The 115,047-nt window shown below is 71.2% G+C and carries 98 protein-coding genes, 1 tRNA gene and 2 pseudogenes (2 of these 101 only partly in view); 49 read left to right on the forward strand and 52 right to left on the reverse strand.

The features are described 5' to 3' along the window. Both HCC61_RS10735 and HCC61_RS10740 read right to left on the reverse strand, forming a co-directional pair. A protein-coding gene (locus tag HCC61_RS10735; protein WP_346777128.1) for a phytase crosses the window boundary here: on the reverse strand, positions 1–1,335 show its 5' portion. It extends 63 nt beyond the left edge of the window; only the first 1,335 of its 1,398 coding nucleotides appear in the window; it begins with the start codon at positions 1,333–1,335; its stop codon lies off the left edge, out of view. Positions 1,336–1,569: 234 nt separating this feature from the next. Further along, entirely contained in the window at positions 1,570–2,010 is a 441-nt protein-coding gene (locus HCC61_RS10740) for a subtilase-type protease inhibitor (RefSeq protein ID WP_169135053.1), read from the reverse strand. 878 nt (positions 2,011–2,888) lie between these two features. Between HCC61_RS10740 and HCC61_RS10745 the strand changes: the two genes are divergently transcribed. Both HCC61_RS10745 and HCC61_RS10750 read left to right on the forward strand, forming a co-directional pair. Next, positions 2,889–3,923: an RICIN domain-containing protein gene (locus tag HCC61_RS10745; RefSeq protein ID WP_169135054.1), complete on the forward strand. Its 1,035-nt coding sequence runs from the start codon at positions 2,889–2,891 to the stop codon at positions 3,921–3,923. Positions 3,924–3,932: 9 nt separating this feature from the next. Further along, the gene (locus tag HCC61_RS10750) at positions 3,933–4,553 is read left to right on the forward strand and encodes an L-threonylcarbamoyladenylate synthase (protein ID WP_169135055.1); all 621 of its coding nucleotides are present in this window, start codon (positions 3,933–3,935) and stop codon (positions 4,551–4,553) included. 112 nt (positions 4,554–4,665) lie between these two features. On the opposite strand, the gene HCC61_RS10755 is transcribed toward HCC61_RS10750, so the two are convergent. Next, on the reverse strand, positions 4,666–5,310 hold the full coding sequence (locus tag HCC61_RS10755; protein WP_169135267.1) for a TetR/AcrR family transcriptional regulator: 645 nt from the start codon (positions 5,308–5,310) through the stop codon (positions 4,666–4,668). Between the two features lie 365 nt (positions 5,311–5,675). Between HCC61_RS10755 and HCC61_RS10760 the strand changes: the two genes are divergently transcribed. Further along, entirely contained in the window at positions 5,676–7,115 is a 1,440-nt protein-coding gene (locus HCC61_RS10760) for a YncE family protein (RefSeq protein ID WP_169135056.1), read from the forward strand. Between the two features lie 164 nt (positions 7,116–7,279). On the opposite strand, the gene HCC61_RS10765 is transcribed toward HCC61_RS10760, so the two are convergent. Further along, positions 7,280–8,485 carry an MFS transporter gene (locus HCC61_RS10765; protein WP_169135057.1) on the reverse strand — a complete coding sequence of 402 codons (1,206 nt, stop codon included), beginning with the start codon at positions 8,483–8,485 and terminating at the stop codon, positions 7,280–7,282. A gap of 210 nt (positions 8,486–8,695) precedes the next feature. On the opposite strand from HCC61_RS10765, the gene HCC61_RS10770 reads away from it, so the two are divergent. Next, positions 8,696–11,323, forward strand: a complete 2,628-nt coding sequence (locus HCC61_RS10770) for a glycosyltransferase (RefSeq protein WP_169135058.1) — start codon at positions 8,696–8,698, stop codon at positions 11,321–11,323. Continuing rightward, a complete protein-coding gene (locus tag HCC61_RS10775; protein WP_169135059.1) occupies positions 11,323–12,792 on the forward strand; it encodes a radical SAM protein in 1,470 nt (489 codons plus the stop codon). The genes HCC61_RS10770 and HCC61_RS10775 overlap by 1 nt, the downstream gene beginning before the upstream one ends. Positions 12,793–12,962: 170 nt before the next feature. Here the strand turns inward: HCC61_RS10775 and HCC61_RS10780 are convergent, their stop codons facing one another. Both HCC61_RS10780 and HCC61_RS10785 read right to left on the reverse strand, forming a co-directional pair. After that, positions 12,963–13,253 carry a hypothetical protein gene (locus tag HCC61_RS10780; RefSeq protein WP_169135060.1) on the reverse strand — a complete coding sequence of 97 codons (291 nt, stop codon included), beginning with the start codon at positions 13,251–13,253 and terminating at the stop codon, positions 12,963–12,965. 170 nt (positions 13,254–13,423) lie between these two features. After that, positions 13,424–14,869, reverse strand: coding sequence for an NCS2 family permease (locus tag HCC61_RS10785; RefSeq protein WP_169135061.1), 1,446 nt, complete (start codon positions 14,867–14,869; stop codon positions 13,424–13,426). Between the two features lie 274 nt (positions 14,870–15,143). Between HCC61_RS10785 and HCC61_RS10790 the strand changes: the two genes are divergently transcribed. Further along, on the forward strand, positions 15,144–15,827 hold the full coding sequence (locus HCC61_RS10790) for a helix-turn-helix transcriptional regulator (protein ID WP_169135062.1): 684 nt from the start codon (positions 15,144–15,146) through the stop codon (positions 15,825–15,827). Between the two features lie 37 nt (positions 15,828–15,864). Here HCC61_RS10790 and HCC61_RS10795 read toward each other — a convergent pair whose 3' ends face one another. Further along, positions 15,865–17,997, reverse strand: a complete 2,133-nt coding sequence (locus HCC61_RS10795) for a glycoside hydrolase family 3 C-terminal domain-containing protein (RefSeq protein ID WP_169135063.1) — start codon at positions 17,995–17,997, stop codon at positions 15,865–15,867. A 317-nt stretch (positions 17,998–18,314) separates the two neighbouring features. On the opposite strand from HCC61_RS10795, the gene HCC61_RS10800 reads away from it, so the two are divergent. Continuing rightward, the gene (locus tag HCC61_RS10800) at positions 18,315–19,298 is read left to right on the forward strand and encodes a hypothetical protein (protein ID WP_206322303.1); all 984 of its coding nucleotides are present in this window, start codon (positions 18,315–18,317) and stop codon (positions 19,296–19,298) included. A gap of 157 nt (positions 19,299–19,455) precedes the next feature. Here HCC61_RS10800 and HCC61_RS10805 read toward each other — a convergent pair whose 3' ends face one another. The 3 genes from HCC61_RS10805 to HCC61_RS10815 are packed head-to-tail and all read right to left on the reverse strand — an operon-like array spanning position 19,456 to position 23,182. Then, the gene (locus HCC61_RS10805; protein WP_169135064.1) at positions 19,456–21,582 is read right to left on the reverse strand and encodes a xanthine dehydrogenase family protein molybdopterin-binding subunit; all 2,127 of its coding nucleotides are present in this window, start codon (positions 21,580–21,582) and stop codon (positions 19,456–19,458) included. Beyond that, complete coding sequence (locus HCC61_RS10810) at positions 21,579–22,571, reverse strand: xanthine dehydrogenase family protein subunit M (protein WP_169135065.1); 993 nt, start codon at positions 22,569–22,571, stop codon at positions 21,579–21,581. Before HCC61_RS10810 ends, HCC61_RS10805 begins: the two co-directional genes overlap by 4 nt. Then, complete coding sequence (locus HCC61_RS10815) at positions 22,568–23,182, reverse strand: 2Fe-2S iron-sulfur cluster-binding protein (RefSeq protein WP_169135066.1); 615 nt, start codon at positions 23,180–23,182, stop codon at positions 22,568–22,570. Before HCC61_RS10815 ends, HCC61_RS10810 begins: the two co-directional genes overlap by 4 nt. Positions 23,183–23,449: 267 nt before the next feature. Here HCC61_RS10815 and HCC61_RS10820 point away from each other — a divergent pair, with 267 nt between their 5' ends. From HCC61_RS10820 to HCC61_RS10830, 3 genes and pseudogenes are all read left to right on the forward strand, one after another. Further along, a complete protein-coding gene (locus tag HCC61_RS10820; RefSeq protein WP_169135067.1) occupies positions 23,450–24,028 on the forward strand; it encodes a TetR/AcrR family transcriptional regulator in 579 nt (192 codons plus the stop codon). A gap of 236 nt (positions 24,029–24,264) precedes the next feature. Further along, the gene (locus tag HCC61_RS10825; RefSeq protein ID WP_169135068.1) at positions 24,265–24,630 is read left to right on the forward strand and encodes a PH domain-containing protein; all 366 of its coding nucleotides are present in this window, start codon (positions 24,265–24,267) and stop codon (positions 24,628–24,630) included. 164 nt (positions 24,631–24,794) lie between these two features. After that, positions 24,795–26,013 (forward strand): annotated as a pseudogene (locus tag HCC61_RS10830) (cytochrome P450). Positions 26,014–26,148: 135 nt separating this feature from the next. Here the strand turns inward: HCC61_RS10830 and HCC61_RS10835 are convergent. Continuing rightward, positions 26,149–26,949, reverse strand: coding sequence for a methyltransferase (locus HCC61_RS10835; protein ID WP_346777129.1), 801 nt, complete (start codon positions 26,947–26,949; stop codon positions 26,149–26,151). 354 nt (positions 26,950–27,303) lie between these two features. On the opposite strand from HCC61_RS10835, the gene HCC61_RS10840 reads away from it, so the two are divergent. From HCC61_RS10840 to HCC61_RS10855, 4 genes are all read left to right on the forward strand, one after another. Continuing rightward, positions 27,304–28,077 (forward strand): hypothetical protein, encoded by a 774-nt coding sequence (locus HCC61_RS10840; RefSeq protein WP_169135069.1) that lies wholly within the window; start codon positions 27,304–27,306, stop codon positions 28,075–28,077. A 37-nt stretch (positions 28,078–28,114) separates the two neighbouring features. Beyond that, positions 28,115–28,423 carry a hypothetical protein gene (locus tag HCC61_RS10845; protein WP_169135070.1) on the forward strand — a complete coding sequence of 103 codons (309 nt, stop codon included), beginning with the start codon at positions 28,115–28,117 and terminating at the stop codon, positions 28,421–28,423. A gap of 61 nt (positions 28,424–28,484) precedes the next feature. After that, positions 28,485–29,189, forward strand: a complete 705-nt coding sequence (locus HCC61_RS10850; protein WP_169135071.1) for a hypothetical protein — start codon at positions 28,485–28,487, stop codon at positions 29,187–29,189. A gap of 14 nt (positions 29,190–29,203) precedes the next feature. Next, positions 29,204–29,671, forward strand: coding sequence for a hypothetical protein (locus tag HCC61_RS10855; RefSeq protein WP_169135072.1), 468 nt, complete (start codon positions 29,204–29,206; stop codon positions 29,669–29,671). A gap of 143 nt (positions 29,672–29,814) precedes the next feature. On the opposite strand, the gene HCC61_RS10860 is transcribed toward HCC61_RS10855, so the two are convergent. Further along, entirely contained in the window at positions 29,815–30,294 is a 480-nt protein-coding gene (locus HCC61_RS10860) for an Lrp/AsnC family transcriptional regulator (RefSeq protein ID WP_169135270.1), read from the reverse strand. A 155-nt stretch (positions 30,295–30,449) separates the two neighbouring features. Between HCC61_RS10860 and HCC61_RS10865 the strand changes: the two are divergent. Further along, positions 30,450–32,788: pseudogene (locus tag HCC61_RS10865) on the forward strand (pyruvate dehydrogenase). A gap of 5 nt (positions 32,789–32,793) precedes the next feature. Beyond that, a complete protein-coding gene (locus HCC61_RS10870) occupies positions 32,794–33,294 on the forward strand; it encodes an SRPBCC family protein (RefSeq protein ID WP_206322306.1) in 501 nt (166 codons plus the stop codon). Here the strand turns inward: HCC61_RS10870 and HCC61_RS10875 are convergent. Further along, positions 33,245–33,841, reverse strand: a complete 597-nt coding sequence (locus HCC61_RS10875) for a 3'-5' exonuclease (protein WP_169135074.1) — start codon at positions 33,839–33,841, stop codon at positions 33,245–33,247. The two genes, HCC61_RS10870 and HCC61_RS10875, sit on opposite strands and share 50 nt — an antisense overlap. A 282-nt stretch (positions 33,842–34,123) precedes the next feature. Here HCC61_RS10875 and HCC61_RS10880 point away from each other — a divergent pair, with 282 nt between their 5' ends. Further along, the gene (locus tag HCC61_RS10880; protein ID WP_169135075.1) at positions 34,124–34,441 is read left to right on the forward strand and encodes a hypothetical protein; all 318 of its coding nucleotides are present in this window, start codon (positions 34,124–34,126) and stop codon (positions 34,439–34,441) included. Between the two features lie 165 nt (positions 34,442–34,606). On the opposite strand, the gene HCC61_RS10885 is transcribed toward HCC61_RS10880, so the two are convergent. The 4 genes from HCC61_RS10885 to HCC61_RS30645 all read right to left on the reverse strand — a co-directional run bounded on the left by HCC61_RS10885 (position 34,607) and on the right by HCC61_RS30645 (position 39,478). Continuing rightward, positions 34,607–35,692, reverse strand: a complete 1,086-nt coding sequence (locus HCC61_RS10885) for an NAD/NADP octopine/nopaline dehydrogenase family protein (protein ID WP_169135076.1) — start codon at positions 35,690–35,692, stop codon at positions 34,607–34,609. Between the two features lie 162 nt (positions 35,693–35,854). Beyond that, positions 35,855–37,459 (reverse strand): AbgT family transporter, encoded by a 1,605-nt coding sequence (locus HCC61_RS10890; RefSeq protein WP_169135077.1) that lies wholly within the window; start codon positions 37,457–37,459, stop codon positions 35,855–35,857. Between the two features lie 503 nt (positions 37,460–37,962). After that, the gene (locus tag HCC61_RS10895) at positions 37,963–38,685 is read right to left on the reverse strand and encodes a GntR family transcriptional regulator (RefSeq protein ID WP_169135078.1); all 723 of its coding nucleotides are present in this window, start codon (positions 38,683–38,685) and stop codon (positions 37,963–37,965) included. 256 nt (positions 38,686–38,941) lie between these two features. Further along, positions 38,942–39,478 carry an MmpS family transport accessory protein gene (locus HCC61_RS30645; RefSeq protein WP_240968775.1) on the reverse strand — a complete coding sequence of 179 codons (537 nt, stop codon included), beginning with the start codon at positions 39,476–39,478 and terminating at the stop codon, positions 38,942–38,944. 549 nt (positions 39,479–40,027) lie between these two features. Here HCC61_RS30645 and HCC61_RS10905 point away from each other — a divergent pair. Both HCC61_RS10905 and HCC61_RS10910 read left to right on the forward strand, forming a co-directional pair. Beyond that, positions 40,028–40,201, forward strand: coding sequence for a hypothetical protein (locus HCC61_RS10905; RefSeq protein ID WP_169135079.1), 174 nt, complete (start codon positions 40,028–40,030; stop codon positions 40,199–40,201). Continuing rightward, positions 40,198–41,598 (forward strand): SLC13 family permease, encoded by a 1,401-nt coding sequence (locus HCC61_RS10910; protein ID WP_169135080.1) that lies wholly within the window; start codon positions 40,198–40,200, stop codon positions 41,596–41,598. The genes HCC61_RS10905 and HCC61_RS10910 overlap by 4 nt, the downstream gene beginning before the upstream one ends. Positions 41,599–41,690: 92 nt before the next feature. Here HCC61_RS10910 and HCC61_RS10915 read toward each other — a convergent pair whose 3' ends face one another. Further along, entirely contained in the window at positions 41,691–42,629 is a 939-nt protein-coding gene (locus tag HCC61_RS10915) for a kinase (RefSeq protein ID WP_169135081.1), read from the reverse strand. A gap of 469 nt (positions 42,630–43,098) precedes the next feature. On the opposite strand from HCC61_RS10915, the gene HCC61_RS10920 reads away from it, so the two are divergent. The 9 genes from HCC61_RS10920 to HCC61_RS10960 all read left to right on the forward strand — a co-directional run bounded on the left by HCC61_RS10920 (position 43,099) and on the right by HCC61_RS10960 (position 50,965). Next, on the forward strand, positions 43,099–43,881 hold the full coding sequence (locus HCC61_RS10920; RefSeq protein WP_169135082.1) for a methyltransferase: 783 nt from the start codon (positions 43,099–43,101) through the stop codon (positions 43,879–43,881). A gap of 10 nt (positions 43,882–43,891) precedes the next feature. Further along, the gene (locus HCC61_RS10925) at positions 43,892–44,899 is read left to right on the forward strand and encodes a pyridoxal-phosphate dependent enzyme (protein WP_169135083.1); all 1,008 of its coding nucleotides are present in this window, start codon (positions 43,892–43,894) and stop codon (positions 44,897–44,899) included. 100 nt (positions 44,900–44,999) lie between these two features. Continuing rightward, positions 45,000–45,845, forward strand: coding sequence for a DUF364 domain-containing protein (locus tag HCC61_RS10930; RefSeq protein WP_169135084.1), 846 nt, complete (start codon positions 45,000–45,002; stop codon positions 45,843–45,845). After that, positions 45,842–47,155 (forward strand): MFS transporter, encoded by a 1,314-nt coding sequence (locus HCC61_RS10935; RefSeq protein ID WP_346777130.1) that lies wholly within the window; start codon positions 45,842–45,844, stop codon positions 47,153–47,155. Before HCC61_RS10930 ends, HCC61_RS10935 begins: the two co-directional genes overlap by 4 nt. A 47-nt stretch (positions 47,156–47,202) precedes the next feature. Beyond that, positions 47,203–48,222 (forward strand): iron ABC transporter permease, encoded by a 1,020-nt coding sequence (locus HCC61_RS10940; protein ID WP_169135273.1) that lies wholly within the window; start codon positions 47,203–47,205, stop codon positions 48,220–48,222. A gap of 1 nt (position 48,223) precedes the next feature. Next, complete coding sequence (locus tag HCC61_RS10945; protein ID WP_169135085.1) at positions 48,224–49,036, forward strand: ABC transporter ATP-binding protein; 813 nt, start codon at positions 48,224–48,226, stop codon at positions 49,034–49,036. Next, a complete protein-coding gene (locus HCC61_RS10950; protein WP_169135086.1) occupies positions 49,015–50,049 on the forward strand; it encodes an ABC transporter substrate-binding protein in 1,035 nt (344 codons plus the stop codon). Before HCC61_RS10945 ends, HCC61_RS10950 begins: the two co-directional genes overlap by 22 nt. 116 nt (positions 50,050–50,165) lie before the next feature. Next, positions 50,166–50,312, forward strand: coding sequence for a hypothetical protein (locus tag HCC61_RS10955; protein WP_346777131.1), 147 nt, complete (start codon positions 50,166–50,168; stop codon positions 50,310–50,312). Then, positions 50,312–50,965 (forward strand): class I SAM-dependent methyltransferase, encoded by a 654-nt coding sequence (locus HCC61_RS10960; protein ID WP_169135087.1) that lies wholly within the window; start codon positions 50,312–50,314, stop codon positions 50,963–50,965. The genes HCC61_RS10955 and HCC61_RS10960 overlap by 1 nt, the downstream gene beginning before the upstream one ends. Positions 50,966–51,022: 57 nt before the next feature. Here HCC61_RS10960 and HCC61_RS10965 read toward each other — a convergent pair whose 3' ends face one another. The 3 genes from HCC61_RS10965 to HCC61_RS10975 form a co-directional block, all read right to left on the reverse strand. Continuing rightward, positions 51,023–51,991 (reverse strand): pyridoxal-phosphate dependent enzyme, encoded by a 969-nt coding sequence (locus HCC61_RS10965; RefSeq protein ID WP_346777132.1) that lies wholly within the window; start codon positions 51,989–51,991, stop codon positions 51,023–51,025. Between the two features lie 363 nt (positions 51,992–52,354). Then, positions 52,355–53,602, reverse strand: a complete 1,248-nt coding sequence (locus tag HCC61_RS10970) for a PP2C family protein-serine/threonine phosphatase (RefSeq protein WP_346777133.1) — start codon at positions 53,600–53,602, stop codon at positions 52,355–52,357. A 236-nt stretch (positions 53,603–53,838) separates the two neighbouring features. After that, a complete protein-coding gene (locus HCC61_RS10975) occupies positions 53,839–54,792 on the reverse strand; it encodes a LysR substrate-binding domain-containing protein (RefSeq protein WP_169135089.1) in 954 nt (317 codons plus the stop codon). A 225-nt stretch (positions 54,793–55,017) separates the two neighbouring features. Here HCC61_RS10975 and HCC61_RS10980 point away from each other — a divergent pair, with 225 nt between their 5' ends. From HCC61_RS10980 to HCC61_RS10990, 3 genes are all read left to right on the forward strand, one after another. After that, positions 55,018–55,827: an enoyl-CoA hydratase/isomerase family protein gene (locus tag HCC61_RS10980; protein ID WP_169135090.1), complete on the forward strand. Its 810-nt coding sequence runs from the start codon at positions 55,018–55,020 to the stop codon at positions 55,825–55,827. Between the two features lie 165 nt (positions 55,828–55,992). After that, positions 55,993–57,624, forward strand: a complete 1,632-nt coding sequence (locus HCC61_RS10985; protein ID WP_169135091.1) for an acyl-CoA synthetase — start codon at positions 55,993–55,995, stop codon at positions 57,622–57,624. Next, entirely contained in the window at positions 57,621–59,006 is a 1,386-nt protein-coding gene (locus tag HCC61_RS10990) for an MFS transporter (protein ID WP_169135092.1), read from the forward strand. The genes HCC61_RS10985 and HCC61_RS10990 overlap by 4 nt, the downstream gene beginning before the upstream one ends. Before the next feature lie 142 nt (positions 59,007–59,148). On the opposite strand, the gene HCC61_RS10995 is transcribed toward HCC61_RS10990, so the two are convergent. The 11 genes from HCC61_RS10995 to HCC61_RS11045 all read right to left on the reverse strand — a co-directional run bounded on the left by HCC61_RS10995 (position 59,149) and on the right by HCC61_RS11045 (position 71,874). Then, entirely contained in the window at positions 59,149–59,928 is a 780-nt protein-coding gene (locus HCC61_RS10995; RefSeq protein WP_169135093.1) for an enoyl-CoA hydratase/isomerase family protein, read from the reverse strand. An 83-nt stretch (positions 59,929–60,011) separates the two neighbouring features. Continuing rightward, entirely contained in the window at positions 60,012–60,905 is an 894-nt protein-coding gene (locus tag HCC61_RS11000; RefSeq protein WP_169135094.1) for a citryl-CoA lyase, read from the reverse strand. Beyond that, positions 60,902–63,097 carry an acetate--CoA ligase family protein gene (locus HCC61_RS11005; RefSeq protein WP_169135095.1) on the reverse strand — a complete coding sequence of 732 codons (2,196 nt, stop codon included), beginning with the start codon at positions 63,095–63,097 and terminating at the stop codon, positions 60,902–60,904. Before HCC61_RS11005 ends, HCC61_RS11000 begins: the two co-directional genes overlap by 4 nt. Next, a complete protein-coding gene (locus HCC61_RS11010; protein WP_169135096.1) occupies positions 63,090–63,653 on the reverse strand; it encodes a 3-isopropylmalate dehydratase small subunit in 564 nt (187 codons plus the stop codon). The genes HCC61_RS11005 and HCC61_RS11010 overlap by 8 nt, the downstream gene beginning before the upstream one ends. After that, complete coding sequence (locus HCC61_RS11015; protein ID WP_169135097.1) at positions 63,640–64,935, reverse strand: aconitase family protein; 1,296 nt, start codon at positions 64,933–64,935, stop codon at positions 63,640–63,642. The genes HCC61_RS11010 and HCC61_RS11015 overlap by 14 nt, the downstream gene beginning before the upstream one ends. Further along, a complete protein-coding gene (locus HCC61_RS11020; RefSeq protein ID WP_169135098.1) occupies positions 64,932–66,059 on the reverse strand; it encodes an ABC transporter substrate-binding protein in 1,128 nt (375 codons plus the stop codon). Before HCC61_RS11020 ends, HCC61_RS11015 begins: the two co-directional genes overlap by 4 nt. 17 nt (positions 66,060–66,076) lie before the next feature. Further along, a complete protein-coding gene (locus HCC61_RS11025) occupies positions 66,077–67,009 on the reverse strand; it encodes an ABC transporter permease (protein ID WP_169135099.1) in 933 nt (310 codons plus the stop codon). Then, complete coding sequence (locus HCC61_RS11030) at positions 66,996–67,940, reverse strand: ABC transporter ATP-binding protein (protein ID WP_240968777.1); 945 nt, start codon at positions 67,938–67,940, stop codon at positions 66,996–66,998. The genes HCC61_RS11025 and HCC61_RS11030 overlap by 14 nt, the downstream gene beginning before the upstream one ends. Beyond that, on the reverse strand, positions 67,924–69,603 hold the full coding sequence (locus tag HCC61_RS11035) for a thiamine pyrophosphate-dependent enzyme (protein WP_169135100.1): 1,680 nt from the start codon (positions 69,601–69,603) through the stop codon (positions 67,924–67,926). Before HCC61_RS11035 ends, HCC61_RS11030 begins: the two co-directional genes overlap by 17 nt. Continuing rightward, positions 69,596–71,050 (reverse strand): aldehyde dehydrogenase family protein, encoded by a 1,455-nt coding sequence (locus HCC61_RS11040; protein ID WP_346777134.1) that lies wholly within the window; start codon positions 71,048–71,050, stop codon positions 69,596–69,598. Before HCC61_RS11040 ends, HCC61_RS11035 begins: the two co-directional genes overlap by 8 nt. Next, positions 71,047–71,874 carry a GntR family transcriptional regulator gene (locus HCC61_RS11045; RefSeq protein ID WP_169135101.1) on the reverse strand — a complete coding sequence of 276 codons (828 nt, stop codon included), beginning with the start codon at positions 71,872–71,874 and terminating at the stop codon, positions 71,047–71,049. Before HCC61_RS11045 ends, HCC61_RS11040 begins: the two co-directional genes overlap by 4 nt. A gap of 681 nt (positions 71,875–72,555) precedes the next feature. Here HCC61_RS11045 and HCC61_RS11050 point away from each other — a divergent pair. Next, entirely contained in the window at positions 72,556–73,071 is a 516-nt protein-coding gene (locus HCC61_RS11050; protein ID WP_169135102.1) for a hypothetical protein, read from the forward strand. Positions 73,072–73,205: 134 nt separating this feature from the next. On the opposite strand, the gene HCC61_RS11055 is transcribed toward HCC61_RS11050, so the two are convergent. After that, positions 73,206–73,415: a hypothetical protein gene (locus tag HCC61_RS11055; RefSeq protein ID WP_169135103.1), complete on the reverse strand. Its 210-nt coding sequence runs from the start codon at positions 73,413–73,415 to the stop codon at positions 73,206–73,208. Next, complete coding sequence (locus HCC61_RS11060) at positions 73,391–73,801, reverse strand: ATP-binding protein (protein WP_169135104.1); 411 nt, start codon at positions 73,799–73,801, stop codon at positions 73,391–73,393. The genes HCC61_RS11055 and HCC61_RS11060 overlap by 25 nt, the downstream gene beginning before the upstream one ends. A gap of 184 nt (positions 73,802–73,985) precedes the next feature. On the opposite strand from HCC61_RS11060, the gene HCC61_RS11065 reads away from it, so the two are divergent. Beyond that, the gene (locus tag HCC61_RS11065; RefSeq protein ID WP_169135105.1) at positions 73,986–75,257 is read left to right on the forward strand and encodes a helix-turn-helix transcriptional regulator; all 1,272 of its coding nucleotides are present in this window, start codon (positions 73,986–73,988) and stop codon (positions 75,255–75,257) included. Further along, the gene (locus HCC61_RS11070; protein WP_169135106.1) at positions 75,254–75,769 is read left to right on the forward strand and encodes a GNAT family N-acetyltransferase; all 516 of its coding nucleotides are present in this window, start codon (positions 75,254–75,256) and stop codon (positions 75,767–75,769) included. The genes HCC61_RS11065 and HCC61_RS11070 overlap by 4 nt, the downstream gene beginning before the upstream one ends. A gap of 319 nt (positions 75,770–76,088) precedes the next feature. On the opposite strand, the gene HCC61_RS11075 is transcribed toward HCC61_RS11070, so the two are convergent. Together HCC61_RS11075 and HCC61_RS11080 are read right to left on the reverse strand one after the other, a co-directional pair. Then, positions 76,089–76,349: a hypothetical protein gene (locus tag HCC61_RS11075; RefSeq protein WP_169135107.1), complete on the reverse strand. Its 261-nt coding sequence runs from the start codon at positions 76,347–76,349 to the stop codon at positions 76,089–76,091. Between the two features lie 633 nt (positions 76,350–76,982). After that, a tRNA-Pro gene (locus tag HCC61_RS11080) sits at positions 76,983–77,056 on the reverse strand. 201 nt (positions 77,057–77,257) lie between these two features. Between HCC61_RS11080 and HCC61_RS11085 the strand changes: the two genes are divergently transcribed. Together HCC61_RS11085 and HCC61_RS11090 are read left to right on the forward strand one after the other, a co-directional pair. Then, on the forward strand, positions 77,258–78,697 hold the full coding sequence (locus HCC61_RS11085) for an NAD(P)/FAD-dependent oxidoreductase (protein ID WP_169135108.1): 1,440 nt from the start codon (positions 77,258–77,260) through the stop codon (positions 78,695–78,697). 322 nt (positions 78,698–79,019) lie between these two features. After that, positions 79,020–80,087 (forward strand): glycosyltransferase family 2 protein, encoded by a 1,068-nt coding sequence (locus tag HCC61_RS11090; RefSeq protein ID WP_169135109.1) that lies wholly within the window; start codon positions 79,020–79,022, stop codon positions 80,085–80,087. A 110-nt stretch (positions 80,088–80,197) separates the two neighbouring features. Here the strand turns inward: HCC61_RS11090 and HCC61_RS11095 are convergent, their stop codons facing one another. After that, complete coding sequence (locus HCC61_RS11095) at positions 80,198–81,469, reverse strand: 4-hydroxybenzoate 3-monooxygenase (protein ID WP_169135110.1); 1,272 nt, start codon at positions 81,467–81,469, stop codon at positions 80,198–80,200. A gap of 163 nt (positions 81,470–81,632) precedes the next feature. Between HCC61_RS11095 and HCC61_RS11100 the strand changes: the two genes are divergently transcribed. Continuing rightward, positions 81,633–82,676 carry an NAD-dependent epimerase/dehydratase family protein gene (locus tag HCC61_RS11100; protein WP_169135111.1) on the forward strand — a complete coding sequence of 348 codons (1,044 nt, stop codon included), beginning with the start codon at positions 81,633–81,635 and terminating at the stop codon, positions 82,674–82,676. Positions 82,677–82,765: 89 nt separating this feature from the next. On the opposite strand, the gene HCC61_RS11105 is transcribed toward HCC61_RS11100, so the two are convergent. Next, complete coding sequence (locus HCC61_RS11105; protein WP_169135277.1) at positions 82,766–84,013, reverse strand: HAMP domain-containing sensor histidine kinase; 1,248 nt, start codon at positions 84,011–84,013, stop codon at positions 82,766–82,768. Further along, complete coding sequence (locus HCC61_RS11110; RefSeq protein ID WP_346777141.1) at positions 84,006–84,851, reverse strand: response regulator transcription factor; 846 nt, start codon at positions 84,849–84,851, stop codon at positions 84,006–84,008. Before HCC61_RS11110 ends, HCC61_RS11105 begins: the two co-directional genes overlap by 8 nt. A 138-nt stretch (positions 84,852–84,989) precedes the next feature. Between HCC61_RS11110 and HCC61_RS11115 the strand changes: the two genes are divergently transcribed. Genes HCC61_RS11115 through HCC61_RS11125 form a run of 3 tightly spaced genes read left to right on the forward strand, consistent with a single transcriptional unit; the run spans position 84,990 to position 87,285 of the window. Then, a complete protein-coding gene (locus HCC61_RS11115; protein ID WP_169135113.1) occupies positions 84,990–85,664 on the forward strand; it encodes a glycosyltransferase family 2 protein in 675 nt (224 codons plus the stop codon). After that, on the forward strand, positions 85,661–86,548 hold the full coding sequence (locus HCC61_RS11120; RefSeq protein ID WP_240968779.1) for a DUF2064 domain-containing protein: 888 nt from the start codon (positions 85,661–85,663) through the stop codon (positions 86,546–86,548). The genes HCC61_RS11115 and HCC61_RS11120 overlap by 4 nt, the downstream gene beginning before the upstream one ends. After that, on the forward strand, positions 86,545–87,285 hold the full coding sequence (locus HCC61_RS11125; protein ID WP_169135114.1) for a class I SAM-dependent methyltransferase: 741 nt from the start codon (positions 86,545–86,547) through the stop codon (positions 87,283–87,285). The genes HCC61_RS11120 and HCC61_RS11125 overlap by 4 nt, the downstream gene beginning before the upstream one ends. On the opposite strand, the gene HCC61_RS11130 is transcribed toward HCC61_RS11125, so the two are convergent. Both HCC61_RS11130 and HCC61_RS11135 read right to left on the reverse strand, forming a co-directional pair. Beyond that, positions 87,272–88,615: a hypothetical protein gene (locus tag HCC61_RS11130; protein WP_346777142.1), complete on the reverse strand. Its 1,344-nt coding sequence runs from the start codon at positions 88,613–88,615 to the stop codon at positions 87,272–87,274. The genes HCC61_RS11125 and HCC61_RS11130 overlap by 14 nt on opposite strands. A gap of 175 nt (positions 88,616–88,790) precedes the next feature. After that, positions 88,791–89,705 (reverse strand): LysR family transcriptional regulator, encoded by a 915-nt coding sequence (locus tag HCC61_RS11135; RefSeq protein ID WP_169135116.1) that lies wholly within the window; start codon positions 89,703–89,705, stop codon positions 88,791–88,793. 72 nt (positions 89,706–89,777) lie between these two features. On the opposite strand from HCC61_RS11135, the gene HCC61_RS11140 reads away from it, so the two are divergent. Both HCC61_RS11140 and HCC61_RS11145 read left to right on the forward strand, forming a co-directional pair. After that, entirely contained in the window at positions 89,778–91,133 is a 1,356-nt protein-coding gene (locus HCC61_RS11140) for a Xaa-Pro peptidase family protein (protein WP_169135117.1), read from the forward strand. 151 nt (positions 91,134–91,284) lie between these two features. After that, entirely contained in the window at positions 91,285–92,472 is a 1,188-nt protein-coding gene (locus tag HCC61_RS11145) for a mandelate racemase/muconate lactonizing enzyme family protein (RefSeq protein ID WP_169135118.1), read from the forward strand. A 145-nt stretch (positions 92,473–92,617) separates the two neighbouring features. Here HCC61_RS11145 and HCC61_RS11150 read toward each other — a convergent pair whose 3' ends face one another. Beyond that, a complete protein-coding gene (locus tag HCC61_RS11150; protein ID WP_169135119.1) occupies positions 92,618–94,051 on the reverse strand; it encodes a lipase maturation factor family protein in 1,434 nt (477 codons plus the stop codon). Positions 94,052–94,210: 159 nt separating this feature from the next. On the opposite strand from HCC61_RS11150, the gene HCC61_RS11155 reads away from it, so the two are divergent. Further along, on the forward strand, positions 94,211–95,224 hold the full coding sequence (locus HCC61_RS11155; protein ID WP_169135120.1) for an alpha/beta fold hydrolase: 1,014 nt from the start codon (positions 94,211–94,213) through the stop codon (positions 95,222–95,224). Between the two features lie 122 nt (positions 95,225–95,346). Here the strand turns inward: HCC61_RS11155 and HCC61_RS11160 are convergent, their stop codons facing one another. The 4 genes from HCC61_RS11160 to xylB form a co-directional block, all read right to left on the reverse strand. Then, on the reverse strand, positions 95,347–96,873 hold the full coding sequence (locus HCC61_RS11160) for an acyl-CoA synthetase (protein WP_346777135.1): 1,527 nt from the start codon (positions 96,871–96,873) through the stop codon (positions 95,347–95,349). A 177-nt stretch (positions 96,874–97,050) separates the two neighbouring features. Next, positions 97,051–97,209: a hypothetical protein gene (locus HCC61_RS11165; protein WP_169135122.1), complete on the reverse strand. Its 159-nt coding sequence runs from the start codon at positions 97,207–97,209 to the stop codon at positions 97,051–97,053. A 919-nt stretch (positions 97,210–98,128) separates the two neighbouring features. Next, the gene (locus HCC61_RS11170; protein ID WP_169135123.1) at positions 98,129–99,337 is read right to left on the reverse strand and encodes an ROK family transcriptional regulator; all 1,209 of its coding nucleotides are present in this window, start codon (positions 99,335–99,337) and stop codon (positions 98,129–98,131) included. 86 nt (positions 99,338–99,423) lie between these two features. Beyond that, positions 99,424–100,887 carry a xylulokinase gene (xylB, locus tag HCC61_RS11175; protein WP_169135124.1) on the reverse strand — a complete coding sequence of 488 codons (1,464 nt, stop codon included), beginning with the start codon at positions 100,885–100,887 and terminating at the stop codon, positions 99,424–99,426. 127 nt (positions 100,888–101,014) lie between these two features. Here xylB and xylA point away from each other — a divergent pair, with 127 nt between their 5' ends. Beyond that, positions 101,015–102,181 carry a xylose isomerase gene (xylA, locus tag HCC61_RS11180; protein ID WP_169135125.1) on the forward strand — a complete coding sequence of 389 codons (1,167 nt, stop codon included), beginning with the start codon at positions 101,015–101,017 and terminating at the stop codon, positions 102,179–102,181. A gap of 65 nt (positions 102,182–102,246) precedes the next feature. Here xylA and HCC61_RS11185 read toward each other — a convergent pair whose 3' ends face one another. Continuing rightward, positions 102,247–103,281, reverse strand: a complete 1,035-nt coding sequence (locus HCC61_RS11185) for a sigma-70 family RNA polymerase sigma factor (protein WP_169135126.1) — start codon at positions 103,279–103,281, stop codon at positions 102,247–102,249. Positions 103,282–103,590: 309 nt separating this feature from the next. Then, on the reverse strand, positions 103,591–103,866 hold the full coding sequence (locus HCC61_RS11190; protein WP_240968781.1) for a hypothetical protein: 276 nt from the start codon (positions 103,864–103,866) through the stop codon (positions 103,591–103,593). Between the two features lie 354 nt (positions 103,867–104,220). Between HCC61_RS11190 and HCC61_RS11195 the strand changes: the two genes are divergently transcribed. Next, positions 104,221–105,702, forward strand: a complete 1,482-nt coding sequence (locus HCC61_RS11195) for an amino acid permease (protein ID WP_169135127.1) — start codon at positions 104,221–104,223, stop codon at positions 105,700–105,702. 81 nt (positions 105,703–105,783) lie between these two features. Here HCC61_RS11195 and HCC61_RS11200 read toward each other — a convergent pair whose 3' ends face one another. Continuing rightward, positions 105,784–106,842, reverse strand: coding sequence for an EamA family transporter (locus HCC61_RS11200; protein ID WP_169135128.1), 1,059 nt, complete (start codon positions 106,840–106,842; stop codon positions 105,784–105,786). Positions 106,843–107,308: 466 nt separating this feature from the next. Further along, on the reverse strand, positions 107,309–107,791 hold the full coding sequence (locus HCC61_RS11205) for an ATP-binding protein (RefSeq protein WP_346777136.1): 483 nt from the start codon (positions 107,789–107,791) through the stop codon (positions 107,309–107,311). A 186-nt stretch (positions 107,792–107,977) separates the two neighbouring features. Between HCC61_RS11205 and HCC61_RS11210 the strand changes: the two genes are divergently transcribed. The 4 genes from HCC61_RS11210 to HCC61_RS11225 all read left to right on the forward strand — a co-directional run bounded on the left by HCC61_RS11210 (position 107,978) and on the right by HCC61_RS11225 (position 111,252). Further along, positions 107,978–108,847 (forward strand): Scr1 family TA system antitoxin-like transcriptional regulator, encoded by an 870-nt coding sequence (locus HCC61_RS11210; protein ID WP_169135130.1) that lies wholly within the window; start codon positions 107,978–107,980, stop codon positions 108,845–108,847. Positions 108,848–108,850: 3 nt separating this feature from the next. Beyond that, positions 108,851–109,111 (forward strand): DUF397 domain-containing protein, encoded by a 261-nt coding sequence (locus HCC61_RS11215; RefSeq protein WP_169135131.1) that lies wholly within the window; start codon positions 108,851–108,853, stop codon positions 109,109–109,111. A 13-nt stretch (positions 109,112–109,124) separates the two neighbouring features. Further along, positions 109,125–109,964, forward strand: a complete 840-nt coding sequence (locus HCC61_RS11220) for an SAM-dependent methyltransferase (RefSeq protein WP_169135132.1) — start codon at positions 109,125–109,127, stop codon at positions 109,962–109,964. A 487-nt stretch (positions 109,965–110,451) separates the two neighbouring features. After that, positions 110,452–111,252, forward strand: a complete 801-nt coding sequence (locus HCC61_RS11225) for an SGNH/GDSL hydrolase family protein (RefSeq protein WP_169135133.1) — start codon at positions 110,452–110,454, stop codon at positions 111,250–111,252. A gap of 144 nt (positions 111,253–111,396) precedes the next feature. Here HCC61_RS11225 and HCC61_RS11230 read toward each other — a convergent pair whose 3' ends face one another. Together HCC61_RS11230 and HCC61_RS11235 are read right to left on the reverse strand one after the other, a co-directional pair. Continuing rightward, on the reverse strand, positions 111,397–112,815 hold the full coding sequence (locus HCC61_RS11230; protein WP_169135134.1) for an SWF or SNF family helicase: 1,419 nt from the start codon (positions 112,813–112,815) through the stop codon (positions 111,397–111,399). Continuing rightward, positions 112,812–115,047: the 3' portion of a DEAD/DEAH box helicase gene (locus tag HCC61_RS11235; protein WP_169135135.1), read on the reverse strand. The gene runs 911 nt beyond the window's last position; the window shows 2,236 of its 3,147 coding nt (coding positions 912–3,147); its start codon lies off the right edge, out of view; the stop codon is at positions 112,812–112,814. Before HCC61_RS11235 ends, HCC61_RS11230 begins: the two co-directional genes overlap by 4 nt.

Genomic DNA, 115,047 nt, shown 5'->3' on the forward strand with positions numbered 1-115,047 from the left:
GGCGAGGCGGTCCCAGCGGACGAACTTGAAGTCCGTGCCCGCCCGTTCGCCGTCAGCCGGTGTGTCCTCGCCGTCGTGGACGATCAGCGCGCCCTTCGGAAACCTGCTGCCCAGCGGGGTGTTGACCACGGTCGACCCGTCGGAGTGCTGCACGCCGTCGGCCGCCGGACCGTCCGCGACGCTGAACGACCCTTTGTACGGGGTGTCTTCGCCGCGTCCGTAGACCGCGAAGGTGTTGTCGCCCTGGCTGGAGGCGAGGACGTAGCAGTCGCCGTCACCGGCGTGGTAGACGGTGACGCCCTCCGCGTCGGCGCTCAGACGGCGGCCGCCGTGTCCGGGGTCGTGCGCCGTGTCGAGCACGCACTCCTCCTTCTCGGCGTCGTACGTCCAGGGCACGCCGTACTCGCGCACCTTGTCGAAGAGGTGCGGAGCGGCGAACTCGCTTCCGTCGAGGCCGATCCGCCAGAGGCCGACGTCCTCCTGTGCCGCGTATAGGACCTGCTCTTCCTGGTCGACCGCCATTCCCTCGACCTGGGGCCGCTCTCCGGGCTCCGCGCACGGCGTCCACGATTTCCCGCCCGGGAGCGTGAAGGAACCGGGCAGGGCGGCCGAGTCCTCGGTCGAGTAACCGACCCTGCCGTCCACGTCCTTGAGCTTCAGCAGCCTCAGGCCGGTCTCCTCGCGCCGGGAGACGACCGCGTACGCCGAGCCGTCGTCGCTGTAGGCGGCGAGCCCGTACGCGTTGCGCTGCTCGTCCACCTCTTCCTCGTCGCGCGAGAAGACGGGGCGCACCCCGGCGGCCGTGACGTCGGTGAGCGGCGGCCGTCCCGCGGCGACGGCCGCGGGGTCGATGGCGTAGGCGCGCACGCGGCCCCGGCCGCGGTCGCTGACGAGTGCCAAGTCGGTGCTGCGGCCGTCCAGTTCGAAGCCGTAGACGATGTCGACGTTGTTGAAGCGGCCGGGCTCCGAGGCGCCGTCCGGCGCGGGCGGCGCGTCGATGTGCTGGAGCCGCCGGCCGTCCGTCGCGTAGACGTCGAGACCGGCCTCCTTGAGGGTGCCGACGACGATGCTGCGCCCTGCGTCGTCCGGATCGACCCATACGGCCGGGTCGTCGGCGTCGGCGTGCCCGCCCGGCCCGTCGTCGTGTACGGCCGGGGTCTCCACGGCGGCCGTGGCCCGTGCGGGCTCCGGTTCCGCACGGGTACGCGCCGGCTCCGGAGCGCCGTCCGCCGATGCGACGGGCGCGGCGACGAGGAGCAGCGCGCCCGCCAGGACGGCGGCGCTCCGGAGGGACGAGGGGCGGGCGGCGGACGTACGGGCGGTGGAAGGTCTCACGGTTCTCCTAGGGAACGAACAGCGGATCGGTGACGGTCCGGGGAGAGATGCCCCGGCCGGTGAACCGGCCTGCACCGCCGGGCGTCCTGGGACCGACCAGAAGGTGACCGGAATCAGAACCGGGTCAGAACCGGACTGAGAACCGGAGCCAGAACCGGACTGAGAACCGGAGCCAGAACCGGAGCCAGAAGGGGTGCCAGAGGACGCCGAGGAGGACGCCGCCGCCCGCGGCGGTCAGAAGGCGAAGACGCCGCCGCCGGTCTTGTTCATCGTGCAGGGGTTGGCGAAGGTGTGCCGCCAGCCGACCCGCTGCCCCTTCCACACGCCGTCGGCGGTGACGACGACCGGGTCCCAGATCCTGGTGCACATCGCGCCCGCGGATCCGGCGTCCACGAGCTGCTCGAACCGGCCGCCCACGGCGTCGACTTCGGCACAGGCCCGCTTCGCCGCGGGGTGACTGCCACCGGGTCCGGGCGCGCACTCGAGCACGACGGCCCGCTGCACGGCGGCGGTCGCGGCGTCCGGGCCCTTGCCGACGGTCAGCACCAGGGCCGAGGGCGCGTAGAGGCTGTCGGCTCGCACGGGCTGGGCGTGTGCGACACCGGCGCCGACGCTCGTCACACACCCGGCGGCGAGCGCTGCCGCCGTCCCAAGAGCCTTGACGTTAAACCGCATTCCGAACACTCCTTGTGTCGATGTCTCGTTTATCGGACACCGAGGACTCTGGCGCAAGCCAGCCCGTAACGCACGTCGAACGATCACTTCCGGTCGCGAGTGCCCGGACGGATCTTGGCCGAGAACGGATCCGTACAGGCCGCAGGCCGTATCCGGGCATCGACAGTGATGCACAACTCTGTCCGGCATGTGGGCAAATCGGCTGTGGTTCAATCCAAAACGACTTCCCGGCCTGCGGAAACGTCCTCGGTCATGCTTCCCCGGCCGACCCAGCTCGGCCGGAAACCGCCCTGCCGTCCGGAGCCTCCGGGCCGAAGTGCGCTGACCGACATACCCGTTACGAGGTGCGCGTTGCGAGGCGGCGCTCCGAGCGCCGGTCAGCTCGTCGGCGCGCGGGCCGGGTGAGCAGCCCGGAGGCCGGAAGCCTTCGCGCATGTCCACCGATAACCGGCGGGAATGCACGCGAATATGCCGGAACATGATGTGAAAAGCGAAGTCATGGAAAGCGGATCCGTCGTCCCGTAATCATCTGGCTCGTCCCGTTTCCTTCGAGCCTTTTTCTCCGTCAACCGCTTTCACGCCCAAGCTGTTTGGCTGTTGACTGGACCCCGGGGCGGGCGACCCCGCGCCCCCGTGGCCGTACAGCAGCCGGGACGTCACAACCTGTGTCCTGCGGCTTTCGGTGTCCATCGTCCCGATGGCACATCCGAGTTGCGGCTCCGGCTCCCGGCGGCGGGTGCGGGCGTCTCGTCCGGGAATGCGAGGAAGCAATCCGCAACCAGAGGAGGCAATCCGCAACCAGGAGCCGAGGAGAATCCGGGACGGTGCCGGCGGTCGCCGGCCGATGACATTCCAGTACGTTTCAGCGAGAGGGCGCGATGACCGGTTCCCGTGATGAGCGGCAGGCGGACGACGGCTTCGGCGGCCGTGGATCCGGCGGCTCCGCGAGTGCCGCGGACGAGACGTCTGCCTCATTGCAGGATCAGGGCCAGGACCCGGGCGAGCGGGATCAGGACGGGCAGGACCACCGCCACGGCTCCACGGCCGATACGGAACCGGAGGCAGCGGGCCGCGTCGTCACCACGGTCAATCCCCGTATCGTGCCCGCGGGTTCGCGCAGCCCCATGCCGCCACCGCCGCCGCCCAGCCGGATGCGCCGGGCGCTGCTCGCCGCGGTCGCGGCGACCGTCGTCGCGGGCCTGTCGGCGGGCGGCTTCATGCTCTACGGCGGCAGCGACCGGGACGACGCGACGGGCACGGGCGCCGGGCACGACCGGGACTGGAACGGCGACCAGGAGAACGACACGCCCGGCTCGGCGTCCAGCGCCCCGAGCAACTCCCCCAGCAAGGACAAAGACAAGGACAAGGGCAAGCACAAGGACAAGAAGCCCAGCGGCGGCCGCAGTTCGCACACCGGCTCGCCCGGCGGGGACGGCAAGGACCGTCCTACGCACGGCGGCCAGAAGCCGCCCGCACCCGGCCACCCGGGCGGCTCCGGCGGGGGCGGCGACGACTCGGACGGCACCGTCCTCATCTGGAACCACAACTCGGACCAGTGCATCCACGTGCCCGGCGGCGAGGGCCGCGACGGCACGGCCCTGGACATCCGCACCTGCTCCGGCGCCGCCTCGATGCGCTGGACGTTCGCGAGCGACGGCACCGTGCGCGCCCTGGGCCTGTGCATGGACGTCGCCGACGGGTCGAGCGAGAACGGCACGGTGATCCAACTCGCGTACTGCAGCGGCAATCCGGCGCAGCAGTTCCGGCTCAGCGAGGGCAGCGACCTGGTCAATCCGCAGGCCGACAAGTGCGTGGCCGTGCGGGACGGCGACGTGGAGAGCGGCACGCCGCTGGTGCTCTGGGACTGCACGGGTGAGGACAGTGAGAAGTGGAGTCCCGCTCGTCCGTCGTAGGGTCGGCGGATGGCGAAGTATTTCGACGTGCATCCTGAGAACCCGCAGCGCCGCACCATCGGCACGGTGGCGGAGAGCATCCGCGCCGGCGCGCTCGTCGCGTATCCGACGGACTCCTGTTTCGCGCTGGGTTGCCAGCTGGGCAGCCGCGACGGCATCGACCGCATCCGCTCCATCCGGGGCCTCGGCGACCGTCATCACTTCACGCTGGTGTGCGAGAACTTCGCGCAGCTGGGGCAGTTCGTGCACATCGACAACGACGTGTTCCGCGCCATCAAGGCGGCGACGCCGGGCAGTTACACCTTCATCCTGCCCGCCACCAAGGAGGTGCCGCGCCGGCTGCTGCACCCGAAGAAGAAGACCGTCGGCGTGCGGATCCCCGACCACGCCGTCACCCAGGCCCTCCTCGCGGACCTCGGCGAGCCGATGCTCTCCAGCACGCTGCTCCTTCCCGACGAGGAGGAGCCGATGACGCAGGGCTGGGAGATCAAGGAACGGCTCGACCACGTCGTGGACGCGGTGATCGACTCGGGGGACTGCGGTACGGAACCGACCACGGTCATCGACTTCTCCGAGGGCGAGGCCGAGATCGTACGGCGGGGAGCGGGCGACACCACGCGCTTCGAGTAGCCGAGCGCGCGCGGCACTCCCGAAGGCCGGTCGTACGGAGGGTCGTTCGTCCCCGAGGGCCGTCGGTACGGCCGGTCGTTCCTCCCCGGACGGGCGGTCGTGCGGCCGCCCGTCAGCCGTCCGGGCGCAGCAACGCCAGCAGCAGACGCACGAGTTCGTCGACGACCTCTTCGAGGGACGCGTCCACCCAGCCCGCCGCCCAGTCGTGCAGCAGTCCGTTGACGCTGCCGATGAAGGCGGCCGCGGCGATGCGGTAGTCGCGGTCGGCGGCCTCGCCTCTGCGGACGGCCGCCGCCGCCTCGGCGCGTATCAGCTCGACCCACCGTGCGCGGCGGGTCAGCCGCTGTTCGTCCATGCGGGGACTGACGCCGACGATCTCCGTGAAGGTGATCCGGATGCGGCGCGGGTCCTCGGCGATGCTGGCCGCGTACGCGCGGAAGACGCGGCCGTAGCGCTCCGCGAACGGCAGTTGGGCCGTGTCGGTGAGGGCCTCGACGACGGCGCTCTCCGCCCAGGCGTTCACCTCCAGGTGCAGCTCGGACAGCACGTCTTCGAGGGAGCGGAACTCCTCGTAGAACTGCCGCGTCGACAGTCCCGCCGACTCGCAGAGCGCGGCGACGGTCGTCGCACGGTAGCCGGGACCGGCCCCGAACAGCTCCAGGGCCGCGTCGAGAAAGCGGCGGCGCCGCTCCGCGCGCCGCTCGTCGGCAGCCTTGCCCGCGTAGCGGCCGCTCGGCCGCCTGAGCCGCTGGGTCACCCGTGTCCCCTCGTCGGTGTTCTCGGCGTCCGTGCACCGTATGCCCATGGGCACCTCCGTGTGCCCACGCCCCGACCGCCGCCCCGACCGCCTGCGGCCTGCCGTCTGCCGCTCGGCGTGCCGGTGCCGCGGGCCCGCCCGTGGGCCGCCACTCGTGCCCCAACCATCCTCTCCCGCACAGGGGTTGAAGAACGGCAGGTCCGCAGTTACCTTCGGTAGCCCAATGTGAAGCGCGGCCTTTTCACATTGTCCGGCAGTGACGCCCGGCCGGAAACCCCCTGCCCAGAACGGCAATTCACCCCCGCACGGTGCTCGCCCCGGCCCGCTCGCAGCCCGCGGAGGCGGTCATCACGCGAAGGAGAGCCATGGACGTTTCCAGACAGAGGCACGCGGACGCCGAACTCCCGGCCGGGACCCATGCCTCCGGGGCCCATGCCTCCGGGGCCCCTGCCTCCGGGAGCCCCGGCCCCCGGCGGTCCTGGAGCGCGTCGCCGCGTGGCCGCCGTCGCCGGCTGCCCGTCGCCGTCGCCACGGCACTCGTGGCCGTCGCCGCCACGACCGCGGCGACCGGCGGGGCCGCCCGGACCGCGCCCGCCGTCCGAAGCGCCGCGGCCCAGGCTCCCGCCGCCCAGGCTCCCGCGGCCCACGCCGCGGACCTCCAGGAAGTGATGTTCGTCGGCAACAACTGGGACGGCACGGCCGACGTGATCAAGTCCAGCGGCTCCTTCGACAAGCTCGGCCGCGTCGACGTGATCCCCGACAAGGAGGAGCGCCTCAAGGAGATCCACGCGGACCCGGTCAAGCTCGCCTACTTCATGGCCATCCGCAACGGACCGGGGGAGGGCCACGACCAGTTCGTGGACGACATGTACTCCACTCCCGACGGCACGGCCATGGTCGTCTCACGTCCGAGCTTCGCGGACGTCGTCTCCGTCGACGTGGAGACCGGGAAGATCAACTGGCGCTTTCCCGTGTCCGGTTACCGCTCCGACCACATGGCCGTCTCGCCCGACGGGAAGCGCGTGGCCGTCTCCGCCTCCACGTCCAACACGGTCCACGTGCTCGACATCGAGACGGGCAAGGAGGCCGGCTCGTTCAAGACCGGCGACAAGCCCCACGAGAACGTGTTCACCGACGGCGGCAAGCACATCTGGAACATGTCCATCGGCGATGTGCAGACCGCCACCGACGACCCCTGGCTGGACTGGACGAAGGGCGACCGGAAGATCACCGTCGTCGACGCGGAGACCTTCGAGCAGGTCAAGGTCATCGACATGCGCGAACGGCTCGACGCCTTCGGCCGCAAGGACTTCTCCGACGCCGTGCGCCCGGTGGCCTTCACACCGGACGAGTCCAAGCTCTACTTCCAGGTCTCCTTCTTCAACGGCTTCTTCGAGTACGACGTGGCCTCCGACAAGATCACCCGCGAGAAGGTCCTGCCCAAGAACCCCGACACCAGCGAGGACCGTACGACCTGGGTCAACGACTCCCGCCACCACGGAATGTCGATGAGCCCCGGCGGCGACAAGCTGTGCATCGCCGGGACCATGGACGACTACGCGACCGTCGTGGACCGCGAGTCCCTGAAGGAGGGTCCGCTGATCGCCGCCTCGAAGCCGTACTGGGCGACCGTCAGCGGCGACGGCAAGTCCTGCGTGATCTCCGAGAGCGGCAGTGACCGCGTCACCGCCATCGACTTCGACACGGGTGAGAAGACGGCCTCGGTGTCCGTCGGAGACCACCCCCAGCGCGTCCGGGTCGCCCATGTTCCTGCCGACTGGACGAGCCCGGCCGCGCGTGGGTGAGGGGGGGCGGCGAGCGCTCCCGGTGCCGTTCCGGGTTACGGCACCGGGAGCGTGCCCTCGTGGGGGCGCGCTCCCGGCCACGGTCGCGGTGGGGATCGCCGTCGCGGTGGCCGGCGTGGTCATGGCCGCGGTGGGGGCCGCGGCCATGGGCGCGGTCCGTGCCGTCAGTTGCTCCGCCGCCCCGCGCCTGCGAGCTCCTCCCCGGCGGCGACCGCGGGCGCACTCTCGCGTCCGCGCGCCGCCAGCGCGACCGGAGCGATCAGCAGCGCCAGCAGTCCCACGAGGCCGACGGAGACCGTCAGGCTCGTCACCGACGCGACCCCGCCGACCATCGGCGGACCGCCCAGCATCCCCGCGTAGGCGACGGTCGTGACGAAGCCCAACTCCCGTTCGCCGCCGCCGCCGTCCTCGCGGCGCCCCGCGTCACCGGCCAGCGCCATCGCCGTGGGGAAGCAGAACGCCAGTCCCGCGCCCGCGAGGGCGAAACCCGCGTAGGCGACCGTCCCGGACGGCACCACCGCCGCGGCCGCCAGCCCGCACGCCGCCGTCAGTCCGCTGCCGGCCAGCACCCGGTGCGGCCCGTAACGGGACTCCAGCCGCTCGCCCGCGAGCCTGGTCACCGCCATCGTCACCGCGAAGACCGAGTACGCGGTAGCCGCCACCGGCTCCGTGACGGCACGCTCCTGTACGAGGAAGAGCGCCGACCACTCGGCGCACGTGCCCTCCGCGACCGCCGCGCACAGCGCCACCGCCGCGAGCAGCCACAGCCGTCCCCGCATTACGACGTCCCGGTAACCGCCCTCGGTGCGGTGCTGCGGCTCGGGCCGCTCACCGGGCAGTGCGCGGCCGGCGGCCAGCAGCGCCAGCAGCCCCGCGGCCGAGACGAAGCAGAAGTGCCCCGCGGGCGCCACGTCCAGCGCGGCGGCCAGCCCGGCACCCAGCGATCCCAGCAGCCCCCCGGCGCTGAACCCCGCGTGGAAGAACGGCATCAGCGGCCGTCCCGTCTCGCGGACCACGGCCACCGCGGCCACGTTCATCGACACGTCGACGGTGCCCATCAGCCCGCCGAGTCCCGCAAGCGCCGCACCGAGCAGCAGCGGCGACCCCGCCAGACCCACCAGCGGCAGCACCAGGCACGCACCGGCGAGCGCGGCCCCGAGGACGGTACGCGCACCCCACGCCGCGCAGGCGCGTCCCGCCAGCGGAGCGGTGACGATCATCGCGATGGCCGGGCCCAGCAGGGCCAGGCCCAACGCGCCGGCGCCGGCGTCGGCCTGCGAGGCGAGCGCCGGGACGCGGGCCGCCCAGGCCCCGTACAGGCCCCCGTTGACGACGAACACCGTTGCGACGGCGGTGCGGTGGGAAACCACCCGTACCCCCTCTTTTCAGCCATGGACCCGGGCTTTGCGGGAGGTCAGGCTATTGGCATCTACCTTTCCATGGCAGAAAGTTGATCGAATCGCGGTGTTCCCGTCAAACCCACGGGTCCATTGCCTAACGTCTCATCACAGAGCTGCGTCGGCGTCCGCGTCGTCGCCGGCGCGGCACAGCGGCACGAAACGGCAGGAGTACCGGAATCCATGACCGTCTTGTGGGGCATATCCTTCGACGCCACTCCGATCTCCGGGGTGGTGGTGGAGTTCGTGAAGACCGCCCGGCTCTTCCGCGAGCAGGGCTACGGGGTGCATCTGGACCTCGGCTACGACGTGAAGGCCGACAAGAACGCCTTCTTCCGCCCGTACGACGACGAAGCGGCACTGCTGCCCGGCTGGGTGCGGCTCGGCAGAGTCGCCGGCCTCGACCGAGTCCCCGGCTACGACCAGGAGTTCGTCTCCGCGGTGCTGCGCGAGTACGTACAGCACGGCGAGGGCGCGCATCTGCTGCCACGGGTGGAGGCGGCCGCCGCGGCCATCAGCGACCGCATCGTCGAGACGTGGGAGCGCCACGACGTCTCGTTCGTGATGGTGGAGAACGGCACGCTGCCGGAGAACATCACCTACACCAAGGCGCTCCGCTCGGCCGTCGAACGCTACGGACGCCGCCACCGACTGGGCCGCTTCGTGCTGTGGCGCGACCACGACCTGATGTGGCAGAGCGAACCGGGCACCGGCAAGTACGGCACCTTCCCCTACCCCCGCACCGTCGCCCCCGCCAACACCCCGTACATCCACTACATAGCGCTCCACGAGGAGGCCCGCAGAAAGACCCTCGAATGGGTACCGGACCTGGAGAACATCGACGTCCTGCCCAACACCTTCACCCACGAACCGGCCCTGGCCGACGGCCGGGCGCCGGGCTTCCGCCGCGACTTCGGCATCCCCGAGGACGCCCCGCTCATCGCCCGCTGCACCCGGATCATCCCGCAGAAGCGCATCGACCGTGACATCCACCTCGTGGCCCGCCTCGCCGAACGCGCGCCCGGCGTCCGCCTCTTCGTCGCCGGCGACACCGACGAGGCGCCCGGCGAACACGCACGCCTGCTCGACCTCGCCGAGTCGCTGGGCGTGCGCGACCGCGTCGTCTTCGGCGGACGCCTCGCACCGCACGAGGCCGATATCGGAGCCGCCAGCGGGGCAGGCTGGTCGGTGCGCGACCTGCTCGCCCACGCCGATCTGGCCTCGTTCCTGACCTCCTACGACTATGAGAGCTACGGGAACCCCATCGGTGAGGCGATCGCCTCGCGCGTCCCGTACCTGACGACCCGCTACCAGCTCTACGACACGGTCTACGGGGGCAAGGGATTCCGCGCCCCGGTCATGGAACTCACCGACGGGGACCTGCCCACCGACCGCTTCGTGGACAGCGTCGCCGAACTGATCCTGGACGAAAGGAAGCGCGAGGAGATGGCGGACTTCAACCACCGGCTCGGCAAGCGGCACTTCGGCGCGGACCGGGCGGGCGAGCTGCTCGCCGAGCTGTTCCTGACGCCCATGGGCGAACGGACCCGCATGAGCGTCGTCCTGCCCGTCTACAACGAGGCCGCCAATCTGCCGGCCGTGCTGACGTCGCTGTACGAACAGCGCGGCGCCGACGGCCCGCTGGACAAGTCGCTGTACGAGATCGTGCTGGTCGACAACAACTCCACCGACGACACCGTGAAGATCGCGCGCGGCTTCGCCGCCGAACACCCCGATCTCGCGCTGCACATCGTTCCCGAGCCCGAACAGGGCGTGGCCTGCGCCCGCAAGACCGGCATGGACTTCGCCTCGCAGCGCAGCGCCCGGCGCGGGCCCTCCGACTCCGAGCAGCGCTTCTTCCTCGTCTCCGCGGACGCCGACTGCCGGGTCGACGACCGGTGGCTGTGGGAGCTGCTGACCGCCATGGAGTCCGGCAAGGCCGCCATCGGCGTGTGCGACTACTACTACTCGCCCGAGCACTTCGCCGGCAGGCCGCGGCTGTGGGACGCCATCCAGCGCACGCTGCGCTGCCGCGCCGTGACGTTCTCGCTCTTCGGCGGCTTCCCCGACGGCAAGGGCTTCGCGGTCGAGCGGGAGGCGTACGAGAAGGTCGGCGGCATCGAGATCTTCTACCAGCTGCAGAACGGCCGGTTCGTCAACCACCTGTCCGACGACTGGGACTTCGGGATCCGCGTCCGCGGCTCCGGCGAGGACATCGCCTACGTGCCCCGCTCACGCGTGGAGATCAATCCGCGCAGGGTCAACCACGCGATCGACGAGGTGATCACAGGCCGCGCCTACGGCTCGGACGGGATCATCGTCATGCGCGACATCAGGATCCCCGAGCCGGAACCGGCCGAGGACCGGGACGGCGACGACCTCACGGAGGAAGAGGCCCTCCAGGCATGGGAGTTCTCCATCAAGGACTTCACGCCGAAGAACACCATCCTTCCCGTGCTGCTGACGCCGTCGCTCCTCGACGACGACGCGGTCGCCGAGTTCTTCGGGCCGTCGCTCGCCGAACGCCTCGGGAAGCGGATCGCGGAGATCAAGGAGGAGATGAGCGTCGTCGACTTCACGCCCATCCACTCCTACAAGACCCCTTCCTACAGGCTGTACTTCGAGTTCGCCGACGAGATCTTCGCCCGGCTGCGTGCGACCGTGGGCGAGGACATCGGCCACCCGCCGCCGCTGCCCGAGTGCCTGCGCGACGTGCCGCCGGAACGCTTCACCGAGTTCGTGCGCTACTACTGCGAGGACCGCGAATCCGGAGAAGCCCACAACTACTTCGGAAACGGAGGGGTGTTCTGATGACCGTCGACATCGGCCACCGGCCGACGTACGAGGAGACGCTCGCCTCGCTGCGGCAGACCGACCCGGGCCACCCGGATCCCGCCGTGGTGGAGAAGCTGAGCGCGCCGGAGAACCGTCATCTCCTGGAGTACGTCACCCAGGACCCCTTCGGGGCCCATGTCTTCCCCGGCAACATCCCCGATGCCACCCCGGAGTCCTTCCTCTCCGACCTCGACCGGCAGCTCGCCTCGACGGCCCCGATCCACCTGTGGTCCTACATACCGACCTGCGCCTACCGCTGCCGGTTCTGCCAGTACCCCGTGGTGCTGGCCAAGGGCCCTCCCGAGGTCGTCGACGCCAAGGCCAACCAGTGGGTCGACTGGAACATCCGGGAGGCGCAGCTGTGGCTGCGGGAGGTGCCCAGCCTGGCGTCGGCCCCGATCGGGGAGTTCAACGTCTTCGGTGGCACGCCTTCGCTGCTGCCGCCCGACGCCATCCGCCGCCTGCTCGACTTCTACCGGGAGAACTTCAACTTCGGCCCGGACACCGCCATCCGCTTCGAGGGCGACCCCAGCACGTTCACGCCCGAGAAGCTCCAGCTCCTCGCCGAGCTGGGCTGCACCAAGCTCAGCAGCGGCGTGCAGTCCTTCGACGACCCGGTGCTGGAGCAGTGCGGACGTGAGCACACCTCGAAGATGTGCGTGGACTTCGTCCGCGAGGCGCAGCGCACCGGCTTCGAGTGGATCAGCATCGACCTGATGTACGGCCTGCTCGACCAGACCGTCGACAGCGTCCGCCGCGACCTCGACATCGTCCTGGAGAACGAACTGACCGCCGTGGTCTGCACGAAGCTTCACCTGGCGTCCTACAGCGACACCAGGACGGGCGTCGCCGGGGTCCAGCCCGCCGCGTGGCAACTCCCGGACTACCGCGCCAAGCTGGTACGGGACGGTCACCACTGGCCCACGCTCGGCGAGCAGTACCAGATGCGCGAGGTGCTCCACGAGGGCCTGGAGCGCGGCGGCTACCGCGAGCAGCCCACCATGTACTTCGCCCGCGGTGAGCTCGGCCCGGAGAAGTGGAAGGCCATCATGGTCGACCAGGACAAGCAGGAGGCCGAGGTCGCGATCGGGCTGGGCGGAAGCTCAAGCTGCCGCACCTCCGAGGCGATCACCGACGTGAACTGGAAGACGTACTCCGAGGCGGTGGAGGCCGGGCGCGTGCCGCTGGGTTCGGTGACCCGCTTCACTGAGGAGGCGCAGGAGGCCAGGGCGGTCAAGATGGCCCTCTCCACGCTGCGTCCCCTCAGCGACGAGCTGCACCGGGAGCGCTTCCCCGGCTCGTCCCTCTTCGCGGAGCCCTGGCTCAGCAGGTTCCGTTCGCTGGAGGGACGCGGCCTCGCCGTCGTGGACGACGCCGGCGGGCGGATCCGGCTGACGACGGACGGCAAGGTGCTGGTGGAGGCGCTCATCAACGCGGAGTTGTGAGCGGCGCGGAGCCGGGAGGCGGCGCGGGCTGTGCGGCGGCGCGGAGTTGTGCGGCGACGCGGGCCGGGAGGCGGCGAGGAGCTGTCAGGTGCGGCCCCGCGCCGGCACCCGGACGGCACGGGCACGGGCACGACGCCGGCGCCGTCCGGGCACGGGCACCGGCACGGCCGCTAGGGCGTCGTCGTGTCCGGGTCGTCGGGTTCCGCATCGGGATCGCCGTGGTACTGCGGGTCGATCGCGTTCGCCGCACCGAGGGCCGTGATGACCCATGCGTCGTCGCGGAGCCGCAGCCTTGCCGCCTCACGGTGGGCGAGGGCGGCCTCCAGTTCGTCGAGCGCGGTCTCGAGCTGCGCGGTGTCTGTTCCCGACGCTGCTTCGCGGACGTGCCGGCGTGCTTCTTCCACGCCCTCGTCTGCGTCCGCGTACAGCGCGTCGGACTCGGGCTCCTTCGGATCAACCATGTGCCGAGCCTACGGCTCCCGCGTCCCGGCCGGTCGTGCCGGGTTCGTACGTCGCCCGCGCAGGCATGTGCTTCGCCGGGACGGCGGCCTCGCGACAACGGCGAGGGCGGCCCCGGCAGCGGTGTGCGCGGGGCCGCCCTCGTCAGCCGTACGTGCTGCTATCGGACGGGCTACTCGACGCCCAGGAGTTGCTTCAGGGGCTCGATGGCGAAGTAGACGAGGAAGAGCACCGAGCTGCCCAGGAGCAGCCAGTGGACCTCGCGGATCTTGCCCACGCACGCCTTGAGGACGACGTAGGCGATGAAGCCGGCGCCGATGCCGTTGGTGATGGAGTAGGTGAACGGCATGACGGCGATGGTCAGGAAGGCCGGGATCGCGAGATCGTAGCGGTCCCAGTCGATGTGCTTGACCTGCGTCATCATCAGGAAGCCGACGACGACGAGGGCGGGGGAGGCGGCCTGGAGGGGCACGATCGTCAGTACGGGCGTGAGGAAGAGGGCGAGACCGAACAGTCCGCCGGTGACGACGCTGGAGAAGCCGGTGCGGGCGCCTTCGCCCACACCCGCCGCGGACTCGATGTAAGTGGTGGCCGACGAGGCGGAGCAGGCGCCGCCCGCGACGGCGGCGGCGCCGTCGATGAGCAGCACACGTCCCAGGCCGGGGACCTGGCCGCGGTCGTCGAGCAGTCCGGCCTCCGCGGTGACGCCGACGATGGTGCCCATCGTGTCGAAGAAGTCGGAGAGGATCAGGGCGAAGATCAGCAGGACGACGGTCAGGGCGCCGGTCTCCCCGAACGCACCGAGCAGGTCGAATTTGCCCACCAGCCCGAAGTCGGGCGCCGCGACGGGATTCCCGGGCAGCGAGGGAGAGGTCACGCCCCAGTTCTTGACTCCGGCGAACTCGTCGATGGCGATGGCGACGGCGGTCATCACGACGATGCTGATGAGAATGGCGCCCTTGATCTTGCGGGAGACGAGCACGATCGTGACGAGCACGCCCACGCAGAAGACGAGCATGGGCCAGCCGTTGAGGGTGCCGGTGCCGAGCTGAACGGGGACGGTGGTCTTCGCCGAGTCCGGGACGCGGGTGACGAAGCCGGCGTCCACGAAGCCGATGAAGGCGATGAACAGGCCGATGCCGACGCTGATGGCCTGCTTGAGCGGCTGCGGGATGGCGTGCATGACGGCCTCACGGAGACCCGTCATCACGAGGACGCTGATCAGCAGGCCTTCCAGCACGATGAGGCCCATCGCGTCTTCCCAGGCCATGAGCGGCGCGACCTGGAAGGCGACGATGACGTTGATGCCCAGGCCCGTGGCCAGCGCGAGCGGAAGGTTGCCGCCCACGCCCATGATCAGAGTCATGACGCCCGCCACCAGGGCGGTGGCGGTGGCCAGTTCGGCGCCCTCCAGCTGGTGGCCGAACTTGTCCTGGGCACTGCCGAGGATGATCGGGTTGAGTACGAGGATGTACGCCATGGTGAAGAAGGTGGCGAATCCGCCGCGTATCTCCCGGCTGAATGTCGAGCCGCGTTCGCTGATGCGGAAGTATCGGTCGAGTGGGCCGCCGGTTCTGCTGGACGGTGCGGCGGGCGGACTCGTCGAAGTCGTATCCATGGCTGCGTCTCCTGGTACCTACAGTTGAGGGGAAAGCAGGGCGCCGCCGCCGGGAGCGTATGACGGGCAGTTGTGCAAACGCGCATGCGGCGCCTTGCGGAGCGGATCATACGCAACAGCGCAGTTTCCACAATTGCGTTGCCGTATCCAGTGGTTACGTCTTCGGATCAGTCCTGTCGGTTCCTACGAAATCGGTCACGACCTATTCCGCAAAACGGGATGCAGAAGACAGGCGACCGTGGAGTTGCCGACGGTAACTGCTTACTCTCTGCCCGTGGATCCACCGATCTCGTTCAACGCGCGCGCCGCCCGCACCCTGCGCGAGAGACTGGGGATGGCCCCTGGCCACGTCGCTTACGGCATGCGCGCCTCATACGGCATGAGTCACGTCAGCCCCGATCACATCACCGCATGGGAGCGCGGCGAAGCCCTGCCCACCGCCAACGAAGTGACCGCCCTGGCCGGTGCCCTGTGGTGCGGCCCCGGCGAACTCATGGGACGTCCCCGTACGTTGCTGGAGCACCGCCTGGCCCGCGGGGTCTCAGCCGAGGACCTCGCCCGTCTCATCGGCCTCGACATCGACGCGTACCGGTACATGGAGGAGACCGGCCGGTGGACCGGCGACAAGCGGCAGTCTGCCAACCTCGGCAGCGTACTGAAGCTGCCGCCGCGCGACTTCATCGCCGTCACGGGCCAGGAGGACGAGCTCGCCCGTCTGCTCACCGAAGCCGTATCGACCCGCTGGCAGGCCCATGTCCGCGCCATCGCCCGGCTCGTCGCGATCGACCGCCGGGCGCTCCAGGAACCCCTGCGGACCATGCAGCACGAGTACCAGGCCCTCATGGCCGCCACGCTCGGGCGGGCCAGCAGCAACTCCACGGCCGACGACGGGCGGCGCTTCCTGGAGGACATCGTCGAGCACTTCTGGGCGCGGATCGAGGAGCCTCCGCGGCAGTAGGGCAGTAGGGCAGTAGGGCAGTTGGCAGTACGCCGCGTCAGTCGGCCCGCACCAGGTAGGAGGCGCTCAGCGGCAGTTCGCGCGAGGAGGAGCCGACGGCGATGCCGTACTCGCCCTGCCGCACCCGGAACTCGTGGGCGCCCGTGTCCCAGTACGACAGCTGCCGCGGGTCGACGGAGACGCGTACGTGCTTGCTCTCTCCCGCCGCGAGGTGCACCTTGCGGTAGCCGCCCAGTTCCCTGGGCGGGCTGTCGGCCCCGGTGTCCGGCTTGGCGACGTACACCTGCGCCGCCTCGGAGCCCGCCCGCTTCCCGGTGTTGGTGACCGTGAAGGACAGGCCGACGGAGTCGTCCGGGCCACCGGAACCGTGCTCCAGACGCAGGTCCGAGTAGCGGAAGGTGCTGTAGGACAGGCCGTGCCCGAACGGGAACAGGGGCTTCGTGTGGGTCTTGTCGTACCAGCGATAGCCGACGTCGACTCCCTCCGAGTAGTGCGCCGTGCCGTTGACGCCCGGATACTGCGCCTCGGTGCTCGCCGGCACTTCGTCCTCGCGGGCGGGGAAGGTCTGGGGCAGCTTGCCCGAGGGGTTCACGTCGCCCCACAGCAGACGCGAGGTGGCGGCGCCGCCGCGTGCGCCCGGGTACCAGGTCTCCAGGACGCTCTTGACCTTCGGCAGCCAGGGCATCAGCACGGGGGCGCCGGTCTGGAGCACCACGATCGTCTCGGGGTTGGCCGCCGCCACCTTCGAGATCAGTTCGTCCTGGCCGTCGGGCAGGGACAGGCTCGAACGGTCGCTGCCCTCTTCCTCCTTGTCGTGGGCGAAGACGAGGGCCACGTCGGCCGACTTCGCGGCGTCGGCCGCCGCCCCCGCAAAGCTTCCGTCGTGGTAGGTGACGTGGGCCGAGCCGCCCGCCCGCCTCTTGACCGCGTCGAGCGCCGTGTCCTTCGAGAGCGCGTCGACCTTGCTGCTGCCGCCGCCCTGCGCCGAGCCGGACGCGGCGGAGCCGATGACCGCGATGTCGTCCGCGGAGCCCGTCAGCGGCAGGGCGTCGTCGTCGTTCTTGAGCAGGACGGCGCCCTGCTCGGCGGAATGCTGCGCCGCGGCGTTCCCGGCGGCCTCGTCGAGCGGGGAGGTGGCCGTGCCGTTCCGCTCGAAGAGGCCGAACCTGAAGAGGACGGTGAGCACTTCACGTACGCGCTGGTCGATGTCCTGCCGGGTGAGGTCGCCGCTGTGCAGCGCCGCGCGGACGCTCAGGGGGTTGACCCAGAAGGAGAGCGGCAGTTCGACGTTGAGGCCGGCGGCCAGGTCCGAAGTGGCGTGCGTGGAGGGGTAGTCGGAGACCACGTACCCGTCGAAGCCGAAGCGGGAGCGCAGCATCGTGCGCAGGGTGCGGGCGTTGGAGCAGGCGTAGACGGTGTTGACGCGGTTGTACGAGCACATCACCGAGCCCGGTCTGCCCTGCCGCACGGCGAGGTCGAAGGGCGTGCCGTAGATCTCGTGCAGCGTGCGCTCGTCGATGTCGGCCGAGACGGTCATGCGGTCCGTCTCCTGGTTGTTGGCCGCGAAGTGCTTGACGGTGGCGATGACGCCCTCCGACTGGATGCCGGTGGTGTCCGCGCCCGCCATGGTGCCCGCGAGGTAGGGATCCTCGCTGTAGTACTCGAAGTTGCGGCCGCCCACCGGCACCCGCTGGATGTTCGTGCCCGGCCCGAAGACCTGCGACTGGCCCCGTGCGCGAGCCTCGCGCCCGACCGCGCGCCCGTACTGCCGCGCCGTGTCCGTGTCGAAGCTGGCGGCCTGTGCGACGGGGGCGGGCATCTCCGTGGCCTTCTGCCCGTTGCGCACGCCCGCGGGTCCGTCCGTCATCGTCACGCCGGGCACGCCGAGGCGCCGTATCGGTGCGATGTAGCCCGTGGTCGGCACCGGGGCGCCGATGGTGCCATGCAGCATGCCGATCTTCTCGTCGAGCGTCATGGCCTCCAGCAGCAGGCCGGCGCGCTCCTCGGGGCTGAGCGATCTGTCGGTCCACGGCCGGTCCTCTTGCGCTCCCGTCGAGGCGGAGGAGGCGGCAGCCGGCGGGGAGGAGAGCGGGCCGGGGCCCGGCATGGTGAGCGCGGCACAGAACACCAGAGTCGTGGCCACCCTGACGAGGGGCCGAGGATGTCCCATCACCTCAGCACGTCCTTTCCGCCGCGGCAGCGGCCTCACAGACGACTGATATTCACTTGCCCAATGCTTCTGATATCCCCATGTGACGCCGAAGAAATGCGGCGGCAGCATGCGCGAAATGAACCGGGTGCTACGAACTTCCCTTGTGAGAAGGGGAGTTGGTCGCAGAGGACGGGCACGCGGAGCTGATCATTCCTGATTCCGCCGGGCGGCGACCGCACCCGTTTCGGTATGTTGCCCGGGCGGAATCGCCGTTCGGCCGACGTCCGCGGCGACCCTCTTCCACACGTGCGACCCACGGAATCCGAAAGGGACTCATGCCCCCCACGAAACTCATAAGATCCGCCCTCGCCACCGTCGGCGCGGGAACGCTGATCGCCGCCGTAGCCCTGCCCGCCGCGTACGCGGGCGACGGCGGCGACGACTGGCAGTCCGCAGGCAAGGGCAAGACCTCCGGCATCAGCGGGATAGCCGTCTCCGGAACCGCAGGCGCGGCGGACGACGTGGACGCGATCGTCGTCCGCGACAACAAGGAACCCGACGAGAACCGCGTCGCCTCCGTCGCATACCGCGACGGCAAGGACCCGGACGTCGACCCCCTGGACTGGAAGGGCGGATCGCCGCCCAGCGACCTGGAAGCGCTCGCCGCGGTGCCCGGTGAGAAGAACGGCTACCTGGCGGTGGCCAGTTCCGGCGAGGCCTTCCACCTGCAAGTGGCCGACGGCGAGGCGAAGGTCGTGGACACCTTCACCCTCCCCGCCGTCGAATTCGGCGACGAGATCGAGAACCTCGCGCTCGGCACGCCGTCGTCGTCCGCCGCAGCGGCACACGGCACTTCAGCACGTGAGGGGAAACTGGTCGCGGTGTGGGGGGACCGGGGCAAGGACGACCGTCCCGGCACGCTGCACGCCGCTCCGCTGTCCTTCGACTCGTCCGGCAAGAGCCACTTCGGAGACGTGCAGTCGGCGGAGGTACGGGCCCCCTACCCGACCGAGGACGTACGGCACGCCTCGGACACCGAGCTGACCGAGTCCGGTGCGCTCGTGGTGAGTTCGGCCTCCGACCCCGGTGACGACGGCCCCTTCGACTCGGCCGTCTACGCAGCAGGGCGCGTCTCGCTCGACGACTCCGGCGCGGTAGTCCTCTCCGTGGCCAAGGAGCCCGAGGTGCTGAAGAAGTTCGAGAAGCACAAGGTGGAGGCGCTCGCCTGCCTCCCCGGCTCCGACAAGGCCGTCCTCGGTACGGACGACGAGAACGACGGCGGCTCCCTGACCACGGCCGGGGGGCTTTGCGGCGGGTGAAGCCGGACAGCCGGGGCGGGGCAGGGTGCGCACAGCACAGCCCGGCCCCGCCCCGGTGACGGCCTCGCGTGATCACACGCTGCTGATCGCGCGCTCCCGGCCACGCGCTTGCGGCCACGCGTCACCGGTCCCGCGTGACGGATCACTTGGCTCCCGCTCAGCCTCCCGCCGCCTTCAGCACACGGTCGGGCCGGATCGGCAGACTGCGCTGCCGCTCGCCCGTCGCATGCCACACGGCGTTGGCGATTGCCGCCGCGGCACCCACGATGCCGATCTCCCCGATGCCCTTGATGCCGACCGGGTCGTTCGGGTCCGGGTCGTCCACCCAGTCCGCCTCGATGCTCGGCACGTCGGCGTTCGAGGCGACGTGATAGCCCGCGAAATCGGCGCCGACGACACCGCCGGAGGCGCCGTCCCTGAGCGCTTCCTCATGCAGCGCCATGGAGATGCCCCAGGTCATTCCGCCGAGGAACTGGCTGCGAGCCGTCAGCGGGTTGACGATGCGGCCCGCTGCGAAGATGCCGAGCATGCGCCGCACCCGTACCTCCCCGGTGGCGGGGTCCACGGTGACCTCGGCGAACTGCGCGCCGAACGAATGCCGTTCGGAGGCGGTGAGCGCACCGATGGCCTCGGAGGTGTCCGAACGGGCCGTGATGCCCTCCGGCGGGATGCTGCCGCCCAGGGCCAGCTGCTCCCGCAGATCCCGGGCGGCGATCGTCACCGCCCAGCCCCATGAGCGGGTGCCCATCGAGCCGCCGGCGATCATCGCCTGACCGAAGTCGCTGTCCCCGATCCGCACGTTCACCCGCTCGGTAGCCACATCGAGGGTCTCGGCGGCGATGAGCGTCAGTGCCGTACGGGCGCCGGTGCCGATGTCCGCCGCGGTGATCCGCACCGTGAACGTGCCGTCGGCCTCCGCCGTCACCGCCGCCGTGGACGGGATGGCGTTGGAGGGGAAGAAGGCGGCGGCGGTGCCGGTGCCCAGCAGACGGTGCCCCTCGCGGCGCACCCCGGGACGCGGATCGCGGTCCGCCCAGCCGAACCTGCGTGCGCCCTCCTCGAAGCAGGCGAGCAGATTGCGGCTGCTGAACGGCAGGCCGGAGAGCGGCCCGGCCTCTGGCTCGTTGCGGGCCCGCAACTCGATGGGATCGATGCCGCACTTCTCGGCCAGTTCGTCGAAGGCCGACTCCAGCGCGAACGAACCGGGCGCCTCGCCCGGCGCCCGCATGAACGTCGGGCTCGGCACATCGAGCCGCACGATCCGGTTGGCCGTGTGGTGGGCGTCGGCGTCGTACAGCACCCGCCCCACCCCGGCGCTCGGCTCGACGAACTCGTGCACGCTCGAAGTGAGGCTGAGGGAGTCGTGCTCCAGCGCCAGCAGCCGCCCGTCGGCGTCCGCTCCGAGCCGGACGCGCTGCGTCGTGGGGCTGCGGTAGCCGGTGAGCGAGAACATCTGCCGGCGGGTGAGGACGACGCGGACCGGACGCTGGAGCATCGTCGCGGCCATCACGGCGGCCACCTGGTGTGCGCGTATGCCCTTGGAGCCGAAGGCGCCGCCGACGTGCTCGGACCGCACCCGCACGGCGGACGGGTCGAGCGAGAAGAGCTGCGCCAGCTCGTTGACGACCCACGCGCTGCCCTGGTTGGAGTCGAAGACCTCGAGACGGCCACCCTCCCAGCGGGCCGCCGCCGCGTGCGGCTCCATCGGGTTGTGGTGCTCCTCCGGCGTCGTGTACTCCTCGTCCACGAGCACGGCGGACGAGGCGAGTTGGGCCTCCAGGTCGCCCTTCTCCATCACCGCCGCACCCTGCGGGCCGTCGTGGGCGTAGGCGTCGGGGTGGCCGGCGGAGAACGCGATGTCGTGCGGCTCCTCCTCGTACTCCACGACCAGCGCCTCGGCGGCCTCCCTGGCCTCCTCCGGCGTCTCGGCCACGACGAGCGCCACCGGCCAGCCCCGGTGCGGCACGCGGTCGTTCTGGAAGACGGCGATGGTCGGGTCCGGAGCGCCGAGCATTCCGACGTAGTCGGTGTTCACGTGCGGGGCGTTGCCGTGGTGCAGCACGGCGAGCACGCCGGGCATCTCGAGCACGGGCCCGGTCTCCACGGAGCGGATGCGGCCGCGGGCGACCGTGGACAACGCCAGCCAGCCGTGCGCGAGTTCGGCGAACGGGATGTCTCCCGCGTACCGCGCCGCCCCGGTGATCTTCTCCAGGCCCTCCACACGGGTGTGCGAGGTGCCGTGCGCGCCCTTCGGGGACGTCGTTCCGGTCGTGACGGTCGTCATCGGGCGGCCTCCTCGCCGAGTTCGGTCAGCACGGCCACCGCCAGATTGCGCATCAGGGTCACCTTGTATCCGTTCTGTGGCAGCGGCGAGGCCTCCGCCAGCTCGGCGTCCGCGGCGGCGGCGAAGCTGCCGGCGTCCGCGGGAGCACCGGTCAGCGCGCGCTCGGCCGTACGGGCACGCCACGGCCGGGACGCGACCGCCCCGAAGGCCAGGCGCACCTCTCGTACGGTGCCGCCCCGCACGTCGAGCGCGGCGGCGACCGAGCCGATCGCGAACGCGTACGAGGCGCGCTCACGCACCTTCCGGTAGCGCGAGAGCTCCGCGACCGGAGCGGGCGGCAGCGTCACGCCGGTGATCAGCGCCCCGGACGGCAGCGCGGTCTCCAGATGCGGGGTCTCGCCCACGGGCGTGTAGAACTCGGCGAGCGGCAACTCGCCCGTGCCTTCCGCCGTTTCATAGGAGACGACCGCGTCGAAGGCCGCGAGCGCCACGCCCATGTCCGACGGGTGCACGGCCACACAGCGATCGGACGCGCCCAGGATCGCGTGATTGTGGTGCTCGCCCTCTATGGCGGGGCAACCGCTGCCGGGGTCACGCTTGTTGCACGGCTGGGTGACGTCGGCGAAGTAGCCGCAGCGGGTGCGCTGGAGCAGGTTCCCGCCGACCGTGGCCATGTTGCGCAGCTGCCCCGAGGCTCCGGCGAGCACGGCCTGCGCCAGCGCCGGATACCGGCGCCGGACCTCGGGGTGGGCGGCCAGGTCGCTGTTGGTGACGGTCGCACCGATGCGCAGACCGCCGTCCGCGGTCGGTTCGATCCGCCCGAGCGGCAGCCCCGTGACGTCGACGAGCCGGGCGGGCCGCTCGACGCCGGTCTTCATCAGGTCGACGAGGTTGGTGCCGCCGCCGAGGAAGCGCGCGTCGGGGTCGGCGCCGAGCTGGGCGACCGCTCCGGAGACGTCGGCGGCACGCCGATATCCGAACTCCCTCATGCCAGCGCCTCCTTGGAGCCGTGCGCGGCCGCGTGGCCGGCAGACGGTCCGCCCGTAGTGCCTGCCGGGCTCCCGGCCCTCTCCACGACCCCGGCCGCCTGGGCGACGGCCTCTACGATCTGCACATACGCGCCGCAGCGGCACAGATTCCCGCTCATGCGCTCCCGTATCTCCTCCGGGGTCAGCTCCGGCGGTGCCGCTTCGGCCCGTACGTCGCCGGTCACGGCGCTCGGCCAGCCCGCGGCATGCTCCTCGATCATGGCCACGGCCGAACAGATCTGTCCCGGTGTGCAGTAGCCGCACTGGTAGCCGTCGAGGTCGAGGAACGCCTCCTGCACCGGATGCAGCCGCCCGGCGTCTGCCACTCCTTCGATGGTGACGATCTCCCGGCCCTCGGCGGCCACCGCGAGCTGAAGGCAGGAGACCGCCCGGCGCCCGTCGAGCATGACCGTGCAGGCACCGCACTGTCCCTGGTCGCAGCCCTTCTTGGTGCCCGTCAGGTCGAGCCGCTCGCGCAGTGCGTCGAGCAGGGTGGTGCGGTGGTCGACGGACAGCGTGTGCTTCTCGCCGTTGATCTTCAAGGTGATGGCGCTGGACGTCGATTGGTCCATGCTCAGCCTTCTTTCGCGTATCGATGCGCGTCGGGGGCGTCCGGTGGGCAGGGGACGGGCCGGGGCACCGGGCCGCACCGGTGTACGGCCGTATGCGACGACGGCGGCTCCCAGGACTTACTGGACGGGGGAGGGGAGCCGGGCCGGACGCGGCCCCGCTATGGTGGACGTAACCGGACGCCTGTCCGTTACGGGGAACGTACCGGACAGTTGTCCGCTTTGGCAAGGCCGGGGTGGGTTACGGACACGACCCCGCGAGGAGGACGAGTGCAGCAGAAGAAGGAGGCGTCTCTGCGCTCGGACGCACTACGGAACCGCGAGCGCATCCTCGATGTGGCCCTGGCGGAGCTGACGTGCTCCACGGACGTTCCGCTGAGCGCGATCGCCAGGAAGGCCGGCGTCGGGCAGGCCACGTTCTACCGCAACTTCCCCAGCCGCGAGGCGCTGGTGCTGGAGGTCTACCGGCACGAGACGCAGCAAGTCGCCGACGCCGCCGCCCAGTTGCTCAGGACGCGCGAACCGGAGCGCGCCCTGCGGGAGTGGATGGACCGCCTCGCCCAGTTCGCCATGGCCAAGGCCGGACTGGCCGACGCGATCCGCCAGGCCACCAGCGCGCCCGGAAGCGCGGCGAAGCCGGGCCACCAGCCGGTCACGCGTGCCGCCGAACTCCTGCTGCACGCCAACGAGGAGGCCGGCACCATCCGCCCCGGAGTCACGGCGGACGACTTCCTCCTCGCGATCGCGGGCCTGTGGCAGATCGATCCGCACGGCGACTGGCAGCCCCGTGTCAGCCGGCTCCTCGACCTGGTGATGGACGGCCTGCGCGCGGGCGCGCCGGGGCGCTGAAGGCGTCGCGGGCGGAAGGCGGCGCGCGCGGAACATGCGAAGCGTCCCCGAACATGTCGTGCCGCGACGGGAGTTGGCCGGCCGCCGCGCACACGCGCGGGCCGCTGTGCGTCCGCGGCCACCGGGACCGGAGGATGAGGCGGGCGGCCGCGGATCCTCCCGGCGGTCGACGCGGCGCCGCAACTCCCGTGCGTACCCTGCTGATCCAGAGAATCGACCGGCAACCGGGGGCTCACATGGCGCTGTTCGGGAACGCGCACACCATCGACACGTCCACCGCGCAGCGGGACTACGCGCGTCTGCTGGGCCGGAACGAGCAGGTGCACGCCGCGTTCCTGCTGATACGCGACACCATGCTCTTCACCGACCGGCGGCTGATCCTCGTCGACAAGCAGGGCATGACCGGCAAGAAGGTGGAGTACCACTCGGTCCCGTACCGGAGCATCACGCACTTCTCGGTCGAGACGGCGGGGACCTTCGACCTCGACGCGGAGCTGAACATCTGGATCTCCAGCGATCCCACTCCCATTCAGAAGACCTTCACCAAGGGCGTCGACATCTACGAAGTCCAGGCCGTGCTCACGGAGTTCGTCGCGCGCTGACCCCGGGGCACGCCGACGGGCCTCGCGCGCCTCGCGCGCCCCGGCGGCATGTACGGCTGCGCACCCCTTCGGCCTGAACCGGCCCTGTGCGGGAGGCAGCCGGGCCCATAGCGTGTTTCCGCAACGGCTTCAGGCCCGCCGCCGAACGAAGCGAGGTACGTCCCGTGCCCACCGCCGCGGAAGCGCCCGACATCCTCTCCCCGCAGTTCGCAGCCGACCCCTACTCCGCCTACCGGGTCCTGCGTGAGGAGTTCCCGCTGCTGTGGCACGAGGCCACCGGCAGCTACATCGTCTCCCGCTACGAGGACGTCGAACGCGCCTTCCGCGACGAGGCGTTCACCACCCGGAACTACGACTGGCAGCTGGAGCCGGTGCACGGGCGGACCCTGGTGCAGATGAGCGGCCGGGAGCACGCGGCGCACCGCGCTCTGGTCGCGCCCGCCTTCCGCGGCAGGATGCTGGAGGAGAAGTTCCTGCCGGTGATCGAGCAGAACGCGCGCGACCTCATCGAACCGTTACGCGGCACCGGCACCGCCGACCTCGTCGAGGACTTCGCCACCCATTTCCCGATCAACGTGATCGTCGACATGCTGGGCCTCGACAAGTCCGAGCACCCGCGGTTCCACCACTGGTACACCGCCATCGTCGCCTACTTCAGCAATCTCTCCCAGGACCCGGAGATCACCGAGGCCGGGCACCGCACGCGCGACGAACTGGCCGCCTACATGATCCCCGTCATACGGGAGCGCCGGGAGAATCCCCGTGGCGATCTGCTCTCCACGCTGTGCACCGTTGAGGTCGACGGCACGGCGATGACGGACGAGGACATCAAGGCCTTCATCAGCATCCTGTTCGCCGCCGGGGGCGAGACCACCGACAAGGCGATCTCCGGCCTGCTCGGCAACCTGCTTCGCCATCCGGAGCAGTTGGCGGCCGTACGGGAGGACCGCGGGCTGATAGCGCAGGCCCTCGCGGAGACGCTGCGCTGGACGCCTCCCGTCCACATGATCATCCGGGAGACGGACGCCGACGTCGAACTGTCCGGCGGCACCGTCCCGGCGGGCTCCACCGTCAACTGCCTCATCGGCGCGGCCAATCGGGACGCCACCCGCTTCGCGGAACCGGACTCCTTCGACATCTTCCGCACGGACCTGCCCGCGACGACCGCCTTCTCCGCGGCGGGCCCGGCACCTGGCGTTCGCACTGGGACGGCACTTCTGCGTGGGCGCGCTGCTCGCCAAGACGGAGGTGGAGGTGGGCGTCGGCCGGCTGCTGGACGCCATGCCCGGTCTGACGTTGCGAGAGCACTGCACGCCGGTGGAGCGCGGGGTCTTCACGCGGGGACTGGAGGCCCTGCCGGTGCGCTTCACACCGTCCGCGTAGCGGGCCTGTCGCACCGTCCGCGTAGCAGGCCGGCGGGCCCCGGCGGGTGCACGGCCGTGCGGGCGGGCGGGCGCACGTCGTCAACTCCGCCTGGATCAGGGCGCGTCGACCGGTCTCGTCCCTCCCCGGCGTCCGTCAGCTCGGACCCTTGCGCCCCAGGAGATGGAAGACGCGGCTGAGCCGCCGGTAAGGATCGCGCCGAGCCGCTTCGAACTCGACCCTGGCAGCGGCCTCCAGCTGCTTCGCATCGCCCGGGTCCAGCTCGGCTCCGCCGAAGCCGAGCCAGTCGACGAACAGCCACACCCCGTACCACTCCAGCGGCTCCACGCCGCGGTCGCGCAGAAGCCCGCCGAGCTCCTCCACCGTGTCGGCGCGCACAGGCACGCCCAGCACCCCGATCTCGCTCCTGGCGTCGAACGCCTCCAGGGCGTCCTCCCAGCGCTGTTCCAGCGCCGGGCGCACCGCCATCGCGTCGGCGTTGCCGGCCAGGATCGAGACCACGCCACCTGGGGCTGCGCACCGGCACAGCTGGTCGAGCAACGGCTCGGGCTGCTCCAGGTATCCGATCACGCCGTGGCACAGCACGGCGTCGAACTGCCGCCCGTTCACCGCCTCTTGGGCGTGCTCGCCGTCGGCCTGCACGAGCGTGACCCGCCGCCGGACCTCTTCCGGCAGCCGTTCGATCCGCTCCCGGGCCTTGCCCAGCATCGACTGCGACGGCTCGAGCAACGTCACCTCGTAGCCGGCCCGGGCCAGTGGAAACGACTGATGACCCGCGCCGCCCCCGACGTCGAGCACCTGCGCCGGAGTCGCGGGCAGATGCTCCAGCAGTTGCCGGTGCATCACATAGGTGCGCACGCGCCCCTTCACCGAGGCGTAGGCGTCGTCGGCGAACTGGTCGGCCAGATCGGCCCAGGTGTCGGTGTCCTCGTCCACGGCGTCAAGTTACCAGCGGGCGTTGTGAACGGGCTTCCTTCCTCCGGCCTCTGAGCTTCCATCCCGCCTGTGAGCCGGTGCGATACGGGGTGAGGACGGCGTGGACGAGACGGGGCGATTCAGTGGCTCTCTTCGGGTGCGAGTGCGGTGCCCAAGGTCTAGTGTGTTCTGCTCAGCCTCGGCGGTTCGGGAGGGACGACGGCACAGGGGCCACGCCATCGCTGGTCCGGCCGGGGTCACCAGGGGGCTTCGTCGCGCTCGCGCGTCGGCCGCAGGACCCGTGGATGACTCGCGGCCCGCTGTCCGGCCACTCCCACCCGGGACCTGCCGGCGACGACAACGGGGAGAGGACGCATGCCTGACGACGCCCGCGACCGCATCGACGACTTCCGGGACAGCGCCGATGTGGACGCGCAGGTTCTTGAGCAGCTGAAGAACTCCGGTCCCAGCCAGGGCCTCGACAGCACCGGGTCGGTCACGGTCGACCTGGACACGGAAGGACAGCTCGCCGGGATCCGGGTCGACCCCGACTGGCAACGGTCCCTGCGGGACACCGAGTTGGGCTCAGCCGTGGTCGAGGCGTACCAACAGGCCGCGACGAAGCGGCTGGAGGGCTGGGGCGAGGCCGTCGAGCGGGCAGAGACGGATCCGCCCCGGCCCCGGCCACGGCCCGGGATGTCCGACACGGTGGCCGGTCAGCTGTTTGAACGCTTCGAGCAGACGGGCGCGACGATCGACGACACGCGCGCCATGAACCGGCTGCTGGACATGCTCGACGAACTCGAGGGCGCCATGGAGCAGGCCGGCGACGACGTGGACACGATGTCCGCGACCGAGGTCAGCGGCCGCAGCAGCTCGGGGCACGTCACCGCCAGGGTCTCCGGGACGGGCGATCCGGTCGGCCTGGACTTCGATACGCGCTGGCTCGGGCGCGCCCACGCCTTCAACATCGGCCGCGAGGCCGCGGAGGCGCTGGAGCAGGCCCGTCGCCGGCTCGCCGAAAGGACCGAGGAGAGCCCGCCGTTCGCGCGGCTCGCCACCCTCGCGGCCCTCGCCGAGAACCCCTCGGACCTGGCCACGTACCTCGGTCTCGACGACTCCCCGCCCTTCCCCGGTTCCGCCCGCTGAGACCGCCCGCGACCGCCCGACTCGACAGGAGCCACCGATGACCTTCAAAGCGTCCATGGATGCCTTGACCAAGGATGCCAAGCGCTGGGACGACACGGCCTCGATGCTTCAGACCGCCCGCGGCGACTGCGCGGACATGACGCTGCGCGCCCAGGACTTCTCCTTCATGGGCGGCGACGTGCACAAGCAGTACGAGGAGGTGCGCTCGTTCATGGAGGACTACCTGCGGGACGGCGAGCGCGAGACGTCCGGGGCCGGCGACGCGCTCCGCAAGGTGCACAACACCTACGAAGGCAGCGACGAGGCGGCGAAGGACCGCCTCAAGTCGGCGTGGGAATGGCACTGAGCCGCATCAGCCCCCCAGGGGTCCGACCAACCAGCACCGCAACGGGAGAAGAGACACCACGATGGACATCCACGCACTGATCCAGAAGATCGTCGACAAGCTCGACCGCATCCGCGACCTGGTGAACCAGGTCAAGAACAAGATCAACGGACTGCTGTCCCACGTCCCTTCGTTCCTGCACTGGGTCATCTCCAAGGTCGAGGACCTCTGGAACCGGTTCTGCGACAAGATGTCGGAGTTCTGGGACTGGTTCACCGACAAACTCGCCTACGTCGGCGACCCCTTCCTCCTCAAGGACACCGGAGAGAAATGGAACTCCAAGCTCGGCGTCCCGGCCCATAAGCGGGCGAGCGAGGTGGACTCGGACGACCTGATGGTGGACGACAACTGGACGGGCACAGCGGCCAGCGCCTACAAGTCCAGGATCGGCGGCCAGAAGGACGCGCTCGACGCGATCGGGAAGACCTATGCGTCCGGTGTCTCGTCCGCCCTCAACACCATGAAGACCGGGATCTGGATCTTCTGGATCGCGGTCGTGAGCGCGTTGGTGGTGGCCGTCTTCGCGTTCGTCGGCGGGATGGCCGCGGAGGGCACCATCATCGGCATCCCGGTAGGGCTGCTGGCGCAGATCGGGGCAGTGGTGGGATTCCTGCTCGCTGCCGGTGGCGCCACCGTGGCGCTGAAGTTCGCCGCCGACGACTCCGCGTCGGCGCTGCGCAACCTCAGCGGCTACAGCGACAAGTGGCCCAGCTTCGCCCTCGGCTGACCGGGACGGTGCAGATGACCACCAGTGTTCCCGAGGCCACCGTCAGCCGGTTCATGACGGTGTTCGGCGTCCTCGCGCTGTTCTGGACGCTGCTGCACGCGGGGCTCATCGCCGTGGCGCTGACGGCGGGGCCGACGACCGGCTCGACGACCGAGGCGCTCCGGGCGATGACGTACTCCTCGCCGCTCCTGTTGGTGCTCTCCTTCTGCGGGGCCGCCCTTGCCTTCTCCGGCAGGAGGCCGGCGCGCCGGCCGGGACTCGCGGGCGCGGCCTTCCTGGTCCTGGCCCTGGTGTGCGCGGTGGTGGTGGCGACGTGTGCGGCGCTCCTGATCCTTGACGCGGGGCAGTGGGCGCTCGTGCTGGTGGCGATCAACCTCCCGCTGGTCCTCGTGCTGGCCGTCTGCCGGCGGGTGTTCAGGTCGGCCCAGCGCAGCGGGCCGGGTGCAGGGTCCGGCCGGACGGGGACCGGCACGGCCCGATGACGCGCCGGGAACACCCGGCGATGGACGGCGGGTTGCCGCCGGTCGACCGCATCGGCACCGGCCTGCGCCCCTGTTGAGTCCGTACGGGGAATTCTCATGGAGAAGGGGACCGGTGTCGCCACCGGTCCCCTTCTCCGTACCGCTCAGTCCCCGGCCGACCGCCGGAGCAGCGGCGTCAGGCGGTGGCCCACCAGTTCGCGCATCACCAGTGCGGTGCTCGTACGCTCCACCCCCGGTGCCGCGAGGACCTGACCGGCGACGCGGTACAGGTCGTCGGCATCGGCGGCCGCCACCCGCACCAGCAGATCCGTCTCGCCGCTCAGCCCTTCCACCTCGACGACTTCGGGGATGCGCGCGAGCGCCTCGGCGACCTCTTCGAGCCTGCGCTGCGTGACGCGCGTGGTGATGACGGCGGAGAGCGGATAGCCGAGGGCCGCCGGGTCGATGCGGCGCTCGAACGACCGCAGGGCGCCCCGGCGCCGGAGTCTCGTGAGCCGTGCCTGGACGGTGTTCCGGGAGAGCCCGAGGCGCTGGGCGAGCGCCGCCACGGGCGCGCGCGGCTCCTCGGTGAGCGCGAGCAGCAGCCTCGCGTCGACGGTGTCGAGGGGCTCCTCGCCTGTCACAATGCTCAACCTCGCTGTGCTCCCGGGCCCGTTCACTGAGCAGATTGCCCATTGGGCTGCGCCGTGATTGTGCGGTCATCATCGCCCTGCTGTCATGTTGATGCAATCTGCTGACTTCGATGCTTCGGACGGACGGCATGAAGACCACGGACGACATGACGGAAGCGGCCCCGGCCGAGGCCCCTGCGGCGCGGCCCGACGGCGGGGCCGACCTGGAGACCCTGCGGGCGGTCGAGCAGCGAGTGCTGTGGCTGGCGACGTCGGTCATCGACCACGCCAACCGCCTGCGCCCCGATCCGTCCGGGCTGAAGGTCGGCGGCCACCAGGCGTCCAGCGCCTCGATGACGTCGATCATGACGGCGCTGTGGTTCCACGAACTGCGCCGCGAGGACCGGGTGTCGGTCAAGCCGCACGCCTCGCCCGTACTGCACGCCGTGAACCATCTGCTGGGCGAGCTGGACGAGTCGTACCTGACCACGCTGCGCAGCCTCGGCGGTCTCCAGAGCTATCCGAGCCGCGAGAAGGATCCGGACCCCGTCGACTACTCGACGGGATCCGTCGGGATCGGCGCGACGGCACCGATCTGGGGCGCGATCGCACGCCGCTATGTGAACGGCCGGTTCGGCGGCTGCGGCACGGGACGCCAGTTCTCGCTGCTGGGCGACGCCGAACTCGACGAGGGCGCCTGCTGGGAGGCCGTACTCGACCCCGCCGTCGCCGATCTCGGCGAGGTCGTGTGGATCGTCGACTTCAACCGGCAGTCCCTGGACCGCGTGGTGCCGAACATCTCGGCGACCCGGCTGCGCGGGATGTTCGACGCCGCGGGATGGCAGGTCATCACCGTCAAGTACGGGCGTCTGCTTGAGGAGTTGTTCGCGAGGCCCGGGGGCGACGCGCTGCGCGCACGCATCGACGAGATGACGAACCCGGAGTACCAGCGGCTGCTGCGCTGCTCCGCCGGGCAGCTGCGCGAGCGTCTGCCCGGCTCCGGTCCGGGACGCGAGCCCGTGGCGCGACTGCTGGCCGGGCTGGAGGACGACTCGGTGGTCTCCCTGCTGCGCAATCTCGGCGGGCACGACCTGGGCGCGCTCATCGAGGCCTACTCCCGCATCGACGACTCCCGGCCCACCGTCGTCTTCGCCTACACCGTCAAGGGACACGGGCTGCCGACGGCCGGTCATCCGCAGAACCACTCGGCGCTGCTGACCGGCGAGCAGATGCGGCAGCTGGCGGAGCGCGTGGGCGCCGACCCCGAGGTCCCCTGGGCCCGCTTCCCCGAGGGCAGCGCCGAGGCCGCGCTGTGCGACCGTACGGCGGCGAGGCTGCACCGCGACGAGGTGCCGCCGGCGCAACCCCCGTCCCTGCCCGCGGACTTCGGGCGCACGCCTTCCGGGAAGGGCTCCACACAGCAGGCCCTCGGCAGGGCCCTGCTGGACCTGACACGGGAGGCCTCCCGGGCGGCGGAGCATGTGGTGACCGTCTGCCCCGACGTCGCCTCCACCACGAACCTCGGCGGCTGGCTGAACAAGGTCGGCACCTGGTCCGCCACGAAGCGCCGCGACTGGTTCGACGACGACGCCGAGACCATCCTGCACTGGCGCGAACAACCGGGCGGACAGCACATCGAGTTGGGCATCGCCGAGACGAATCTGGTGAGCCTCCTGGGCGAGCTCGGCGCGACGTGGAGCCGGTGGGGCACGCCGCTGCTCCCGATCGGCGTGGTCTACGACCCGTTCGTGGGCCGGGCCCTGGAGCCGTGGTCGTTCGGGATGTACGCGGGCGGGCAGTCGATCCTCGTCGGCACGCCGTCGGGCGTGAGCCTCGCCCCGGAGGGCGGCGCGCACCAGTCGGTCATCACGCCGTCGATCGGTCTGGAACAGCCGGGCTGCACGGCTACGAGCCCGCCTTCGCGCTCGACGTGGAGTGGTGCCTGCTCGCCGGTCTGGCCGACCTCGGCAAGGCGGGCGGCAGTTCGACGTACCTCCGGCTGTCCACCCGTCCCGTGGACCAGGCGCTTGCCGCTGTTCCAGCCGACCCCGCGGCGCGTGAGCGGCGGCGCCGGCAGGCCGTGGCCGGGGGCTATCCGCTGCGCCGGCACGAGGCCCCGTCGGTGACGATCGCGGCCGCCGGCGCCATGGTCACGGAGGCGCTCGCAGCGGCCGAACGCCTCGAAGGGCTCGGCGTGGGCGCGGACGTCGTGTGCGTCACCAGCGCCGACCTGCTCTTCCGGGCGGTACGGGCACGGCAGGGCCTCCAGGACGGCCCGGACTGGATTCTCGGCCAGACCTTCCCCGCCGAGCGGGCACGTCCGATGGTGACGGTGCTCGACGGGCACCCGCACACGCTGGCGTTCCTCGCCGGAGTCAACGAAGTGCCGAGCCGCACGCTGGGGGTGACCGGATTCGGGCAGAGCGGGAGCCTCGCGGATGTCCACCGGTACCACGGCATCGACGCGGACGGCATCGTAGGGGCGGCGCTGGACCTGGCCGGCTGACTACGATGAGGGGCGTGCGACCGGTAGTTGTGCACATCGACGTGCCCCAGCCGCGGGAAGAGGTCTACGACTTCCTGGACGTCCTCGCGGCCCACGAGGAGTTCACCGACCACATGCTGCGCGAATGGGAGTGCTCCGGGCCCGCGCGCGGGGTCGGCTCCGCTGCCCGCGTGACGGCGGTGGCCGCCGGCCGGCGCGACCGCATCCGCATCGAAGTCGTCGCGGCGGAGCGCCCGTCGAGGATCGTCGAGCGCAACACCGGCGCTGGCGGCCGCCGCGTCGCGCACGGCACGTACGTGCTGAGGGAACTTCCCGGCGGCGGTACGCGGGTGCTGTTCGAGTACGCATGGCAGAGCGCGCCGCTGAGCGAACGGCTGGCCGCACCGGTGGTCAGGACGCTGCTGCGGCGCGCGAACCGGCGCGCCCTGCGGCGGCTGGCCGATGTGCTGCCCACCGCTATGGGCAGCCCTCGGGCAAGGCGGCCCCGGAGTCGCAGAGGTGCCTGATGGCGGCGGCGAAGGAATAGCAGTCGAAGAGCGCCGAATGCTCGTCTCCCGCAACCGGCTTGGACAGGCCGAGGACTTTCCACAGGCGCCCCACGTTCGCCGATTCCGTCGCCGGCGCGAGGGTGTTGACCCAGGGCCGGAGATTCATGAAGCCGACGTCGAGGAAGCCGTGTTCGACTTTTTCACCGCGAGCCCGCGCCCAGCCCACGTTCTCACCGAGAACCACCATGTCGTTGCCGTACGAGAGCACGGTCCGGCCACCGCGGCAGAACTCCAGGAAACCGCCGAGCGCTTCAGCCGGAGGAAGTCCGTCCCGGTCCACTTCTTCCTGACGGATTCCGGTGAGACCCGTGAAATACGGCGACAGTTCCGGATTGACCACCGGCCGGACAAGGGCTTCGTACTCGTCGACGACCGTGTGGTCGGCGTCCATCCGCAACGCGCCGATCTGCACGATCTCCCGAAGCTGCCCCGGTGCCGTCCAGTCCTGTTCGAGAGCCCCCGGCCAGGTGGTGAATTCGAGGTCGAATACGACAAAGGTGGGCAAGGTCGTACCTCCGTGTCCGTGAAGCGGCTTCCGTGCCGTGCACCCCATACCGTGCGGCGGAGCCCGCGGCCACCAAGCCAATCACGGGAGTCGCCGCCGCTCAGGAGAGAACGGCACCGCTACTGAGCATTCGTGGTCCGTTCACCGGATTTCCGGACGGCACCGGCGCCGGCCTGTGAAGGAACTGCATACGCCCTGCTCGCGGGGGACGAAGGCGCCCGGTGGGCCGCTACAGTGAGGCCGCCGTCGCCGCTCAACTGCCCTGCCACGGGAGGCCCTTGCGTGCTGCTTCAGCTCCTGATCATCTGCGCCTGGGTGGTCTATCTCCTGGGATTCCTCATGCTGCTGGCCGTTCTCGAACGCTTCCGCAGCAGGAGGACCCTGCTCCGCCTCATGCTGTGCACGGGCAGCCTGATCATCAGCGCCCTCATGCTCTGGGTGGCCACGAGCGCCGAAGTGCCGGAGACCTACGCCGGCACATCGCTGACCCGGCTGCTCGACACCGCTGCGGACTGGCTCCACTACGTGCTCGTGACGACGGCCGTCGCCGTACTCGTCATCGCCGCGGTCCGCGGTCACCGCAACTTCCGCACCCGCTGAACGGCGCGACGGCACCTGCGAGTTCGGGCGCCGGTGGTGAGGGAGGCGGTGGTGAGGGAGGCGGCGGCTCCACCGGTCGCGACCGCGATGCGGGAGAGCGCGCCTGCTTGCGTGACTTCGCACCTGCCACGAGAAGCCGGCGCGCTCCCGCCGGTCGGACGGCGGTCAGCCCACCGTGCCGTCGATGAAGGCCGCGCGGACGCCGGCGGCGTCCGCGCGCAGCAGACCCAGCGACTCGGCCGTCCTGCCCTCGGCGGTGAAATCACGTCCGCAGAGGGCGCTGCTCACCGCGATGAAGGAATCGGTCAACGGCAGTGAGAGCCCGACCCGTTCGGCAAGCGAGCTCCAGATGACCAGGCCGAACGGGATGTCCTCGGTGAAGTAGCGGTGGCCGACCGAGTCCGGCTCGGGGAAGGCCTGCTGGCCGTAGCCCTGCACGATCCGTTCGACGAAGCTTCCCTCTGTGACGCCGTAGGCGGTGGTGAGGAAGTCCCAGAAGCTCGTCGTCTCCGCTCCGAGGGCCGCCGCCAGGCGGAGGCGCTCCCTGTCGAGTGCGTCGACGACCTCGGCGATGCGGGGCGTGACCAGGGAGTGCAGCGGGTGACGGTCGGCGTCCTCGACGGTCTTGAAGTTCAGCACGGCCGGCGGGACGTGGTAGATGGGGTTGCAGTTGAGGAGGCCGACGGTCAGTGTGTCCCCGCCCGGCACGTACCGCTCTCCGAAGAAGGCCCGGAGGATCGCGAGGGCCTGGGGAGTGTCCGCGCTGGGAACGGCGGCCAGGGGGACCGAGCGCTTGACCGCCCCGATGTAGACGTTCGCGGGCTCGCGCAGGCGGCATGTGTACAGGCTGGTCGCCGTCTCCGCGACGAGGCAGCGGGTGCGGCCGGCGACCGCGAACATGCGGGCGAGCTCGACGCCGCTGCCCAGCACCCCGGGCTGGAACAGGACGAGTTGGGAGGGTTCCAGGACGGCCGCGAGCTCCTGCGATATGTAGGCGTGTGCGAAAGCCGGGGCGGCCACGGCGACGACCTGTGCGCCGTCGACGGCCTCCTTCAGGTCGGTGGTCAGCACGGACGGCTTGCCGTGACCGTCCACCTCGCCGACGACGTCGATGCCGCCCCCGTTGGCCCTGATCGGTTCGAGGTCGTGGCCCCACCGGTCGAAGAGCCGCACGTCGTGGCCCTGGAGCGACATGTGGCCCGCGATGGCCTGACCGACGTTCCCCGCGCCGATGATGGCGATGCTACCCATGCGAGAGCTTCTCTCTTTCTGTTGCGATCCGGCGATCCGTACGTCGCCTCGGCTCGGCTGAGGCTGAGGTCCCGCAGGGGGCTGTGTCCGTGAGAGCCCAGTCCTGCGGTCATCGGGCGCCGGCTGCTCGGCAGGAGCCGACGGCAGCGGCGCCCGAAGGGTTCATCTGACGGGCACGCCCGGCCCGAGCGGGATGCCGAGCGTGTACCAGAGGGCGAAGAAGCAAGCCCACGAGACGAGCACGGTGAAGCCGACGGGAATCGTGAAGGACAGCAGCGTTCCGATGCCGGCGCCCTTGCGGAACTGCTGGACGAACCCCAGCGCCAGGACGAAGTACGCGTTCATGGGCGTGGTGTTGGTGACCGAGTCCCCGATTGCGAAGGCCACCATCGCTGCCTGTGGGGCGAGCCCGATGTACATCACCAGCGGGACGATCACGGGGGCGAGGATGGACCACATCGCCGAGCCGCTGCTGATGACGATGTTGAGGCCGCTGATGGCCACGACGATCACGAGCAGGATGACGAGATGGGGCGCATCAAGGGACTTGAGGAGATCGGCCCCTTCGACGGTGATCACTGATCCGATGCCGGTCCACGTGAAGTAGGCGAGGAACTGCGCGACCGCGAAGAACAGGACGATCACGGGAGCGATCGAGCGGATCCCGTCCGCCATGGCCGACGGGACGGAGGACAGCCGGGGGATCGTGCCCACCTGCTTGCCGTAGACGATCCCGAGAATCGCGAACAGCAGCGCGATGAACACGGCGATGTTCACGACGACGACGGACTGGACGATGCTGCCGCCCTCTCCGCGGAAGGGGGAGCCCGGCCACAGCAGTGCCGTAACTCCCAGGACGTAGGCCACGAGCACCGCGGCCGACAGCTTCATGGCGCGCTTCTCGGCAGAGGTCAGCGCGATCGCGTACGGGGCGTCGCCGTGCTCCGGGGCCTCCTCCGGGGCCTCCGCGTGCCGGGCGCTGAAGACGCTGTCGGCGACCGCTTCGTCCTCGGGTATCGAGGCGAACTCGGGCCGCTTCGCCAGGAACAGGTCGACGGTGAGGGCGATCACGGCAGCGAGGAAGACCGAGGACGCAGCGGTGAAGAAGTATGTGGCGACCGGGGTGATGACGTAATGAGGATCGACGGTGTGCGCGGCCGCGGTCGCAAGGGAGGAGCGGACGGCGTCGGCCGGCGTGACGAGGGGACTGGCGTTGAAGCCGATCGCCGTCGCCGCGTAGGCGACCATCAGGCCCAGCAGAGGGCTGCGGCCCGCGCTTCGATAGGCCAGGGCACCCAGCGGAATCATCACGATGTAGGCCGAGTCGCTCATGACGTGTGCGGTCATGGCGCTCAGGGAGATGGAGAAGGTCAGCCAGCGCCTGGGCAGCCTGCCGATCGTGACACGCAGGAGCGCGGTGAGCAGACCGCTCTTCTCCGTGACGCTGACGCCGAGCAGCACCACCACGACGACCGTCAGGGGCGGGAACCCGGCGAAATTGTCCAGCGCGGACTTCACCGCGAACTCGGCTCCAGCGGTGGAGAGCAGGCTCTTCACCGCGACGGAGTCGCCCGTCGAGGGAAGCGTGACGGACACGTCGGCAGCGGCCAGCACGGCACTCGTCACGCTGAGGAGAGCCGCCAGGATCCAGAACAGCCAGAACGGATGGGGCAGTTTGTTTCCCGCTCGTTCGATGGCGCTGAGCGCCCGGAACAGCCGTTTCATGGACGGATCGGCGACCGGATCGCTGCTCATGGTCTGCGTCATCTCAGAGGCCTTTCGGGTTGATTGCGCTGGAGCCGTCTCGGGGACGAAGGGCGGGGCTCCGTCCGGCTCGCAGGCCTCCGCCGTCTCCGTGTGAGTCCGCGCTGCGGAGCCGATTCCGCGCATGACGGGTCCCGGAGGCGGCCGGGGGCCGGAGATCGAGGCCGGAGATCTGCTGTGTGAGCCGCGTCCGGAGGATCCGGACGGCAGGGTGGGACCTCGGCCGGGAGCGGTCCGGCCGCGCGTACTGGTGGGGACTGGTGGGGGCAGCCGCTCGGGGAGCGGTGCGGATGTGTCGCACGCCGCGGCGAGCTGCGTCGTGGCGCGCCCCGCGCCGGTGAGGCGGCGCGTCATGATCTCGGTTGCGGACTCGTCCGGTACGGGAAGGCCAGGGCCCGTTCCGGATGAAAACCGCCTGGTTGCTGAGGGGTTGAGGCTCGGGCGAACCGTGCTGCCGCGGTCAGGTGGCCGCCGCCGGCCGGATCGACCGGCTGGGCCCGTTGTCTCTAGGAGCCCGGTGGGGGATCGATGGTCTGCTCGAGGAAGAACTCGACGAGGTCGGGGCGGGTGATGTCCCACCTCGCTTCGGCGAGCTTGCCGTCGGCCAGCCAGGTCAGCCGGCGCAGCCGGATCACCGCCTGGCCCTCGGGTACGCGCAGCCGTGCCGCGGTCGCGGCATCGAGCGCGATGGGGTCGATGTAGATGCGGGATTTGACCGCTGGGATGCCCAGGTGCGCGAAGTAGTCGTGCGTCGTCAGGTGGTCGAGATCCTCCTCTTGCAGCCGGGGTGCCAGTGAGAACGGGATGACGGACAGCTCGACGGCGATCACGTTGTCGTCGACGTCGTACTTGAGCCGTCGCAGTTGATGCACGGGTATGTCGTCGTCCACGCCCGGCAAGTCCAGACCGGCGTCGTGGGCCTGCACCACCTGCGCGGACTCCACGGCATGCCGACCGGGGATCTTCGGCCCCGGCAGGGACGTGTTGACGAAGCGAAGCAGGTTCTCCTGCCGTGCCCCGTCGGTGACGAAGGTGCCCCGCCGGCGGTGGCGCTCCACCAGCCCGGCCTGCGCCAGCTCGCTCAGCACGCGCTGCGCGGTCGCGCGGCCGACCAAGTGCACCTGCTGGAGCTCGGCTTCAGTGGGAAGCCGACTGCCGGGAGGAAGCGCGCCGGAGCGGATCTGCTGCTCGATCTCGTTGCGGATCCGCAGGTATGCGGGAACTGCCATGGCCAGAAATGTAGGCCCGCTCAATTGACCGGTCAATACCTGTTTTTTGCAGTCAATTAACCGGTCGACCACGCGCCCGGTTGTGCGCGCTCACCAGCCACCCGGGGGGGCTTTGGCGCCGAAGGGCTCGGCCACGGCCAACCGGCATGCAAACGCCCCTCGGTGGGTGGATGCCGAGGGGCGTCGTTCCGTGTCCGGGTACGAGTGGCTTGTTCGGCCAGAGTGCGTCACATGGTCGGCGCACCTCTGCCCATCGTCACCAGCCGGCGAGGCCGGCGTTCACCTGCGCGTCGCAGATGTTGTAACCGCCCTTCGCATGGCCCTTCTTCGTCTCGCCGTTGACGGTGACCGAGCAGTGAATATCGCCGGAGCCTTGAAGCTGCGCGCTGACGTTGTAATACATCGCGTCATCGTTCAGCGGAAGCGTCTTCTCGAAGGGGAGCCCCTTCCCGCTGATGCTCTCGGTGTCCGACCCATAGGTGATGTCCATGGGGCCGAGCGCGCCGTCAGGGGCGGTGCCCCACACCTTGAATGTGACCTTCGCGGGGTCGGCCTTCGGCTTCGCTTCGTCCTTCGCCGGCTTGGCGGACTTCTCCGCGGCGGGCGCCTTCGCGGCCGGGGAGGGCTTGGCGTCGGGGGCGTCGGTGTCGTCGCTCATCACGGCCGAGCAGCCGCCTATCAGCAGGAGCCCGCCGACGAGGGCGCCGAGTACCTTACGGCCGGTCTTCCTCTTCGGGTGCGGCTCGGGCTGCGGCGGGAAGGGCGGCTGCACGTAGGGGTCGGGCTGGTTCATGTCGCGGGTGCTCCCGTTCCGTTGTTTGGTTGTTGATGATTGGACGACCTTCCTGCACGCATGGTTGTGCTGTGTGATGTGTGGATTTTTGGTGAAGTAGCCGAGTTTCAAGAGGCCACAGACGCCGACGAGTTGCTGATCACGACGATCGCCTGGGCCACCAGGACCGGGTCCGCACGAACTGCTCGCGGAGGAATGGCGCATTGCCCCGCCCGGCGGGTACGAGGCGCCAGCGGATCGCCGCCCAAGGGTCCCCTCCGGAACGAAGAGTCGCCCCCGGCCCCCAAGAGGCGTTCCGCGGCGAAGTGTTGCGGGCCCATTGCGGAGCCACGAACGGGCTGTTGCGGTACCGCCGAGGCTCGCATAGATGCTTGACCAGGCGTTTCCCACCTCCTTAGGTTCGCCCGCATGTCTGTCCGGCTCATCCGGAGGCGCAGCGTCGACCTGCGGCGCGTGGCCTCCTCCCTCTGTCGCTGATCCCAGGGGCGCCCGCCGCGCCCAATTCGCAGATGACGCGCGCGACGACGGTCATGGAGCCACGTAATACCTATGGAACGACTGAGCAAGACCCTCTTCACGGGTGGGAACGAACACCGCGCCCTGGACGACGCGGGGCCGGAGTTCGGCCCCGGCACCGTCGGCGCCGTCGTCGGGCCGATCGAGGTCGGCCCGCGTGAAACCGCCGGATCCCGGCTTGTCAGCGAGTACGGGCGGCAGCCGTGAACGTGGAGATCCTCTCGCTGCTGGTGCTCGTGGCCATGTTCGTGGTGGCCTCCTTCGTCCCTGTCAACCTTGGAATTCTGGCGCTCGTAGCGGCATTCCTGATCGGAACCGGTGCCGGTGGGCTGGAAGTCGACAAGATATTCGGCGGATTTCCGGGCGACTTGTTCATCCTGATCGTCGGCGTCACCTATCTGTTCGCGCTGGCGAACGACAACGGGACGTTGCAGCGGATCATCGACCTGGCGATGCGCGCCGTGGGCAACCGGGTCGCCGTCATCCCCTGGCTGATGTTCCTGCTCGCCGCGTTCGTCGCCGCGGCGGGAGCGCTGAGCGCGGCGTCGGTGGCCATCGTGGCGCCGATGGCGCTGCGGTTCGCCGACCGCCACAACATCAGCCCGATGCTGATGGGGCTCATGGTGGTGCAGGGGGCGACGGCGGGTTCGTTCTCGCCGCTGAGCCCGTTCGGCGCGATCACCAATGGCCTGCTCTCCAAGAAGAACCTGCCCAGCGAGCCGATGGGCCTCTTCTTCAACAGCCTGCTGTTCAACTTGGCGGTGGCCGTCTGCGTCTTCCTCCTCTTCGGAGGGATAAAGCTGATACGCGAGCGGGGGCGGCAGCGAGTGGCGTTCGCGACGGCGGCCGCGGTGCCGGACACGACGACCACACCCGCGGGCGGGGTGGCGCTCGGGCCGGACACCGAAGAGAACGAGCCCGACGCCGAGGAACCGAGGACCACCAACTCCGATGAGGACACCGGCGGTTCCCGCGAACCGAAGGGCGCCGGACACCTGGAGCTGAACCAGAAGAGTGCGACGCTGCACCAGGTGTGCACCGTCGTCGCGATCGTCGGCCTGGTGCTGAGCACATCGCTCTTCCAACTGGACGTGGGCTTCGTGGCGCTCACCGCGGCGGCCGCGATCACGCTGATGGCGCCCTCGCGGTACGCGGAGAGCATCAAGCACATTCCGTGGTCCGCTGTCCTGCTGGTGTGCGGCGTCCTGACGTACGTGGAGGTCCTCAACCAGATAGGAACGATCGACTACTTGAGCGACGCCCTCACGGCCTCCGGGAACCCCTTGCTCACCGCCCTCGCCGCGTCCTACATCGGCGGCGTGATCTCGGCGGTCGCCTCGACGGCCGGCGTGCTCGGTGCGTCCATCCCGCTGGCCATACCCCTGCTGGAACAGGGCGCGCTTCCCATGCTCGGCACGATCAGCGCGATCGGCATATCCTCCAGCGTCGTCGACGTCAGCCCGCTGTCGACGAACGGGGCGCTCCTGGTGGCCAACCAGCGCAGCGTCGAGCCACGTGTCTACTTCCGCCGCCTGCTGTCATGGGCGCTGATCGTCATCGCGCTGGCCCCATTGCTGAGCTGGCTCATCTTCGTCGTCCTGTGAACTCCGAACCCACAACCCGAAGCGCCGAATCCGGCTCCGTACGTACGCGGAGGCGTCTCGCACGGAAGTGATCTCCCGTCCAGACCTCTCCCTCAGACGGGGAGCAGGGGCTCGGTGGTGGGGGCGCGCACTCCGGGGAAGCTGAGCGTCCGGTAGACGGCGATGCCGCCTGCCAGTTCGGCGCATGCCCGGGCCGCCTCGGTGGCCTGGCGCGTACACGACGGGTCACGGGAGTCCAGGAGCAGTCCGAGCGTCGTACCGCTGTGCCCGACGGCCACTCCGAGACCGCCGACCTCACGGCAGATCTCCAGCATCGGCTCCAACGACCGCTTGTAGCGGTGCGGCTGATTCATCAGCGCGCTGCGGGTCGCGACCCTGCCCACCTCTGCCAGGTCGTGACGCGGGATGGCGTCGGTGAGTCTGTCCAGCAGACGGGCGTACTCGTAACCCTGCGCTGTGGAGAAGGACTTGGGGATGCGGTTGTAGGCGACGGTGTCCACCGCGCCGCCCTCGTCGATCCCCACCACCGTCATCGCCGGAAGGGATCCGAGGACCGCACGAAGCCGCACCCGCCGGTGGTGGAACGCGACGATCCCCGGGTAGAGCACACCGTCGGTGGGCTCGATCCGGGCCAGCAGTCGCTCGATCCTGGCGGGCGGCATCGGTGTGCCGAGGGCCTTCGCCACGGCCCGGGCGGTGGCGACGAGGTCCGCCGACGAACTGGCCAGCCCCTTTCCCTCGGGGATCACACTGCTGAGGGCCAGTTCGCCCCTGACGGGACGATGCTCCTCCTCGACGATCAAGCGGACCAGCCGCAGTGCCTTCTTCTTGTGCACGGGGCGCACGGTGATCGCCGCGGCGCGCGGGTCCTGACGGAAAGTCGCCATGCTCCACCGGGCGACCGGCAGGGTCACGAGGAAGTCGCCACCGTCCTCCGGCAGCACCCCCTGCAACAGTTCGCCGAACGTGCCGAACGCCGTGGCCGTGCCCGTCGGTTCCTGTCGCGGTCTCACGTCGTCGGAGCGCTTCACGTCTTCCTCTCTTCTTCCTCTGTGGACCCACCTGGACGTGGACGTGGGGGAGGGGCTTGTCGCCTACGAGCAGGGCCAGTTGACGGCCTGACGTGACTGACGGTGCCGGTCGGTGTCGAGGACCTGGTGCGGGGATGTCGACGAAGCGTTAGATGAAACTGATAATCGTTCTAGCCTATCCTGGCGCCAGGAGGCAAGTGGGCCTCGCCTGTGGTCAGGGCCTTGCGAGTCGAAGGGCGGGTCCACGGGGTGGGGGTGCGCGATGATGCTCTTGACAATCATTTCCATTTAATAGACGCTCGCTGACGCAGGGCAGCCGCTCGGATCGAGCCGTACGTCCGCATCAGTCGTGCTGCCAGAACTGCGGCGGAACGCCCCGGAGTTCGCCTCCAGCGGGAGGCACGAGCCATGACGCAGCAGTGCAGCCGGCCGGGACGGGACCCACAGGAAGACCCCAGCAGGAGGAGCGATGGGCGAGCAGAACCGTATGAGGACAGCACTCTCCGCCGGCGACCCGGCGGTGGCCAGGGCGTGGGCTCTCCGCGAAACCCTTCCGCCCACGCTTCCCGCGGACGAGATCATCGCCCTGAACGCTCCCAAGGCGGACCTGCACACACGGCGCACATACGCCTACCGGGACTGGAAGTTCGAGGTGCCTCCCGGCGTCTTCTTGCCTGGAGAGACGAGCCGGATGATCCACGACCGGATACTGGACGGGACCATCCCCGTCAGCGGCAGGTCGTACGCCGCGATGGGGGCCGGTCTTGGTGTCGAGGCGGTCGTCGCCGGGCTCCGCGGGGCGACGGAGATCCACGCGATGGACGTCGACCCGGAGAGCGTCCGGGCGATGACGGAGGCCTATGAGCGCATCGTGGGAGACCGGCCCGGAACCTTGTTCCACCCGTGGGTCTCCGACCTGTTCGACAGCGTGCCCGACGGAGCACGGTTCGACGTCGTCACCTTCAACCCGCCCGCCGTGCGGGAGACGGTGAGTGAGGACCCGGCTGTCGTGCGCAACGTGTGCGTGGGGATCGGCATAGCCCGGCGGTTCTTCGACCAGGTCGTCCACCGGGACCTGCTGGCGGACGACGGCGAGGTCTACTTCATCGTCTCCAACACCTCCGAGATGCGGAACATCGTCGGGTACGCGATCGAGTCCGGATTCGTACCGGAGGTGATCCACCGTCAGTTGTGGGACACCGACAACGTGCAGACCTTCCTGTTCAAGTTGCGACGGATCGCAGCGGTCTGACGGGCCGGAGATGCACTCACATATCGCGGAAGCGATCAAGCAGCCCGACCTGATTCGCGTCCGGCCGGATCTGCTCTGTCTGCGCTTCGAATCGATGAAGATCTACTCGGCCCTGGGTGCGGTGCGTCATCTGCTCGACTCGGGGGCCGTGAAGCCCGGCGACACGCTCATCGACAGCTCAAGCGGCATCTACGCGCAGGCCCTTGTGCTCGCCTGCCACCGCTACGGGCTCAAGTGCCACATCGTGGGCTCCACGACCGTGGACCGGACGCTCCGCGTGCAGCTGGAGATCCTCGGCGCCACCCTGGAACAGGTCGAGCCGTCGAAGAACCTGCGACTGGACCAGGAACTGCGGGTACGCCGGATCGCGGAGATCCTCGAGGAGAATCCGTCGTACCACTGGATGCGGCAGTACCACGACGAAATCCACTACTACGGCTACCGCGAGGTCGCCGGCGTCATGGACCGGGAAATCCCCGCGGGGCCGGTCACGTTGGTCGGCGGCGTCGGCTCGGGGGCGTCGACCGGCGCCATCGCCACGTACATGCGGGAATCCGGCCGGGACGTGTCCGTCGTGGGTATACAGCCCTTCGGCAGCGTGACGTTCGGATCGGAGCACGTGCCGGACCCGGACATGATCATCGCCGGCATAGGCAGCGCCATCGAGTTCAGGAACGTCCGGCACGACCTGTACGACAGGATCCACTGGGTCAACTTCGAATGCGCCTTGTCAGGATCCGTCGAACTGCTGCGCAGCACCGGCATATTCGCCGGGCTCTCGGCCGGGGCGGCCTACCTGACCACCCTCTGGGAACGACGCGGGGACGGCTCGCGCACGTACGTCTTCATCGCGGCCGACACGGGCCACCGCTACGTCGGGGACGCCTATGCGCAGCACCGTGACGCCAAGGACATCGGGACCCTGAGGCCGCACGAGATCACCTCCCTCGACGACTTGAAACCTCCTTGGTCGGCGGCTTACTGGCGCGACATGTCCCCGCCGCGACGCGGCAGTTGAGACCCCGCGACGAAAAGGGACCCCGCCGCTCGGAGAGAGGCGGGCCGATCCCGAATCGGACAGCACGAATCCCATCCGCAATTCGACGAGAGAACTGAGAATGCCGTACCCGAAGCCGCACACCGTCGCGGAACTCACCGAGGGAATACTGGAGGGGGCCTACGGTCCGGATCCGAAGGACGTGACGGTCACCAGCGCCTTCTGGCTTTACCACACGACGCGGCTCGCAGGCGGCGACGTCACTTACCACAACCACTATCTCCTGCTGCGCGCCGGAGACAGCTTCGGAGCCTGCTCCTTCGAAGCGGGTGAACTGGGCCCCGAGTTCTGCGAGAACGCCTCCGGCTTCCCGCTGGAGAGGCTCTTGCGCAGCGAGTCCGCCTCAGTGCGCATCGCCGCCCTGGACGCCTACCTCTCCCGGGTCCGGCCGCACCGGGAGGCCGTTGAAGCCGAGCCGGTCACACTGCCCACGGGAACGCCTGAAACGCGGGCGAGGGCGCGGGACGCCGCCATCGCCGGACTCCTCGACCTCGAACCGGGTGCCCGGGTCGCCTTGATCGGCGTCGTGAATCCACTGATCGAAGCGATACGTGAGCGGGGCGGCGTCGCTCTGCCCTGCGACCTGAACCTGCGCACCACACAGTGGGGCGAGCCGGTCTCGGACGACATGACCGAAGTCCTGGAGCAGGCCGATGCCGTGGTGGCCACCGGAATGACCCTCGGCAACGGCACATTCGACCTGATTCTCGAGCACTGCCGGCAGCACGACGTGCCGCTCGTGGTCTACGCACAGACCGGCAGCGCCGTCGCCCGCGCGTTCCTCCCCAGCGGTGTCACCGCGCTGTCCGCCGAGGCCTTCCCGTTCTCACAGTTCAGCGCGGACGCGACGGTCCTCTACCGCTACCGGGCCGGCAGCTCTGCGGCGGCACTCGAGGAGGCATCGTGAGCGCCGGGACCGCACAGGTGAAGCGGGAGGATTCCGAGACGGGTGAGCGGCTTCCGGGCGATCTGAAGATGACGCGCACCCTGTGGCCCGTTCTGCTGGCTTCAGCGGTCGGGCTGCTGCCGTTCACCGTCTTCAGCACGTATCTCGTACCGATAGCGGACGAGTCCGGCAGCAGCGTCGCAGCGATGGGCGGGCTGCGCGGACTCGGGGGCCTCGCCGCCCTGTTGGTGGGTACGGCGCTGGCACCGCTGATCGACCGCATCCCCAGGGAGTGGGCCGCGGCCGGGGGACTCGGCGTTCTGGCAGTCTCGGCTGCCCTCGGAGCGAGCGGCGAGTACATCCTTCTCGTGGCGTTCTGCCTGCTCGTGGGCGCGGGCACTGCCGTGCTCAACCCGGCTCTGACCGCTGCGGCGGCCGACCGGTTCGGTGCCGGCAAGGCGGCCAGCCGGGCGGCGACGCTGGTCACGGCGACCCAGTCCATGACGGCCATGCTGGCGGCGCCGGTGATCGCGCTGCCCGCGGTGTTCTGGGGATGGGAAGGGGATCTTCTCTCGGTCACGGCCGTCTCGCTGCTGCTCGCGATCATTCTGCTCTCCAGGCGCGGGCGTTCCGGGGCGGAGGAAGAAGAGGCCGACACCAGCGGGAAGTTGAGCTACCTCGCTTCGTTCAAGGCCCTTGCCGCGGTGCCCGGTGCGGTGCCGCTGCTGCTGATCTCCCTTCTCCGCACTGCCGTGTTCATGGGATATCTGGCGTACCTGGCGGCGTACTACGACAGCCGCTTCCAACTCGCCCCCGGTCTCTTCTCGTTCGTCTGGACACTCAGCGGCGCGTCGTTCTTCGTGAGCAACCTCCTCACAGGGCGTCTGACGAACTCCGCCCAACCCCGCGTGCGTACCGAGCACTTGCTGATCCTGGGCCTCCTCGCGGCCCTGGCTTCCGTCGTCGGCTTCTACTTCACGCACTGGCTTCCGGCGGCTCTCGTGCTCACCTCGCTCCATGCGGCGAGCCACGCGGTCGTGGCCGCGTGCGCGGTGAGCCTTCTGGTGAGGCGCTGCGGGGCGCTGCGCGGGTCCGCGCTGAGCATCAACGCGGCAGGCATGAGCCTCGGCGTCTTCCTGGGCGCATCTCTCGGCGGCCTGGGTCTCGGCATCGCCGGCTATCCCGGCGTGGCACTCGTCTTCGGCATCCTCACCGCGGCGGCACTGGGCGCCGGCTTCCTGGTCTCCCGGCTCCCGTACGAAGCCGGCGGTGAGGACGGCGAGGTCGGCGAAGAAAAGGCGGAGTCATCTGATCCGCCGGCAACGCGGTGACCCCGGTGACCCGCCCTCCCGAGCCGTCCTCCCCACGCAGGGGTCTGATGCCGGTCTGCGCCGGTCTCCTCGTCCTGCTGCCGGTGTCCGTGCTGGTGGCGATCGGTCTGGGAACGGCGGTGGTCACGCCGGGCGATACGGCCCGGTACCTGTGGGCCGCCCTGAGCGGCGGGGAGATCGGCCCGAACGAGGCGACGACGTATCAGATCGTCTGGGAGATCCGCACGCCACGCGTACTGCTGGCCGCGCTCGTCGGGGCGGGGCTGAGCACCATCGGGGTCGCCGTCCAGGCGATGGTGCGCAACGCCCTGGCCGATCCGTACGTGCTGGGCGTCTCCTCCGGAGCGTCCGTCGGTGCCGTGAGCGTCACCGTCACCGGGGGGCTCGCGGGCCTGGGGGTCTACGCCATGTCAGCCGGCGCCTTCCTGGGGGCGCTGGCGGCCTCCGCCCTCGTGTACGCCGCTGCCGCCGGCCGGGCCGGGATGTCCCCGTTGCGCCTCATCCTGACCGGCGTCGCCATGGCGCTCGGCTTCCAGGCCGTGATGAGCGTGATCATCTATCTGGTCCCCAGCAGCGAGGCCACCAGCACGGTCCTGTACTGGACGATGGGCAGCTTCGGTTCGGCGACGTGGGCGGCCCTGCCGGCGGTCGCCGTCGCGGTGCTGCTCGGACTCGTGCTGCTGAGCCGCCGCAGCCGCGCCCTGGACGTGATGGCACTCGGCGACGAGACGGCTGCGAGCCTCGGCATCGACCCCGACCGGCTGCGCAAGGCGCTCCTGGTCCTCGTCTCGCTCGTCACCGGAGCCATGGTGGCCGTGAGCGGTGCCATCAGCTTCGTGGGCCTGGTCATGCCCCATCTGGTGCGCATGGTCGTCGGCGCCACCCACGCACGCGTACTCGCGGTCGCTCCGCTCGTCGGGGCCGTCTTCATGGTGTGGGTCGACCTCGTGGCCCGGACGCTGGTGGCCCCGCGGGAACTGCCCCTCGGCGTCATCACCGCACTGATCGGCGTTCCGGTCTTCGTCACCTTGATGCGCCGCCGGGCCTACATGTTCGGAGGCCGCTGAGATGGACCTGACCCTGGATCAGCTCTCCGTCGTGACCGACGGCAAGAAGCTCCTGCGCGACCTCTCCCTGAACGTGCCGGACGGCAGATGCGTCGGCCTCGTCGGGCCCAACGGCAGCGGCAAGTCGACGGCGCTCAAGTGCATCTACCGGGCGCTACGGCCCAGTTCGGGCACGGTGCGGATCGGTGCGGAGGAGCTGTCCCGTCTCAGCATGCGCCGAAGCGCGCAACTGGTCGCGGCCCTGGCCCAGGACGGGGAGATCGACCTCGACTTCACCGTGGAGGAGGTCGTCGCGCTGGGACGTACTCCCCATATCCGGGGCAACCAGGCGCTCAGCTCCAGGGAGCGCGGGCTGTGCGAACGGGCCATGGAGCAACTGGACATCGGCCACCTGGCCCGTCGCGGCGTACTGACGCTCTCGGGCGGCGAGCGTCAACGCGTCCTGCTGGCCCGCGCCCTCGTCCAGGAACCGCAGATCCTCGTCCTCGACGAGCCGACCAATCACCTCGACGTGCGGCACCAGGTGGAGCTGCTCTCGCTGCTGCGCAGCGCCGGCCTTACCGCCCTGGTCGTCCTGCACGACCTCAACCTCGCCGCCGCGGTCTGCGACCAGCTCGGCGTTCTCCGCGAAGGACGCCTGGTCGCCACGGGCAGCCCCGAGGACGTCCTGACGCCGGAGTTGATGCACGACGTCTTCGGCGTCCGCACAACCCTCATCAGCCACCCGCTGACCGGCGTCCCGCAGTTGCTGTACTCCCTCACCCCTCCATCACCGAACGGAAGTGACGCCCGATGCCCCTCACGCGACCACTGAACCACGCACTGAACCACGCACTGAACCACGCACGGCGACGTGCCTTCGCCGGCTCGACCGCGGCTGCCGCGCTCCTGCTCAGCGGATGCGGAGCAGACATCGCGACCGACGGGAAGAAGTCCGAGAAGACCACCGTCAACAGGTGCGGCGAGCCGGTCGAATACACCGTGCCCAAGCGCACCGTCGCCTACGAGGGCGGCAGCGCGGACAAGCTCTTCAGCCTCGGACTGACGAAGCACGTCTACGGCTACGTAATGCCCCCGGCCAATCCGCCGGTGAGCGAGTCGCCTTGGGCCTCCGAATACGCCAAGGTGAAGAAGCTCAGCGACGACCTCCTCAACAAGGAACTCGTCGTCGACGCGAAGGCGGACTTCGTCGTGGCCGGCTGGAACTCCGGCTTCAGCGATCAGCGCGGCATCACGCCGGAGATCCTGGACAAGCTCAGGATCCAGAGCTTCATGCACACCGAGAGCTGCTACAACTACCCGAAGTACGCGGAGAAAAAGGCACCGTTCGAAGCCCTCTACACCGACCTGGAACGGCTCGGAAAGATATTCAAGGCGAAGGAGAAGGCGAAGAAGGTCGTCGACGGCCTCAGGGAACGCGAGCAGGCCGTGGCGTCGAAGGCGCCCCGCGGCAAGCGAGTGCCGGTCTTCCTCTACGACTCGGGCACCGACCAGCCCTTCACGGCAGGGAACCAGGTCCCGCCCGACGACATCATCAAGAAGGCAGGCGGGAAGAACGTCTTCTCGAACCTCGACCAGCGCTGGACACAGGTGAACTGGGAAAGCGTCACCAAGGCCGAACCCGAGGTCGTCATCATCCTCGACTACGGCGACAAACCGGCCAAGAAGAAGATCGATTTCCTCAAGAAGTCACCGCAGACCAGGGAACTGCCCGCCGTGAAGAAGAACAACTTCTTCATCCTCGACTACAACGAAGGCATCAGCGGCCCCCGCAACATCGACGGCCTGGAGAAGTTCGGAAAGTATCTGCGCGACTTGGAGCGTTGAAGCCCACAGGCAGGGCTGAGGCTCCGGCCCGACCAGCGCCGGCGTTTCAGTCGCGAGTTTGCCGGACCGGCAAGGAAGTTCGCGCCATCAGCGGGGGCTTCCGCACGCTGGCAGGCATGGACACAGACGAGTGGTACACAGACGAGTGGTACGACGTGGCCGCCGTCGGCGGTGGAGCCGCCGCACTGAGCGTCGCACTGGTATTGGGACGGTCCCGGTGCTCGGTGCTGGTGATCGACGCCGGCGGCAAGGAAGCCGCCTGATGAGTGGACACGAACACCCGCTCACGGACGAGGAAGCGGCAGCCGTCTTCGAGCCGCCGGCCTGGGAGGAGCGGTACTCCGGCGAGGAGACGCTCTGGAGCGGCGATCCCAACCCGCAACTGGTCGCCGAGGCCTCCGGGTTGACCCCCGGCACCGCGCTCGACGTCGGCTGCGGTGAGGGCGGCGACGTGATCTGGCTGGCCGGGCAGGGCTGGACGGTCACCGGGGCCGACTTCTCGGCCAACGGTCTGGCCCGCGCCGCCCGGCACGCCGAACAGGCGGGGGTGGGCGACCGTACCGACTGGTGGCAGGTGGACGCCCGGGCCTTCGCGGCCGGCGGCCGCTCCTACGACCTGGTCACCACCCACTACCTGCACCCGCCGGACGGCGGGATGGTCGAGGTCGCCGGCCGTCTGGCCGAGGCCGTCGCCCTGGGCGGGCACCTTCTGATCGTGGGCCACGCACCGTCCGACGCGTTCACCCACCTCACCGCGGGCCATCGCAGGGCGATGTTCCTCGCCGAGGATCTGCTGCCAGGCCTGCCCGACGGCTTGGAGGCCCTCGTGGTCGAGCAGCGGCCACGCACGGTGACGCGCGACGGCGTCACGGTCGACATCCACGACTCCACACTGCTCGTCCGCCGCACGAAGTGAACGAGTGGGCCGGGCGGTGTCGGCCCGCAGCTTGTGGGGATCCGGGCCGGGGCGACGTCACGGGTAGGTGTGCAGGGTCTCGCCGATGCGGTGTGCTGCCTCGGTGTGGCCGAACAGTCCGGGCAGGCCGCCGGTGTGCAGCAGCACCGTGCGCTCTCCGGGCCGAATGCTGCCGTCACGCACCGCGGCCATCAGTCCCGCCGCGGCACGTCCCGTGTAGACCGGGTCCAGGATGATGCCCTCCGTACGCGCCACCGTGGTGATGGCCCGCAGGACGGGTTCGTAGAAGACGCCGTACGCCTCGCCCACCTGATCGCCCCGGAGGCGCAGTTGTCCGGCCGCCACCTTGCTGCCGGTGAGTTCCGAGGCGAAGGCGGCGGCGACGGAAGCAGGGTCGGGGAGCGCCCCGACATCGACGCCCAGCACCCGTTCCGCTCCCAGGGACGCGACCAGGCCCGCCATCGTGCCGCCGGATCCCAGGGCCGTCACGACATGCCGGACGTCGGGCTGCTGGTTGAGGATCTCTTCACCCGCCTCACGGTAACCGCGGGCCCCCAGGGCGCTGGATCCACCGAACGGCACCGGATACGGCACGGCGCCCTCGCCACGCAGCTCGGCGCACGTCTTCTCGGCCAGCCCGGCCAGCTCTGCGGGCGCGGTGTCACCGGCCCACACGATCCGGGCGGCGAGAGCGGCATCCAGGAGCAGGTTTCCACCAGGCCGGTCCGGGCGGCCGGAGCCGGGCATGACCAGCACCACGTTCAGGCCGGCCCGGGCGCCCGCGGCCGCGGTGAGCCGGGCGTGGTTGCTCTGCGGTCCGCCCGTGGTGACCAGGGTGTCGGCGCCATGCTGGAGGGCGTCGGCGACCAGCCATTCCAGTTTGCGGACCTTGTTCCCACCGCCACCAAGTCCGGTCAGGTCGTCCCGCTTGATCCGCAGATCGTCCGGGGCCAGACCGATCTCCGAGGCCAGCCGGGGAGCCGCCTCCATCGGTGTGGGCCACGACGACAACGTCACCTTCTCCACCACGAACTCCCTCATCCATGTCGCAGCACAGCTCGCTGAATGAGGTCAGCCAGCACGCCGGATGCTCACCCTTTCACGCATACGAAGGGACGAGCCTCGGGTGCACGGGCAAGATCCGCCGGACAGTCCCTGGCCCGAGACCTGCGGAGGTTTCGTCACCGCCGTCCGCACAGGCCACTGACCGTTGGCCCAGGCGAGCAGGGCGCCGATGGCGACCGCCCTGGGTGCTGCCGGCCCGGAGTCCGGGTGCCTGCTGGCGGACGAAGGCTTCCTCGTGCGCGGGCGCGGGCCCGGCGCGCAGGGCGAGGCCGGCTCCTGCCGCCGTGCCTCGGTCGCCCTCCAAGGACTTCCGGAGGCGGCCGCTCAGAGATCGGGGGTGGCGAGGTGGTCCGCGGTGCCGCCGCGCCATTCGATGATGAGGAGCGTCGCGTCGTCACTGGTGACGCCGCCGCGCTGTCGCTTGAGGTCGGAGGAGAGCCGGCGCACCAGGTGGGTCACTCCGCTGGCCAGCGGGGAGACGTGCTCGATGGTGTCGATCAGGAGCTGCTCACCGAACTGCTCCCCGCTGATCTTGTGTTCCTCGACGAGGCCGTCGGTGAATGCGATCACGCGGTCGCCCTGGTGGAGCTGCACGGAGGAGACCGTGGGAAGGTTGCCGCCGAAACCGACCGGCAGTGTGGTCGGGCTCTCCAGCCTCTGCACCACTCGGTGCCCCCGGACCAGCATGGGGGCCGGGTGTCCGGCGTTGACCCACTCCAGGTATCCGGTGGAGACGTCCAGGCGCATCATCTGGCCCGTCACGAAGTCCTCGGGCCCGAACGCCTCGTCCATGGCGGTGTCCATGAACCGGTACACCTCCGCCAGTTCGGCGCCCGAGCGCCGGGCGTGCCGGTAGGCGCCCATGGCCACGGTGGCCAGTCCCGCGGCCTTCAGTCCGTGCCCCATCGCATCGATGATGACCAGGTGCAGGATGTCCTCGTTGAGGACGTAGTCCAGGCTGTCCCCGGCGACCGCGTACGTGGGCTCCAGAAGACCGGCGACGGAGATCTGCGGGGTCGTCATCGACAGCGGCGGGAGAAGCTGTCGCTGGATCTCGGCCGGGACGCTCATCGCCTCACCCTGGCACCGGGCCATGAAGAACTGGTCCGTGTAGTGGCTCTTGGTGACGAGAATGTCGGCGACCAGGCTCGCCAGCCGGCTCAGCAGCCGCAGATCGTGCTCCCCGACGGCGTCCAGCGTGAGGGACAGGACGCCGACCTCATCGCTGCCGTCGAGCAGCGGCAGATACATCCGCACCCCGTCTGCCTGCTGATCCCGGAGCGGACGCCGGTCCATCAGCGCCCTCCCCGCCCGGGAACCGTCGACGGCGACCGGCTCACCGTCGATCAGGCCCCGGCCGGGCATGGGCACCAGCAGCCGCTGGTCATGGTCCTGTAGATGGATCGAGACCTTGCGGCCCCCGATCCTGCTGATCTCCTCTGCCACCAGCGGCGCGATCAGGTGCGGCGGCATCTCGTGGGCGCGATCCAGCAACTGCCCCAGCAGCCGCTCCCCGAAGCCCTCCGTGAGATCAGCCGGAACACGGCGGCCGTCATGCCGGCTCTCGTCCACGGCACGCTGCCTTCCCTCGCCCGACAACCCTTCCCGTACCACGATGGCGCGGAAGCTTCGCGGCAGCGCACAGGGCTACGCCACCCGGGTGTGAACTTCCTCGGCCCAGACGTGCCCGTACGCGGAGAGTGAGGGGCGAGAGCAGGGCTTGCGATGTTACGGACGGCCGCGGTCGCCGCTGTCGGCTTCTCGCGGCCGTGGTGACGGTGAGGGTTCGAGGTGGCGGGCGATGAGCTTCACGGCGACCCGGGCGTGCTCGCCGGTTCCTCGTCGACGACCCGGTGGCCCGCGGCCTTCAGGCCTTCGGTGACCGCCCGCGCGAACGCGGCGACGGCCTGGTTGTGGCGGCTGGGCACCCAGACGACCGAGGTCGTCCATGCCAGTTCGGCCCGTTCCAGCGAGCGCCATACCAGGCCTTGCGGAAGGGGCGCACCCGGAGCCTCGTTGAGGTGGACGCCGCGGCCGGCCAGGACGAGGCCGTGGACGAAGTGGGGGTTGCGGGCGTGCCGGATGGCCCCCGGCAGGAAGCCCTCGTCGCGGCAGACGGTGAGGATGTGGTCGTAGAGCCGGGGCGCCATCTCGCGGGGGAAGATGATCAGCGGGGTGCCGTTGAGGTCGCGCAGCCGCAGGGGGCCGGTGCCCTCGCCCGCGGGGGTCCCGTCGGCCGAGGGGAAGTCCGCGGGCAGCACGACACCGAGTTCGCGCCGGGCCACGGGCCCCGACTCCAGGCCGACGGTGTCCGAGGGGTGCCGGACGACGCCCGCGTCCAACTCGCCCTCGCGCAGCCTCGTGAGCTGCTGGTCGGTGGTGAGTTCGTGCAGCTCGATCAGTACGTCCGGTGCCTGCCGGGCGAAGCCCGCCGTGAGCGTCGGCAGCACGACCGGGTTGGTGTCCGGCGGCACTCCCGCCCGCAGCACTCCCGCCTCACCCGGCCGGATGCGGCGCATCGCCTCGCGCGCGGTCTCCACGCCGGAGAGCACGGGCCGTACGTGCTCCAGGAGGAGCGCCCCGGCCTCGGTGAGCTGGACGCGGTGCCGGGTCCGGTCGAAGAGGCGGACGCCCAGCTCCCGTTCGAGGTCGCGGATGCGCTGCGACAGCGGCGGCTGCGCCATGTGCAGCCGTTCCGCGGCCCTGCCGAAGTGCAGTTCTTCGGCGAGGACGGCGAAATAGCGCAGGTGCCGCAGTTCCATGGGCGGACCATATCGCTCCGATATCAGGGCCAGTCCCGATTGGTGTTGGCCGGAATGCGTCCCCCGCTGCTTCCATGACTGGCCAACGGGAGCGCCCACGGCGGACGCGTCGCCGCCACTCGCCGTTCGTCTCCGCCCGCGCCCCGACCGCTCCCTGACCGGCGCCCGAGGCGCCCTCCCGTCCGTACTCCCCAGATCCGTACACCCCGAGAAAGGGACTGGCTCATGTCAGACACCGCCGCCGCAACCGCGGTCGTCGTGGACCGTCATCCGGTCGCCGGCGCCGAGGAGGGCGAGAACGTCGTCGGCGAGATCACGCTCAACCGGCCCGAGAAGCTCAACGCCTGGACGGCGGCGATGCGGGCCGAACTGGTCGCCGCCCTCGACGCGTTCGCCGCCGATCCGCGGTGCCGCGCCGTGGTGGTCACCGGAGCGGGCCGTGCCTTCTGCGCCGGTCAGGACCTCGCGGAGACCGCCGCCATCGACCCGGACGACCATGCCGCGAGCGAGGAGTGGATCGACGACTTCGGCCGCCTCTACCGCGCGCTGCGGAACCTCGGCAAGCCGTCCGTCGCCGCCGTCAACGGGGTCGCCGCCGGCTCCGGATTCCAGTTCGCGCTGCTGGCCGATCTGCGCATCGGACACCCGGGCGTGAAGATGGGCCAGCCCGAGGTGCTCTCCGGCATCCCCAGCATCACCGGGATCTGGGCCATGTGGGACATCCTGGGCCGGGCGAAGACCACGGAGTTCGCGCTCACGGGACGGCTTGTCGACGGTACGGAGGCGCAGCGGCTCGGTCTGCTCACCCGGCTCGTGGACGAGGACGCGGTACGGACGGAGGCCCTGGCCGAGGCCACGGCGCTCGCGTCGCTGCCGTCCGGTGCCGTCGCGCTCACCAAGAACCGGATCCGCGAACTCGACGACGCCGGGCTGGACGAGGCGATCGCCGCTGCGAAGAAGGTGCACGCCGCGGCGTACGCGACCGGTGAACCGCAGCGCGAGATGGCCCGGTTCCTCGCGGGCCGCGGACGCTGACCCGCCCCCCTCGTCGGCCCGCCACCCGACGTTCGGCGACCGCACCCACCCGCGCCCGTACCGCGGCGCAGACCCACCCCGGCGCAGACCCACGGCGGCACAGAACCGCGCCCCCGCCGCGCGGCCCCGCCCCCGCCCACCCCCTATGAGAGGAACCGAACCGCGATGACCACCAGCGTCACGCCGCACACCGGCGATGCCGCAGACGTCCACAGCACCTACCGCGGCCTCGTGGCAGAGCACCGTTGGAACGTGCCCGAGCGCTACAACATGGCCGCGGACGTCGCGGACCGGCACCCCGGCGACGCGCTCGCCCTCATCTTCGAGGACCACACCGGCCACACCCAGCACGTCAACTGGCAGCAGATCCGGGACCGTTCGAAGCAGATCGCGGCGCACCTGCACGGCCTCGGCGTCCGCAAGGGAGACCGCGTGGCCGTACTGCTTCCGCAGCGCACCGACACCCCCGCCACCTATCTCGGCGTGCTGCGCACCGGCGCCGTCCTGGTGACCATGTCGCTGCTGTGGGCCGACGACCCCATCCGCTACCGGCTCGCGGACTGCGGCGCCACCGTCCTCGTCACCGAGAGCGCGGCGCTGGCGCGGGCACAGCACTTCACCGGCACCGTCGTCGACGTGGACGACCCGTCGATCGGCGCGCTCCCGCCCGTCTTCGAGACCGCCGACACCGCCGCCGACGACCCGGCGCTGATCTTCTACACCTCCGGAACGACCGGCGCCGCCAAGGGAATCGTGCACGCCCACCGCACACTGCTGGGCCACAACGAGTTCCGCTACTGCCACGACCTGCGGCCCGGCGACGTGTTCTACGGCGCGGGCGACTGGGCCTGGTCGATGGCGAAGCTCATGGGCCCGCTGCGGGCCGGCGCCGTCCATCTCGTCTACCGTCCGGCCGCCGGCTTCGACCCGGACGGGCTGCTGGCCGCCATGTCCCGGCACAAGGTGACCACCGCCCTGGTCAATCCGACCTTCCTGCGCAAGATGCGGCAGGACGTACCGGACGCCGGGCGCCGCCACCGCCAGTCGCTGCGCGTCGTGTGCTGCTCCAACGAGCCGCTCACACCGGACCTCATCGGCTGGTTCCGCGAGCAGTTCGGCGTGACGCCCCTCGACTACTACGGGTCCACCGAGTCGTATCCGCTGATCGGCAACTTCCCCGGCGTTCCCGTCAAGGCCGGCTCCATGGGCCGCCGGATGCCCGGCTGGGACGTCGCGCTGCTGGACGAGGACGACCGGGAGGTGTCCGTCGGAAGGCCCGGCGAGATCGCACTGCGCGCAGACTCCAACCCCCAGTACCCGCTGGGCTACTGGAACCGGCCCGAGGCGTCCGCGGAGGCCTTCGGCGGACCCTGGTACCGCACGAAGGACCAGGCCGTGATGGACGAGGACGGCTACTTCTGGTTCCTCGGACGCACCGACGACGTGATCAAGACCTCGGGCTACCGGGTCGGCCCGTACGAGGTCGAGGACGTGCTGCGCCGACACCCGGCGGTCGCCGACGCCGGTGTCGTCGGCGTGCCCGACCCGGGGCGCGGTCAGGCCGTGAAGGCGTGGATCGAGCTGAACCCGGGCCATGAGCCCGGCCCCGCCCTCGCACGCGAGATCACCGGCTTCGCCCGCGACACCTACTCCCGCTTCGCCTACCCGCGGTCGGTCGAGTTCGTGGACCGGCTGCCGCGTTCGGCGACCGGAAAGATCCAGCGGGCGGTTCTCCGCGCCCGCGACGACCAGGCAGACTCCGCCGAGAGGCCAGATCAGCGAGGAACACGGACATGACGACGGACCCTCAGGCACAGCCGGCGCAGCCGGTGAAGGAACCGCCACCGCACACGGACGCGGCGGCCGGGAACGTGGCGGCCGGGAACGCCGCGGCCGACCGCACAGGGCGCCGCAAGGTCACGGCCGCCACCGCCGTCGGAAACTTCGTCGAGTGGTTCGACTCCGGCGCGTACGCCATCATGTCCGCCACCATCGCCGGGCTCTTCTTCCCGCAGTACGACGAGCGGGCGGCGCTGCTCGCGACCTGGGCGGTCTTCGGCGCCGGATTCGTCGCCCGCCCGCTGGGCGCCGCCTTCTTCGGGCGGTACGGCGACCGGATAGGCCGCAACAGGATGCTCGCGCTGAGTGTCCTGTGCATGAGCAGCGCGACGTTCCTCATCGGACTGCTGCCCGGGTACGCCACGGTCGGCATCGCCGCGCCGCTGATGCTCTTCCTCCTGCGCGCCCTTCAGGGCTTCTCCACCGGAGGCGAGTACACCGGGGCCTCGGCCTTCATCATGGAGTACGCCCCCGAGGGGCGCCGTGCCCGGTACGCCTGCATCGTCCCGCTCACCGTCGGACTGGCCTCCGTCGCAGGGGCCATGGTCGGACTGCTGATCACCTCCGCCCTCGACGACGCGGCGCTGCGCAGCTGGGGCTGGCGCATCCCGTTCCTGCTCGCCGGGCCGCTCGGTCTGATCGGCCTCTATCTGCGCAGCCGTATCCAGGACACCCCGGTCTTCCGCGCGATGGAGCGGCGCGCGGCCGTGCGGAAGGCTCCGCTGAGGGAGGCGGCACGCGTCTGCCGCAGGCAGGTGCTGACGCTCTTCGGCTACAGCATCACCAACGCCGTCGGCTACTACCTGATGAGCAGCTACCTCATCGCCTACATGTCGGAGGAGGTCGGCTACGGCAAGGCCGAGACGATGCTCACCAGCGTCGTCGCGATGCTCGCCTACTGCGTGGCCTGTCCCCTCGCGGCCGCCGCCAGCGACCGGTACGGGCGCAAGCCCATGCTGCTGCTGGCCTGCGGCGGCTTCGCGGTGGCCACGCTTCCCGCGTTCTGGCTGATCGGTACGGGGCTGCCGGGGGCGCTGGCCGGGTCGTCCGTCCTCGGCATGCTGGTCGCGGTGATCGGTACGTCCAACGTCCCGGCGATGGTCGAGATGTTCCCCGGCCAACTCCGGGCCAGCGGCTCGGCGATCGGCTACACGGCGGCGTACGTGCTCTTCGGCGGTACGGCGCCGTTCGTCGCCACCGGGTTGGTATCGGTACTGGGGACGCCGCTGGCGCCGGGGCTCTATCTGATGAGCCTGGCCGCGCTGTCGGGGCTGGTCGTCGTCTTCTTCTTCCGGGAGACCCGGCGTCTGCCGCTGACGCGCACGGGGGTGCTGGAGTAGTCGGCGCCGGGGAGGACGGGGCGCGGGCAGGAGGGGGCGTCCGCGCACCGCGCCGCGACGGGGGCGGCGCGGACGAGGACCGGGACCGGCGCCGGACCCGCGACCGGCACCCGGTCCGGGCCCCGGTCCGGGACCGGGAGTCTCACTGCCCCGTGTAGACCGGGTCCCGCCGCTCCTTGAACGCCGCCGCGCCCTCCACGCGGTCCTGCGTCGTCGTCAGCAGCGTCGACAACTCGCCCTCGACGCGCAGCCCTTCGGACAGCGGCAGGTCGGCCCCGCGCAGCACGGCCTCCTTCGCGTACGCCACTGCGCGCGGGCCGACCCGGCGGAACGCTTCGGCGAGACGCTGGACGGCGTCCTCCAGGGACCCGGTGGCGACGACCTCGCCGACGAGGCCGATGCGCAGCGCCTCGGCGGCGTCGATGTGCTCCCCGGTGAGGATCATGCGCAGCGCCGGGCCCAGCCCGACGAGGCGGGGGAGCCGCTGGGTTCCGCCCGCGCCGGGCAGGATGGCGCGGCGCACCTCGGGGAGTCCGAACACGGCGCCCTCGGTGGCGACGCGGAGGTCGCAGGCGAGCGCGATCTCCAGTCCGCCGCCCAGGCAGTAGCCGTGGACGGCGGCCACGGTCGGCTTGCGGCAGGCGGCAATGGCGTCGGTCCACTTCGGGCCCGTGCGCTCCTCACGGGCGTCGACGAGCGAGTGCGGCGGCACGAACTCCTTGATGTCCGCGCCCGCGCAGAAGGCCCGCTCGCCCGCGCCGCGGAGGACGAGCGCGCGGACCGACGGGTCGTCCGCCGCCGTCCGTACGGTCTCCGTCAACTCGCGCCGCATGGCCGCGTCGATGGCGTTACGGGCCTCCGGCCGGTTGAGCGTGATCAGGGCGATGCCCGCCTGGACATCGAGGAGTACGGTCCCTGCCATCTCGCGCCTTCTCCTTCGCTCGTGTTCGCTCGTGCGTGGTCCTCGGCCTGCGGGCCGCCTGTTGGTGGCCGCCGTCGCGCCGCTCAGTCCTCGTCCAGCCGGCTCGCCTCGCGCAGCGCCGCGCGCACCGCGGGCGTGAGCGGACGCTCGGCCTCCTCGCCGATGTGCGCGACGAGGCCCGCGGTACGGCTGATCATCGAGAAGCCGCGGTGCAGCGGCCACGGGACGCCGATGCCGAGCAGCAACGCGGCGGAGACTCCGGCTGCGTTGGGCGGCAGCGTCCGTCCCGTACGTTCCGCCGTCACGTCGGCGATCGCGCGCAGCCGCCGGATCTCGTCCTCCGCGACGCCTTCCTCGGCGGCGACGGCCAGCAGCGGTGCGGCGCGGGGATCGCCGTCGCGGTGCAGGGCGTGGCCGATGCCGGGAATGCGGCGCCCGGCGTCGAGTTCATCCGCCACCGCGCGGGCGACGGCCTCGTCCTCACCGGCACCGGCCCCGGCACCGGCCCGGGCACCGGACCTGCCCCCGGCATCTTTCTCCCCCTCGCCGTCCGCCGCCGTCTCGTCCGCGATCCGCGTCAGCAGCCGCCCGGTCTGCTCCAGCGTTCCGAGGATGCGGCTGCCCACGCCCAACAGCCCCGCGGCCACCGCGCCTTGGACGGCTTCGGGAGCGACGTGGTACGTGAGCCTCGCGGCGAGCGCGCTGGGCTGGAGGCCGTGGTCGATGAAGGTCACGAGGACGGCGTCGGCCACGCGCACCGCGCCGGGCGCGGGCCGTTCGCCGGTGATGGCGAGCAGCGCGGCCTCGGTGAACGACATCCGGCCGACGAGTTCGCCCACCAGATCGTGCCCGCGCAGGGTGACGCGCTCGGCGTTCGCCCGCCCGACCTCGGTACGCAGCCCCTCCGCAAGCAGGGCGTCAGCGGGCACGGCCCCGGTACGCGGGGCGTCCGTACGCAGGGGCTCACGCTCGCTCATCCCGCGTCCCCTCGCCCGCCGTCCGCGCCCCCGCCGCTCCCGTGGCCGCTCACGTCGCCGTCCGTCGCGACGAACGCCAGCGCGTCCAGGACGACCGTGTCCTCGGCCCGTACCAGCAGCGGGTTGCACTCGACCTCGGTCAGGTGCGGAGACGCGGTGTCCTCCACGAGCGAGGCGAGGCCGCCGATGATCCGCGCCAACTCCTCGGCCAGGGCGCCGGTTTCGGGCCGGATCCGGCGGAGCCGTGCCGCCGCGCGCAGCCCGTCCAGGGCGTGCCGCACCGACCGCGCGTCGTACGGCGGGATCAGGGTGCGGGCGTCGTTCGCGTCGTTGGCGTCGACACCGCCGGAGCCGAGCAGCGCCCGGGTGCCGAAGACCGGGTCGGCGACGACTCCGGCGATCAGCTCCTCGCCGCCGTCGACGTCGATCTGCTCGGCGACGAGGACGCCGCGGGCGCCGTGTTCACGTACGAGGTCCGCCCACGCCGCGCGCACCGCCTCCTCGCCCTCGACCCCGACGCGTACGGCTCCGGCCTTCGCCCGGTGCGGCAGCAGGGGTTCGACGAGCTTCAGCACACAGGGGTGGCCGACCTGCGCCGCCGCCCGTACGGCCTCGTCCGCCGAATGTGCCAGGTGGCGGCGCGGCATGGTGAGCGCGAAGCGTTCCAGGAGCGCCATGGTCTGTGCCTCGTCCACGGCCGCCCGTCCGTCACCGACCTTGCGCGGGACGAGAGTTGACCGGGCCGACGGTCCGCCGGGTGCCGCCAGGGTGGACGCGCCCCCGGCCGCGGCCGACGGTCCGCCGGGCGCACGTCCCGGCGCGGCGGCCACCGCTGCCCGCCCCCGGCGCAGCAGTCCCGCGCCGTGCAGCAGCCGCACGGGGTCGCCGCACACCACAAGTCCCGCCTCGGCGGCGCGCGTTCGGACCTGGTCGCTCACGCCGTACCAGGCGAGCCCGAGGGCCGCCCGCAGGCGCCCGGACGCGGCCGTGACCGTGGGCAGCAGACCGTCCGCGAGGTACTCCATGCCGCCGAGGTAGAGCAGCAGCAGATCGACGTGCTCCTCCTCGTCGATGATGCCGAGCACCTTCTCCAGCAGTGCCGGGTCGTTGATGACCTGCGGTGTGAAGTCCAGCGGGTTGCGGACGGCTGCGAACGGCGGGAGTACGGCGGTCAGTTCGTCCCTGGCGCGCGGGGAGAAGTCGACGAGGGGCACGCCCAGCCGCTCGGCCGCGTCGGAGAGATAGGCGGCGGCGCCCCCGGAGTTGCTGGCGACCGCCACGCCCTCGGCGGCTGTGCCCAGTGCGGCGGCCCGCGCGACATCGAGGGCGTCGTCCATGGTGCGCAGGCGCACGGCGCCGTATCGGCCGAAGAGGGCGTCGAACGCGTCGTCGTCGCCGGAGATCTGGGCGGTGTGGGAGGCGACGGAGTCCCGGCCGCGCGCGGAGGCGCCCGCCTTGACGACGAACACTGGCTTGCCAGCGCGGCGGGCCGCCTCGAAGGCGTCGCCGAGGCGGGCGCCGCTGACCGTGCCCTCCAGATAGCCGACGATCACCTCGGTCGCGTCGTCGTCCGCGAGGTGCTCGACGTAGTCGGCGAAGGTCAGGCCCGCTTCGTTGCCGGTGGCGATCACATGGGAGAACCGCACGCCCGCCCAGTGCGCCTCGGTGAGCAGGTTGAACGCGGTGCCGCCGCTCTGCGAAACCAACGCCACGTTCCCCGGGGGCAGTTCGGGCAGCGTCTCCAGCATGGTCGCGAACGTGCCGAACGTACGGGGCTCGATCGAGGCGTAGCCGAGGCTGTTCGGGCCGACCAGCGCCACGTCGTGCGTACGGGCCGCCGCGGTCAGCCGGTCCTGCAACCGCCGCCCCTCCTCGCCGGTTTCGGCGAAGCCCCCGGCGAAGACCACGGCCGCGCCGGCGCCGTGGGCCGCGGCCCGCTCGAACGCGTCGGTGGCCGCCTCGGCCGGGACGCAGACGAGATACAGGTCGATGCCGTGCGGCAGGGACTCGATGTCCGGGTGGCAGGGGACGCCCTGGACGGTGTCGTACTTCGGGTTCACCGGCCAGATCTCGCCCTCGAACCGCCGTTGCCGCAGGATCCGCAACGGGCGCCCGCCGATGCGCCGTTCGTTGTCCGAGGCGCCGACGATCGCGATGCTCCGCGGCCGCAGCAGCCGTTCCAGCTCAGGCACGTGCCTCACCCGCCAGATAGCGCTCCAGGTAGGGGACGAGGCCGCCGCTGTCGAGGACTTCGAGCATGGCGGGCGAGAACGGCTTGGTCGTCATCACTGCTCCACTTCCGATGTCGGTCACCCGGCCGGTGGCGAAGTCGACTTCGAGCTCGCCGCCCTCCTCGACGGCTTCCGTGATCCCCGGGCATGTCACCACGGGGAAACCGGCGTTCAGCGAGCGGCGGATGAAGGCGGAGTCCGTGGACTCCACGACCGCCGCCGCGATGCCCGCGGCCCGCAGCGCCATCGGGGCGGGCGGATGGCTGGGGATGCCGAACCCCCGTCCCGCGACGACGATGTCGCCGGGCCGCACCCGGGAGGCGAAGTCCGGGACGAGCCCGGCGAAGCACCGCCGGGCCAGGTCGGCCGGGTCGTGGTCGTCGCCGAAGTTGCGCAGTTCGGAGAAGCGCACGATGCCGTCGTCGCCGCTGATCCAGTCGCCGAACTTCCAGACGCGACCGCGCCGTACGGCCGGGGGCGGGGCCGCGGAGGGGCTAGAGGCGCTAGCCGAGGGCACGGACGGCTCCCTCCGCCGGCAGGAGTTGACGCGGATCGGTGATCCGCCCGGTGACGGCCGAGGCGGCCACGACGTACGGGCTCGCCAGATAGATCTCCGCCGTCCGGCTCCCGGCGCGCCCCGGGTAGTTCTCCTGGTTGGTCGAGACGGCGACGTCCCCGTCGCCCAGCGCCCCCAGATAGCCCCAGCAGGTCGTGCAGCCGGGGGAGAGGACGGTCGCACCGCGCTCGGTGAACAGCTCGACCAGTCCCTCGCGGGCCGCCTGGGCGTAGACGCCAGGGCTGCCGGGCGTGACGTACATGGTCACGCCCGGCGCGATGTCGTGGTCGCGCAGCACCTCCGCGGCCGCCCGCAGATCCTCGATGCGGTTGCTCGCGCACGAGCCCACCGTGGCCTGGGTGATGCGGCGCCCGCCGACCTCCGAGACCGGTACGACGCCGCTGTGCCGCGGCGGCACCGTGACGTACGGCTCCAGCGCGCCCAGGTCCCAGGTGCGCACCTCGTCGTAGGCGGCGTCCTCGTCGGCGGTGAACACCTCGTACGGACGGGACCCGGCACGCTCGCGCACGTAGTCGAGGGCCACCTCGTCCACGTCCGCGACGGCCGTGTCGGCGCCCGCGTGGTACATCCCGGCCAGCAGCCCCTGACGGCTGTCGAGGCCGAGCCGAGCCAGCCCCGGACCGCCGAACTCGACGCAGCGCTGCACCAGTCCGTCGCCGCCGGCGTACTCCCGGCAGATCGCCTGGACGAGGTCGCGAATCCACACGCCGCGCGGCAGCGTCCCCGTCAGCTCGAAGCGGACGCTCGCGGGCACCCGCACCCAGTTGGAGTCGCGCACCATCGAGACGAGGACCTCGGTGCTGATGGGCACGTTGAGCGCGCCGACCGCGCCGATGCTCGCGATGTTCGGCTCGTCCGAGAAGACGAGCAGCCCGGGGCGGGCGAAGCCGTGCTCGACCATGACGAGGTGCCGCAGGCCCGCGCGCCCGGCGTCGAAGAAGTTCGAGAAGCCGGTACGGCGTACGAACTCGCGGCTCTCACGGTTGCGGGCGACGTGCTCGGAGCCCAGCGCGGCCTGGGGGGTGTGGTCCAGGACGGCGACGACCTTGTCCGGGTAGGCGATCTCCGGGACGCCCAGCCTCTCCAGGATCTTGATGTTCTTCCAGAAGTAGATGTCCTGCATGACCGTGTAGTCGGGGGTGACGGTCACATAGTCCCCGGCGGCGACCGCGTCGGTGCCCGCCGCCCGCGCGATGATCTTCTGGGCGATCGTGAGGCTCATGGCGTCGCCCCCGACGCGGCGCTCTTCTTGATCTTCCCGGTGTCGAAGTCGTTGTACTTGCCGACGAATTCGTTCGTGTAGACGCTGCCCGGTTCGAGGCCGTTCTTGATGAGCTTGTAGTCCTTGGCGTAGGTGATCCAGTGCTCGACGGCGGACTTCGGGTAGGCGCCCCACTGATCGCGGGCGGGCGGGGTGCCGCCCTTCAGGGACTTCTCCCGTGCCTCGAACTGCCCGAGCGCCGCCTTCGTCGCGGCCTTCTCGCTGGAACCGACCTTGCTGTTGGGGTACTTGGCGAACATCATCCGCACGCCCGCCTCCGGGTTCGCGTCGGCGTAGACGGACGCCTTGGCCCACGCCCGTCCGAAGCCGCCCGCCACGTCCGGGTTGTCCTTCAGCCAGCCCGCGGACGCGACGAGGCTGGAGGAGAAGAGGTCCTCGACGCCGTCGGGCTGGAAGAAGCGCAGCTTCTCGCCGCTGCCCGCCGTCATCGCGGCGAAGAGGGTGTCGTAGGTGATCAGGGCGTCGGCGCGGTGCCGCTTGAGGGCGTCCAGCGCCGGAGCTCCCGTGCCCACGGCCACGAACTTCACGTCGTCGTCCGGGTCCAGGCCCGCGTTGACGAGGGCGGCCTTGGCGAGCTGCGCCGGTCCCGCGGAGAGGTCCTGCACGCCGACGGTCCTGCCCTTCAGATCGGCGGCCGAGCGGATCTTGCTGCCGGGCAGGACTCCGAACTGGGTGACGTTCCTCGTCGTCCAGTTGTAGGACATCTTGACGTCCTGGCCCTTGTCGGCGGCTTGCAGGACGACGTCGGGTGTCGAGGTCCCGAGCTGCACCTTGCCCGAGGCGAGCGCCTGGACGACCCGTCCGCTCGTGCCGAGGAAGACCGGCTTGACGGTGATGCCCTCGGCCTTGAAGTAGCCCTTGGCCTGCGCGATGGCGAGCTGGAGCATGTTGCCGCCCGGCGCCGGCGCGGAGACCCCGAAGGTGACCGTCTTGCCGCCGCCGCCCGCCGCCGTGGAGCTCCCGGCGCCGCCGTCGCCGCACGCGGAGAGGACGGAGAGGAGGAGGCAGGTCAGGACCGCCGATATGACCCGGAAGCGGGTGCCCGAAGTTCTTGGAGTGCTCACGATCCTGTCCTTTCTGTTCACCAGAAGACCAGCCACTTGCGGAGCTGTACGACGATCTGGTTGAGCACGACGCCCATGGCCGCGAGGACGATGAGCGTCGCGAACACACCGGCCGTGTCGTAGTTGGTCTGTTGCTGTTGGAGGAGCACCCCGAGACCGTCCTGCGAGGAGACGAACTCGCCGAGGATCGCGCCGAGCAGCGCCAGCACGGTGGCGACCTCGAAGCCCGCCAGCACCGAGGGCAGCGCGGACGGCAGCAGCAGCTTCGTCCAGGTCTGACGGCGGGACGCGGAGAGCGAACGGAAGAGCTGCGCCCGGTCCCGGTCGACCGACATCACGCCGCTCATCGTGTTGACCAGCAGCGGGAAGAAGGTCAGCGTCGCCGCGACGAGCACCTTCGGCGTCGTACCGAACCCGAACCAGATCACGAAGAGCGGCGCGAGCGCGATCTTGGGCAGCGACTGGAACGCCACCAGATACGGGTAGAACGTGGCGCGGACGACCGAGGACTCACCGAGCAGCACGCCCGCGACGATCCCGGCGGCCGATCCGGCCAGCAGACCCAGCAGGGTCTCCTTCAGCGTCACGAGGCCGTTGTTCCAGAGCTGGTCCAGCAGCGAACCGGAGCCGAACTGCGCCAGGACCTTCGACAGCGGCGGCAGGACGAACTCGTTGACGCCCAGCAGCCCCGGCAGGAACTGCCACAGCGTGGCCACGACGACCAGCAGCAGCGCCGGCAGGCCCACGGCGTGCAGCGCGCGCCGTCCCGTCCCCGTCCCCGAACGGCGGGTCCCGCCACGGGACTTGGCCGCGGCGGTGGCCCCTTTCGCTGTCGCGCCCGTCGCCGTCGCCGTCGTGGTGTCCGGCCGCGGCCCGGGGTCCGGAACGGCCGCCGTGACCGGCCCGGCCTCCGCGCCCACGTCCCGGTCGCCCTGTTCAGAGAGCCGCATGGCTTCCCTCCCGGATGAAGTAGGAGCGGATCCGCCCGCATGTCGCCGCGAACTCGGGTGTCTGGACGATCGCGATATCGCGCTCGCGCGGCAGCGGCACGTCGATGACGTCGAGCGTCCGGCCCGGCCGTGGCGAGAGCACGACCACGCGCTGGGCGAGGAAGACGGCCTCGGGGATGTCGTGCGTGATGAGCAGGGTCGTCACACCGCTCGCCGACCAGATGCGCCGCATGTCGACGTTCATCTGCTCGCGGGTCATGGCGTCCAGCGCGCCGAACGGCTCGTCCAGCAGCAGCACGGCCGGATCCGCCATCAACGCCCGGCAGATCGCCACCCGTTGCTGCATGCCGCCGGACAGCTCGTGCGGCCTGCGGTCGGCGAAGCCGTCGAGGCCCGCCCACGCGAGGAGTTCGTGAGCGCGTGCCCGGTCGCGGTCGTCCACACGGTGGTCGATCTCGCGCGGCAGAAGGCAGTTGCCGAGGACGGTCTTCCACGGCAGCAGCGTGGGTGCCTGGAACATCATCGACACGTCCCGCCGGGGCTTGCGCAGCGGTTCGCCCCCGACGGAGACCTCGCCGCTCGTGGGCTCGGCGAGCCCGGCGAACGTACGCAGCAGCGTCGTCTTGCCGCAGCCGCTGGGCCCGACGACGGCGACGAACTCACCAGGCGCGACGTCGAGTGAGAAGTCCTCCAGCGCGATGACGGGTTCCTTGCCGCGGGCGCCGAAGACCTGGCTGACGTTCCTGGCCGTCAGCCCCAGCGGCGACGGCATCGAGAGCTGCGGAGAGCCGCTGCCGTCACCGCCGTCGCCGTGCTGCGGCTGCGGTACGGGACACGCGGCCGCCGGGGCCGCTGCTGTGGAGGCGGTAGGGGCGGCGGAGCCGGTAGAGGTGTCGGAGGCGGTGGCGGTGCGGTCAGTTCTGCGGAGCATGGCTTCCCTCCCTCACGAGCGGGCCGGGGTCGGGGAAGGTCCCGACGGGAACCGAGACGAGCGTGGGACGGTCGGCCGCGGCCGCGTCCTTGAGCATCCCGGTGAGCTGCTGCGGCGAGGCCGCCCTGGAGCTGTCGAGCCCGAAGATCCGGCCCAGGTCCGCGAAGTCCGGGTTGTGGAGGCGCGTGCCGAGCGTGCGGCCGTCGAACTGCTCGACCTGCGTGCGCAGCACGTTGCCGAACGCCCCGTCGTCGAAGACGACGAAGGTGACCGGCACGCGATGGGTGACGGCGGTCAGCAGCTCGGCCATGCCGTAGGCGAAGCCGCCGTCGCCGGAGACGGACACGACGCGGACGTCGGGACGGGCGACCTGCGCGCCGACGGCCGTGGGAATGCCGTAGCCCAACGTGCCCTGGTAGCCCGGCGACAGGAAGGTCCGCGGCGCGTACACGGGGAAGGCGACCCGGGACAGATAGCTTACCTGCGTGAGTTCGCCGACGAGCACGTCCTCGTCCGCCATCCCGTCCCGGAGGGCGCCGACCCAGTCGGCCAACTCGCCGATCCCGGCGATCTGTTCGCCGCACCGGGTCCGTACGGCGGCCACGTCATCCGGCGTCCACACCGAGTCGCACCGGCCCAACTCCGCGGTGAGCGCGTCGAGTCCGAGGCGCGCGTCACCGAGCAGGGCGACCGCGGGCTCGTGCGGTGATCCCAGGTCCGCGGGGTCGGCGTTCAGCAGGACCGTTTCCGCGCCGGGTGCCAGAGGGGTGCCGTCCATCCGTACGCCCCGGCTGCCGACGATCAGTACGACATCGGCCCGCGGCACGACCTCGCGGCCGCCGAGGCTGGTGAGCGTCCAGGGGTGACGGTCGGAGAGCGCGCCGCGGCCGTTGGAGGTGGTGACCACGGGAGCCCGCAGCTTCGCCGCCAGGGCACCGAGCGCCTCCGTCGCCCCGGCCGCGACCACGCCGCCGCCGCACAGCACGACCGGCCGCTCCGCCGAGGCCAGCAGCCGCGCGGCCTCCGCGACAGGGCCGGCGTCCGGCGCGACGCGTCGTACGTCTCCCGGTACGGGGAGCGGGAACGCCCCCGCCGGCTGCTTGAGAAGGTCCTCGGGGACGGACACCGCGACGGGCTGCGGGCGTTCGTCCCGGGCTGCGGCGAGACCGTCGCGGACCGCCGCCGCCAGCTCGTCCGCGTCCCGTACCGGCAGGACGCGCTTGGTGACCGAGCGCAGCACCTCCTCCTGGTCGCGGATCTCGTGCAGCAGGCCCAGCCCGCCGTCGATGGCCCAGGCGGGCAGGTTCGCCGCGAGGCACAGGACGGGGGAGGAGCAGGCGTACGCGGTGGCGAGACCGGTCATGGCGTTGAGCACGCCCGGCCCCGGTACGACGGCGAAGACGCCCGTGCCGCCGCCCGCGCGGGCGTAGCCGTCGGCCATGTGCGCCGCGCCCTGCTCGTGGCGGCACGAGAGGTAGCGCAGGCTTCCGGCGCGGCGGGCGAACGCGTCGACGGCGTAGTCGAGTTGGACTCCGGGCACCCCGAAGACGGTGGAGACGCCACCGGCGACGAGCTGGTCGGCGACCGCGTCGGCGCCGATGCCGGCGGTGGCCTCGGGGGCGGCGACGGCGGCCGGTCCGGTAGCGGGCGCGGAATCAGACATGGAGGGCCACCGCCTTGGTCTCGAGGAAGCCTTCGATACCTTCCAGCCCGCCCTCGCGGCCGAGGCCGCTGTTCTTCATGCCGCCGAACGGCAGCTCGGGGGCGAGCGGGAAGGGGTCGTTGACCCCGACGACGCCGAAGCGGAGCCGCTCGGCCATGCGCCACATCCGGGCGACGTCCGTGCCGTACAGATAGGCGGCGAGGCCGTATTCGGTCGCGTTGGCCTTGGTGAGCACGTCCTGCTCGTCGGTGAAGGAGAAGACGGGCAGCACCGGGCCGAATATCTCCTCCCGGGCCAGCAGGGCCGATTCGGCGACGCCGGTGAGCACGGTGGGCGCGAAGAACCAGCCGCGGCCGAGGGCGCCGTCCGTCAGCCGTCTGCCACCGGCCAGGGCGCGGGCGCCGTGCCGGAGCGCGTCGGCGACCTGCGCCTCGATCTTCCGCAGCGCCGGTTCGTCGATGAGCGGCCCGACGTCGACGCCCTCCTCGGTGCCCGGGCCCACGCGCAGTCCGGCGACCGCGTCGAGAAGCGCCGTGCAGAACCGGTCGTGGAGCGAGTCATGGACGTAGAGACGGTTGGTGGCGATGCAACTCTGGCCGCAGTTGCGGAACTTGGACGCGATCACACCCGCTACGGCAGCCTCCACGTCGGCGTCCTCCAGCACGATCGCCGGTGCGTGGCCGCCGAGTTCGAGGGCGACGCGCTTGAGCAGCCCGTCGCCGCGGCGCAGCAGCGTGAGCCCGACCTCGGTGGATCCGGTGAAGCTGAGCTTCGCGACCCTGGGATCCGCCAGCAGCGTGCGAACCAGCGGGTCGGGCCGTGTCGTCGTCAGCAGGTTGAGCACGCCCTCGGGGCAGCCGGCGGCCGCGAAGCGCTCCACCAGGGCGCGGGCGATGAGCGGCGTCTGTTCCGCCGGTTTCGCCACCGCCGTACAGCCCGCGGCCAGCGCGAGTGCGACCTTGCGCAGGAACATGCTCGCCGGGAAGTTCCAGGGGGAGACGGCCACGGTGATACCGACGGGCTGCTTGAGCACCATGCCGCGGCGGCCGCCGCCGAGGGAGACGAGCCGTCCGTCGGTGCGGCGGCCCTCCTCCGCCGCCCACTCGACGGCCGCGGCGCCGCTGAGCAGTTCGCCGCGTGCCTCGCCGAGGGGTTTGCCGCTCTCGCGGCACAGCAGCAGGGCGAGTTCGTCGCTGTCGGTACGGATGGCGGACGCTGCGGCGCGCAGGATCGCCGAGCGCCGCTCGGGCGCAAGGGCGCTCCACGCCTCCGCGGCCTCCGCCGCCGCGTCGACGGCGGCCCGCGCATCGTCCGTACCGGCGTCGTCGGCGACACCGACGGTCTCGCCCGTCGCGGGACTGCGCACCTCGTAGTGCTTCTCCGCGTGCCGCCAGTCCCCGGCGACCAGCAGGGTCGCCTCGCGCGCGCTCAACGTCCCGGCGCTCACCCCGACGTCTCCGCTTCCGTTCCGGTCTTCGTCTCCGTGCTGGTCGCCATGTCCGTCGACTCCTTCGCCCTGCGGTTGCGGTGCAGTTCCTCGACGGTGCCGTCGAGCATCGCTATGCGTGCCTCGCGTGCCTTCGCCGTGTGGTGCTGGGCCAGTTCGCCCGCTCGCTGCCCGTCCCCGGCCTCGATCGCCTGGAGGATCAGCTCGTGCTCCTCGATGGAGCCGGTCGCGCGGTCGGGCAGCGAGAACGTCGACCCCGGGTACCGGTGGTGGGTGTCGTGGGCCTTGCGCAGCATCTCCAGCAGGAACGCGTTGCGCGACGCCACGCAGACCGCGTCGTGGAACTGGAAGTTGAGCCGCGCCATCAGCGCGATGTCGCCGTCGTCCAGCGCCCACTTCATCTCCCGGTGCAGCCGCCGCAGCCTGATCATGTCCGTGGTGGAGGCGTTCTCGGCGGCCAGGCGGGCAGCGAGGCCGTTGAGCGCCTCCCGTACGGCGTAGACGTCGACGACCTCCTCCGGGCTGACGGTCGCGACCACGAGGCGGCGCCCGGCCGTCCGTTCCACGAAGCGCTCGGTCTCCAGCCGCAGCAGCGCCTCGCGGATGGGAGTACGGCTGATCCCCAGCGACTCGGCGATGGCCGGCTCTCCCAGATGCTCGCCCGGCTTGATCGTGCCCGCCGCGATGACGTCGCGAAGTGCCAGGTAGACGGCCTCACTTGCGTTCGCGCTGCTGCGGTGGGACTTCCAGAGCTCGGCAAGCGAGGACCCCGCGCCGGCGCGCTCGGCCTGCGGACCACTCTGTCCATTCGTCGGTGTAGCCAACGTCACATACCTCCTGTCGACGGGAATATACAGTTGTACGCACGGGGGTCAAGACGCTCGACAAAACCCGGTTCCGACCGTTCGGCCTGCGGTGACGGCCGAACGGCCAACTGGGCCGCGGGGCAGGGGAGATGGGGCGTCCGGACGCCGGAGGGAAAGCGCGGGGCCGTCTCTGTTCCGGAGGCGCAGCCGTTCGCTGTGTTCGGGGACTCCGGACCCGAGCCGGTCCCTCACGGCCGCCGCGGCCGTACGGGAGCCCTCCGTGCTACGGCGCCGGGAGCGGACCGGACGTCAGCGCTCCAGCTCCCGAAGCCCCTGGGGCGTCCAGGCAGTCCAGGGAGTCCAGGGAGAGCAATCAAGTCCAGATCAGCGGGCCGCAGTCCATCTCGATTCGCACTGTCCGTGAGAGCTGAGTGAGAGATGGTGAGACGATGAAGCCCCGGTTCGGTGTAGTTCACCGGCCGGGGTCTTGTCATATTTGCCAGCCCCGAGCAAGGTGAAAGGCCGGGACGCCACATCCCGGCCCTCCTGTGCACGACCCGCTTTCTCCGGCCCGATGGACACCGGAAACGGCCTGCTGTGCCCTCCGATTCTACGGACGTACGGGCACAACCCTCCGGCGCCGAGATCGGTCATGTCGTTGAGTAGCGGCAGCAGGCCGGTCGGACCATGGGGGCACGAATGGACGCGGGAACTTCCGCTGTACTCGCGGGCGCCATTGCCGCGTTAGCCGGACTAGGCGGCAACTACTTCGTATACCGGCAGACCAAGCGCCAGATGATCTCGGAGGCGCAGCTTCAGCTCCGGGAGCCACGGAAGCGCACGTATGGCGACTTCCTGTTGGCGAGTCGGGAGGCCATCAACGACCTGGCGAACCTCCGCGACGAGGAGACCCAGGAAGCCGACGGCGCAGCGATCGAGCACACCATTGACGAGCACCGCCACGCGCTTCAACGCGCTCTCGCGGCGGTGAGCTTGGAAGGCCCCGAGGTGGTCAGCAATGCCGCCAACAAGACGGTGAGCGCCTTCTACGATCTGCACCACCAAGCCTTCGCCTGGGAAAGAGGCGGTGGCGACAGCCACGACGACGGGCGCCCGGTCGGCTTTGGCAACCACTACACCCACGAGATCAGAGAGGCGCTGGACCACTACCTGAAGGAAGCGCGAAAGGCGCTGGCCACGTCCGCTGACAGGTAAGATCCCGGCGGTCCAGGACGAGGGAGCAAGGGACCGCCGGGGCCGGTCTCAGGGGTTGTGCTGCGGGTCCCAGACCATCCGCACGACCACGACGGCGCACAGCAGCCACCACACGAAGACCATGAGGCGCTGCTTCATCGCTTGCCCCCGGCCTCCGAGGTGAGCCAGGGCCAGGACTCCGGCATGGCCGCGATCTCCCGGGCGTGCGGGCGGCAGGCGTACACCTCGCCGGTGCGCGGTCCCGCGTCCGGGCCCTGCATGTTCCCGGCGTCGACCTGATGCACGAGCACGACGCCCCGGGCGTCACAGCGGATGCACTTCACGAGACCACCAACTCCGCCCATACGCGCTTCCCCCAGGGGAGAGGGTCAGTTCCCCACTTGTCGGCCAGCAGCTCCACCAGAGCCAGCCCACGGCCGCCCTCGTCATCCTCGTCGGCATCGCACCGGACGGGCTGCACGCGGGACTTGTCCACCACGGCGATCCGTACGGAAGCGGGGGCAGGCCGCGTGACGACTACGCGAATCGGGGCACTGCGGGCGTGCTGCACGGCGTTGGTCACCAACTCGGAGGCGACCAGCGCACCCTCGTCGGCCAGTTGCTCCAGTCGCCACGTGGCCAGGGCTGTGCGCACGAGCCGGCGAGCTGTTGCCACGCTCTCCGGGGTACGGGGAAGCGTCTCGCTGTATCCGGGGATTCCCGTCGGGCGTGCAGTGGCGGTCACGGTCATCACAGACCCTCGTCGGTGGGTAAGCGGTACCGGCCGCCTTGCTGGTCCACGACGGCCTGTGCACCACTCAACGACGGGTTGTGACGGACCGTGAGGAAAAGTCCGGGCCGTGTGCATCGCCGACGACCGGAAATTTCGGGGCTGTTGAGGCGTCGGAAGGGCGCTGCCTGGCTACCTTGACGGTGTGGAGGCGAACGAGGCACTGGCGAGCGCGCTGCGCGAAGCCGGGCTTACTCAAGCAGAGTTGGCCGAGGCCGTGAACGCCTACCTGCGCTCCCTCGGCCGTGAGGGCACGGTCAGTGACCGCACGGTGCGGCACTGGCTGACCGGAAAAACCCGCTGGCCTCACCCCCGGCAACGGGAGGCTCTTCAGGCAGTATTCGGCTGTCCCGTCGAAGACCTCGGCTTTGCCACTCCGGCGGCACGACGCACCACTTCCAGTAGCCCGGAGGATGATCCCGTGCGGCGACGCAACTTCATCACCGCCACCACCGGCGCGACGGCCGCCGCCGTGCCCTTGGTTGCCGCGCGCCCCCACGCCGTCGGCACCACAGATGTGCTCCGGCTACGCTCCGGCCTGGACGCCCTGACGGCCCTGGACGACACAAGAGGCGGCCATGAGGCTCTGGAGCGGGCGGCACTGTCCGGAGCGTCCCAGGCGCTCGACATGCAGACGCACGCAGCATCCCAGCGGGTCCGGCAGCGCCTGTTCGGGGTGGCCGCCGACTACACCGCCACGGCCGCCTGGAGCGCTCTGGATGGCCGTCTGCCGGAGCGCACGGAAGCCCACCTGAACCGCGCCCTCTACCTCGCGGGCATGGCCAAGGACCCCGCGATCGAGATGCGGGTGTGGAACTTCTTCGCGATGCTCGCCCACCAGCGCCACAACTACCGGCAGGCGGTCGACTCAGCGCACGCCGCCCAGGCCACGGCCATCACCCGCAGGGACCCGCTGCACGCCTCTCTGGCGCACGCACGGGCCGCCGTGTGCCACGCCCACACCGACGACCGGCAAGGCGCCCTGCGCTCCCTGGGGCACGCACGGGAGGCCCTGGACAAGGCCGACTTGAACGCCCCGCGCCCGCGCTGGCTCGACTTCTACGGCCCGGCCGAGCTGAATGCGCTCGCCTCTGTCACCCACGACCGCATAGGGCAACCCTCCGAGGCCGAAGCCGCCTCACACCGTGCCCTGTCCGCGATCCCCGAGCGCTTCCGCAGGAACCGCGCGCTGGCCACGGCGCAACTCGCCTTCGCCCAGCTCCACCAGCACGACACGGAGCAGGCGTGCGACACCGCCGGGCAGGTCTTCGCGCTGATGGACGGCGCCCCGATCCCGGGCCGCATGCGCTCCCTACTGGGGGACTTCCACCGTGACCTGATCACGACTGCACCGGACGCCCCGGGCACGCGAGAGTGGACGGAGCGACACCGAGACGAATGGAGCCGTACCCGATGACCGAGCTGCGCCACTTCGGGCACGACGACCTGCCGCAGATCCGGCAGGACATCATCAGCGTGCACGCCGACGCTTACGCAGACGCCATGGACGACGAGTTCAACCAGAAGTTCCCCTGGTTCGTGGACCACTGGGGCGGGCATCCGGCCTTCGCGTGCGTCGTCGCGTACGACGGTCACGAGCCGGTGGGTTTCGCCTACGGCGCCCCGGCGAAGGACGGCAGGGAGTGGTGGCGGGAGCACTTGGAGACGGTCCCGGAGAAGGCCCGTACGTTCCACTTCTCGGAGCTGGCCGTCCGTACGGCGCGGCGGGGCACCGGGCTGGCCGCGCGGCTGACACGGGAGCTGCTGAACAGCCGGGACGCCGACCTCTCCGCGCTCCTCGTGGACACCGAGCACCCCAAGGTTCAGGCCGTGTACGGGTCTTGGGGCTTCCGGCAGGTGGGAGAGCAGCAGCCGTTCCCCGACTCCCCGAAGTACGCCGTCATGCTGGCCGACCTGCCGCTTAGCTGACGGAGCGACATGGCAGCTCAGTACTCTGGTACTTCGCCGGCTCGCTGCTACGGCGCGGTGCAGAGGTGGGGGAGCAGTCCATGAGCTGGAGAGACATCGACTGGGGCAACGTGCCGACCGCGATAGCGGCGGTCTTCGCGGGCATGGCCGCATGGTTCGCCCGCCAGACACTCAGCAGCCAGCGGAAACAGATCAGCGAGCAGCAGAAGTTCATCAAGGCGCAAGGTGCAACCCCCGGTGCGCCGTACGTTGATGGGCGTCACAAAGCCCCCCGCATTCTCGTACCACGGGGCTTACGTGTGCCAGGTGGCTCTCTCGGTCAGCGGCTCGTCGTCGCTTCGTGGATCACGTCACCGATCGTGGCGCGGGCCTGGCCATCAAGGTATGCCTCGAACTCCTCGCCGCCCACGGGAAGCGTCACGGGGCCGGTCGACGCCAACGTGCCGGTCATCAGGCCACCGCTGCCAGCGGAACCACCGCCGCGCGCCGCTGTGTTGAGCATGCGCGAGGTCTCGGAGGCCGTGATGCCCCGGTCTCCGCCCGAGGACGCCACCAACTCCGGCCCGGCCTCGCCCACCATGCTCAGGCCCGGGGCATGATGCCGCCGAGCTTCTAGCCGCCGGGACGCGCCATGCGCGCGGCCCAGTCCGCGCCGTAGCGTGACCGCGCGTACCGCACGGCGGCGTAGATGTTGGCGTACGGGTCGTAGATCCCCGCCCCGGTACTTCCCGGCGTAGGCCGCGAAGGTGCTGGGGATGGTCTGGAGCAGGCCCCGGGACGCCTGGCCGCGCATCGCGTTGATGTCCCACTTGTTGATCGCGCGCGGGTTGTCCTCGGACGGCTACGTGCTCGTGGACGAGTTGGGCGCCCGTGGAAGACGGACATGCTCCGGCGCGAAGCGCACAAGCTGATGGAGGCGACGGGCGTGCGGAAGGTCCGTCTCTACGGCGCCGGGCACGCCTGCCTGTCGTAGATGGCGAACAACGGCGTCCCCGACACGGTGGTCTCCGCGTGGGCCGGACACAGCGACCTCGGGTGAACCAAGCGGATCTACGTCCACCCCGATCCGCAGAGCCTCAAGGCGGGTTCGGACAACCTCGGGGAACTGCTCGGCTGAGCATGATCCAAAGGGTCCTGTGAGAAATGTGAGGGATCAGCCCCGAGCACGAAGAAGAGGCACCCCGTAGGATGCCTCTCATCTGCTATTTCTCTGTCGGGACGGCGGGATTTGAACCCACGACCCCTTGACCCCCAGTCAAGTGCGCTACCAAACTGCGCCACGTCCCGGTGCCCGATGCGGCTCGTGGACTCTGCCCCTGCCGCTCGCGCACGAAGAACAATACATGACGTGCGCAGGTGCTCGCGCACCCCTTCATGTGGGCGGTACGGAGGCGGTCCCGGGCCCGTGGCCTGGGTTTGGAGCAGGGGGCGGAGGGAACTGCGGGCAGGGTTCGCGAAGGTTCCCGAGGCAGGTCTGGAGTGCCAGCTGTGAGCCGGTCCCGCATAGTCATAGTCGGAGCTGGATTCGCCGGATACAGGGCAGCGAGGACACTCTCACGCAGGTTCCGCGGGGCAGCGGAGATCGTTCTCGTCAATCCGAACGACTACTTCCTCTATCTGCCCCTGCTCCCCGAGGTCTCCGCCGGAGTCCTGGAACCTCGCCGGGTCTCGGTGTCCCTGACGGGCACGTTGCGCGGCGTGCGGCTCGTGCTCGGCGAGGTGGACGGAGTCGATCTCGCGGCGAGGAAGATCACCTACGAGGACCCGGAGGGCGAGCGGGGCGAGCTGCGCTACGACCGGCTCGTACTGACCGTGGGCAGCGTGAACAAGCTGTTGCCGATCCCCGGTGTCGCCGAGTACGCGCACGGCTTCCGCGGCATGCCGGAGGCGCTGTATCTGCGCGATCACATCACGCGGCAGGTCGAGCTGGCGGCATCGAGCGAGGACCCCGCCGAGAGCGATGCGCGCTGCACGTTCGTGGTCGTCGGCGCCGGTTACACCGGCACTGAAGTCGCCGCGCACGGAAAGCTGTTCACGGATTCGCTGGCCAAGCAGCACCGCAAGGCCGGCAACGGACTGCGCGGCGACCGGCTGCCCCGCTGGATGCTGCTGGACATCGCGCCGCGCGTGCTGCCCGAGCTGGACGAACGCCTTTCGCGCACCGCGCACCGGGTGCTGGCGGGACGCGGCGTGGAAGTGCGTACGGGCATGTCCGTGAAGGAGGCCACGGAGGACGGAGTCCTCCTCGACGACGGGGAGTTCGTCAATACGCGGTCCCTGATCTGGTGCGTCGGCGTACGGCCCGATCCGCTGGTGGAGGAGACCGGGCTGCCCTCGGAGAAGGGCCGCTTGTGCGTCGACGAGTATCTCCAGGTGCCGGGACATCCCGAGGTGTACGCCTGCGGAGACGCGGCGGCCGTGCCGGATCTGACGCAGCCGGGCAAGTACACGCCCATGACCGGGCAGCACGCGGTGCGGCAGGGCAAGGTGGTGGCGCAGAATCTGGCCGCTTCGTACGGGTACGGCGAGCGACGGCCGTACAAGCACCACGACTTGGGCTTCACCGTCGACCTCGGGGGAGTGCAGGCGGCGGCGAATCCGCTGGGGGTGCCGCTGTCCGGGCCGCTGGCCAACGCCGTGATGCGCGCCTACCACTTGGCGGCGCTGCCGGGGAACCGTGTGCGCGTGGCCGCCGACTGGCTGATGGACGCGGTGCTGCCGCGGCAGGCCGTACAGCTGGGGCTCGTACGGTCCTGGTCCGTGCCGCTGGAGTCGTCTTCGCCGGAGACGGCGCATACGCCGGGGCAGTTGAGGCGTGGCTCCGGGCAGGGCGATGCCGGGCCGGCCGGTGACGCGAGCGGCGGGGGTGGCGGCGGCACCGGTGAGAAGAACGCTGGGAGGAGCGGGGAGAAGCCCTCGCGGGGGTGACGCGAGTATGCACAACTCGCGCTTCATCCACAGAAAGTAGCGGTGCAGAACCCTCCGTGACGACATCGGGCTAGCTTGTCCTTCGAGGCCCGGCGAGAGGCGCCGGGCCTGCCAGGACGGTGCGCAGAGGGTGCGCGGAGGAGGAGCCCATGCACGGGGGACTGCCGTTGATCGGCGTGAGCGTGCTCGTGTACGGAGTGGTCGGAGCCGTCGCGATAGCGCGTAAGGCCTTGCGCCGGTGCAGGCGGGCGCGGCCCGCGGCCCGATCGGCGAGGGGAGCGGGTCCGGCGGCCGGCACCGTGGCCGAGCGGGGGGTGGGCGCATGGCACGCGGCGTCGCAGTGATCATCCCGGCGCACGACGAGGAGGCCGGACTGCCCGCCACCCTGGAATCGGTGCTCGGGCAGACGGTCCCGCCGGAGCAGGTGATCGTCGTGGACGACGCCTCCGGCGACCGCACGGGCGAGGTGGCGCGCGGCTACGGCGTGACGGTGCTGCGCCCGCCGCGGAATCTGGGCAGCAAGGCCCGCGCGCAGAACTACGCGCTGCCGCACTGCTCGACGGAGCTGGTGCTGGCGGTCGACGCCGACACGGTGCTCGCGCGGGACTACATCGAGCGGATGCTGCCTGCCTTCGACGATCCGGAGGTCGTCGTGGCGGCGGGCAATGTGCAGACGCGCTTCGCGCGGACGGTCTGGGAGCGCGGGCGTTCGGTGGAGTACCTCTTCGGTTTCCACTGGCACCGGCCGATCCAGCAGCTCGCCGACAGCCCGATGGTGTGCTCGGGCTGTTGCTCGGTCTTCCGCCGACAAGTGCTCGCGGACTTCGGGGGCTTCCCCGAGCGGACCATCGTGGAGGACATGGACTTCACATGGTCACAGCAGATCGCGGGGCGACGGGCGCGCTACGTCGGCGACGCGGTCGCCTGGGCGGCCGACCCCGAGACGCTGCTCTACCTGCGCAAGCAGGTATGGCGGTGGATGGCCGGGTTCTGTCAGAACGTACGCCTGCACACAGGGCAGTTGGTGCGCAGGAAACCGATGCTCGCCGTGTGGGTGCTGCTGGCGATACTGGAGATCATCACCGCGCCGCTGTGGTGGACGGCGCCGTTCATCCTCACCCTGGGCCTGGGACGTCCCGCGGTGCCCACCGCCCTGTGGTGGGTGGGCGCGGAGCTGGTGTTCACCCTGCCACCGCTGATCTATGCGGCGCGCAGACGCCGACTGCCGCTGATGAGCGTGCTGTTGAACATTCCCTGCATCTATCCGGCGAAGATCGTCAACCTCTTCTACGCCTGGAAGGCCGTCGCCGTCGAGCTGGTGCTCGTGCCGCTGCGGCTGTCACGTGGGCTGACCGTCTACGAGAAGGGGAGAGGCCCGGTGGCCGCCTGAAGTCCGCGTGCCCAGGGGAGTGGACGACGGCGCGGCCACGGGGGCGGACGATCCCGTGGCATGGCCGGCGGACGGTACGGCGGGGGATCCGGCGGACGAGGCGCGGGCGTTCAGTCGCTGAGCGCAAGTCCCGCGTAGTTCTCGGCGAGTTCGGTGGCGGCTGCCCGGGAGGAGGCGATGCGGTCCAGCTGGGAGAGCTGAAGGCGGGTGTCGAACGGTGACTGGTCGGGGGAGGTGTGCAGCGTGGTGGTCATGAAGTAGGAGAAGTGCTCGGCGCGCCATACCCGTCGAAGACGGTCCTCGGAATAGCTGTCGAGGCCGCTGGTGTCGCCCGTCGTGTGATGGCGGATGAGCGCACGGGCCAGGACCGCGACGTCGGCGACCGCGAGATTGAGGCCTTTGGCCCCGGTCGGCGGCACGATGTGGGCGGCGTCTCCGGCGAGGAACAGGCGGCCGTGGCGCATGGGTTCGGTGACGCTACTGCGCATGGGCAGCACCGCCTTGGACGTGATGGGGCCGCGGTTGAGCCGCCAGCCGGGGTCGGCGCTGAGGGCGAACCGGGCGTCGAGTTCGTCCCAGATGCGCTCGTCGGGCCAGTCGGCGGGGTCGGTTCCGTTCGGCACCTGGAGATAGAGGCGGCTGACGGAGGACGAACGCATGCTGTGCAGGGCGAAACCGCGCGACGAGTGCGCGTAGATCAACTCCGCGCAGGAGGGAGGTGCGTCGGCCAGGATGCCGAGCCACGAGAAGGGATATTCGCGCTCGTAGGTGCGGGCGACGGAATCGGGCAGTGCGGTGCGCGCGATGCCGTGGAAACCGTCGCACCCCACGACGAAGTCGCAGTGCAGCGTCCGTTCACGGCCCTCGTAGGTGTAGTGCAGCGCCGGCCCCTCCGGGCCCGGCGTGAGACCGGTGACGGAGGTGACCTCGGCGCCGAAGATCAGGGGCGCGCCGTCGGAGAGTTCCGAGAGCTGAAGGGAGATGAGGTCTTTGACGATCTCTGTCTGGGCGTAGATGGTCACCCGGCGGCCGTTGGCCAGGGTGGGGAAGTCGATGTGCTGCGACCGTCCGTCGAAGCGCAGCTCGATACCGTCGTGCACCAGGCCCTCACGGTCCATGCGGGCTCCGGCGCCGCATTCGCGCAGCACGTCCACGGTCGTCTGCTCCAGCATGCCCGCCCGCTGCCGTTGCTCCGCGTACTCGCGGTCACGGGATTCGAGTACGACGCTCGGGATGCCCGCGCGGTGCAGCAGCCGGGAGAGCAAGAGCCCGGCCGGGCCGCCGCCGATGATGCCGACGGTGGTCTCCTCGGGGACGCCGGCGGCGGCAGGACGCTCATCGGGTCGCCGGGCGGGCGGCCGGCTCGTGGCACCGTCCGTCATCGCGAGCCTCCGCACAGTCGGCGCGGAGTCGTGGACCGTGTTTCAGCTGTGGCGCACATGCGGTGATCGTCTCAACGGCACGGCCTTCTGGCCAGGCCTTACGGAACGCTGACATGTGGGTCGGTTCGCTCCCCGGGGGATTTCACAGCCCTAACGTGGCCTCATGCGCGTACTGGTGACAGGTGGTTCGGGGTTCATCGGGTCTCACATCGTGACCGTGCTGGAGGCGGCGGGGCATGAGCCCGCGGTGTTCGACACGGCCGCGGCTGACAGCGGGAAGCGAGGTGATGTACGGGATCCGGAGGCCGTGGCGGAGGCTCTGCGGGGGGTGGACGCCGTCTGCCACCAGTCCGCGATGGTGGGGCTGGGCAAGGGGTTCGCGGATGCGTCCGCGTACGTTGGCAACAACGACCTCGGCACCGCCGTGCTGTTGGAGCAGATGGCCACAGCCGGGGTGCACCGGCTGGTCCTTGCGGGCTCGATGGTGGTGTACGGGGAGGGGCGGTACAGCTGTCCGGTCCACGGGGTGGTGCGGCCCGGCCCCAGGGGCGTGCCGGATCTCGACAGCGGCCGCTTCGAGCCGGCCTGCCCGTTGTGCGGTGCTGCGCTCGACCCCGAACTGGTCGGGGAGGACGCGCCTGCCGACCCGCGCAACGTCTACGCCACGACGAAGCTGGCGCAGGAGCATCTGTCGGCGGCGTGGGCGCGTGCCACGGGCGGGCGGGCCGTCAGCCTGCGCTACCACAACGTCTACGGGGACGGGATGCCGCGCGACACCCCCTACGCGGGAGTGGCCTCGTTCTTCCGCTCGGCACTGGAGCGGGGCGAGGCGCCGCGCGTGTACGAGGACGGTGCGCAGCGGCGGGACTTCGTCCACGTCGACGACGTGGCCGCGGCCAATGTGGTCGCGCTGGAGGCCCTGGACGACCTGTCCGGCGGGGGATTCCGCGCGTACAACACGGGGAGCGGAGAGCCCCGGACCGTGGGCGAGATGGCGCATGAGCTGGCGGCGGCGTTCGGCGGACCCGACCCCGTGGTGACGGGGGAGTACCGCCTGGGCGACGTACGGCACATCACCGCGTCCTCGGAGCGTTTCCGCCGTGAGCTGGGTTGGAGCGCGCGGGTGACGTTCGCGGAGGGGATGGCGCGGTTCGCGAAGGACGAGCTGGCACCCGTCGCGGCCGCGCCCTCAACGACAGCCTCCTGAACGGCAGTTCACGCGTCACCGAGGGGCGGCTCCTCGGCGTTCATGGCTCCGTTGTGCGCCTGGCTCGCCCCCTGCCCGCAGGTGGCGCGTCAGTAAGCGGCCGGTAGCGTCACCTCGAAGCGGCAGCCGCCGGGCACGTTCCGTACGGCGGCCCGGCCCTTGTGGGCCTCGACGATTCCCCGCACGATCGCCAGGCCGAGCCCGGCGCCGCCGGGAGGCGTGCGGGCGTCGGTGCCGCGCCAGCCAGTGTCGAAGACCCGTGGAAGATCGTCCGCCGGGATGCCGCCGCAGCCGTCGGTGACCGACAGCACCACCGCGTCCTCTTGCAGCCGGGCGCCGACGGCGACGGTGCCGTCGGCGGGGGTGCGGTGTATCGCGTTGACGAGGAGGTTGGCCAGGACGCGGGACATCTCCTTCCCGTCCACCTCCACGGGCACCTGCTCGACACCGTCGTCCGCGAGCCGTACGCCCAGTTCGCACGCGAGGGCGTAGGCCCCGGCGATGGCGTCGCTGACGAGGTCGTACGCCGAGATGCGGGTGCGGGAGAGGGCGAGGGAACCGGCCTGGATACGGGAGAGTTCGAAGAGATCGCCGACCATGCCGGAGAGCCGTTCGACCTCACCGCGTATCTGACGGTGGTAGCGGGCCGGATCGTCGGCGATTCCGTCTTCGAGCGCTTCGGCCATCGCACGCAGTCCCGCCAAGGGGGAGCGCAGGTCGTGCGAGATCCACGCCACCAGCTCGCGGCGCGAGGCCTCCAGGGCGCGCTCACGTTCGCGGGAGGCGGCGAGCCTGGCGCTGGTGTCCGCCAACTGACGGGAGAGCGAGGCCAGTTCCGCGGGCATGGGGGTCGCGGGCTGCACGAACCCGCCGTGCGTGCGTACTTCCCAGGGTGCTGTCCCGTTCGCGCTGCCGACGGCACCGACGGCGCCAATGGTGGCAACGCTGCCTGCGGCTCCGGCGGTTCCCGTGACGCTTCCCGCGGCGCCCCCTACGGCGGCCCCGCCGTCCGTCTCGCCGAACTCACGCGCCGCCTGTTCCAGCGCCCGATGACCGTCGATCACCCAGCGCCCGAGGAACAGCGCCGTGGCCGTCGCGGTGACGCCCGCCATCACGCACACGGTCGTCACGACGGCCAGGTCGTGCTTGTTGAGCAGCATCGCCCACGCCACCGACAGCGTTCCGGCCAGTACGGACCCCACGGCCACGGCCGTGAGCACCGTGAGCGACGCGGCGACCGACCGGCGCCGCAGCGCCCGCAGCGCCAGCAGTCCGGCAAGCCCGACGGCCGCGGCTCCGAGTGCCGCGTAGAGCGCGATGAAGAGCAGATCACGCATCACGGCCACCGCCGCCGAGACCGCCGCCGAAACCGTCGTCGAATCCACCACCGGCCACACCACCGACCCGGCCAGTGGCACTACCGGCACCCGCACCCGCACCGGCGTCTCCGCCGCCACCGCCCCCGGCGTTCGCCGCCCCGTCGTCGAAGCGGTAACCGACGCCCCACACCGTCGTGATCAGCTGCGGGTGTGCGGGATCGGACTCGACCTTGTGCCGTAGGCGCCGTACGTGCACGGTCACCGTCGACAGGTCGCCGAAGTCCCAGCCCCATACGTCCGCCATGAGCTGCTCCCGGCTGAAGGCGCGGCCGGGGTGGCGCAGGAAGTGCGCGAGCAGATCGAATTCGCGCAGTGTCAGCGCCAGCGGTCCACGTCGGTCGGAGACGGTACGGGCGGCGGGGTCGAGCGTGATGCCGCCGCCGGTCAGGAGCGGACCCTCGGGCGGCGGCGCCCCGGCGCGACGGAGTACGGACTCGACGCGGAGCACCAGTTCACGCGGGGAGAACGGCTTGGTGACGTAGTCGTCGGCGCCGACCTCCAGGCCGAGGATGCGGTCCTCCTCGTCGCCGCGCGCCGTCAGCATCACCACGGGCACCGGACCGTGCTCGCGCAGCTTCCTGCACACCTGGAGGCCGTCGAGGCCGGGGAGCATCAGGTCCAGCACGACGAGGTCCGGGGGTGCGGCCTGTGCGCGCGACAGGGCGGCTATGCCGTCCCCGGCCCGGTCGACGACGAATCCGGACCGGTCGAGATAGCCGGCCACGACTTCCATGACCGTCGGATCGTCGTCCACCACCAGCACCCGGCGGGCCGCCGCCGGAGGCTGCGTTCGCATTCCTGGAGTCCGCATGGCTGGAGTCTGGCACCCGCGCGCGCACGGGCGTCCCGGTCGAGCGGCCCGGAGCGCGGATGTCAGCTTTCCGTAAGGTGCGGCTGTCCGCTATGTCCGGTCTGGGTTCGTAGGGTGAGGCAGATGCAGACGATCACCAACTCGCAGCCGTGGCACGGGGACCTGGTGCTTCCCTGCCTCAACGAGGCCGAGGCGCTGCCCTGGGTGCTGGAGCGGATTCCGGCCGGATGGCGTGCCGTCGTCGTGGACAACGGTTCCGACGACGGCTCGGCGGACATCGCCCGGCAGCTCGGCGCCACCGTCGTGCACGAGGAGCGCCGCGGATTCGGCGCGGCCTGCCATGCCGGACTGCTCGCGGCCGAGGCGGAGTTCGTCGCCTTCTGCGACTGCGACGCCACGCTGGACCCTGGGATGCTGCCCCGGGTCGCCGGTCCGGTCCGTACGGGCGCGGCGGATCTCGTACTCGCCCGGCGGCGGCCCACCCGTCGCGGGGCCTGGCCGCTGCACGCCCGGCTCGGCAACCGCGCGCTGTCGCGCATGGTGCGACGGCGAACGGGCGTGCGCCTGCACGACCTCGGCCCGCTGCGTGCGGCCCGCCGCACCGCGCTGCTGGGGCTGGGCCTGACGGACCGCCGCAGCGGATATCCGTTGCAGATGGTGGTGCGCGCGGCCGACGAGGGATGGCACATCGCGGAGACCGAGGTCGACTACCTGCCCCGCGCGGGCCGGTCGAAGGTGACCGGCACCTGGCTCGGCACGTGGCACGCCGTTCGCGACATGAGGGCGGTGCTGCGATGAGCGGCGGGCCCACTCCCGGCGGGAGTCCGGCGCCCGGCGCACGGCCGGGGCCGTCGATGGCCGCGGCGGCCGTACGACTGCCCGCGCCCGTCGCGCTGCCGGACGGCGCATCCGCGCCCGCACCCGCACCCGCACCCGCATCCGTTCCCGCGACCGCGACCGCACCGGATCCGGATCCGGCTCCGCTCACCGTTCTCGTGATCGCCAAGGAGCCCGTCCCCGGACGCGTCAAGACCCGGCTGACGCCGCCGTACCGGCCGGAGGAGGCGGCCCGGCTGGCCGAGGCCGCGCTCGCGGACACCCTGGAGACCGTCGCGCGGCTGAACGTGCGCAGACGCGTGCTGGTGCTGGCCGGGCGCCCCGGACCGTGGCTGCCCTCCGGGTTCGAGGTGGTGCCGCAGTGCGAGGGCGGCCTCGACCGGCGGATCGCCGCGGCCTTCGCCCTGTGCGACGGCCCGGCACTGCTCATCGGCATGGACACCCCGCAGATCACCGCCGCGCTGCTCTCCGGCGCAGAAGGCACGGCCCCCACAGGCAGCGCCCTCAAGGGCAGCGCCCCCAGGGGCGGCGGCAGTGCCGGGCGCAGCGCGGCCGACGGCCCGTGGGAGGACTGCGACGCCTGGTTCGGCCCGGCCGAGGACGGCGGCTTCTGGGCCCTGGGCATGGCGTGCCCGCGGCCCCAACTCGTCCTCGGCGTACCGATGTCCAGGCCCGACACGGGTGCCGTGCAGCGCCAACGACTCGTCGAGGCAGGGCTGTCCGTACGGGATCTCCCTCTCCTACGGGACGTCGACACCGCCGCCGACGCCGCCCACGTCGCCTCCCTCTCCTCCAGACGCTTCGCCGCCGTACACGCGGAACTCGCCCGGACGGCGGCGACGTGAGCGCACCGGCCCTCGCCTGGTGTACGGAGCGGGACCCCTACGCCGACGCACTGCGCGCCGGCCGCGGGCCGCTGTTCCTGCGGCGTTCCGACGGATGGCTGCTGCCGCTGGAGGTCGAGCGCTGGTGCGCGGGCGCCGACGAGGCGGACATGAGCGTGCTGCGGCGCTGCACCGGTGCCGTACTGGACATCGGCTGCGGGCCCGGCCGGCTGGTGGCCGCGCTGGCCGGGCTTGGTGTGCCCGCACTGGGCGTCGACACCTCTCCGGCCGCGATCGCCCGTACTCGCCGGGCGGGCGGTGCGGCGTTGCAGCGCTCGGTGTTCGAGCCGCTTCCGGGCGAGGGACGCTGGCAGAGCGCGCTGCTGCTCGACGGGAACGTCGGCATCGGCGGCACCCCCTCGAAGCTGCTCGCACGCATACGTGAACTCATCGCGCCGGACGGGCTGTTGTACGTGGAGGCGGCCTCCGCGGAGGTGGAGGAGCGGACCGAGGTACGCCTCGACGACGGCATGGGCGGCCAGAGCCCCGCATTCCTGTGGGCGAGGCTCGGCAGCGCAGCACTGCGTGCACGGGCCACCGGCGCCGGCTGGCACGTGGCAGGTGAATGGCGGTGCGGCGAACGGCCGTTCATGGCTCTCGCGCCTTCCCGCAAGCGGTCCGTCACGGTCGATTCGCCCGGCGCGGATGCGGGGCGTCGCACGCGGTCCGAGGCGCGCTCCCTGCTCACCAGCCCGTGATCAGCAGGTGGTTGACCGTCAGGGCGAGCACGGCCTGCGCCGCGAGCCACCAGCGCTGTGCGGCTTGCGGCAGCAGCGCCGTCGCAGGCAGCAGCCACAGCGTGAAGGGCAGCCAGATGCGTTCCGTCTCGCCCTTGCTCATTCCCGACAGGTCCGCGAACAGTACGCAGCAGACTCCGCCCGCGACGAGCAGCAGCAGCGCCCCGCGTGCCCGCGGAACGCCCCGGCGGGCACAGGCCCCGGCCCGCCGCAGCGACGCGACGACCGCCGGACCGGCGACCGCGGTCTGCGCGGCCACGTTCGCCCACACGAAATAGCCGTACGGACGGACCCGCGCGGCCCCCTGGTAGTACCGCTCCACGAGAGTCGACCAGCCCTCGAACCACCAGAACCCCGACGCCGTGAACCAGACGAACCAGGGCGCCATCCCGAGCAGCACCAGCAGCACGGGACGGACGAGCCGGACCCGGACCGGTGGCGGAGCCGCCGCAACGGCCCGGCCGTCTCGGGAGCCCGTCGTACGGGCCGCCGCCGCCAGCACCGCCAGTGCCAGCAACCCGGTCAGCACCAGCCCGTACGACAGATAGCAGGTCAGCCCGAAGAGCAGCCCCGAGCCGAGTGCGGCCGCCGCGGGCACCCGTGCGCTGCGGGTCGCCGCCAGCGCGAGCAGGGCCGCCGCCCACGCGGCGACGGCCGTGAAGTAGCCGTCCGCGGAGACGGCCGTCCACACGGCTGCCGGGGTGAGCACCGCGTACGGGGCGCATCGGCGGGCCAGTTCCTCGGAGGCGAGAGCCCTGACCGCCACGAGGAGCGCCGCCACCGCCGACGACCCCACGGTGATCACGAAGACCGAGGCCCACACGCCGCCGCCGAGGCCGATCCGGTCGAGCCCGACGAAGGTCAGCAGCGCCGCCGGCGGGTGACCGGCGACATGCGGGGGCCAGTTGTCGGGGGCGTCCATCAGGATGCGGCCGGTGAAGCCGCGCAGTGTCGTCCCGACGTCGTCCACGTCGCCGACGGAGCGCACATACTCGTAACCCGTCGTCAGCCGCGTGGCCACGCCGCGGTGCCAGCCGTCGACCAGCGTCAGCGACCAGCTCCAGGCCATGCCGCCCGCCCACGCGGCGGACAGCAGGGGGCGCCAGCCCAGCGTGCGGGCGAGGCGCGGCCCGCAGCCGATCACGACCGCGGCCACCGCGGGCGCGGCGACGGTGCCGGGACCCCAGTGCGGCATCCAGTACGCGTACAGGGGCGGCCAGCGCAGCCGCAGCGTCTCCTGGCTGTTCTCGTAGCCGTGGCCCACCAGCGCCGCGGTCGTGAACAGCGCCACGGCGCAGGCGACGGCGGTCAGATCGAGGAGGCGGCGGCGCCGGCGTTCCGTATGTCGCGAGGGGGCTTCGGCCCCGGGCCCGGGAGCCGGCCCGGTGGCGGGCCTGTCGGTCGATGTGCTCACACGCTCACCGTAGGGCGCTGACCAGCGCCGTCAGGTCCGCCCGCAACGGATGTCACCGGTCCGTCAGTTCGGCCGCCTCCCGCAGAGCGGCCGCCACCGCGGCGACCCCCGGATCCCGCGCGGCCCCCGCACGTGCCGCGACGGAGATCCTCCGCGTCAGCCGCAGCCCGGCAACTTCGCACAGCCGTACGTCGGTTGAGAGCGGCTCGGCGACCAGCCGGGGGATGAGCGAGACGCCCAGCCCCGCCTCGACGAGCGACATGATGACCGTGTAGTCGTCGCTGGCGTAGTCGAGTCGCGGCTCGAAACCCGCCTGCTGGCAGGCGCGTTCGAGCACGGTGCGCAGGGCGTTGTCGCTGTGCGGTGCGATCCAGGGCTCCCGGGCGAGGTCCGCCAGCGCGAGCGGGCCTCCGTCCGCCGGGGCTTCGTGTCCGGGCGGCAGCGCGGCCACCAGCGGCTCCTCCAACAGCCGCTGAAGGCGCACGCCTTCGTCGGGAAGCCTCGGCAGCAGGTTGTACTCGTAGACCAGCGCCACGTCGCACGTGTGCTGCCGCAGGCCGCGCACGGACTCCTCCGGCTCACGCTCGTCCAGCTGGACCCGCAGATCGGGATGGGCGGCGCGGCAGGCCGCGATGGCGGGGGCGGCGAGTGCGACGGCGGCGCTGGGGAAGCTGCTGAGCCGTACGGTGCCGCGCACGCTGCCGCTCAGCGCGGTCACTTCGGCGCGCGCACGCTCCAGTTCCTCCAGCACGCGCTCGGTGGAGGCGACCAGGACCCTCGCGGCCTCCGTGAGCACCACCCGGCGTCCGTCGCGGACCAGCAGCGGGGTGCCCGCCTCCCGTTCCAGCAGCGACAGTTGCTGCGAGACGGCGGACGGCGTCAGCGAGCAGGCCTGGGCGGTGGCGGCGATCGTCCCGTGTGCGGCCAGCTCCCTCAGCAGACGCAGGCGCCGCACCTCGTAGAACATGTAGTCACGCTAACGCCCGGCATCGGAAATCGTCGCTGGTTGTGCGGGGTACGGGGTGCTCACACTGGCGGCATGACAGCCGATCTCCTGGGCTGCGACGCGGGCGGTCCCGCGGCCGCCGCCTCCGTGACCGCCGCCGTCCCAGCACCCGGCACCGTCCCCGTTCCCGGTACCGTCCCCGTTCCCGGTACCGTCCCCGCATCCGGTACCGTCCCCGCACCCGGCACCGTCCCCGCACCCGCACCCGTGTCCGGTACCGCCGCCGTCACGTCTCCGGTCTCCCCGGACGAGTACGCCGACCGCCTCGCGCGGCTGCGCGCCGCGATGCGCCGCCGGGGGCTGGCGGCCCTGGCGCTCGCCAGCCCGGAGAACATCCACTACCTGCTGGGCCTGGACCACTTGGGCCACTTCGCCTTCACACTGCTCGTACTCCCGCGCAGCGGACCGCCGGTGCTCGTGGCCCGCCGCATGGAGCGCCGCACGCTGCGCGAGCAGGTCCCGCACGTGCGCCACGCGCTGTACGGCGACGGCCGCGACCCCGCACGCGTCGCGGCACAGGAGCTGGAGCGTGCCTGCCCGGCGGGCGGCACGGTGGGCGTGGAGGAGCAGTCGATGTCCTTCCCGCCCGCGGTGCTGACCCGCATCCGCGCGCGCCTTCCGGGGCTCCGCTGGACGGACTGCTCCGCGCTTCCCGCACGGCTGCGGCGCATCAAGTCGCCCGCCGAGACGGCTCTTGTGCGCCGTGCGGCCACCGTCTCGGGCGTGGCCATGGGTGCCGCGCTGGCCACCGCGGACGTCGGAGTGAGCGAACGGGACGTCGCAGCGCAGGCACAGCGGGCCATGACGGAGGCGGGCGGGCAGCAGCCCGGCTTCGTGCCGCTGATCCGCTCCACCGCCAGGCTCGGGCAGGAGCACGTCACCTGGTGCGAGCACCGGATCGGCCCGGGGGAGGGGCTGTTCGTGGAGCTGTCCGGTTGTGTGCACCGCTACCACGCGCCCATGAGCCGCACCGTCTACTGCGCTGATCCGCCCCCCGGCGCGCGGGTCGCGGCAGGGGCGGCCTTCGCCGGGCTGGCGGCTGCGCGCGCGGCGCTCGTGCCGGGCGTCCGCACGGGCGAGGTGTACGCGGCGTGGGCGGACGCGGTCGCGGAGTCGGCCGGGCGGCGTCCGTGCCGTCACCACTGCGGCTATCTCACCGGGGCCGGGTTCCCGCCGAGCTGGGTCGGCGGCGGATCGGTGCTCGGAATCAGGGCGGGAGGACGCACCCGCGTACGCGCCGGAATGGTCTTCCACCTCATGTCGTGGGTCGAACACCCCGCCGGATACGTGGTGTCGGACACCGCGCTCGTCGGCGAGAACGGTTGCGAACTGCTCACCGGCACGCCCGACGCCCCGCCCGGACTGCTCACGGTCCCGGCCCCCGGCTGACCGGCGCGGGCACCGGGCGCGGTTCGTTCCGCCCGGAGCCGGCCCCCGCCGTGCCCATCAGCTGCCGGCAGGACAGCAACTCCCGGCAGGACAGCAACTCCCGGCAAAACAGCCGGATTCGACCCCGCCCACGCCCCTGAGGAGGCCCGCCTTGCGCATCACACGCGTACGCGCCACGCCCGTCGCCGTCCCCTACCGCACCGACGAGGTCTGGGCGTTCGGACGCCGCCGCGGCCTCGTCTCCCTTCTCGTCGAGGTCGACACCGACGAGGGACTGACCGGCCTGGGGGAGGCCGCGGCCTATCCGTCCGCGGACGCCGTCCTCGGTGCGCTGCGCAGCATGGAGCCCCTGGTCGTCGGCTCCGATCCGCTCCGCATCGAGCAGCTCGTGCAGCGCATCGACGTCGTCGGCACCTATCACCACACCGGGTCCTCCAGCCCGGCCGCGGCGGCTGTGGAGACCGCCTGCTGGGACCTGCTGGGCAAGTCGTGCGGGATGCCCGTGGCCGGTCTGCTGGGCGGCCGGTTCCGCGACCGCGTGGAGTTCTTCCACTATGTGGCGGCCGCCGAGCCCGGCGAGGTGCGCGCGGAGGGCGCCCGCGCCGCCGGGGCGGGGGCGCGCGTGTGCTACCTCAAGGTGGGCGCCGACGACCTCGGCACCGACCTGGCGCGGCTCGCCGCCCTGCGTGAGGGCGCGGGCCCCGGCATGGGAATCCGCGTCGACGCGAACGAGGCATGGTCGGCCGGCGCGGCCGTACGTGCCGTGACGGCGATGGAGGAGTACGGACTGGAGCTCGTCGAACAGCCGGTGTCGGGACGGAACCTGCCCGAGATGGCCTATGTGCGCTCCCGCATCCGCACTCCGCTGCTCGCCAACGAGGCGTCGTGGACGCGGTCTTCCCAGTTCGCCGTGCTCCGCGAGGGCGCCGCGGACGTCGTCTCCGCCGACCAGCAGATGGACGGCGGACTGCTCAACCTCAAGCGCTCCGCCGGGATCTGCGCCGCGGCCGGTGTGCCCGTGGTCAAGCACTCCCTCGGCGAGCTGGGAGTCGCCGTGGCAGCCGCCGTGCACGTCATCGCTTCCACGCCCAACTTCCGCTGTGCGAACCAGGGTTACGGGGCGCTGCTGACGGACGACATCGTGAAGGGAGACTTCGCGGGGCCGCTGGAGAACTACTCCGACGGCTGTCTCGACGTTCCCACGGGCCCCGGGCTCGGAGTGGAGCTGGACGCCGAAAAGGTCGGCAAGTACGCCGAATTGTACCGGGAGTCCGGTGCGGGATTCTCCTTCCACGATCCGCTCGCGCTCAGCCGGGCGCCCGCGCTGCCGAAGCGGTAGGCCGGCGCGGGCGGGCGCGGTGGACGGCGTCCGGATCCGTGGGACGGCGGTCGGCCCGGGCGCGGACCAGCCGGGGCCCGCCCGGTGCGGCCGGGCCGGACCCCGCCGCGCTCCGCCGCGGCACATCGCGCTCCGCCGCGGCGGGCTACCGTCCCGTCCGCTCCTCGCCCTCCGCCGCACGTACGGGCGGCATGAACTCCCTCACCAGCGTGCGGTGCCACCAGTCGCCGGTCTCCCGCCGCTCCTCGCGCGTCGTGAACCGGTAGCGGTACAGCAGCGCCCGTACGTACCGGGGCGGCACGTCGGGAAAGGGGTTGCGCCGCAGCAGCCGCAGCGTGTCCCGGTCGCCCTCCAGCAGCCGGGCGACGAACGGCTCGAACCAGCCGCCCGCATAGGCGGGGGAGAGCGCCGCGAACCACATCTGCCAGTCCAGCCGCAGGTGGTACGGGGCGAACTGCCGCGGCAGACGGCTCACATCGCCGGGCTTGCCGCGAAACTCGTACTCCCGCCACACGGTCTCCTCGCCGGGCTGTTCCTCGTCCGTGCCCTCGACGACGATCTCGTGCCGTACGCGGGTGACGCTGCCGAAGGCGCCGTAAGTGTTCACCAGGTGCAGGGAGTTGAAGGACGCGTTCATCTGCTGGCCCCGGCTGACCATGTTGCGGACGGGCCAGTAGCTCAGCACCAGCACCAGTGCCGTCACGACGCAGACCAGCACCACGTACGCCGGCGGGGGCGCCGCGACGGACGGCGGCGCCCCGGCGACGGCCGAACCGTCCACCGCGGCAAGGGCGATGACGATCGTCAGCCAGTTCAGCCACGAGAAGTTGCCCGACGCCACGAGCCACAGCTGCGTGACGATGACGACGGCCGCCGCGTAGGTGGCGACGGGCTGCGGCATCAACAGCCCGAACGGCACCACCAGTTGGGCGACATGGTTGGCCGCCGTCTCGACGCGGTGCAGCGGCTTCGGCAGTCGGTGGAAGAACCAGCTCAGCGGTCCCGGCATCGGCTGTGTCTCGTGGTGGTAGTCGAGACACGTCAGCTCCCGCCAGCAGCGGTCGCCACGCCACTTGATGAGTCCCGCCCCGAACTCCAGCCGGAACGCCAGCCACCGCAGCAGCCACAGCACGAGCGCGGGCGGCGCCGTCTCGGCGTTGCCGAGGAAGACCGCGAGGAAACCGGCCTCCAGCAGCAGCGATTCCCAGCCGAAGCTGTACCAGAGCTGCCCGACGTTCACGATCGACAGATACGCAAGCCACAGCAGCGCCCACATCGCGATGGACGCCCACAGCGGCACGGCGTCGGCGGCACCCGCGGCGACCGCCGCCGCCAGTGCCGCGCCGCCCCAGCTCACGCACGCGAACAGCCCGTCGGAGTAGCGCCAGTGGAAGAGGCTGGGCGAGGCCCGGAAGGGCACCCTCCGCACGAACCGGGGCACGGGCAGCAGACCGTGCGCCCCGATCAGCGCACGGAACTGAAGGGCCGCCGACACGAAGGCGACCAGATAGACGCCGGCCAGTGCCCTTTGCAGCACGAGCCGGCTCAGCCAGTAGTCGGATGCCGTGAACCAGTCCATGGGGCACGGATACCACCGTCGCCCGCGGTCATGGGCGCCGGCGGGAGTGAAGCCTCGGGCATGCGGTCCGCGGAGGGCGCCGCCGTGGCCCGTGCGATGCTGTGGCTTTCCGGCCGCGGCGGAAGGAGGCCCAGGCCGGAGCGCTCGCCGAGGAGAGAAATGCCGCTGACCGACATGCCGCTGGAACAGCTCCGCGACTACGCGCCACGTATCGCCGAGCCGGACGACTTCGACGACTTCTGGGCGAAGACGATCGAGGGAGCGCGCGCGGCGGCACGCACGGGAGCGGAGGCCCGCTTCCCGAAGGTTGCGGACTCGCCGCTGCGCACCGTCGACGTTCACGACGTGCGCTTCCCCGGCTGGGACGGGCAGCCGGTCGCGGCGTGGCTGCTGCTGCCGCGTGATGCCCGTGCGCCGCTGCCCGCGATCGTCAACTACATCGGCTACAGCGGCGGTAGAGGACTGCACACCGATCATCTGCTGTGGAGCGCCGCGGGCTACGCCCATCTCGTCGTCGACAGCCGCGGCCAGGGGCATGCCACGCCCGACCCCGATCCGGTACCGGGACCCCAGTACGTGGGCGGCTTCATGACCCGTGGCATCGACGGCCCGGAACACCACTACTATCGCCGCCTGATCACCGACGCCGTACGGGCCGTGGACGCGGTGCGCAGCCACCCGGCGGTCGATCCGCAGCGGGTGACCGTCACCGGTCACAGCCAGGGCGGCGGCCTGGCGCTGGCGGTGGCCGCGCTCGCGGGAACGGAGGTCGCGGCGGCGCTCGTTGACGTGCCGTTCCTCTGCCACATCCGGCGCGGCGCACAGCTGGCGACGGCCGGTCCGTACCCGGAGATCGCGCACTACCTCGGCGTCCACACCCGTGACGACCCCGAGGGCGTCTTCTCCACGCTCGACTACTTCGACGGGCTGCACTTCGCCCGCCGGGCCTCAGACGTTCCGGCGCTGTTCAGCGTCGCGCTGATGGACACGGTCTGCCCGCCGTCCACCGGCTTCGCCGCGTACAACCACTACGCGCATCCCGACAAGGACGTCGTCGTCTGGCAGTTCGGCGACCACGCCGGGGGGCATGGCTCGCAGACTCACCGGCAGCTGAGCTGGCTGGCTGAGCACGGGCTGGGCCCGGACGGGGCGGGGCTCACGGGAAGCCGGTAGGGGGCCGGTGCCGCGGAACCCATGGACCGCGTGGGCCGAGCGGCGGTCGCGGCAGGCACGGGCGGGGACGGGCCGCGTGCGCGTGCGCGCCTCGTGCCCCCGGCGGGCGACGTGCGGCGGGCTCAGCCCGCGGTCTGCTCCTCGCCGTGGCCCGCGGTCAGCTCCCGCTTGAGGATCTTGCCCATGTCGTTGCGCGGCAGTGCCTTGCGCAGATGCACCGTGCGGGGCCGCTTGTGCGGCGCGAGCTGCCCGGCCACGAAGTCCGCCAGCTCCTCGCCGTCCGGCGGCGCCGCCGGGTCCGCGGGCACGATCCACGCGACGACGTGCTCGCCCAGATCGGGGTCGGGAGCGGCGGTGACCGCGGCTTCGGCGACGGCGGGGTGGGAGAGCAGCACGTTCTCGATCTCGCCCGCCCCGATCTTGTAGCCGCCGCTCTTGATGAGGTCCGTGGCCTTCCGTCCCACCAGCCGCACATAGCCGTCCGCGTCCTGCGTGGCCAGATCGCCCGTACGGAACCAGCCGCCGTCGAAGACCTCCGCCGTGGCGTCCGGACGGTTGAGGTACTCGGTGAACAGGTTCGGGCCCCGCACCTGGACCTCGCCCACGGTCTCCGCTCCCGCTGCGCCCCCGTCCCCGTTCGCGTCCCCGTCCCTCTTCGCGTCTGTGTCCGCGACGGTGATCCGCTTGCCCGCGTCGTCGACGAGGCGCAGATCGACGTCCTGAAGCGGCACACCGACGGTGCCGGGACGAGGCTCCCCGTCGGCGCGGACGCTGGTGTTCATCAGCGTCTCCGTCATCCCGTACCGCTCGACGACATGGCGGCCCGTGGCCCCGGTGATGCGCTGATGGTCCGGCAACGGCAGCGGCGCCGAGCCCGACACCAGCAGCCGTGCGCCGGAGAGCGCTTCGACGAGGCCCGGCTCGGAATCCAGCGCCTCGGCCAGCCGGTGATACATCGTCGGCACCCCGAAGAGCATGGTGCCGCCACCGGCGAGGGCGCTCGCCACCCCTTGCGGCGAGAACCTGCCCAGGTGATGCAGGCTGCCGCCGCGGCGGAGCGGGCCGAGGACGCCCAGGATCAGGCCGTGCACGTGGAAGAGCGGCAGCGCGTGCACGACGACGTCGTCGTCCGTCCACTGCCAGGCGTCCTCCAGCGCGTCGAGGGTGCACGCGACGGCCCGGCGCGAGAGGACGACGCCCTTCGGCGGGCCCGTCGTGCCCGAGGTGTAGACGATGAGGGCCGCGGACTCGGCGTTCGGCTCGGGAGCGAGCGCCCATGCCGCGGCGGCGTCCTCGCCTTCGACGGCGATGTCCGTACGCGGGATGCCGGCCAGCGCTTCGGGCAGCTCGGCGCCGGCCTCCGCCAGCACCGCCGACGGGGCGCTGTCGCTCACGATGTGTGCCAGTTCGCGCTCGCCGCTGCGCGGATTGACCGGCACCGCGGGAACACCGGCCAGCAGCGCCGCCACCACGGCCACGGCCGTCTCCAGGGTGGGCGTCGCCCAGATCGCGACCCTTCCCACGTGACCGAGGCGGTCGGCCGTCTCGCCCGCGGCGGCCGCGAGCCGGTGGTAGCTGAGGGCGCGCTCGCCGAAGCGCAGCGCCGTGCGGCTGGACTCGGAGTGCAGCGCGGGGAAGAGCAGTGACACCCGGTTCTCCTCGGACGTTCCCGACCTGGACGGCCGGTCACGACCGTCGACGGTCAGCATCTCATCCGCCTGTGACGTCGCAGACCGCACGGGGAGAGGGCGCTGTGAACGTCCCCGTCGGCTCGCCGTTGATGCCTGCGGCAGGCGCCCGTCGCCGGGCGCCTGCCGTCGCCCTGGTCAGCGGGCGAAGGGGCGATCAGGCGGCGAGCCCGAACCGGGGCCGCCATACGGCGAGTCCGCCTCCGGAGCGGCCTCGCCACCCCGGCGGACGCGCAGCGCCGCAACGGCGAGCGCGGCGGGAGCGACCAGCAGCAGCAAGCGCGGGGTGAGCGGCATCGTGCCCTCCTGATGCCTTCTGACCGGATCGAGCCTGCCGGGTGCGATGCGCGGCGGGTCGGTTTCGCGGAGCGCGCGGCCCGGGGAACGCGCCGGTGCCGGGTCTTCGGAGCGCGGCCCCGGCGGCAGACGCACGACGGGCGCCCGAGCGGCAACTCCTCTGTGTTCCGGCGAGGTTGGCGCGGCAGCCGGCGGGTCGGTTCCCGGCGGGGGAGAGGTCTTCGGAGGCGGCAGCGGCGGGGCAGTGGGACCGGAGCGCGGCGGCTTCGGCGTGCCGGGGGACGCCGGTACGGGCGGAAGCGTGGCCACCGGTGCCGAGGCCTGCGGGAACGAGGGGGCGGCGGCACGCCACGGGAAGAGGCGGGCGGACGGCGGCACTTCGGGCACGCAGTCGCACTCCGCCGCGCGACAACCCGTGTGCGGGGCCGCTTCCCGACCGGAGGCGGTCCCGTGGCCGACCGCGAGCGCTGCTCCCGTACATCCGCTCGTCCGCGCCGCCACCTCGATGAGGGTCCCGTCCTCGTCAAGCACGGGACGGGAGCCGATGGACGCCGAGGACGCGAACGCCGAAGCCGGCAGGGCGTCGGCGACGGGTGCGGGTATGCGGCCGGTCTGGCCGGCGTTGCCGGTCGCGGCAGGCGGGGCGGTGCAGGCGGTGGCCGGTGCGGTGCAGGTCAGAGCAAGTGCCGCACCGGCCACGGCAGTCGATGCGGTGCGGTGCCATGGTCGGCGTCGTGTCACACGGTCGAGCATGTGGGCCGCCGTGTGCCGACGGCACGGCATCCGTCCCGTAATCCCCCGAAGTGCTTAAGCACGCCCCGGTGTTGACCGTCGACCCCCGTCCCGGGCAGCCGAGGCAGGCCCCGGTCAGCGCCCACGGTCAGTGCACGCTGTCAGCGCCCACGGTCAGTGCACGCGGTCAGTGCACCACCGCGTACGGCAGCGGATCGTTCAGCACCGCCCGTACGACCGAGTGCGCGGCGCCCAGCGACGGAGCGTCCCCGCCGATCGCCGAGGCCGCCACCTCCGGGACCGCGCCGGGCGTGGCCGTGCGCTGCCGCAACTCCCGTTCCAGCGCGGGCAGCAGCCACGGTGCCAGCCCGGTCAGCGCGCCGCCGAGCAGCACCGCCCGCGGATCGAGAAGGTTCACGGCGCCGGTGAGCGCGACGCCGAGCGCCCTGCCGGCCCGGCGCAGCGCCCGCAGCGCCGACTCGTCGCCCTCGCCCGCGAGGGTGCGCAGCCGCGACAGAGCGGCGGTACGCCCGCCCGCGCCGCGCACCGCGATGCCGGCGGCACGCAGCAACGCCGCCTCACCCGCGTACTGTTCGAGGCATCCGGAGCCCCCGCACGCACAGCGGGGCCCGTCCGGCTGCACCGGCACATGGCCCAGCTCGCCCGCGAACCCCCTTGTGCCGCGCAGCAGTTCACCGTCCAGGACGACTCCCGCCCCGATGCCGACCTCGGCGGAGACATGGATGAAGTCGCGCCGCTCGGACTCCCCTTCGGAGAGCCAGAGCTCCGCGAGCGCACCGAAGTTGGCCTCGTTCTCCACCGTCAGCGGCAGCGGCTGGTGAGCGCCGCCGAGGTGTGCGGCGAGATCCGTGTCGTACCAGCCGAGGTTCGGGGCCCGCACCACATTCGTCGAGGAACGCGTGACGAGCCCGGGCACGGCGACCGCCAGTCCCGCCGGGCGCAGCCCCGCCGCTCCGGCCTCCTCGCCGACGCGCTCCACGAGCGAACTCAGGCGCCGCAGCACGGAGTCCGGGCCGGCTTCGCCGTTCGGCGTCTCGTCGCCTGCGCGGGCACGCACCCGGCCGCCGAGGTCGACGGCGCACACCGTGAGGTGGTCGACTCCGATCTCCGCCCCGAGGCCGCACGGCCCCAGGCCGGTGAGCGCGAGGGCGTTGCCGGGCCGTCCGACGCCGCCGGAGCGCCCCGGGCCCAGCTCGACGAGGAACCCGGCACGCACCAGCTCCTCCACGAGCGTGGAGACCGACGCCCGCGTCAGCCCGATCCTCCCGGCGATCGCGGCACGCGAGACGGGTCCGGCGCCCGCGACCGCGTAGAGCACACGGGAGAGGTTCCGCTGCCGCATCTCCTGCTGCGAGTTGGGCGGTGGGGCTGCCATGTGCTTGAGGTCCGTTCCTCCGGGGCGGATTCGATGAGGCCGGGGGCCCGCGGCCGGGCGCCGAGGGCTCCGCGGGAGGGCCGGGGTCAGCGCTGCCGGAGCAGGGTATCCGCACCCGCGAGGGTGTCCGCGACGCGGATCACGGCCGCCTCGTCGCGCGGGACGGCCTCGTAGGACGGGCCCTGCGCGGTCCCCCAGCGCAGCGCCACGGCCGCCGGATCCTCCTCCAGCAGCAGCCCCGCCGCCTGTGCCGCGGCGCCGAGGGCCACCAACTCCTCGGCGCGCGGCACCTGCACGGGCCTGCCCGAAAGGCGGCGCACGGTCTCGCGCCAGGCGGTGCCCTTGGCGCCGCCGCCGATCAGCAGCAGCGGAGCGTTCCCGTCACCGGCGTCCGGCCCGTCCGTGCCCGCCCCGTCCGTGCCCGTCCCGTCCAGCACCTGGTCGAGCGCCCGCAGCAGCGCGAACACGGCGCCGTCGTACGCGGCCTGAAGCACCTGCCCGGGAGTGGTGTCGTGCCGCAGTCCGCTCAACAGGCCTGAGGCGTAAGGGAGGTTGGGCGTCCGCTCACCGTCGAGGAAGGGCAGCAGCACGGCCTCGCCGCCGCCTTCCACCGCCTCCCGGCCGAGGGAGAGCAGCGCGGCGACCCGGTCGACTGCGAGGGTGCAGTTGAGGGTGCACGCCAGCGGCAGCCAGTCGCCGCGTGCGTCGGCGAAGCCGGCGACGGTGCCGCTCGGGTCGGCCGGGCGGCGCGTGGAGACCGCGTACACGGTGCCGGAGGTCCCCAGGCTGAGCACCGGCTGCCCCGGCCGCAGGCCCAGCCCGAGAGCCGCCGCCATGTTGTCCCCGGTGCCCGCCGCGACGAGCGCGCCCGCGGGGAGCGGCAGATCGGGCCGTACGGTGCCCGCGGCCTCGCCGGGGGACAGCACCCGCGGCAGCAACTTCGGTGACAGGCCTACGAGTTCGAGGATCTCCTCGTCGTATGCGCCGGTGGAGCCCGACCACCAGCCGGTGCCGGAGGCGTCGCCCCGGTCGGTGGTGCCCTCGCCGGTCAGCCGGCCCGTCAGATAGTCGTGCGGCAGCCGTACGGCGGCCGTGGCGGAGGCGGCTTCCGGTTCGTTCTCCAGCAGCCAGGCCCACTTGGTGACCGTGAAGGCGGGGGCCGGGACGCTGCCGAAGCGCTCGGCCCACGCCGCCGGCCCGCCCAGCCGCTCGATGAGACGGTCGCTCTGCGGCGCCGACCGCACGTCGTTCCACAGCAGGGCCGGACGTACGGGCCGGCCGTCCGCGTCGAGGGTGACCAGCCCGTGCTGCTGGCCGCCGACGGAGATCGCGGAGGCCTCCTGTGCGGCCGGGCCGCACTGTTCGAGAGCGGTGACGAGCGACTGCCACCACTCCTCGGGGTCGCTCTCGTGGCCCGGCCCGGGCGTCACGGTGTGCGGCGCCTGTCCGCGCGCCACGACCTCTCCGGTGGCGGCGTCCACCACCAGTGCCTTTGCCGACTGCGTGGAGCTGTCCACGCCGATGACGAACGGTCCCTCTGGTGCGGCCATGAACCCTTCACCCTCCTCGTCCCGAGGTCTCTTCCCACGCTGCTGCCCTGGGCGCATACTAATTTGTCAACGGTCATGACTAATAGCTGTGGGCGCAAGGATGCGCCACGGAGAGAGGGGCGGCCCGATGAGCTACGAGCCGACGCCGGAGGACAGGTTCAGCTTCGGTCTGTGGACGGTGGGCTGGCTGGGACGCGACCCGTTCGGTGAAGCGACCCGTGCCCCGCTCGACCCGGTCGAAGCGGTGCACCGGCTCGCCGGTCTCGGTGCCTGGGGCATCACCTTCCACGACGACGACCTCGTCCCGTACGGCACGGGGCACGCCGAGCGGGAGGCGCACATCAAGCGGTTCCGGCAGGCGCTTGAGACCACCGGCATGGTCGTGCCGATGGCGACGACCAACCTCTTCTCCCACCCGGTCTTCAAGGACGGCGCCTTCACCGCCAACGACCGCGGCGTGCGCCGCTACGCCTTGCGCAAGACCATGCGCAACATCGATCTCGCCGCCGAGCTGGGCGCCCGTACCTATGTGGCCTGGGGCGGCCGGGAAGGCGCCGAATCGGGCGCGGCCAAGGACGTGCGCGCGGCACTGGACCGCATGAAGGAGGCGTTCGACCTCCTCGCCGAGTACGTCACCGAGCAGGGCTACGACCTGCGCTTCGCCATCGAGCCGAAGCCCAACGAGCCCCGCGGCGACATCCTGCTGCCCACCGTCGGGCACGCCCTGGCGTTCATCGACCGGCTGGAGCGCCCTGAGCTCTTCGGCGTCAACCCCGAGGTCGGCCACGAGCAGATGGCGGGCCTCAACTACCCACACGGCATCGCCCAGGCCATGTGGTCGGGCAAGCTCATCCATCTCGACCTCAACGGCCAGTCGGGCATCAAGTACGACCAGGACCTGCGCTTCGGCGCCGGCGATCTGCGCGCCGCCTTCTGGACCGTGGACCTGCTGGAGAGCGGAGGCTACGAAGGGCCACGGCACTTCGACTTCAAGCCGCCCCGCACCGAGGACTACGACGGGGTGTGGGCCTCGGCCGCGGGCTGCATGCGCAACTACCTGATCCTGCGCGAACGCGCCGCCGCCTTCCGCGCCGACCCCGCCGTGCGGGAGGCGCTGCGCGAGTCACGGCTCGACCAACTCGCCCTGCCCACGCTGGATATGGGCGAGACACCGGCAGCGCTGCTCGCCGACCGCTCCGCGTTCGAGGACTTCGACGCGGACGCGGCGGCCGCGCGCGGAATGGCCTTCGAACGCCTCGACCAGCTCGCGATGGACCACCTGCTGGGCGTCTGAGGCGGCCGCCGCCGGATGGGCAGGCGGCGGCACGGGACGGGCCCGGCCGCGGGCGCCGTCCGGACTCAGCGCCGGGCGGCGTCCGCTGGCACCGAGCCGGGCAGCTGGAACACGCGGAAGAGATCCGCGCCGAAGAACGCCCCCACATGGGCCACGCGCCCGTCCTCGACCGTCAGCACATGCAGCTGGAACGGCTTGTAGTCGCCGCCCTCATGCCGGCTGTAGAGCGCGAAAGCGGGCTGGCCGTTGGCGGCGGTGGGCATCATCAGACCCTCGCCGGGACCTATAGGGCACTGCGCGCCGATGAGCCGCGCTATGGCGTCGCGACCGCGGAACCACTCGGGGAACGGAGGCATCTCCCAGACCGCGTCCTCCTTGAAGAGCTGCACGATCGCGCTGACGTCGGAGTTCTCGAAAGCCTTGGCGTAGCGGTCGAGCAGTTCGCGCTGCGCCGGATCGGTCGGCTCGGACAGCTCCTCCTCCGTGAGTGCGGCCTCCTGGAGCTGCGCACGCGCACGCTGCAACGCGCTGTTGACGCCGGCCGTCGTGGTGTCGAGCAGCTCCGCGACCTCCGCGGCCCGCCACTTGAGTACCTCGCGCAGCAGCAGTACGGCCCGCTGTCTGGGCGGCAGATGCTGGAGAGCGGCCACGAGGGCGAGCCGCATGCTGGACCGGGAGACGACGACCGCGGCCGGGTCGGACGGCTGCTCTCCCCGGAACATCGCATCGGGCACGGGCTCCAGCCACGGCACCTCGGGCGCCTCCACCACGGGCCGCTCCGGATCGTCGCTGGGAGCGCCGATCCCCGACGGCATGGGCCGGCGGCCACGGCTCTCGATCGCGGTCAGACAGGCATTGGTCGCGATCCTGTAGAGCCAGGTACGCAGCGAGGAGCGCCCCTCGAAGCGGTCCGCCGCACGCCACGCGCGCAGATACGTGTCCTGCACCAGATCCTCGGCGTCGTGCACCGAGCCCATCATGCGGTAGCAGTGCGCCAGCAGCTCGCGGCGGTACGGCTGTGCCCGGTCAAGCAGATCGTCTCGGGTGAGCGGGGCCTCGGCGGACGAGGTGAGGGAGTCGCCGACGGTGCTGTCTGTCATGATCCGGCCTTTCGCCTTGAACGCCGCGGTGGCGGGCGGTGATCCGGCCGGTAAGTATCGCAATCGGGTACGAATCTCGGGTCCGGATCCATGAGATGTCTCGGTTCATACTGCTACCGATACGGACATTCTCCGCCGACCAGGCACTGAACCGGAATGGTCCGGCTGGTAAAGAAGAGCCACGTGAGGGCGATCGTGCGCCAGGCAGGACGCGGGAGCACGTCGACGATGTGCAATTCCCTGCAAGATGCCCGCTCCACCTCGGGCCGCCGGCTCCCGGCCGCCATCCGCGGCCGTGGTCCGCGAGTCTCAGCCGCCGTCCCCGCCGCGCCGCCGCTTGCGCGCCCGCCTCCGGCTCTTGCTGAAGAACCAGCCCGCGGGCGGATCGTCCGCGCGCCAGGGCTGGGGCTCGGGCGGGCTCTGGCGCCAGTGCTCGCGGAGCATGCGCGTGCGGGCCGCGGGCTCCTTCACCTCGGCACCCCGGATGAAGTCCTCGTCGAGGGCGAACTCCTCGTCCCAGTCCTGCCTTTCGCTGCCGCGCTCCTCTTCCCCGTTCCCGCTGCGGCCCCCCGGCTCGGTGCCCATGGGCCATGCCTCCGTCCGCTTTGTCCATCTCGTCGGGATCTGGTAATGGAACGCGCCGGCGGGCGCGTGTGTTCCACGCGACCGTCTGTCGGTGTGCCTTTCGCGGAATCCGGACGGGGCGGACGGCGGTTACGGGGCCGGAATGTCCTGCCCCGTACCGGAAGCTCCGCACCTCGCGGCATCACTGAGCAGGCGGCGATCTACGCACCGTAATGGTGATGCAGATCACATTGACCGTCGGCCTTTTCTGGCGGTTCAGTGTCCCACTGACTTACTCCGCAGAGAATTCCGTGGCAGAGCCTTTGAATGAAACTCGGTTCGGGGAATTGCCCAGGGAAATAAAGGAACTTGCAAATGGGCACGCGACCATCGAAAGTAACCGAGAGTGCGGACGGAGAGCGCTCCGGGCATCCGCCCGCCGAGGCGCCCGCGGAACAGGACTCGCTGAGAGCGGGGCTCAAGAACCGCCACCTGTCGATGATCGCGATCGGAGGGATCATCGGCGCCGGTCTCTTCGTGGGCTCCGGAGCAGGCATCGCGAAGGCCGGCCCGGGCATCATCGTCTCCTACCTCATCGCCGGGCTGCTCGTCGTCCTGGTGATGCGGATGCTCGGCGAGATGGCGGCGGCCGACCCCTCCTCGGGTTCCTTCTCCACGTACGCCGACCGCGCCCTCGGCCGGTGGGCGGGCTTCACCATCGGCTGGCTCTACTGGTGGTTCTGGGTCGTCGTGCTGGCCGTCGAGGCCACCGCGGCCGCCACGATCCTCACCGGGTGGCTGCCCGCCGTACCGCAGTGGGCGTGGGCGCTGATCGTGATGGTGCTGCTGACCGCCACCAACCTCGCCTCCGTGGGCTCCTACGGTGAGTTCGAGTTCTGGTTCGCCGGGATCAAGGTCGTGGCGATCACCGCCTTCATCGTGCTCGCCGGACTCGCCGTCTTCGGTCTGCTGCCCGGCTCGGAGGCCACGGGGGCGTCCAATCTGACGTCGCACGGCGGCTTCCTGCCGCACGGGCCGGGAGCGATCCTCTCCGGCATGCTGCTCGTCGTCTTCTCCTTCATGGGCAGCGAGATCGTCACGCTCGCCGCGGGCGAGTCGCCCCACCCGGAGAAGATGGTGCGCCGCGCGACGAACAGCGTGATCTGGCGCATCGGCACCTTCTACCTCGGCTCGGTCGCCCTCGCGGTCATGCTGGTGCCGTGGAACTCCGACGAGGTGGCGAAGAGGGGCCCGTACGTCGCGACCCTCAACCAGCTCGGCATCCCGCACGCCGGCACGATCATGGACATCATCGTCGTGACCGCCGTGCTCTCCTGTCTCAACTCCGGTCTCTACACGGCCTCCCGCATGGCCTTCTCGCTCGGCCGCCGCGGTGACGCACCCAGGACCTTCGCGCAGGTGAACAAGCGGGGCGTGCCCGCGACGGCCATCTGGGCGTCGGTGGCCTTCGGGTTCGTCGCCGTCATCTTCAACTACACGTCGCCGAAGACCGTCTTCCAGTTCCTGCTGAACTCCTCGGGAGCGGTGGCGCTCTTCGTCTGGATCGTCATCTGCTTCTCGCAGTTGCGGTTGCGGCGGGTGATCGAGCGGGACATGCCGGAGCGTCACACGGTGCGCATGTGGCTGTTCCCGTATCTGACGTACGCCACGATCGCCCTGATGCTCTTCGTCATCGGCTACATGTTCTACGACGACGACGGCCGTGAGCAGATGCTGATGTCCGTCGCGGTGGGCGCCGTCGTGCTCGTCCTGGGGATCCTGCTCCACCGCAGGAACTCGCTGAAGAGCACCGAACCGGCCGCCGAACCGGAGCCGTCGTCCGCGGTGGAGAGCTGACCGCCGTACGAAGGCCGCAGCGGGCGGCGGTGTGCCGGAGCATCCGGTGCGCCGCCGCCCGCACGCATGCGGCCGGTGTGATCAGCGCCGGAAGCGGCCCGGCATGCGCATAGGCCTGCGCATCCGCCTGCGCACCGGGACGGTGAGGACGAGCAGCCCCAGCAGCACCAGCGCCGTGCCCGTCCACGCCCACGCGCCGGGACGTTCGCCGACCACCGCCACGCCCAGCACCGCGGCGACCACCGGCTCGAAGAGGGACAGGGTGGTCGCCGTGCCCGCCGGTACACGGGCCAGACCCGCACCGAAGAGCACGTAGGCCACGTACATCGGAACCACGGCCAGATACGCGGCGACAAGCAGGCCGTGCGGAGCGCCCAGCAGCGGCCCGCCGGTGACGGCCAGCACGGGAAGCAGTACGAGCGCGCCCAGCCCGAACATGCTGCCCATCGCCGCGCGGGAGGAGTGGCGGGCGCGGATGATCTGCGCGCCGTAGCAGGTGAAGACGGCGTACGAGGCACCGGCGAGGAGCGCGAGCGCGACCCCGCCCGGCACGTCGCGGCCCGTCTCCGCCCCGTCTCCGGCGGTAAGTGTCAGCAGCGCGCACCCCGCGGCGGCGGACAGGGTCGCCGCGAGCCAGCGCGGTGTCAGCCGCACGCCCGCCAGCAGCCGCTCCAGCAGCGCGGCGAAGACGGGCGAGCAGCCGATGGTCACGACCGTGCCGGCGGCCACGCCCGCACGGTCCATCGAGGAGTAGAAGGCGAGCGGATACACGGCGACCGCGGCACCGCCCAGCAGCGCCCACATCCGCACGGGGCGCCCGGCGCGGAGCACGCGCAGTGCCGGACGTCCCCCGAGCAGGAAGGTGAGGAGGCCGCCGGCGCCCATGGTGGCGGCGCCCGTGGAGAGGGGGGAGGCCGCGGCGGGGGCGAAGCTCGCGGCCGTACCGGTGGTGCCCCACAGAGCCGCCGCGGCAAGCACCAGCAGGGACCCCGGACCGGTGTGCCCGTGACGGCCTCCGGACGGCGGTTCCGCGGGCGAACTCCGTTGCGGGGCGGGCGAGTCGGGGGCCGTGCCCGAGGGCTCATGGGCGTGCGGGCGTGACGAGGAGCCGGCAGAAGAACCGGCAGAAGAAGATGTCATGCGGATTGCGTCCTGATCCGTTGAAGGCCGTTGGAGACGGTCGGTCGGAGAGGGCGCAGCCGCAGGCCGCGGCAGACCGGAAGACCCTGTGGCGGTGCGGCGTGGCATGCCGCCGTGGGGAGCCGCGTCGAGGCGGCCCGCCGATTCCGGTGCCGGGGGAGCGGGCGGTGGCGTGGCAGCAGCGGTGCCGTGCCGGCGTCCGCCCGCGGATCAGTGCGCCCTCAGCGGGACGCGGGGGGCGGTGTGACCGCGTGCCAGTAGATCCTGTCCATGCCCGGGAGCGTAACCGAAGCGGGATCCGGCGGGCACCCCGGATTCGCGCCGTACACGGCACCCCGGATTCGCGTCCTGCACGGCGCCCGGTCCGCCTCGCGCATCGCCTGCGGACACAGCTCAGCGCCACCGCCCCCCGTGCAGGGCAGTGGCGCTGTGCTGGCAGCGGCCGGCTCGCGACGAGGGCCGGCCGCTACGGTCCCCCCGGGGTTCTGGTGTCATCGGCGGCCCATGGGCCGGGCCGGTCTCCGTCGCTACGGGAACATGTCAGCTCCGCCCACACGGCGTGCCCGCCGCCGGCCCCGCCGTCGAGGCTGCGCCGGATGCCCCAGTCGTCGGCCAGGACGCTCACCAGCAGCAGCCCGCGTCCGCTCTCCCCGTCCGTGTCCACCGGGTCGCCGGGGCGGGGCCGCAGCGGGTCCGGACCTCCGCCCTGGTCGGTCACCTCCAGGCACAATCGCAGGCCCATCAGCCACAGTTCACAGCTGACCTTCTCGCTGGCCGTGTGACGCACGGCGTTGGTGAACAGCTCCGACACCAGCAACTGGGCGTCTTCGCATGCCTGTTGATCGACTCGCCACTCGTGGAGGCGGTCGAGAACTCGTCTTCTCGCCTGCGCAACCGAGGTGTCCAGTGCGGGCAGACGGAACGCGTCCCGTAGCGGGCGTACCGACACAGCAGGGGGCCGATCTTCTAAAGAGAGGGCGTCATGGGGGGAAGCCACGGATCCACTATGGGGTTGTCGCGTCACACCTGGCAAGGATCAGTCTGCAAATTACAGAATCGTTCGAGTCAGACTGTCCCCCCACAAGGCGTCCATGCCAAACTGCTTGCCCATGCCAGCAGTTGAGGGAGAGCGATAGTGGTGGACTCGCGGTCGGGCGGTGGCGCACCCACCGTCCTGCGAGTGGTTCTGGGCAGACGCCTTCAGCATCTGCGTGAGAAGTGCGGCCTCTCGTACGAAGAGGCGGGGCAGGCCCTCGACGTCACCCACGCCACGGTCCGGCGTATGGAGAAGGCCGAGGTCGGGCTCAAGGTCCTGTACGTCGAGAAGCTGCTCCAGACCTACGGGGTGACGGACCAGTCCGAGGTCGACCAGTTCCTCGCCCTGGCACGGCAGGCCAACCAGCCCGGCTGGTGGCACCGTTACCGCGATGTGCTGCCGGAGTGGTTCAGCGCGTTCGTCAGCCTGGAGAGCGAGTCGCACGTCATCCGCGCCTACGAACCGCACTACGTGCCGGGGCTGTTGCAGACGGAGGCGTATGCCCGCGCGGTGCTCCGCGCCGGCATGCCCCACGTGCCGGAGGAGGAGGTCCGGCGTCAGGTCGCGCTGCGGATGGAGCGTCAGGCCATCCTGGACCGGGACGAACCGCCCATGCTGTGGGTGGTGATGGACGAGACCGTGCTGCGGCGCTCCCTCGGCGGCCCCGAGGTGATGCGTGAGCAGATCGACGCCCTCATCGAGGCCGGACGGCATCCCCAAGTCAGGCTCCAGGTCATGCCGTTCAGCGTCGGACCGCACCCCGCGATGTACGGCCCGTTCCACCTCTTCCGGTTCCCCATCGACGAACTGCCGGACGTCGCATGCGCGGAGAGCCTGGTCGGGGCCGTCTACTTCGACCAGCGGGACGACGTGACGACGTTCCTGGAGGCACTGGACCGGATGTGCGCTCAGGCCGCGCCCGTGTCGCGGACCGAGGCGATCCTCAGTGCGATGCGCAAGGAGATCTGAACCATGGGTCCTATCTACAACGGCATGCCCGCCAAGCACCTCGGCACGGAGGGCTGGCACAAGCCCTGGAGCGGCGGCAACGGCGGCAGCTGTGTAGAGGCGCTGAAGCTGGACGACGGACGGGTGGCGCTGCGTCAGTCCACGGACCCCGACGGTCCCGCCCTCATCTACGCCCCCCACGAGATCAAGAAGTTCATCAAGGGCGTCCAGGCCGGCGACGCCGACTTCCTGCTAGCCCGACCGGCCGCCACGCGATACGACTGACCGGCCCGAACACATGGAGGACGACGTGTCGGACACGGGCTTCAGCCCCCAGCAGATCGACACCACCACGCCGCACCCGGCCCGGATGTACGACTACTACCTGGGCGGTATGGACAACTACGCGGTCGACAGGGAAGCTGCCGAACGCGTCCTCGGGCACGCCCCGTTCATCCGCCCCACCGCGCAGGGGAACCGCGTCTTCCACCACCGGGCGGTGCGCACCGTGGTGAAACAGGGCATCCGGCAGATCATCGACATCGGCACCGGCATACCCACCTCGCCCAACACCCATGAGGTCGCGAAGGCCGTGGCGCCGGACACGCGCGTGGTCTACGTCGACAACGACCCGATCGTGGCCACCTACGCGGGCGCGAAGCTGACCAACTCGGGGAACGCGGGCTTCGTGCTCGGCGACCTCCGCGAACCCGACGCGCTCCTCGACGCCCCGGTCACCCGGGAGTTGATCGACTTCCGTGAGCCGGTCGCCCTGACGCTGTGCGCCGTGGTCCACTTCATCGTCGACGACGAGGGCCCCCGGGAGATCCTCTCGGCACTCACCAGCCGCCTGGCCGAGGGCAGTTGCCTGGTCCTGTCGCACATCACCGCCGACTTCGACGAGGCCGACGAGATGGCGCAGGCGTCCTCGGTGTACAAGAACTCGACGGCGCAGCTCATCGCCCGGGGACACGACGAGGTCCTGTCCTACTTCGACGGCTTCGAACTGCTCGAACCGGGCCTGGTCAAGCCGCCGTTGTGGCGCCCCGACGGTCCCGTGCCCAGCGAGGAGGAGCTCGTCGACCACCGGGGCTACGCGGGCGTCGGGATCAAGGGCGGCCTCGCCGACGGAGCCTGACGCGGCGGGCGCGCTGGGCCACCGCGGTCCGGTCCGGCGCAGGGGAGAGTTCGCGGGCGGCGTCCGCCGTTTCATGACCTTCATGAGGGCGGCCGCCGCCCGCAGTCGTGTTCGCGTCCGGGGCCGGTGTAGGCCTCGCCCTTCCCAACTGCCCCGCGTGCCACGGCAGTTGAAATGCTTCGAAGTTCGAAGCCTGTCTCGCCGCCTACGCGCGTAAATCGCAACTCCGCGTGCGTGTAGGGATCTTCTCCTGGTGGAAGCTACCTTCCGGTACCGCGTGATGACCGGAACCGGACCGTAAGTCGTCGGGGCGTGGGCAGTGCGCCCGGCGTCCGGCTTCGGCGATCTTCATCAACACCCTTGCTCCACAAGGCCGTCACCGCTCCGGCAACATTTTTGACATGAGCACTTCCAGTCGAGGCCGGCGCCTGATAGCTGTGTACATGACAAAAGCACCCTCCATGTTCCCCCCACCATGAGAGGTCCCATGAAGCCACGCAGATGGACGACCGCGGGTGCCGCCGTGGCGTCGTCCCTCGGAGTCATCACCCTTACCGGGGCCGTGCCCGCCCACGCGCAGGACGCGGCCCCGGCGTATGTCGCACTGGGCGACTCCTACTCATCCGGACTCGGAGCGGGCGACTACGGCGACAGCGGTGACTGCAAGCGGAGTTCGAAGGCGTACTCCCAGCAGTGGGCCGCGGCCAACTCGCCTGCCTCGTTCGACTTCACGGCATGCTCCGGTGCTGTCACCGACGACGTACTCGCCAACCAGCTGGGCCCGCTCAACGCCTCGACCGGCCTGGTGAGCATCAGCATCGGAGGAAACGACGCGGGCTTCGCCGACACCATGCAGGCGTGCGTGCTGCAAGGCGAGAGCGTGTGCCTGGAGAAGATCGAGGAGGCGAAGAGCTATGTGACGGGCACCCTGCCCGGCAAGCTCGACTCCGTCTACAACGCCATCAGTGAACGGGCGCCCTCCGCCAAGGTCGTTGTGCTGGGCTACCCGCACATCTACAAGCTGAACGGCGACTGCTCGGTCGGCATCAGCGAGGAGTCGCGCGCGGCGATCAACTCCGCGGCCGACCTGATCGACGACACGATCGCCAAGCGGGCCGCCGACCACGGCTTCGCGTTCGGCGACGTGCGCGGCGCCTTCACCGGGCACGAGATCTGCTCCGGCGACTCGTGGCTGCACAGCGTCACCGTCCCGATCGGGGAGTCCTACCACCCCACCGAGGCCGGCCAGTCCAGCGGCTACCTTCCGGTGATGGAGCAGAACGCGTGACCCTCGCCCTCCGGGACGGCACGTAACTCCGAGGCGCGGCGCCACAGTTCGAACGAAAGGCCTCCGTACGGGACCGGGGCCGAAGCGGCAGGCGACGCCGCGGTCCCACGGCGGCGGCACTCTCCCCGGCCGGGGCGGGAAGGCTCAACTCCTCCCGTCCCGGCCGGGTTCGTCCTCTCCCGAAGCGACCGCCAGCGCGGCGGCCGGATCCTGCTCGGGACCGCCCGCGGGCCGCCAACCGCCGAGTGCGTCACGGCGGTACGGCCACCAGCGTCCGTCACGTCCGCAGCGCAGCTGCGCCGAACCGTCCGGCGTGCTCCAGCGGTTGGCCTCACGGTGCAGCTCCGCCGCCGCACCGGCTGCCGCGCCGGATTCTCGCTCGGCGAGCGCGGAGGCGAGCAGCCGGCTCATCCGCGCCGCCGTCTCCGGGGCAGGCGTCCAGGGCTCCTCCCATACGGACAGTCCTTCCGCGCCGCCCGTCTCCCACGCCTGCGCCGCCGCCCGCAGCCCGGCAGGAGTGAGGCCGCAGCCGGACGCGAGCCGCCGCGCGATCTGTTCACCGGGCGCACGCGAGGCCATGCGTACCGCGTCCTGCCGCCGGGTCAGGCCGACGGGCGACGCGCTGGCGGCATGCGAGGGCGACAGAGCCGCCCGAAGCATCCGCCGTGCCCGTGCGGCCGCGTCCGATACGAGGAACTCCAGCGCCGCCGGGTCCAGTCCGGACGGGCCCGTGGAAGCGCCGCCCCTCAAGGAGAGCGGGGCGGGGGAGCCGGCCGCGTACGCCTCGGCCTCCAGGGCGTCGGGCGGCGGCAGCGGCGGCAGTGGCGTCCGCCGTGCGAAGGCGGCGTCGGCCCGTACGGATGCCGGATGCCGCGACTCCGGAGGCCCGTCCTCCGCGTGCTCCTCGGTCTCGGCGTACTCGTCCTGCCGCGGCGTGCCCTCACCGCTGCCCGCATCGCGCAGCCCGAGGCCGCCGAGGAACCTCTCCTCCGTGCGCCCCCGCAACAGCAGCAGCACGAACGGGTCTTCGTCGAGCAACCGCGCCATCTGGTAGCACAGCGCGGCGGTGTGCGGGCAGTGGTCCCATGCGCCGCAGTCGCATGTGGCGTCCAAGTCCCCGATGTCCGGGAGGAGTTCGATGCCCGCGCTCTCCGCCTCCTCCACCAGCCGCGGTGGCAGCTCCCGGTCGAGCAGCGCGGCGACGTGCCCGCCCTCGCGCGCCGCCACCTCCAGCAGACGCTCCCACTCCGCGCCCGTGAACTCCCGCAGCAGTACGTCCGCGCGCTGCGGCGTCCCGTCCGGTCCGCGCACCACCGCGGTGATCCTCCCGGGCCGCACCGAGACCGCGCCGACGGCCCCCTGGCGCGCGAACCTGCGTCCCAGCCGCAGATGTCCGGAGTCGAGCGCCGTGTCCTCCAGCGCCTTCAGCCACCGCGTGCCCCACCACGTACGGGCGAAGGCACGGCCCCGTGCCGGAGGGAGCGCCGCGAAGATCCGTTCCGTGTCCTCGCCGAACTCTCCGCCGAACTCCTCGCCGTCCGCGTGCTCCTGAGCCTGTGTCACGGCCGCTCCCTCCGCAGTCGCACGAGTTCCGCGAGCTCGTCGTCGGACAGCTCCGTCAGCGCGGCCTCTCCCGATCCGAGCACCGCGTCCGCGAGCGCCTGCTTGCGGGAGAGCAGCGCGGCGATGCGGTCCTCGACCGTCCCCTCGGTGACGAGCCTGTGCACCTGTACGGGCCTGTCCTGGCCGATGCGGTAGGCGCGGTCGGTGGCCTGGTTCTCGACCGCCGGATTCCACCAGCGGTCGTAGTGGACGACATGTGCCGCGCGGGTCAGATTGAGGCCCGTGCCCGCCGCCTTGAGGGAGAGGAGGAACACCGGCACCCCGCCGTCCTGGAACTCGCGCACCATCTCCTCCCGCCGCGCGACGGGCGTCCCGCCGTGCAGCAGACGGGAGGCCACTCCGCGCTCGGTGAGGTGCCGCTCGAGCAGCCGCGCCATCCGCACGTACTGGGTGAAGACCAGGACGCCGCCGGGATCCTCGCCGGCGAGGACCGTTTCGAGGAGTTCGTCCAGCAGCTCCAGCTTTCCCGAGCGGCCCGCCAGCGCCGGGCTCTCCTCCTTGAGGTACTGGGCCGGGTGGTTGCAGATCTGCTTGAGGGAGGTCAGCAGCTTCACCACCAGGCCGCGGCGGGCGATGCCGCCGGCGCCGCCGAGCCCGGCGAGGCCCTCGCGCACGACCGCCTCGTACAGTCCCGCCTGCTCCGCCGTCAGGGACACCGCCTCGTCGGTCTCGGTCTTCGGCGGCAGCTCGGGTGCGATGCCCGGGTCGCTCTTGCGGCGGCGCAGCAGGAACGGGCGTACCAGCCGGGCGAGCCGTTCGGCGCCACCCGGGTCGCCGCCCTCGGCGGCCTCCGCGTAGCGCCTGCGGAAGGTGCCGAGACGCCCCAGGAGCCCGGGCGTCGTCCAGTCGAGCACGGACCACAGCTCGGTGAGGTTGTTCTCCACCGGGGTGCCGGTGAGGGCGACGCGGGCACCGCCCGGGATCGTGCGCAGCGCGCGTGCCGTGGCGGAGAAGGGGTTCTTCACGTGCTGGGCCTCGTCAGCGACGACCATGCCCCAGCCGGTGCCGGGCGGTGTTGCGAGACGGGCCGCGTCCAGCCGCATCGTGCCGTACGTCGTCAGTACGAACTCGCCGTCGGCCAGGTCCTCCAGATCGCGTCCGGGCCCGTGGTAGCGGCGTACGGGAGTGCCGGGCGCGAACCGTTCGGTCTCCCGCTGCCAGTTGCCCAGCAGGGACGCCGGGCAGACCACGAGCGTGGGGCCGCTCGTGGCGGGCTGCTGCTGCCGGTGCAGATGGAGCGCGATCAGAGTGACGGTCTTGCCGAGTCCCATGTCGTCGGCTAGGCAGGCGCCCAGACCGAGGGACGTCATCGTCTCCAGCCAGTCCAGGCCGCGGAGTTGGTAGTCGCGCAGGGTGGCGTGGAGCGCTTCCGGCGGCGGCACGGCGGCCCTTCCGCCGGAACGGGCCTCGGCCAGGCGGGCACGCAGGGACTCCAGCGGACCGGAGGCGCGCACCTCCACGAGTTCGCCGTCCTCGTCCTCGGTGGTGCCGGTCAGCGCCGCACCGAGTGCGGCAACGGGTGCGATTCCGCTGCCCGTTCCCTTGTCTGCCCGCTGCCGCCGCTGCCGGGCACGGCGGACCGCGCCGGGGTCGACCAGCACCCACCGGCCACGCAGCCGCGCCAACGGGCGCCCGGACTCCGCCAGTTGCTCCAGCTCGGCGCCCGTCAGCTCCGTGCCGCCGACCGCGAGACGCCAGTCGAAGGAGAGGAGGGTGTCCGCGCCCAGCGGGGACAGGCTCCCGGATGCGCCCCCGCCGGATCCCCCTGATCCGGTGCCGCCCGAGCCCGTGCCGCCCGAGCCCGTGCCGCCCGAGCCGGTGCTCCCGTCGCCGGTGCCGGCACGGCCGCTCTCTTCCTGCGCCTCCTGTGTGATGACGGCGAGCGCGGTGACCTCGCGCGCGAGCAGGTCCGGCCAGTGGACCTGCACTCCCGCCGCGTCCAGCGCCTCGGACACGGGGGCGGAGAGCAGTCCGGCGATCTCCTCGTCGTCCAGTTCGACACGGTCCGGTACGGGCGCGGACAGCAGCGGTGTGAGCGGTTCCCATGCGGCGGCGGCACGGCGCAGCGTCAGAAGGGTGTCCGTGCGCACACGGGGGCCGAAGGCCGCCGCGACGGACGAGCCAACGGACCAGACGTCGGCCGCGTCCGCGACGAGCGCGGCGTCACCGGTG

The organism is Streptomyces sp. HNM0575, assembly GCF_012726265.1.
Lineage (GTDB): Bacteria > Actinomycetota > Actinomycetes > Streptomycetales > Streptomycetaceae > Streptomyces.

Coding starts and splice junctions, on each gene's coding strand:
- HCC61_RS10740 (WP_169135053.1), bottom strand. CDS start 2,010: ATGCGGTTTAACGTCAAGGCTCTTGGGACGGCGGCAGCGCTCGCCGCC.
- HCC61_RS10745 (WP_169135054.1), top strand. CDS start 2,889: ATGACCGGTTCCCGTGATGAGCGGCAGGCGGACGACGGCTTCGGCGGC.
- HCC61_RS10750 (WP_169135055.1), top strand. CDS start 3,933: ATGGCGAAGTATTTCGACGTGCATCCTGAGAACCCGCAGCGCCGCACC.
- HCC61_RS10760 (WP_169135056.1), top strand. CDS start 5,676: ATGGACGTTTCCAGACAGAGGCACGCGGACGCCGAACTCCCGGCCGGG.
- HCC61_RS10770 (WP_169135058.1), top strand. CDS start 8,696: ATGACCGTCTTGTGGGGCATATCCTTCGACGCCACTCCGATCTCCGGG.
- HCC61_RS10775 (WP_169135059.1), top strand. CDS start 11,323: ATGACCGTCGACATCGGCCACCGGCCGACGTACGAGGAGACGCTCGCC.
- HCC61_RS10780 (WP_169135060.1), bottom strand. CDS start 13,253: ATGGTTGATCCGAAGGAGCCCGAGTCCGACGCGCTGTACGCGGACGCA.
- HCC61_RS10785 (WP_169135061.1), bottom strand. CDS start 14,869: ATGGATACGACTTCGACGAGTCCGCCCGCCGCACCGTCCAGCAGAACC.
- HCC61_RS10795 (WP_169135063.1), bottom strand. CDS start 17,997: ATGGGACATCCTCGGCCCCTCGTCAGGGTGGCCACGACTCTGGTGTTC.
- HCC61_RS10800 (WP_206322303.1), top strand. CDS start 18,315: ATGCCCCCCACGAAACTCATAAGATCCGCCCTCGCCACCGTCGGCGCG.
- HCC61_RS10805 (WP_169135064.1), bottom strand. CDS start 21,582: ATGACGACCGTCACGACCGGAACGACGTCCCCGAAGGGCGCGCACGGC.
- HCC61_RS10810 (WP_169135065.1), bottom strand. CDS start 22,571: ATGAGGGAGTTCGGATATCGGCGTGCCGCCGACGTCTCCGGAGCGGTC.
- HCC61_RS10815 (WP_169135066.1), bottom strand. CDS start 23,182: ATGGACCAATCGACGTCCAGCGCCATCACCTTGAAGATCAACGGCGAG.
- HCC61_RS10825 (WP_169135068.1), top strand. CDS start 24,265: ATGGCGCTGTTCGGGAACGCGCACACCATCGACACGTCCACCGCGCAG.
- HCC61_RS10840 (WP_169135069.1), top strand. CDS start 27,304: ATGCCTGACGACGCCCGCGACCGCATCGACGACTTCCGGGACAGCGCC.
- HCC61_RS10845 (WP_169135070.1), top strand. CDS start 28,115: ATGACCTTCAAAGCGTCCATGGATGCCTTGACCAAGGATGCCAAGCGC.
- HCC61_RS10850 (WP_169135071.1), top strand. CDS start 28,485: ATGGACATCCACGCACTGATCCAGAAGATCGTCGACAAGCTCGACCGC.
- HCC61_RS10855 (WP_169135072.1), top strand. CDS start 29,204: ATGACCACCAGTGTTCCCGAGGCCACCGTCAGCCGGTTCATGACGGTG.
- HCC61_RS10870 (WP_206322306.1), top strand. CDS start 32,794: ATGAGGGGCGTGCGACCGGTAGTTGTGCACATCGACGTGCCCCAGCCG.
- HCC61_RS10885 (WP_169135076.1), bottom strand. CDS start 35,692: ATGGGTAGCATCGCCATCATCGGCGCGGGGAACGTCGGTCAGGCCATC.
- HCC61_RS10890 (WP_169135077.1), bottom strand. CDS start 37,459: ATGACGCAGACCATGAGCAGCGATCCGGTCGCCGATCCGTCCATGAAA.
- HCC61_RS10895 (WP_169135078.1), bottom strand. CDS start 38,685: ATGGCAGTTCCCGCATACCTGCGGATCCGCAACGAGATCGAGCAGCAG.
- HCC61_RS30645 (WP_240968775.1), bottom strand. CDS start 39,478: ATGAACCAGCCCGACCCCTACGTGCAGCCGCCCTTCCCGCCGCAGCCC.
- HCC61_RS10905 (WP_169135079.1), top strand. CDS start 40,028: ATGGAACGACTGAGCAAGACCCTCTTCACGGGTGGGAACGAACACCGC.
- HCC61_RS10920 (WP_169135082.1), top strand. CDS start 43,099: ATGGGCGAGCAGAACCGTATGAGGACAGCACTCTCCGCCGGCGACCCG.
- HCC61_RS10925 (WP_169135083.1), top strand. CDS start 43,892: ATGCACTCACATATCGCGGAAGCGATCAAGCAGCCCGACCTGATTCGC.
- HCC61_RS10930 (WP_169135084.1), top strand. CDS start 45,000: ATGCCGTACCCGAAGCCGCACACCGTCGCGGAACTCACCGAGGGAATA.
- HCC61_RS10940 (WP_169135273.1), top strand. CDS start 47,203: ATGCCGGTCTGCGCCGGTCTCCTCGTCCTGCTGCCGGTGTCCGTGCTG.
- HCC61_RS10945 (WP_169135085.1), top strand. CDS start 48,224: ATGGACCTGACCCTGGATCAGCTCTCCGTCGTGACCGACGGCAAGAAG.
- HCC61_RS10950 (WP_169135086.1), top strand. CDS start 49,015: ATGCCCCTCACGCGACCACTGAACCACGCACTGAACCACGCACTGAAC.
- HCC61_RS10955 (WP_346777131.1), top strand. CDS start 50,166: ATGGACACAGACGAGTGGTACACAGACGAGTGGTACGACGTGGCCGCC.
- HCC61_RS10960 (WP_169135087.1), top strand. CDS start 50,312: ATGAGTGGACACGAACACCCGCTCACGGACGAGGAAGCGGCAGCCGTC.
- HCC61_RS10975 (WP_169135089.1), bottom strand. CDS start 54,792: ATGGAACTGCGGCACCTGCGCTATTTCGCCGTCCTCGCCGAAGAACTG.
- HCC61_RS10980 (WP_169135090.1), top strand. CDS start 55,018: ATGTCAGACACCGCCGCCGCAACCGCGGTCGTCGTGGACCGTCATCCG.
- HCC61_RS10985 (WP_169135091.1), top strand. CDS start 55,993: ATGACCACCAGCGTCACGCCGCACACCGGCGATGCCGCAGACGTCCAC.
- HCC61_RS10990 (WP_169135092.1), top strand. CDS start 57,621: ATGACGACGGACCCTCAGGCACAGCCGGCGCAGCCGGTGAAGGAACCG.
- HCC61_RS10995 (WP_169135093.1), bottom strand. CDS start 59,928: ATGGCAGGGACCGTACTCCTCGATGTCCAGGCGGGCATCGCCCTGATC.
- HCC61_RS11000 (WP_169135094.1), bottom strand. CDS start 60,905: ATGAGCGAGCGTGAGCCCCTGCGTACGGACGCCCCGCGTACCGGGGCC.
- HCC61_RS11015 (WP_169135097.1), bottom strand. CDS start 64,935: ATGAGCCTCACGATCGCCCAGAAGATCATCGCGCGGGCGGCGGGCACC.
- HCC61_RS11025 (WP_169135099.1), bottom strand. CDS start 67,009: ATGCGGCTCTCTGAACAGGGCGACCGGGACGTGGGCGCGGAGGCCGGG.
- HCC61_RS11030 (WP_240968777.1), bottom strand. CDS start 67,940: ATGCTCCGCAGAACTGACCGCACCGCCACCGCCTCCGACACCTCTACC.
- HCC61_RS11035 (WP_169135100.1), bottom strand. CDS start 69,603: ATGTCTGATTCCGCGCCCGCTACCGGACCGGCCGCCGTCGCCGCCCCC.
- HCC61_RS11050 (WP_169135102.1), top strand. CDS start 72,556: ATGGACGCGGGAACTTCCGCTGTACTCGCGGGCGCCATTGCCGCGTTA.
- HCC61_RS11055 (WP_169135103.1), bottom strand. CDS start 73,415: ATGGGCGGAGTTGGTGGTCTCGTGAAGTGCATCCGCTGTGACGCCCGG.
- HCC61_RS11060 (WP_169135104.1), bottom strand. CDS start 73,801: ATGACCGTGACCGCCACTGCACGCCCGACGGGAATCCCCGGATACAGC.
- HCC61_RS11070 (WP_169135106.1), top strand. CDS start 75,254: ATGACCGAGCTGCGCCACTTCGGGCACGACGACCTGCCGCAGATCCGG.
- HCC61_RS11075 (WP_169135107.1), bottom strand. CDS start 76,349: ATGGTGGGCGAGGCCGGGCCGGAGTTGGTGGCGTCCTCGGGCGGAGAC.
- HCC61_RS11090 (WP_169135109.1), top strand. CDS start 79,020: ATGGCACGCGGCGTCGCAGTGATCATCCCGGCGCACGACGAGGAGGCC.
- HCC61_RS11095 (WP_169135110.1), bottom strand. CDS start 81,469: ATGACGGACGGTGCCACGAGCCGGCCGCCCGCCCGGCGACCCGATGAG.
- HCC61_RS11100 (WP_169135111.1), top strand. CDS start 81,633: ATGCGCGTACTGGTGACAGGTGGTTCGGGGTTCATCGGGTCTCACATC.
- HCC61_RS11105 (WP_169135277.1), bottom strand. CDS start 84,013: ATGCGTGATCTGCTCTTCATCGCGCTCTACGCGGCACTCGGAGCCGCG.
- HCC61_RS11110 (WP_346777141.1), bottom strand. CDS start 84,851: ATGCGAACGCAGCCTCCGGCGGCGGCCCGCCGGGTGCTGGTGGTGGAC.
- HCC61_RS11115 (WP_169135113.1), top strand. CDS start 84,990: ATGCAGACGATCACCAACTCGCAGCCGTGGCACGGGGACCTGGTGCTT.
- HCC61_RS11120 (WP_240968779.1), top strand. CDS start 85,661: ATGAGCGGCGGGCCCACTCCCGGCGGGAGTCCGGCGCCCGGCGCACGG.
- HCC61_RS11135 (WP_169135116.1), bottom strand. CDS start 89,705: ATGTTCTACGAGGTGCGGCGCCTGCGTCTGCTGAGGGAGCTGGCCGCA.
- HCC61_RS11140 (WP_169135117.1), top strand. CDS start 89,778: ATGACAGCCGATCTCCTGGGCTGCGACGCGGGCGGTCCCGCGGCCGCC.
- HCC61_RS11150 (WP_169135119.1), bottom strand. CDS start 94,051: ATGGACTGGTTCACGGCATCCGACTACTGGCTGAGCCGGCTCGTGCTG.
- HCC61_RS11155 (WP_169135120.1), top strand. CDS start 94,211: ATGCCGCTGACCGACATGCCGCTGGAACAGCTCCGCGACTACGCGCCA.
- HCC61_RS11165 (WP_169135122.1), bottom strand. CDS start 97,209: ATGCCGCTCACCCCGCGCTTGCTGCTGCTGGTCGCTCCCGCCGCGCTC.
- HCC61_RS11170 (WP_169135123.1), bottom strand. CDS start 99,337: ATGGCAGCCCCACCGCCCAACTCGCAGCAGGAGATGCGGCAGCGGAAC.
- xylB (WP_169135124.1), bottom strand. CDS start 100,887: ATGGCCGCACCAGAGGGACCGTTCGTCATCGGCGTGGACAGCTCCACG.
- xylA (WP_169135125.1), top strand. CDS start 101,015: ATGAGCTACGAGCCGACGCCGGAGGACAGGTTCAGCTTCGGTCTGTGG.
- HCC61_RS11185 (WP_169135126.1), bottom strand. CDS start 103,281: ATGACAGACAGCACCGTCGGCGACTCCCTCACCTCGTCCGCCGAGGCC.
- HCC61_RS11190 (WP_240968781.1), bottom strand. CDS start 103,866: ATGGGCACCGAGCCGGGGGGCCGCAGCGGGAACGGGGAAGAGGAGCGC.
- HCC61_RS11195 (WP_169135127.1), top strand. CDS start 104,221: ATGGGCACGCGACCATCGAAAGTAACCGAGAGTGCGGACGGAGAGCGC.
- HCC61_RS11200 (WP_169135128.1), bottom strand. CDS start 106,842: ATGACATCTTCTTCTGCCGGTTCTTCTGCCGGCTCCTCGTCACGCCCG.
- HCC61_RS11215 (WP_169135131.1), top strand. CDS start 108,851: ATGGGTCCTATCTACAACGGCATGCCCGCCAAGCACCTCGGCACGGAG.
- HCC61_RS11220 (WP_169135132.1), top strand. CDS start 109,125: ATGGAGGACGACGTGTCGGACACGGGCTTCAGCCCCCAGCAGATCGAC.
- HCC61_RS11225 (WP_169135133.1), top strand. CDS start 110,452: ATGAAGCCACGCAGATGGACGACCGCGGGTGCCGCCGTGGCGTCGTCC.